This is a genomic window from Legionella busanensis, from assembly GCF_900461525.1.
Lineage (GTDB): Bacteria > Pseudomonadota > Gammaproteobacteria > Legionellales > Legionellaceae > Legionella_C > Legionella_C busanensis.
Map to the genome: position 1 here is coordinate 1,387,744 of NZ_UGOD01000001.1, position 115,343 is coordinate 1,503,086.

Consider the following 115,343-nt stretch of genomic DNA (forward strand, 5'->3'; position numbering starts at 1 on the left):
ACCTCCGGAAGGAAAAGATATTAAACCGGATATTAGACAGCTTTATACACCGCAAGTACTTTTAGATTCTGTACCAGAGGAAATTAAAATTGCTAATTTCGACACAGGAACTTTAAATTATCATTTTTCAAGTTCCCGTTTAATTCCTTTATCCGCAGATTTAGCTTACCCTTATCGAGCAGTTGGTAAGTTATTTTTTACTATTCCTGGACAAGGTGATTATGTCTGTTCTGCCTCTGTTTTACGTCATCGAATCGTTGTTACTGCAGGTCATTGCCTCCATAAAGGTTCAGATGGTGCTAATGGTTATTATACTAATTGGCGTTTTGTTCCTGCATTTCGTGATGGTTCAGCTCCTTTTCAAACGTGGACATGGTCTTATGTTTTAGTAACAAATACTTGGTCAACAGGTGGTGGCTCAATCCCTAATGCAGCAGATTACGGTATGCTTGAAATGCGAGATAATACTGTCAATAATACGTTACAACGCATTGGTACTATAACAGGTTATCTAGGCTATCAAACACAAGCACTCATCCCTAATCATGCCCATTTACTTGGTTATCCCTGTAATTTTGATAATTGCCAAAAGATGCATCAAGTAACAGCTCAGAGCGCGCGTATGGTAGCACCTAACAATGCTGAATATGGCTCAGATATGGCAGGTGGTTCTAGTGGTGGGCCTTGGGTACAAAACTTTGGGGCATATTCAACTGGCCAAACAGGTGGTTTAAATCCTGGTCTTAATCGCATTATAGGGATTACTTCTTATGGTTATGTTAGTGCCGATCCTAAAGCACAAGGAAGCTCTATCCCTGATAGCCGTTTTACAGCTTTACTTAATAGCATTTGTGCGCATAAAGCAGGAAATTGTTCATAATTATGTCTAGTTAAAAACTGATAGAAAGCCATTTACTAGTTTATATGGCTTTCTATTAGACCTTTTCCAAGCGGCATTGATGGCCATGTTCATCTGAAAAAAGTCTGCAAAAATAACATGTACTTTATGTATGCTACGCTTTTTCTTAATCGACTTTTCTTCCTATTGTCAATTTAAAAAAACGCCTTTTTTAAGCCAATTAGAATAAATTAATCTCAGTTGCTTGAGAAATTTTTTTTAACATAGTAATAATAATATGGCCGCAAAGATTAGAAAATAAGGATATAACTAATTAGGAGGCGATTTATGCCATGGGAGAAAGGTTTTTTTAATACTACGAAAAAGTTCATTCAAAAAAATCAACCTGTAAGTTATACAGGTGCCTTAATCCATCCTTATTACTGGTTGATGTCTAAAACTGAAGACTACATTTGTTATAGAACAAATTGTAACCCTAATAGTAAGTCAAAGACGCATGTTTATGTAGTCCCAGGAACTGCTGATTTTCCTTTATCTCTTTTTAAGTTAGTGAGACGTTTAATACGTAAAAAAAATTTAAATGATATTGTTTCTTTTACAATAGTATCTTTTCAAAACCGCTTTCATGGTAGGGGTATTGATGAATTTGCTGATGAGCTTTTTGAAAAAATTAGGGCTGATAAAGCCGAGTGCATCGCAATAATTGGCCATTCTCGAGGCGGGTTAGTTGGTTCGAAAGCAGCTTTAAAAGCCAAGAAACATGGTATTAAAGTTAAAGCTGTAATTACATTAGCTACCCCTTTTAATGGCTCTTATTTAGCGCTTCCTCCGCTTACATGGTTTTCAACTTCTGTAAAGCAAATGGAAATTAAAAGTAAATATTTAGAAGAGCTTTCTGCACTTATTGTGCAATCAGAAATATCACATCATTTTATGATAGCGGGTAATGATGGGATTGTTTCGTCAGGCGCTTTTATTAAAGAATATGTAGATAAACACCCAAATTCAATGAAAATTTTTCCAAGGCAAGGGCATTTATCTCTACCTACTTCACATGAATTAATAAATGATATATGTGATATTCTTAAAGATGATACGATTGAAGAAGTTAATTCTTTTGATTTAGATATAAGTAGTTATGAAAATTTTTTTTATCTTGGTGATGATAACGATTCTGAAAATTCAATAGAAACTGCCTCTAATAAGGAAGCCTCAAAAAAATCTCTAGAAATTAATCTCGATAATGCTACACCAGTTATTGTAGATGATAGCTTTTATGAGGATTTAATTTATTTGAACAATGATGACAACTTTAAAGAAGAGTTAGAAACGCTAGGAATAGAAGAACAGCGATCGTGTCGTTATTAATTGACTCTTTTAATAATGCCGTTTTTATGAAAATTTTATTAATTAAATAAAATCATTAAAGAGGTTTTAAAAAACTACCAATATTAGGCTGGTGTTGCATGCGGTACTGATATACTGCATAAAAGGCTATAACATTCTTTAAGTAATTGCGCGTTTCACGCCAAGGTAATGTTTCAATCCAAATATCCATCTCATTGACTGGGTGATTTTTAAGCCAATAATTAACTTGCCTTGGCCCTGCATTATAAGCTGCAGCAATTAATGCTGGATGATCATTAAATCTTTTCGATAAATGTTTTATATAAGCGACGCCAATATTTAAATTTTTCTCCTTAGAAAAAAGCTGATTTTTATCTTTGTAATCGATTCGTGCTTGCTTAGCAACAGAGCTAGCAGTAGCTGGCATTACTTGCATCAAACCTCGCGCACCTGCTTGAGAAACAGCATCATCTCTAAAGCCACTCTCTTGACGAATGATGGCATAAATAAATTCTTGTGAAACTTGATAACTTTTAGCATACGAATTAATGGTAGAAGTATATGGAATTGGAAAACGAAGAGAGAGTTGATTGTTTAGTTCTTGCGTATTACTTAATGCAACTGATTTCCCATGCCATTGCAACTCATTAGCAACCCAAGACAAAAGTGCACTTTTGTCTTCTTTTGGTAATTCACTAACGAAATCGTTTAATAAACGAGAAGCTTCTAAAGTCTGACGATTTTGATAGAGTAATTTTACCTTATCAATAAAGGGTTCATAAGGTTTTAAAATGGTTTTATCGCTAATAGGATTTTCATTTTCAAAAGAGAACTTTCTATTCAAACGCAAGCTAGCTAAAAAGCCATAATACTGCCTTGATTTAGCTAGTTCTTGATAAATATCTTTTGCTTGAGTTAATTGACCCATGGCTTCTTTAGCACGCGCTGACCAATATTGCCAACAAGGATTTTGTTGATCTTGAAAATAATTAATTAATGCGACAACTTGTTTCCATTGCTTATGTTTTAATGCAAAACGGATTTGCCAATCTAATAAAACATCATTGTAATGAGCGGGTTGGACTTTAGTAAACCATTCCGATGTATCATCTTGATTACGCATTGCCTTATACAAAGCAACATGTGCTAGAAACGCCTGTTTCTGATCATTGCTTAATACGTTACTATTTTGCACCTTTGTCCAAATTTTAAAAGCCTGAGGCATATTAAGGGAAACCATACGTTTAAGGCCAAATAAATAAAAGTGACTGTATAAATCATTAAATGGAAGTTGCTGAATACGTAAAGGATTTTGGTAAATAGTGATTAGCTGTTGCTCGTCTTTTAAACGTGGCACCTTATATTGCTTTAAAAGATAGCGAACTAAAGGTAAATTATGTTTATCAAGGGCTAAAATAATGCGTTGTTTTATTAAATTCTGATCAAAACTTTCATTCTTAAGTAATAATTCAAATAACTGATTACAGGCAGGTGGCTGAGAGTCACCCGTTAACCATAGTGTTTTGGCTGCACTAAAGGCCGTAGCATTTTTACCTTGATAGTAACTTGCTAAATGGTAAAAACACTGTAAGTTAACATCCTCAGTTTGTTTGTAATATAACTCATAATTAAGCCAATCTTTTTGTTTAGCTAATTGATATAACCATTTTTCTCTAAGTTTCTTAGCAAGGGGCGTATCATTATCAATAAAATTTAAAAAATCTTGTTCAGGTTGTTCTGGTAGGTTCTGATGCCATTTCATATAGGTATCAAACCTTGTCATATATGCGTTACTGGATGTCGCATAACTTAGGTGAGGAGAAATCAGTATTAATAAGAAAAGAAATATTTTCATATTAAGTTTTATAAAGAAGCCAATTGAGTTCGCATATTACTGATCGCTTGTTGATAATTTTCACTATTAAAAATAGACGACCCAGCAACAAAATGCGTTGCGCCTACTTTAGCAAGTGCTTTGATATTATCTACGGTAACCCCTCCATCTACAGAAATTGGCAAGTTAGGATATTGCTCTTTAATCAGAGCTATTTTTTTAATAACTTCGGGAATAAGCTTTTGTCCCGCAAAACCTGGATTGACTGTCATAACTAAGACAAAATCAAGTTTATTAATACACCATTGAATACTATCAGGCGAAGTGGCTGGGTTTAACACAAGCCCTGCTTCACAACCAAATTCTTGAATTAAGGCTAAGCTTCTATCTAAATGTATGGTCCCATCAGGATGAATGCTAATACGTTTAGCACCAGCTTTAGCAAATTGTTTAATCAGTTCATCAACAGGGTTAGCCATTAAGTGAACATCTATTATCAATTCAGGAAAACGCTGCAAAATGTTTTGGCAAACAAAAGGGCCTAGTGTTAAATTAGGAACATAATGGTTATCCATTACATCAAAGTGAATCATATCAGCATCCGCAGCCATAACATTTTCAATTTCCTCGCCTAAGCGAGTTAAATCAGCTGAGAGTAAAGAAGGTGCAATTAAAAAAGTCATAATGAAATCTTATAAGTTAAGTAAACTCAATATTCCTATGGTTATCTGTCAATTAGTATAAAATTTTAATTATTTTTATTGATAGGGTAAAAATATTTGCATTTTAATGTTTGTGACGACACTAATAGAATAGAATTAGAACAATCTTAGACTAAATAAGTAATTTTAAGCAATATTATTATGTAAATAATATTTTATTTTACTGTACCAGCCAAGCTCTAATCACCAAACAGTTATATTAAGCGCATTGTGAATGAAAATTATGCTTTAAAACCTATGCCTAGGTAATTGAGAATGCTCATATAGATCATTACAATCTGCTTTTTTAGTATTAATTTTAATCAAAAAAATATAAAAATAATTCTTTTTATCAAGATTTTGATATTTTTCCCTGATTTACCCATTTTTATTAAGTAAATGGATTAGCCTTACCAGAAAAATGGGTAAAAATTTATTTAAGCAACTTGTTCAGGCTGATCAAAGCTAAAATTCATAACAAAATTTAATGATTCAATAGCTACTCGGCCATTAAAATTATTAATATTGTTACTTGTTAAGTAGCGGAAATCTGCACCAACTGAAATAGTCTCATCAATAAAATAACTAAGGCCAATAATACCCTGGCCAACAGGCGCTGTAGTTGATCCACTAACACGACTTTGGCCAATATAAACGCCATATTGCTGTAGGCTAAAATTGGTGCGGAAATAAGCATAACCTATTCCTATGCCAATATAGGGAACAAAGCTTGAATCACTACCAGGTGTATAAAAATCATAATAGGCGTTAAATAACGCAGCAAGCATACCTGTGCTACCACTTAAACTTAGACCATATGGATTTTGATGTCTTCTAATAGCGCCAATAGTAGGAATTTGTATTTTTGCAATTTGATTGCCAGCAAGATTAAGTTCTCCTTCAAAGCGATAATTTTCACACCAACGATAACCTACAGCAATACCGCCATTAAAACCCACTTTATAAGTCACTGAAGGAGAATTCACTGTAAGTCCAGAGAGAAGAGGGAAGAGTGGATTTAAAGTGGAAGTTTGAGGGATATAAGTTACAAAAGGAAGAGAAGGAAATTTTGATAAATTAAGATCAATACCTTCTAAATAACTGCCACCAACTAAAAAACCAGCATACCAGCCATTGTCTGGATCGGCAGCGTAGGCTGCACTACTTATAAGCATGGCACTTGCAATACCAAACCGCATCATTAAATTCATCATTTAACCCTTACTTATAATTATTTTCATTAAAACGGTAAAGAAGACCGACAGTGACTAAATTGGCTTGAAATACCTTGCCGAGCGCCTCTACTCGATCTGTGCCAATATAACGGTAGGCAAGGTTAAGAGCATAATTCTCAGCATAATTATAAGTAAATCCAGCAGTGACTTGATAGGCGAACACACTATTTGATCCTTGGTAATCTACAGCATTAAAACTTGGGAAAGCATGAGGCGAATAATAGAAACTGCGCGTATTAAACTTCCCTTCAATCCAGCCATAACCTAGGCCTACACCTAGAAAAGGTGAAATGGCTTCAACCATATCCGGAAAATCATAATAGATATTGCCCATTGCAAATATGGCATCTGTTTCACCATTTACACGACTTTGACGAAGTTTGTTGATATAAAACCGTTCAACATCTGCGTTAAGGTAAGTTAGTTCTGCTTCATAACGTATAGCATTATTTTGAAAGCCAAATCTTAAGCCCACATCATAACCTGGCTCATAAGAAGCATTCGTTAATGCAAGATTAGAGATTGTAGGATAAAAGGAATATGTTGAAATCAAATTATCTTGACGTACGCTAAGATTATCAAAAATATAGTTAATACCGCCAAAAATACTTGAATAGCAACCATTAATTGGTATTGCGCTCATCGCTGTGCTAGTAAAAAGCAAAGCGCTTGAAAAAAAAGCAATTTTCATGACATCCCTTCTTATTATTTTTAATATTTACTTTTAGACATATCATGTTAGCGATTTACTTTTATTTTGCAAGCAGGTTTTGTTATGAATGCACCGTAATTCTTTGTGATTTAACGGTTTATTATTATGGTAAATTTCTTCTACTGCTTAAAAATTGACTTTTTTGTGATAAGAATTATGTCTAAATAAAATGATGATTTTGGGAAAGGGGCATTTTAAGTTTGTAATATATTAGCCTGAGCGCGAATTTATATGATTGGAACCTAGATTCATTCCGACTACACCCCTAATATTTTGCAAATTAAAATTAGTTTAAGACAATGAAGGCATTTTTAGGAGTGTCCCAAAAATATACATCTTAAGTGGACTAGATATTTAATCTATAATTTTACTAATGAAAGTACGTAGCGCTATAAATTCTTAATTAACCCTTGCTAATAATATTAATTATTTAGCTTATGGAAGATTTTGCTTATGAAAAAAAAGATTATGGATAAGCTTTTTTTACTTATAGATTATATTTATCCAAAATACTTTGTTAAAAAAGTTCGTAAGGAGCAAATTCAGATACTTTATAAACAGTTAACTAAATTTATATTGTTATCGGAAGGTTTAGTAGCGACAGGTTTAGTTGTGGCTCTATGGAATATAAGTCATCATCCCACACTTATTTATTGGCTTTTATTTATGTATTTATTTCCAGGAATAAGTCGAGCACTTTTACTTATAATTTATCAAAAAAATAAAGAGAAAAAATCTTATTATTTCTGGCTAAATCTATTTTGCCTAGGCGTCTTTTTTTCAGCAATTGGCTGGGGCTCTGTTAGTATTTTTATTCTTCCGGACAGGGAAACTATTTATCAATTTATTGGAATAATGATTATATTTGGAGTAACTGCAGCGGCAAATAACTTATATTCACCTATTTTTATCGTTTATACATTTTTTTTAATTTTGTCCTTTTTGCCATTAAGTATTTGGTTTTTCCTTCAAGGGGATCTTTATTATTTACTAAGTTTGATGAGCTTACTTTACATAGGAGTTATGCTTAGTATCGCGTACAATAGTCACACTCTCCTTTTAGCTTTGTTCTTTCAGAATGATAAAGTTAAGAAGAAATCGGAAGAACTTAAAAATTCCCTTGTAGCAACAAAAGCTATTTTAGAATCAACTAATGATGGAATACTTGTTGTAAACTCAAATAAAAAATTAGAATACTATAATCAACGGTTTCTAGATATTTGGAAACTTAACCGCGAATTTGTTGACTCACACAGTGATGATGAAGCTGTAGCTGAAGCCATTAAACAGCTTAAAGATCCCGAGGAGTTTCTTAATCGACTCAACTACTTTGCGACATATCCAAACTTAGATAGTTTTGATGAATTAAGTTTTTTAGATGGTAAAATTTTTGAGCGCTATGGGAAACCTCTTATCTTAGAAGGTAAGATCCTTGGTCGAGTATGGACTTTTCATGAAGTAACCGACCGTAGGAAAATGGAAGAGCAAATAATATTTCAAGCAATGCATGATACTTTGACCGGGTTACCAAACCGCTCACAGTTAACCAGAAAGTTGCATCAAGAGATAAAATATGCAAAAAGATTTAAGCTCAATTTGGCAATCTTATTTATAGATCTCGATAATTTTAAATCAATAAATGATAATTTAGGCCATGATGCAGGGGATATATTGTTGCGTCAAGTCGCCAAAAGATTAGTACTTTGCTTACGAGAAACAGATACTGTTTTTCGCTTCGGTGGTGATGAATTTGTTGTTTTCTGTTTAATCCAAAACCCAGAAGAAATAGTCGATTTAGTGCAAAAGATGCATGCTTGTCTGCTAAATCCAGTTAAAATTGGAATAAATAACGTTATTATTACAGTAAGCATGGGGATAAGTATCTATCCTAAACATGGTAAAGATCCATCAAATCTTTTAAAAAATGCTGATATAGCAATGTATTGGGCCAAAAAACAGGGCCGAAATTCTTATGAAGTTTATAGAAAAGAATTACGAATAGGCTCTAAAAGACGTATGACACTTTTAAATCAATTACACTTCGCTATTGAAAGAAAGCAATTTTCTCTCGTTTATCAACCTATTATCGATTTAAGTAACGAGCAAATTTGCTCTCTTGAAGTGCTCTTGCGGTGGAATCATCCTAAAATGGGTAATATTTCTCCTAGAGAGTTTATTCCCTTAGCAGAAGAAAATGGATTAATTATACATATAGGGGAGTGGGTATTAAAAGAAGCCTGTAAGCAAGCTAAAATATGGCAAAAAGCAGGCCTTAAATCTGTGCAGGTAGCGGTAAATGTGTCAGGTATCCAAATAAGTAAACAAACGTTTTTCAGTACATTAGAGCATATCTTGGAAGAGGCAAATCTCGAACCAAAATATTTAACTATAGAATTAACTGAGAGTACCTTAATGTCTAATCAACAAACCATCTCAGCGACATTGAATCAACTAAGAAAAATAGGAGTAGAAATTTCAATAGACGACTTTGGTACAGGCTATTCGAGTTTTGCTTACCTTAAAGATTTCTCCATTGATAAAATAAAAATTGATAAATCGTTTATTCTTAACTGTTCAGCTTCAAATTGTATATCAATAATTAAAGCCATTATTGCTATGGGAAAAAATTTAAATTTATCTACTGTTGCGGAAGGGGTGGAAACACGCGAGCAGTTAAATTTTTTAAAGAGCCAGGGTTGTGATGAGATACAAGGTTTCCTCTATAGTCCCCCAATTCCTGCATCAGAAGTCCCGGCAATAATGAATATAACTTTAAGTAATATGATTGAAAAAAAAGGATTAATAGATAGTTAATGATTTTTAATTATTTAATGTAGAATTAATTATTTTTGAAGATAAACGTATCTCTAAAAATAGCTTTTTAGCTATTGATACTCTAAGGTGATTAAAGGCGCCTGAATCTCAATATAAAAACTGCTTCTTTATCTTCCGAAGTAGCTGAAACTAAATATAAACATGGCAATAAGATTGACGAAATTAGTCATTATAAATTGAAGAGCTACGGGCTCTTGGTGCATTTAATCTATACCGCTTAATAAAAATCAATTAATTTATTTTATTTATAAAACTTTTATCTTAGAGAAGATAGTGAGAATTATATAGCTTTAAATTAAGAGCAAGTTAGTTTATTGAGCTAAAATTCTTTAAATCTATTGTGATCTTTTGCTATTATTTGCAACATTACTTTTTGAGTTAAGATATCAAATGATGGGATAAATTTAAAAAAGTAAAGTATATTTAGTAAGGTAATTAGCAATGTCTAAAAATTTCAAAATTCTCGTCATTGGCGCTGGTATAGCTGGTCCTGCAATTTGCTATTGGTTAAAAAGATTTGGTTTTTCTCCTGTCTTGATTGAAAAATCTGCTTCTATTAGAAAAGGTGGTCAAGCACTGGATGTCCGAGGTATAGCGACCCATATCGCTAGAGAAATGGGTATTTATGATCAAATATGTACTATGCGCACACGCATAGAATGCGGTCGCTTTGTAGATGCGACTGGCAAAGTGCTACATGAAGAACAGGGTGAGAAATTTGGATTTAGGCAAGATGACGAAGTTGAAATTCTTCGTGGTGATTTAGTAGAAATCCTGATGAAAACAATCGCTGATATACCTTGTTACTTCAATCAATCTATTATTAGTCTGCAGCAGAATGCTAATAACATTACCGTCAATTTTAAGGATGGTAAGATTGAAAATTATGACATAGTGATCGCTGCCGATGGTATTCACTCTGCTACAAGGCGTATGATTTTTAATAAAAACGAATATCATTTAATCCATCTTGGTTCATATCTCAGTACATTTACTATTCCAAATTATCTTAAGTTAAGTCATATGGATCTAGAATGTGAGGCTAATCATAAATTACTATCAATCAATAGTGATAATAATCCTGAAGTAGCAAGAGTTGGTTTTATGTTCCGCTCTCAGCATATCTTGCGAGATATTCGTGATGAACATGAACAAAAGCAATTTCTTTGTGATACTTTTCAAGATTTTGGCTGGGAAACACAAAATATTTTAAAACGAATGTCAGAAAGCGATGATTTTTATTTTGATGCTATTACACAAGTAAAAATGAATAGTTGGACCAAAGGTCGAGTAGCACTTGTCGGTGATGCAGGTTATTGTCCTTCTCCATTATCTGGTCAAGGTAATAATTTGGCATTCGTTGGGGCCTATATTCTAGCAGGAGAATTAAAAGCCGCTACTGGCAATTATAAGCAAGCTTTTACTCGTTATAATGCGCTACTACGTTCTTTTGTTGAAGCTAATCAAGAATTTGGTGCTTGGGTGAGTAAGTCATTTCTTGTCGAGGATGAAGTTTCCAAGGAAATTGCAGAAGAACGCTCCAACCGAATCTTAGCTATGATAAAAACAGTTTCGAATGCAATTACCCTACCTCAATATGAATAATTACATGGTTGAAAGAGCAGTAATAATAAGTGTAGGGAGTTTAGCCTAAGTATAGATCCGCAGGATCGAAACCCGGTTATTACTTTACACCCGGGTTACATTCCCACTATGTCTTTCAAATGCACAGCGTTATTTAAAACCTGATGTAATTGGAAAACGCCAATCACGACCAAACGCACGTGAGCTTATTTTAATACCCGGCGCTGCTTGACGACGTTTATATTCATTTCTTCTTATAAGACGAATGACTTTCTCAACCATTTCTATATCATATCCTTTGGCAATTAATGCTTGAGTGTCAAGATTATTCTCCATATAGGCTGTAATGATTTTATCAAGCGTTGGATAATCAGGTAAGCTGTCCTGATCGGTTTGATTTGTGGCTAGCTCAGCTGAAGGGGCGCGGTTAATAACTCGCTCTGGTATTACAGGTGATAACTGATTCCGATAACGGGCTAGGGCATAAACTTGAGTTTTTAAAACATCCTTTAATACTGCAAAACCACCAGCCATATCACCGTATAAGGTAGCATAGCCAACTGCTGTTTCGCTTTTATTACTGGTTGTTAGTACAAGATAGCCTTTTTTATTTGATAAAGCCATTAAAAATAGGCCGCGAATGCGTGCTTGAATATTTTCTTCGGTAATATCGGGGGAAAAGCCTACAAATACTGGCTCAAGTGTTGTTAAAATACTTTTAAATACGGGTTCAATGGTTAAAAGCTCACTTTTAATTGCTAACGCATTAATTTGTTGTTTAGCATCAACAATACTCATTTCTGCTGTATAGCGAGAAGGCATCATAATAGCTTGCACCCGATCAGGCCCTAAAGCATCAACAGCAATCGCTAGAGTTAAGGCGGAGTCAATACCGCCTGAAAGCCCTAAAATTACACTAGAAAAGTTATTTTTTTCAATATAATCTCTAGTGCCGCAAATCAGTGCATTATAAATTAATGCATTTAATTCAAGCAAAGGTGTTATCTTTCCGTTTAACTTATTTCCATGCAGTGTAACTGTTGAAAATTGTTCTTGAAATGCTGCTGCGCGAGCGCTAATTTTTCCTGTCTTATCTATCGCAAATGATTGACCATCAAAAACCAATTCATCCTGACCACCAACTGCATTAACATAAATAAATGATATGCCTTTTTGAGTATGTTCACGAACTAAGTTTTCTCGTAGTAGATATTTATTATATTCAAAGGGCGATGCATTTAAACAAACAATCGTATCAGCACCGGCGGCTATTAAGTCATTTACAGGTTGCTTAAGCCAGATATCTTCACAGATGCAAACACCTACTTGATAACCTTTAATAGATAAAATACACGGGTTATGCTGGCCAGAGATAAAATAACGAAGTTCGTCAAATACCCCATAATTAGGTAATGCTTGCTTATGATAGGTAGTAATTTTGACACCATTGCAATAGATACTGGCTGAATTAAAACACCTATCGTCTTGTTTGGTGGGATGGCCAATAATGACGTAGCAGTCTCCTACCACACTTGCGACTTTTTCCAAGGCTTGTGCAATTTGATCATGGAACTCAGGTCTTAAAAGTAAATCTTCAGCTGGATAGCCCGAAATAACAAGCTCAGGGAAAACAATGATGTCATGCTCATTTTGATAACGAATAATAGTGTCAATAACTCTACCGGCATTAGCATCAATTGCAGCAACAGTGGTATTAATTTGTGCCATTAATACTTTTAATTCTTGATTCATAGTCATAAAAAGCTAGGATAACCTAATATATTAAATCTTATTTTGAACAATATAACTTGTTTTAAACTTGCGCAAGTAAAACATTCTATATTTTCAAATGAAGATAATATTCTTTTACCTTAAATTAATAAGTAAAAGCCAATAGTCGGCAAGATTAAATAGGAAGTACTACACTTAACCAGTAGATAGCCAACAAATTAACTTTGGTTGTCAAGAAAAATACTTACTGCTATTTTAAAAACGCTTATATCGAAAAATTTAAATAAGCTTGGATAAATAAATCTAATTATTTCTAAATAGGTTCTATTTAATTTTAAAATTCTTACTATTTTATTATAATGATCTGTTTACCTTTATGTGACGTAAATTATGTTGAAAGAAGCATTATCACGGATGGCCGATATTTTCTCATCTTCCGTATTAATGCAGGGTTTGGAATACGAAAAGAAAGGATTTGTACTTAATATTCGTTTAAGTGAGGGTTTGCTTAAAGCGCGAGTTAAAGATACATCATCGCATATTTATAATGTTTATATTGATTTGAGAGCATGGCCAAAACAACCTGCTTGCTGTAATTGCCCAGCTAAAAAGAATTGCCAACACGCAGCAGCTAGTCTTTTTGCTTTAAAAGTAAAAGAAAATATTGATATTCAAAATAATAATTTTCCTGCCGGTACAGGCTCTTTAGAAAGGAAACTTACGCCTACTTTGCAAAAAGATAATACATATGAAATTGTTTACCTGTTTGACTTAACTTCTAATGACAAGATTAGAGTTAATTTAGCTTTATCTCAATGGCTAAAGCGACCTAATTTAAATAAAAAAACTATTTTTCATTCACTTGCGCCAGCTCGCAAACAATACTTTACACTAATTGATGATGAAATAATCACCACGTTAGCTTTAAGAAATAATATTCAAGGTTGGTTTGATCGCTTAATTGTTCATACTAGCTTTTTATTAGAAAAAATCTTATTAACTCAAAGAGCTTATTTGTTAGAGCAAACTAATAGCTTGCTTATTTTTAATAAAGATTCTGTGCAAATGCATTGGCATTTAAATGTTGATGGGACACAACAATTAATTATGGGAAAAAAAGAAGATGCTTTAAAACCTCTCTTTTTAGATAAGCTTTGGTACTATGATAAGTCCGATCAAACTTTTGGTATAGTCGAACAAGATAATCAAATTGAGCATTTAAAATGGCTTTTTAATTTACCGCTTATTAAGTTAAGTGAGGCGCCTTCTTTTGCTACAAAAATAGCTGAAATGAATGAAAAATTACCTAGGCCCACTATTTATGAAAATAGAATAGTTAAAAATTTAAAACCTAAACCAATTATTATTTTAGATGCTCAGGAAGTAATATCTAATACTTTAAGTGTACTTAATGAATATGAGTTAAAAGATTACCGTGTAACATGTCAGCTTGTTTATGATTACGCCGGTATACAAATTACCGGACAGGAAGATTTTCTTAGCTTATTTTACGAAACTGATTCTCTTTTAATGGAAGTAAAAAGAGACTTAAATTTAGAGCAGCAAACATTAGCCGATTTTCAAATAATCTTAGATCGTTATTTAAGTTTTAAAACATTGACTATAAGCGAAGAATTTAAAAATTTACGCCTATTTAAAAATAATATTTATGCCTCTGATTTGCCAAAATTATATAATGAAATGGTATCTTTATTTAAAAGTAAAGGTTGGTTAGTGCATTATAATCAAATCATTTTTGCAGAAGCGATGAATATTGATTCGCTAGAATGGTTTTCTAAAGTTGATGAACAGCAACATCATTTCTTTTCTTACAATTTAGGTATTTTAATTGAAGGTAAGCCGGTGAGTATTATTCCTCTTGTTGCTAAGTTGTTACCTAAGCTAAAAAATATTGATTTAGATGAACTTGAGGATGATAAAAAAATCTTCTTATCTTTATCTAATAAAAATTACCTTCAGGTTCCTTTAGGCCGCCTTAAACCTCTTTTGCGCTTTTTATTGCAATACCATAGTGCTATCACAACTGATAAAGATGAACTAAAAATAACACGCTATCAGCTTATGTTAATGTATGAAGCAGAACAAGCAATGTCTGCAGTATCATTACGTTGGCAAAATGATAATGAGGTTTATCAGCAACTAAAAAAACTTATCCAAAATGATTTTTTAGAGACAATGACTGTACCTAGTAACTTGAAAGCAACGCTTAGAGATTACCAATTCCATGGTTTATCTTGGCTGCAATCACTACGTAGGGGCAAGTTTGGTGGTATTTTAGCCGACGATATGGGGCTAGGAAAAACTATTCAAACCCTGGCGCATTTACAACTTGAAAAAGAACAGGGCCGTATGACCCAACCTTCACTAATTATTGCACCAACGAGTGTGATTACAAACTGGAGCGAGGAAGCTAAACGTTTCACGCCTGGATTAAAGGTGTTAATTTTTCATGGAAGTAATAGACAGCAAAATTTTGCTGATTATGATCTTATTATTTCAACTTATAGCCTAATTCAACGTGATAAAGATAAGTTTGTTAAAGAAAATTTTTATTATTTTATTCTTGATGAAGCACAGTTTATTAAAAATAATCGTGCAAAAGTGACACAAATTATTTTACAGATTCAAGCTTCTTATCGGTTATGTTTATCAGGTACGCCCCTTGAAAATCATTTAGGTGAACTTTGGTCACTTTTTCATTTTTTGATGCCTGGCTTACTCGGGGATATAAAACAATTTCGTAAATTTTTTAAGTGGCCCATTGAAAAGCAATCCGATCAACAACGTGCTGAGCTATTGATGAAGCGTATTCGTCCCTTCATGCTGCGTAGAACAAAAAATCAAGTTGCACAAGAGCTGCCTGAAAAAATTGAAACAACCCATAAAGTTGAATTATTTGGTGAGCAAAGAGATCTTTATGAAGCTATTCGCATAAGTATGCAACAACGAGTTCGCTCAGCTATTGCACAATTGGGACTAAAAAGAAGCCATATTGTTGTGTTAGATGCCTTACTTAAGTTACGTCAAGTTTGTTGTGATCCAAGGCTACTTTCAGTACCCGGAGCAGAAATTGCTTATCATAGTTCAGCAAAATTAGAAGCGCTTATGACTTTAGTAGATAATTTAGTGGCTGAAAACAGACGTATTTTAATATTTTCTCAATTTACATCTATGTTAAAGCTTATTGAAGAAAAGTTAATTAATTGTTCCTATGATTATCTTAAACTGACTGGGCAAACAAAGAACCGCTTGCATTTAGTTAATAAATTTCAGGAGGGTAATACGCCTATCTTTTTAATTAGTCTTAAAGCAGGTGGAACGGGTTTAAATTTGACTCAAGCTGATACCGTTATTCATTATGATCCCTGGTGGAATCCATCAGTAGAAAATCAGGCAACTGATAGAAGTCATCGAATCGGGCAAAGAAATACTGTTTTTGTTTATAAGTTAATTACTTTAGGTACAGTAGAAGAAGTCATAGTAACTATTCAAAATAAGAAGAAACAACTTTTTGAAGGCATTTTAACAGAAAATCTTAATGGATTAAGTGCATTAACTGAAGAAGATATTGATCAATTTTTTGCCCCTTTTGATTAAATTTAATTCCTTTTAAAATGTAATAATCATTAAATGAATTTTGATTCATTTTAAATTTGCAAAGAGACAATTACTAGCTTATCCTTTTTAAGGAAACCTATTACGGAGAATGAAAATGAGCCAATGGAAATCGTTTGTTGCGGTTATATTAATGGCATTAGTTATGCCGCTTGCAATTGCTGCTCCATCCCCAGCTGGAACATGGACAACAATTGATGATAAAACTGGGCAGAAAAGAGCCATTGTTAGGTTATCAACTTCAGGTGGTACTTTAAACGGATCTATTGTTAAGGTTTTCTCACAACCTGGTGATACTGGTGTATGCAAGAACTGCCCAGGTGGCTTTAGAAATAAACCTATTGTGGGCTTGACTTTCTTGTGGGGCTTAAAAGATAAAGGTAACGGTGTTTGGGATGGTGGCCAGATTTTAGATCCTAAAACAGGAAAAGTATATCGTGCTAAAATTACTGTTCAAGGTAATAGACTATATGTACGTGGTTATGTAGGTCTTTCTGCATTGGGTCGTACGCAAGTTTGGGTTAGATGAAACTAGTTATTTAAATAATTTAAAAAAAGACACACAAAGAGTGTGTCTTTTTTCTTTTCAGCATTACAATAGTCGTACCGTGTGTTTCTTCTTATGCTTAGGCAAAGCGTAATTATTGAAGCAATGTAGGATACAAAGTATAGATGACTAAAATCGAAAGCACTTGCCACGTGCTATAAGTTTTATTAAATGGCTTTCATATTTTATTTAATAGATAGTTTGAAGTTTTTTAGCGCAAAGTTCATTTAATACTTAAATAAAGTGGTTTAGATTAACTTATCAATTACATTAGAACATTATGGCTGAAGCATTAGCACGAAAAAATAATAAGCAATCAATAGATCCCTTAAAACGACCTCCCCATTCTGCGGAAGCAGAGCAGTCCATTATTGGCGGACTTATGCTTGATAACCAAGCTTGGGATAAGGTGAGTACTAAATTATGTGAAGCTGATTTTTATCGTACTGAACATAGAACTCTTTTTCGCGCTATTGTTGAATTAGCACGCAAAGGTCAGCCTTTTGACGTCGTTACCTTACTTAATACCCTAAAAACAAGTGATGAACTTGATCAAGCTGGTGGTGAGACTTACTTATTTGAACTAGCTAATAATACACCTAGTGTTGCTAATATTTCAGCTTACGCAGATATTGTTCGTGAAAAATCAGTACAACGCCAATTAATTGGTGTTGCCGGTGATATTGCTGATGCAGCCTATAATCCAGCAGGTCGGGAAGTCGCTGAGTTACTTGATCTTGCTGAAACTAAAGTGTTTGCTATTGCTGAGCAAACAGGTGGTGATGGTGGACCAGAAAGCATTAAGTCTATTTTAGTAAGAGCAGTGGAGAAAATAGATGCCCTTTATCATAACGGTGATGCTATCACCGGCTTAGCAACAGGTCTGACTGACCTAGATGAATTAACGTCAGGATTGCAGCCTTCAGACTTGATTATTGTAGCAGGGCGACCTTCAATGGGTAAAACAACGCTAGTTATGAATATGGCTGAACATGCAGCTATACGTGGAGGTAAACCTGTACTAGTTTTCTCAATGGAAATGCCATCGGATTCTTTAGCCATGCGTATGATGTCCTCGTTAGGACGTATTGATCAACATCGACTTCGTACTGGAAAGTTAACGGATGATGATTGGCCACGTGTAACATCTGCAGTACATATGCTTTCGGAAGCTCCTCTTTTTATGGATGATACACCTGGTTTAAGTCCAGCAGAAATGCGAGCACGAGCTAGAAGAGTAGCTAAGGAATATGGTCAATTAGGACTTGTCGTGGTGGATTACCTTCAGCTTATGAAAGTACCAGGGTTTAAGGCTGAGAATCGCACGGCAGAAATTTCAGAAATTTCACGCAGCTTAAAATCGCTTGCTAAAGAACTTAAAGTTCCTGTTGTTGCCTTATCCCAGCTAAATCGGAGCTTAGAACAGCGTCATGATAAACGTCCTGTTATGTCTGACTTACGCGAATCTGGCGCGATAGAGCAGGATGCGGATGTGATTTGCTTTATCTATCGAGATGAAGTCTATAATGAGGATAGTCCTGAAAAGGGTATTGCGGAAATTATAATTGCAAAACAACGTAATGGTCCAATTGGTCGAGTTAAAGTAGCATTTTTAGGGAAATATACACGTTTTGAAGATTTGGCTTTTAATGGTTATCAGGAGTAATTACTTGTGACAAGGCCAACTTATGTCCAATTTGATAAGGCAGCTTTATTACATAACTTAACTCGTGTTAAAGATTATGCCCCTGGTAAGAAAATAATTGCTATGGTTAAAGCCAATGCCTATGGATGTGGCTTAGAATCAGTCGTCCCTGTATTAAGAGATCAGGTGTATGCATTTGGCGTTGCATGCCTTGAAGAGGCTATTGCCATTCGAAACCTGGGAGTAGATAGTGAATGTATCTTATTTCAGGGTGTCTTTAGTGCCGACGAATTAACTAAGGTTAGTCAGTATAGATTACAGTATGTGTTGCACCAGCCTTATCAATTACAATGGTTATTAGATAATCCACTCATAGCAAAAATTAAGGTTTGGGTAAAAGTAGATACTGGGATGCACCGATTAGGGTTTGCGCCAGAACAAGTATATGACATTATTAAATCCTTACAAAGTTGCTCGTGGGTAGACTCTGAAATTGGTTTAATGACTCATCTAGCTTGCGCAGATGAGCCAGATAATCCTGCTAATCAAGCCCAGTTAAATAGTTATCGTGAGCTTAAGTTACCTGAAGGTCAATTTATTACTAGTATTGCAAATTCAGCAGCCATTATTGCGCTGGAGAAGGCACAAGCAGATATGGTTCGCCCTGGAATTATGTTATATGGGGTTTCGCCTTTCGCCAGTCTTACATCAAAAGACTTAGGCTTAAAGCCAGTTTTAAGTTTTATTTCGGCCATCAGTGCACTTCATCATTATCCAGCAGGTGTAGCAATTGGTTATGGAGCAACATGGCAAACAAAAAGACCTTCAATTATTGGTATTGTTGCTGCAGGTTACGGTGATGGCTTCCCTCGCCACATTAGTCCTAATACACCTGTTTGGATTAATGGCTCTCTTGCGCCAATTGTGGGTCGTGTATCAATGGATATGTTAGCAGTTGATCTAACTGATTGTTTTAATATCAAAATTGGGGACTTAGTTGAGCTTTGGGGTAAAAATATATTAGTAGAAACCATTGCAAAATCGGCTAATACCATTCCATATGAATTGCTTTGTCAATTATCACCGCGAGTACATCAGAATAAAATTAAATGAATTATGGATAATATATAACCTTGATGATAGAATACCAACCGATTTCAAACGTTATACAGGTGAAATTGCATGAAAAAAATACTATTAGCAACACTTGCTACATCCGTTTTGTTATCAAGCTGTGCTCCTATAAATAATGAAGGAGTTGGCTCGTTGACAGGTGGAGTCGTTGGCGGCCTAGTTGGTAGTCAATTTGGTGGTGGTTCAGGCAAAGTAGCTGCAGCGGCTGGTGGCGCATTACTTGGTGCTTACCTTGGTGGTAATATAGGTCGCACTATGGACAGACTAGATCGCTTAGAGATGCAAAGAGCGCTAGAAACTGCACCAACTGGTAGACCTGTAACTTGGAGAAATCCAGATAGCGGTAATAGATATACTGTTAAAACAACAAGGACATATTACTCAAATAACCAACAACCGTGCCGTGAATATACTACACGTGCTATCATTGGTGGAAAGAGTCAAGAGATTTATGGCAAGGCCTGTCGGCAAGCAGATGGTTCTTGGCGGGTCATGCAGTAATTTTTAATACTATAGCTACGTCCATTTTGATTTCGACAGAACGCAATTGATTAAAGCGCAGACATGTATTGTAATACATGTCTGCGCTGAATGAAATTGTAAGGCTGTATAAAGCTTAGTGGGCGAAGCAATAATCAGTGAAATAAGTTAGTATTCCTATTCTAAATTTCCTCCTCAAAATGCCATAACTAACATTCATCAACTATACTGATAGTAAATTGGGCTTGTTAAGAGGATATCATGGCTAATTTAATTTATTCCATTTTACCAAAACCCCGTCGTCCAATTGCTTATATTGATCCAGCGTTTACTGTAATGGATTGTGTTAACTTAATGGTCGATAAGGATATTGGCGCTTTAGTTGTGCATGATCGCAATGAACTTATAGGGTTAGTCAGCGAGCGTGATATTGTACGTACTTGTCTGCACCAAGGGTTAGATCCACATATAGCTACAGCAGCTGATATAGTTTATAAGAATGTAAGTATTTTAGATGTTAATGATACAGTTGAGAAAGCCATGGAAATTATTACCATGACTAAACGTCGTCATGTTTTAATTAATGAAGATGGTAAGTTAGTAGCTATTATTTCTATTGGGGATGTTTTATTTTCATTAATTGAAGATAAATCGCGATTAATAGAGCATCTAGAAGCTTATATTCACTCGTAATCTAGCTATCGCCTAGTGTAAAAGGCGATAGAGATAATGACCAATCCCATACCAAAAAATTGTGTATTAGTAAGTTGTTCACCCAATAATGCCCAAGCAAAAATGACAGTGCTAATAGGCATTATAGCCGTAGATAGAGAAGCCATAACCCCATCAACCCGTTGAGAACCAAAGTACCATAAGATATAAAACAAACTAGTACTAAGACCTAAGCAGATTAATATCCCCCAACTTACTAAAGTAATGCTAAAGAGGCTACTAAAATTAAATAAAAAAAAGGGTAATAATACTAACGCATTAATACCATTCATAATTGCTGAAAGCAGAAAAACGGGGAAGCGATAAATGTGCATTTTGCATAACACATAATAAGCTGCCTCAGGAAGTAAAGCGATAAAAATAATAAAATCACCTAAAAATGAGTGATCGCTACTGAGCTTACTAAATTTTTCATAAGCAATAACAAAAAGGCCTAAGGTAGCAAATAAAATACATAGACTTGTTTTAGTAGACAATTTTTCTCTTAGAACAACCCAAGACATAACAGCTATAATTGCTGGTAGCGTGCTCGTAATAATGCCAGCTATGTTAGCATCTGTTGTATGTAAACCTATTAACATAAACACATTAAATAAAACGCCCGCAGATAAAGCTTGAGCCGTAATAAAGTACCAATCTTTAGCTTTTAAATTGGAAAGATGTGTAGATATTTTTTGTTTACTTGCTGGTGTTAACCAATGTAGAGGTAATAAAATTATACTTGCTAGTGTAAAACGTATATTTATTAATACTAGAGTAGGGATAGAATTTACCAGTTTTTTTGACAAAACGATATTCATGCCTACCATAGTTTGCGCGCAGAAAAGTAAAAGGATCCCTATAAGGTAATAAGTATTATTTTTTTTCATGAAGATTGCATTAGTAGCAAGATGGTACAAATTGCCGATTATTTCAGCCTTTTGTAAGTTATGCAATATTTATCTTTATGTTTAAAATAAAAACATTTAAATAGAAGCTAAATATTGAGTTTAAACGGTAAAATAAATAAATATAAATAATTTTTAAAATTTAAACCTCGCTAAGGTAAAAATATTATTATAATTTTAAGTAAAGCAAGGAAGGGCAACAGAGAATGTATAAAAAATTAATTTTAAGCTGTTTAATCTGTTTTTTTATACTATTGGGTTGGGCGAGTACTTCTCAAAACCGATGGTTTACTAAAAATGCTCAAGATGTCACCCTAGAAGTTAACCTCTTTACAATATCAACTTGTCCATTCTGTCAAAAGGCACAGACATTTTTAAGTGATTTTGCTAAACGTAATCCGTGGATAAAAATAAATCATTATATTATTAATAAAGATAAACAGTCTTTAATCACCTTTCATGATTTTCTACAAGAACAAAACATTGATGACTATTCAGTTCCTGCTATTTTCTTTTGTAATAGCCGCTGGGTTGGGTTTAGAAGTGTTGAACAATCAGGCGCTCAGCTTGCTGCTGGCCTTAATTATTGTCATGACCAAATTATTAAAAATGGTGAGTTATCCGATCCAGCAATACAAACATTAAAGCAGATGTCTTTGGCAAATTGGTATGAGGAAAATATTACATCGGCGAACTCCACGTCTACTTTTATTTTTATCATGGCACTACTTGATGCTTTAAATCCTTCTGTAACCCTCTTGCTTCTCACGATAATTGCTTTCTTACTAATATTACCTAATAGAAAGACAATATTTATTACTTTGTCAGGTTTTATATTAGGAATTGGAATTGCCCATTATTTTCAGATAGCCCATTTATCGCTCTTCCATGATTTTATTGCTTTATTTCAAATACCTGCCATTTTAATTGGCCTCGGTTTAATAATTTTTACTTTAATTTTTTTAAAAAAATCTGCTCCTTCTTCATCTATAGCTATTACATTCATGACTGCTTTGCTAACAGCTTTTGCCATTCAAAGCTATATACAGCTCAACAACTCACCTAATTTTGCTTTAATTGTTAATCAATGGTTAATTAGTCAACAGCTTAGTATAGGAAAGCAAATAACCTATCAATTAATTTATACCTTTATTTATGTGCTTCCTTTTATATTACTTTCTTTGCTGATAGTTTTTTTATTACGTCGTACCCGCTGGCAACAATATTTAAGTCCATTACAGTGTTTAAGTAAATCTTTGTTAATCATTATTGGTGCAATATTGGCCATTTATCCATATATTTTAAATCATTTGATTGTCATCTTTATGACGTTAGTATTAGCTATTTTAATAACATGGCTACTGCCTAAGTCAGACGTTACCAGAGAAAATTTTTAAAAGTTTATCTATAGTGATTAAAATAAAACATTCAATTGTTAAGGAATATTTATGGAAGATGATTTAAGTAATTACCTTCCTATGGCCGTAGAAGTTGAGGGAGGCAAAACATATCGTTGGTGTAGCTGTGGCAAAAGCCAAACTCAACCATTATGTGATCGGGCAGACTGTAATTTAGGCGTTGAATATTATGCATCTTACACAGATGTTGTATATTTTTGTGCTTGTAAACAAACAAAAGATCCACCCTTTTGTGATGGATCCCATGCTAAATTATTACTAAAATTACTTAATGAGCGTAAAAAGCAAGATAAACGAAGTCCTACTTGATCTTATGAGTATGATTTGGGATTATCAAGGCACTTGTATTGATAGGTATTAGCATGAGTAAGTTAATCGATATTCCTGTTGTAGTTGAGAGTGGCCATAAATATAAGACCGAACAGGGAATAACGGCTATTAAAGATGGGATAAAGTCGAGCTCTACCAGTGGCGATAGATTACCTAAACCAAAATGGTTAAGGATAGTTAATCAAACAACACCAAATTATAATAAAGTAAAGGATGAAGTTGTTAAACATCGTTTAGCGACGGTTTGTGAAGAGGCTAAATGCCCAAATATTGGCGAGTGTTGGTCGCATGGTACGGCCACAATTATGTTAATGGGTGCTATTTGTACCCGGGCTTGTCGTTTCTGCTCTGTTGATACAGGTAATCCGCATGGCTGGTTAGATAAAGATGAGCCTAATAATACAGCTAATACAGTTTTTTTAATGAATTTAGATTACGTTGTTTTAACCTCAGTTAATCGTGATGATTTAGCTGATGGTGGAGCTAAGCATTATGCAGAGACAATTCGCGCCATTAAAGCACGTTGCCCTTCTACCAAAGTTGAAGCATTAACACCAGATTTTCAAGGTATTGAAAAAGATATTATCACGTTGCTTGACAGCGGCGTTGATGTTTTTGCTCAAAATGTTGAAACTGTTGAACGCTTAACTCATCCAGTTCGAGATAATCGAGCAGGCTATTGGCAAACTTTAAATGTGTTAAAATTTGCCAAGCAATATAGACCTGATGTATTAACTAAAACAAGTTTAATGCTTGGTTTAGGTGAAACAGATGAGGAAATTATTAAAACCATGGACGATTTGCGGGCTCAGAATATCGATATACTTACGCTTGGACAGTATTTACAGCCAACCCGAAATCATCTCCCAGTTGCCCGTTATGTAACACCTGAAAAATTCCTTGAATTTCGTGAAATTGGCTTGGCTAAAGGTTTTTATGAAGTTGCTTCAGGCCCTTTAGTTCGTTCTAGCTATCGTGCTGACAAAGTATTTAAGAGAAACAATCTTGATCTCTGATGTTAAAGCAGTATAACTGATTGGCTTTTACCATGAGCGGTGCTAATTAGCGGCTAGAAAATAGCAATCTTTGCTCGCTTAAATTTATTTTGCATAATATAGGCACCAAAGCTCATTAATGTGCCTGAAATTAGAGCAAGACAGCCCAACCAAAAGTAATAATGAGTATAAATTGGTAATGCTGCAACAGTAGAGGATGCTTTCTCAGGAATAGCTACTATTGACGCTAGCCTTCCAGAGATAGTATTTGATAAGGAGCACGCCAAATACCAAACACCCATTGCGAAACCTAAATTTTGGCTGTCACAATAAAGTCCAATCATACTAAGCCCAATAGCGCTTACCCAAAGCTCTGCTAGAGTAATAAGGATATAGGTTAAACCTATGTAATTACCATTTACATAGCCATTTTGGGCTGTAATTGATGCAAAAGCCATTATTAGTAAAGCTAACCCTGCTAAAATTGTCCCCATAGCAAATTGATAGGGGATAGTAAATTTAGGGAAGCGCCGATAAAACTGCGGTAATTGTAAACCAAGAATGATAATTAATAGAGGGTTTAATAATTGATAATGCGCAGGTGAAACATGAAAATTTAATAATTTTAGATCGGAATTATGCTCTGCAAATAATATGAGCGTACTATTCATTTGATTATAAATAATAAAAAATATAATCGCTTCAAGTACAAGGATTAAAGCGACAAGTTGCTTCAAGCGAGCCTGTTTAGGCAGCCGAATTGTCTTAATTAAAAATGCAAATATTCCTACTACGCAACCCAATCCAATAATAATACTAGCTAAGTAAACTTGTGAGTAAGCAAGTAATGTAAACGTATAAATACCAATTATATAAATAAATAATTGTAGTTTTGCCTTTGATGACATTGGTTTTTTATCACGGCCATAAACCACATTATTGTAAAGTGCATATCGTTTTGCAAAATTTAAAGCGGCTAATGATTTACCCATAAAAGCAAGGGCTAAAATAGATAAAGGTCCATATGGACTATCCATCAAAATGGGTGCAATAAATGTAGCAAGTAAAGCGCCTACATTAATAGCCATATAATAATAGGTCATGGCCGATTTTGCCTTAATTGCATCATCACTATAAATATGAGAAACAAGGCCAGATGCAGTACCCATTAAGAGAGAGTTAGTGGCAGGGATTAAGGCATAAGCTGCAATAAAGAGTTTATCGCCTAAGCCAGTTAACGTATAACCACTTAACATAACGAATAGATAAGCTAAGGCAAGCATAATACTGCCTAATAAAATGGCTCGCCTAAGCCCTAAAATTTGATCCGCCATAAAGCCGCCTAATACAGGCATAAGATAACTTGTAGCCTGTGTAACACCAATAAAAGCATAAGCTTTAGCTTGGTTATATCCCAATCCATGTTCAATAAGTGGACGGGTTAAAAACAAAATTAGAACGGTATTTAAGGCGTAAACAGAAAATTGGCTCCAAAAGGTTATCAATACAATGTTATTAGTTTGCTGCTGCCTTAAATCGCTTGTTGGTAAATAATTTTTAATGGCTTGATATAACATCCTAAACTCCCTTATAGACGTTACTTAGCTAAATAACCTAAGTGATGTAATATTTTAATAAACTATTTACGTTTAATTTCTAAAACTTTTATTTCTTAGCCAATATAATGTCAATGATATGCGTATCATGATATGGAAAAGTAAATATTCTACTGAATAGACGTTTTAACCGCTCCAGTAAAAAATTTTTAGGTAGCATTCTTATTGAAATACTATTTAAAAACCAAGTACCTTCGACGCCAAAACGGGCTAATTCATCAACATTATTTAATTGAATTGGTATATGTAAGCGTTTGTGTTCAACAACTTGAAATTGGTGTTGATTAAATACTTGTAATAATTCATTTAAACTAGCAGAAACCGTTGTATTTCTGACCATGGCTTTATAATAATGACCAACCACAGTGCTTACCAATGAATCCTCGGCAATAAAATTGGCTAAATGTTGCTGAGCAACAGGAAATGATTCGTAGGTTGTAGTAATTAAAGAAAAATAGCTATTTTCATGCGTTAATAAATCCGCTTGGTTAAATAAAGTATGAATAGGAATATAAGCATTTATAAAATGAGCAAGAACTAAATCCTGACTATGGTGAGGTAAAAAACGACTTGCTTCTGTTGCGCTAGCTTCAATTGCGGTTAATGGTAATGCTTTTCTTGCTAAAGCTAATCTTTTGCTTGAAATATCAATACCAGTAAAGTCAGCGTCAGGCATATAAGTTTTTAGCTTTTCTAAAAAGGCACCGTTACCAACGCCAAAATCAAGCACTTTATAACCCGCTTGGTTTCCCAAATGCGCTTTTTTAATCTGATTAATTGCTTCTTGATGACTATGGCTGATGGATTGAAACATATCAGCAGTAGCATAGTTATCAGAAATATTATTGTATTGAGCCTTAAAAGGCATTCGTAATCCACCTTCTAAACATCAAGCTAGTATATCTCGAATTTACTTAAAATGGCGATACTAGATTTTAAAACCTTATTTTTCAATATTATAGATGCCAATTAAAGTGAGTAAAAACCTGTGACAGGCTAACTATATAAATAAATTGAATTTAAAGTGTTGTTAAAAAGAAATATATTGTTTATTTCCTTAATTATATTACTATTTATAGTTTTTATTTTACTAGACATAAACTATGGCAATAGCTCAACTTTCTTGGCCAAGATATATTACTAAAGAATCAGTCACATTTTTATTAACTGCATTACTGTTTGCCATCCCAATTAGCTCTAGCGGTAAAAGTATTTTTGTAGGATTAGCAGTTGCTACTATACTTATATCAGCGAATTTCCGTGCCCAGATCAAAAATCTATTAACTCACACTTGGTGTAAGGCCCTATTACTTTTTGTATTAATTGCCTTGCTTGGTTGTATTTGGAGCCCTGCAAGTATCAAGATAAAGTTATTTGTCATTGAGAAATATAGTAAGTTACTCTATCTTCCTATTTTCTTGGTAGGTTTTCAAAATGAAAAAGCTCGCAACTTAGGAGTACATGCTTTTTTACTAGCTATGCTTCTTACAGCTTTTTTATCTATTGCCAAAGATTTAAATATTTTAACCTCAGCAAACCTATATTCAGATCATGTTTTTCGTAATCATATTATGACCAGCATGATGATGGGTTTTGCAACTTATTTGGCTGGTTATTTATTTTTTAAACGACAAGGCTACTCGCGGTTTGCTTATGGCATTCTCATTGCTATCTATAGTTATCAGATACTTTTTATTAACGCAGGACGTCTAGGATATATTCTTTATGTTGTTTTAATATCTCTTCTAGCTATTCAGATGTTAAATAAACGGCAAGCTATCATGGGTGTTTTCTCTATTTTACTATTATTTGGATTTGCTTATAAATTTAGTCCAATTATGCAAGTAGGAATAACAGCCTTAAGTAATGACTTTAAATATTTTCAACAAAATAAAGATACACCCATTGGTTTTCGTTTACAGTTTCATAGTTTTGCTAAAGAGCTCTTTAAACGAGAGCCTCTAATCGGTAATGGTACAGGAAGTTTTATCCATTATTTCAGTCTAGAAAATCCAGTTCCTGGCTGGGGGCATAAATTATTAGAGCCCCATAGTCAATATTGGTTAACTGCAGCTGAGTTTGGGTTATTAGGCTTGTTAAGCTATGCAATTTTATTTTTAAGCCTATTTAAAGCTTCCCTTACATTAAGAGAGTGGCGATTTCCAGCAATTGCGCTTTTAATCTTAATATCCATAGGAAATTTCTCCGATTCTTTATTATTTTATTCAGGCTCAGGTTATTTCTTTATTGTATTAATGGCACTGTTTTTGAGTGAAAAGCAAATTAAGTAGGTGAAAGGCTGTATTTGGCGCATCTTGCACGAAAATCCAACTTAAGGATAGATTTTCCGCCTTCGCGGAAATCTATCCTTACACCTGCACTGTGCCTACAAAGAAATAGATTCTTGCTTACGTGGGAAGGACAGGGATGGTCTTCAGTTGTTGCCATTAGGTCATCTATTTTAATAATCCTACAAAGCCTGTGCCATGTAGATAGGAAGGCTTCCATAGTTTATCTATGGTGCACTTTTCAATGCTCACTTTCGTCCTACCCACATAAAAATACAATCCTTCACAAAGCATTTGTCGCATCTGCTCTATCGCCTATGTGCTTCAGCTTGTCCAAGGCATCCAGAAAAATATTCAACTAAGAACAATCTTTGTTGTATAAATCATTTTCATGCAGGTTTATTTTTTAATCAAATTTAATTTATCCTTCGCTGCCTCTAATAAACCGAGGCACATAGGGGATAATTTATAGCAAATTTAAGTTAATTTAGAATTGCTTTTTTTTAATTAGAATTATTGTCTTTAATTAGATGATGTTGTTATAGGCGATTGTACAGGCTTGCTATTATATTGCCTTTTTGCGCTTTCGACTCCAGGTTGATCAAAGGGGTTGATATCCCAAATAACACTTTGTGTATATATTTTATGTTCGTAAAGAGCAATTAACTGGCCAATATTAAATGGTGAGAATGTAGCTAAGCTAATATGATTTAAGGGCATATTACCAGGAATATCATTATTAAGATTATGCTTATCACTTATACCATGTGTTAAAACGTTTATTTTTGCCTGGCAAAAGTAATTAATCATTTCATCTTTGGAAGATTCAAGGCTTAAAAAATCAGCTGTCACACGATGTGTACCTTGGCAGAGTAATTGAAAATAGCTATGTTGAGCTTGATTTCCAAGTCCGCCCCAAACAATAGGTCCTGTAGAATAATCAACTCGCTTTCCATCATTATTAACAGATTTTCCATTGCTTTCCATATCTAGTTGCTGAACATAGGAGATAAAATATTCAAGTTGTCTAGCATAGGCTAATATAAGGTGGGTATTAATATTTAAAAAATTATTGTTCCAAATTCCAATTAAACCTAATAAAACGGGCAAATTTTTAGAAAAATCGTTATTATAGAAGTGATTATCAATTGCGTGGGCTCCAGATAAAAACTCTATAAAATATTCATAACCTATGGCAATAACAGTAATAAAATTAATTGCTGAGCAAATAGAAAAACGACCGCCTACCCAATCCCATAGACGTAAAATTTTTTTAAAGCCCATGTCTTTAGCTTGTGCTGAATTGGCAGTGACGGCTATAAAATGTCGTTCATCGAAATCTTTATAACTGCCCCAAGCTTTAATTTTGGTTAAAGTATGCAGAGTTTCTGGTGTTTTGAATGATTTAGATGAAATGATAAAAAGAGTCGTTTCCGGATTTAATTTTTCTAAAACCTGCTTAGTACTATAAGGATCAACATCCGGGATAAAATGATATTTTAGTTTTTTTAATGTCCAGTCGTTAAGTGCATTGATACAAAAACGTGGTCCTAAATCTGAGCCGCCAATACCAACATTTACAATGTCTGTTACGACTTTATCTGTATAGCCTAACCACTGGCCCTGGCGGATTTGTTCTGATAAGACCCGCATCTCTTCGCGTGTGTCAATGATATCAAGCATCACATTATAGCCATTAACCAAAATTGGTTGATTAATGGGCTGTCTAAGAGCAGTGTGTAAGGCTGGTCTTTTTTCACTTTGATTAACTATTTCACCACTAAATAAGGATTTGATCTTGTCTGAAATTTTTTTTTCATTTGCGAGATTAAATAGTAATTCAAGGGTTGTATCATCGACCTGTTGGTGTGTAAAATCTATAGTAAGCTCAGGTATAGTGATGTATAAGTTTCTATCTCGTACAGAACTTCTCTGTAAGTCACTAAAACTTCTAGCGCTGGTTTTCTGTGCATATTCTTTCAATGCACGCCAAGATTTTAGTTCAGTTAAATGTTTCATGCTAAGTTAATTCCTTTTATTACAGGTGTAATAATTAATTTGGCCGTAGTTAGAGAATTACATAGGCTGTTACTTTAAATGAAAAAGTATAATTTATCTATTTTCGGTTAAATAAAATTCATTATTTCTTAATATTTTGTTAAGAAACATTGTGTAGAATTACAATCAAACAATTAAAAATGATTGTTTGTTGTTCAAACTGTAGCTAGATTGTGCGCCATGGATGTATCTATGGAAGTCATTAGCTGCAATTAAGGGAGATTAGTCATGTTGATTTTGACTCGGCGTATTGGTGAAACGTTAATTATTGGTGATGATGTAAACATCACTGTATTAGGAGTAAAAGGAAATCAGGTGCGTTTAGGTATTAATGCCCCTAAAGATGTTTCTGTTCATCGTGAAGAAATTTATTTGCGTATTCAGCAAGAAAAAGAATCTGATAACGAAGGATCTGTATAACCCGATTTTACTCGCAGTCATCCAGTCCCCAGGTAGCTTAGATCAACTTGGGGCAAACTTATTTTGAAATTGCTTGATTTTTTAAACTCGTATCGCCAGATGATAAATAATGACACTTTCCTTTATCATCAATTAAGCGTAATTGGCCTAATTCATTTACTCCACAAACATAGCCGCTTAACGTTAAATTAGGCTGAAAAACTGTAATATACTGCCCATCTAAATAGTCAACTTGCTGCCATTCATCATGAAAAGCTTTAAAGCCCTCATCAAGAAATTGCTGCAAAAATAAATCTAAAGTTGTAATTAAGGAAGCAATTAATTGATTACGATTAAAATGTAAGCTTGTCATGTCGTATAAAGAGCACCAAGGTAATTCAGGAGAAAGTTTATTTTTAGTATTAATATTAATACCGATACCAATAATTATCTCTATACAGCTATTAGCTTCAGCTATTAATTCAATTAAAACACCAGCGAGTTTCTTATGCTGCCACATTAAATCATTTGGCCATTTTAAATAAATATCTTTTTGAATATTATTGGATTTTAAGGCTGAAAGGATGGCTAAACTTATAACTAAACTTAGGCCTGAAAGTTTGGAAATACAACAATTTAATTGCCAGCGTCCAGAAAAATAAATATTTTCTCCAAAAGGAGAAACCCATGTACGTCCAAAGCGTCCACGTCCTTGCGTTTGAGTTTCAGCACAACATATAGTTGTAATCGTACTACTAGGTAAGTCTTTTAAATAGCGATTAGTTGAATCAATTTCGGCAAACAAATGTAAATCTAACGGCTTTTTATAATCAAGCTGTTCTAAATACTGACGTATTGTTGTTTCATGCAAAGCAATAAATGGGTGAGTTAACTGATACCCTTGTCGCGCATTACGCTGAATATCTAAGCCAAAATCGGTTAGTTGACTAATCTGTTTCCAGATAGCAGTACGCGATACACCAATTTCTTTTGCTATGGCATTGCCGCTCTTACAATCACCATTTGCAAGAAAATCAAGTAATTGATATTGAATTGGCGTAAATCGCTTCATGAAATGATCTGATTTATAAAAAATTTGCTTATTTTAGCATCACTTTTGTTAACAAGAAATTACTCTACACAACAAACTAGGTAATACCATATAAACTAACTAATAGCTTCCTAATATTACAAGCGGCTACAAAGATTTTCTTATAGGCCTGGCATATTTCTCTTTTAAAGATGTAAGTTTAAAAATCTTGATTGGAAGGTAAAGTTATTTTTCGTAGTGATAAGATGCTGGGATCAAAGCATAGTGCTGCGCAACAGGCCATGGCCGGCATAAATGATACTAAAGAAACAAGTTGCTGATGAAGAGGATCAAATATTGTTTGTCGTCCATAGGATACTATATTTACTGAAAATTGCTCAGTAGGGTAACTTAGACCCATGCCGCAAGCTTTAATAAAGGCTTCTTTTTGCGCCCAAATATTAAAAAAACCTAGAGGTTGATAATAACTAGGTAAATTGGCTAATTCTTTTTGCTCTTGCTCTGAAAATAAATGTTTAGCAATACCTTTATAAGGCCTTGCAGAAAAAAACTCTAAGTCAACACCTAAAGGAAATTGTTGGCCGATAGCTAGAATAGCTAAATCTTGTGAATGACTGATATTAAATTCTAGCTGCTTATTATTGATTACAGAGGGTTTGCCATATTTATTGTAAGAAAACGTTAACATTTCTGGGTTTAGTTGCAAGTAGCGACTTAAAATTAGGCGTAACATAGCACGGGCAATGGAAAAGCGACGCTTATGGTGCGGGAAGTAAAATCGATTTCCCCTAGCTAATTCTTCTTCGTTTAGAATTATATCTCTGTTAATAGGTGCTTGGGTTAGAGAAAATTGCCAAATATCGATACGATTAGGTGCAAGTTCAAGATCATAAGTAGATATTACTTCAAATAAAGAAGAGTTCATTGTGTCAAAGGTAGCATCAAAAGACGGTTAAAGGTATCATAGCGTACGAGAAGTAATTCGCCAACGAGTAATGTATGAGCCTACAATTTTTAGATTTTGAGCAACCTATTGAAGAGTTAAATCAAAAAATTCAAGCATTGCGCATGGTTGGAAATGATAATGAAGTCAATTTAAGTGAAGAAATTGCCCGACTTGAAGCGAAGTGCGAAGAATTAACTGCTTCTATTTTTGCAAACTTAGAGCCATGGCAAATTGCCCAAATGGCAAGACACCCTCTTCGGCCACAAACAATAGATTATATTGAAAATATTTTTACCGATTTTCAAGAATTACATGGTGATCGGCATTATTCAGCTGCACCTGCTATTATAGGTGGCCTTGCCCGTTTAAATAATGAACCAGTCTTAGTTTTAGGTCATCAAAAGGGCAAGCGTACTAAAGAAAAAGTTTATCGCAATTTTGGTATGGCAAGGCCTGAAGAATATCGCAAGGCTTTACGCTTATTTAAAATGGCTGAAAAGTTTCAATTACCTATTTTTACTTTCATTGATACTGCAGGTGCTTATCCTGGCATTGGTGCTGAAGAGCGCAATCAGTCAGAAGCGATAGCACGAAATTTGCTAGAAATGGCTAAATTAAAAACGCCTATTATTTGTACGATAACAGGTGAAGCAGGTTCTGGCGGCGCCTTAGCGATTGGCGTAGGAGATCGGGTTATGATGTTGCAATTTGGTATTTATTCAGTGATTTCTCCTGAAGGTTGCGCCTCTATTTTATGGAAAGATGCAGGTAAAGCCAGTGAAGCAGCTAAAGCTATGGGTATTACAGCTGATAAAATTTATGAGCATGGTTTGGTTGATAAAGTTATTAAAGAACCTTTAGGAGGCGCGCATCGGAATATTGAAACCATGGCTGCACGCTTAAAAAGCCTATTTTTAGAAGAGTTGCAAGCGCTTAAAGAATTACCCATGAATGAATTGCTCGATCAGCGCTACGAAAAATTTATGGGTATGGGGGCTGCTAATTGACACACTTTTAACCTCTAGTTGGGTTAATCAACTTAAATATTGCAATACCTTGTATGTTGGTTTTAGTGGCGGCCTTGATTCAACAGTATTGTTACATATATTAAGTAAAGAGACTTTATTAGCGGATAAGATAACGGCAGTTTATATTAATCATGGCTTAAGCCCAAAAGCTGAATTTTGGCAAAGCCACTGCGAGAAGATTTGTCAGCGTTTTAAAGTGGCTTTTTTAGCCCATAAAGTAAGCTTTAACCAAAGTGCAAATGTTGAAGAACGGGCCAGGCAGGCCCGATATGATTTTTTTCATTCTATCGTTAAGGAAAATGACGCATTAATACTTGGGCATCATCTGGACGATCAAGCTGAGACGGTATTGTTAAAATTATTTCGCGGTGCAGGCATTGCAGGTCTTTCTGCAATGGTTGACTGGCGAGCTTTCGGTTGTGGTTATTTAGCAAGACCTTTATTGACCCACTCTCGTAGTTTACTGAAAAATTATGCCTTACACCACGGTTTGAATTGGATTGAGGATGAAAGTAATTTTGATTGCACTTACACACGAAATTTTTTAAGACAGCAAGTTATTCCACTACTACAAACACGGTGGCCAAAGGTTTCTATTAATTTGGCGCGCACAGCACATCATAGTCGTGAAGCTCAAAGTAATCTTGATGAATTAGCTCATCTGGATTATCCCAATTTAAATAGTGTAACCAATAAGCTTTCGCTTATACCTTTACAAGATCTCAATAGAAATAGAAAACAAAATATTTTAAGAGTGTGGCTTAAGAAAAACACTTATTACCTACCCGAAACTAAACTTTTTAATAGATTAGTGCCCGAAATAATAGAAGCAAGAAAAGATAGTATCCCAGAGCTTAACTGGGGAAATTTTTGTATTTATCGCTATAAAAATTCCCTTTACTTAATAAATAAGCAAAAGAAAAATAATTTAAATTCTATTGAATGGGTTGATTTTCCTAATGATTTAAAATTGCCTGAGGCAGTAGGTACTCTGAAAGCCAATTTAACTCAAGAAGGCTTATTCGTTCCTGATGGTGCTCATATTTCTATTCATTTTCGGCGCGGTGGAGAACGTTTTTATTGGCGTAAGCAAACAAAGATTTTAAAAAAATTATTGCAAGAATGGCATGTGCCTCCATGGCTTCGCGATGAAATTCCCCTAATCTATATTAATCAACAATTAGCAGTCATCGTTGGCTATGCTATAAGTGACAATTTCTATAATCAGGGAAATCAATGTTATCAATTTGAGTTAAATTATTAACTAATAGTTAATAGGTATTAACTATTACCTACGTTTATCTTAATAATCAATTTAACTATAGTATGTGAAAATAGCTATAGGAGTATATTGATGATATCACGCGCAAGAATAGCTTTGTTGCTAGCTTACTTATCAGTCCCATCTATTGCAGGCGTTATTATTACTCCCGCTTTACCACTTATTCAGGCAGATTTTAAGTTAAACCAAAGTGAAGTAGAATGGTTAATTAGTCTCTTTTTAGTAGGCTATGTCTTTGGTCAATTAATTTATGGCCCAATAGCAAATAGGTTTGGACGCCTTTTTGCTTTAAGGACAGGTTTATTGGTTTATTTAGTAGGTAATTTACTCTGCATTTTTGCAGCACATTATATGAATTACCACCTATTTGAGATAGGGCGCTTATTAGCTGCTTTAGGCTCGGCTAGTGGCTTATCTTGCACCTATATGTTAATTAATGAATTATTGCCTATTGAACAAAGAAAAACTGCAATGGCTTATACAATTGTATCTGCTACTGTAGGTATTGGTTTAGCAGTAACTCTAGGAGGTGTAATAACAGAATATTGGTTATGGTCAGGCTGTTTTTTACTTTTACTACTGCAAAATATTGGGATGTTCATAGGGACTTTTTTGTTTACTGAAACATTAAGGCAAAAAACACCTATCAATATTAAAACAATCTTTAACAACTATAAAGAAGCGCTAAAATGCGAAACACTTGTGATTTTTGCCTGTGCTGTTGGTTATTGTACGATTATTAGTTATTGTTTTGCTGCTGTAGCGCCACATATTGCTAGTGATTATCTATACTTATCACCTGCAGAGTATGGATATTGGAATTTAATTAATATGCTTGGAATGCTTATTGGCGGTCTATGGTCAAGAAAGTTACTGCTTAGATACAAACCGATTGAAGTTGTTTTAATGGGTTTAGTAATGAGCGCACTTGGTATTATAAGCCTATTACTTATGTGGGAGCTACAATCAAACTCGCCTCTATGGTTTTTTCTAAGTACTACTCACCTATATCTTTTTAGTAGTATCGTTTTAGCTAGCGCTTCATTTATTGCTTCAAATGCTATATCAGATAAAGCCAGCGGTGCTGCTATAATGAGTTTTATTAATATGGGCAGCGCTACAATTGCGGTAATCATTATTAGCAAACTTTCTACAAATTTATTATTAGCTTTTGTCGAATTATTAATTGGTGAATGGATATTTATTACAAGTTTGGTGCTAGTTTATCAATACAAAAGAAGGACTTTATTAGTTAGAGACTAATATTAGGGCGTGTTTAAAAAATATTATTAGCAAAACTTTCATTCAATTTGATTCTTTAAAGGCAGCCATTGATAATACATTTAGATAACTATATTTATCAACAACTATAGCCTTTTGCAGTTACCAAACTTCATTTCATGCTAATGTACCAATATAAAAATTAATTAAATTTTTATATTGGTACATTAAGTATAATTCTTTACAACAATAAAAATCTGCACACCTTTATAGAGGATTATTATGGTGGCCTTTGTCCTCATCATTATCCGCTTCGCTACTTGGGTTCAGGTCGTGAGGGTTAGACAAGCATTTATCAGAAAACTTATATTCCTCAGCAAAATCATATAGTTTTATTCTTGATTCTAATGGTGCTTCATTGTTGCCTACGTAATCGACAATCTTTTGTCCCATATTGAATAATTTTGCAGCATTTTCTACATCTAAATCATCTAATCTACTACTATTAATCCCCTTTAATTCATTCAAAATATGCTTTTCTATCTTGTCTATTGAGATAGTGGCATCTGTCATAGCTTCCGTGAAAATGAACCGGTAGACCTATCATGTATATGAAAATAAGCCTTATAAGCGCTTAAAAATTCTATGGGATTACTTAAAGGTTTATTAGGCATATCATCTTTCCTCATGAGTTGTTTCATTAATTAGTATAGCAAATCATCTTTTAACTCTAAAAATAGCAAGCATAGTTTACTTTTGAATTCAAAAGGTTATAAATGAATTGGCATTGTTGCGTATATAATTGCAGAAATGAATGAGATATAAATAAGCAGGGTTTTTCATAAGATTAGCATTTAGCAAAATGCTATAAAATACAGAGTTTCCATTTATAATGTAAAAGAAAGTTTATAGAGAGCAAAAATGGAAGGATAATAGTCGCAGTTTAATTAATCGCAGTATAATAACCAGTTCTTCACAGAATATATGGTTAATAAAATTTAAACTCAATGATCTAAATGCATTAGCAATCTATTTTTAAAATATGCAAATGCTGGTCAACACATAGCTCTCCTGCCATTACGGCGCAGCCGTAATGACATTAGTTTATACAGGGAGGAAAACAGTTATTTATGCAACACGCTGAACAGCTTGCAGTATTTAGATGTGGAAGACTGTTTTCATATTTATTAGAAATTAACATTCAGGAAGATTCACTGCTAAACCTCCCATAGAAGTTTCTTTATAGATAGTTTGCATATCAAGGCCAGTTTGTTTCATGGTTTTAATTACTTTATCTAAAGAAATATAGTGACAGCCATCACCCATAAGCGCCATACGAGCAGCATTAACTGCTTTAACAGCTCCCATGGCGTTGCGCTCAATACACGGAATTTGTACAAGTCCTAACACAGGATCGCAAGTCATACCTAAGTGATGCTCCATGGCTATCTCAGCAGCATTTTCAATTTGTTCAATTGTACCGCCGAGAACTGCCGTAAGGCCTGCAGCGGCCATTGAAGAAGCAACCCCAACTTCGCCTTGACAACCTACTTCAGCGCCAGAAATAGATGCCCCTTTTTTATAAAGAATACCAATAGCTGCTGCTGTAAAGAAATAGTTATAGATATCTTCATTACTTAACTTATGGTGTGCTTCTTGGCAATATTTTAAAATAGCAGGAATGATGCCTGCAGCACCATTTGTAGGCGCTGTGACTATACGGCCACCGGCAGCATTTTCTTCATTAACCGCCATAGCATATAAATTTAAGCGATTCATAATGTCAGCATGTTCAAAGCTACTTTTAATACCCTGATGGTTAGTTAATTTTTTATAAAGTTCAGGTGCCCGTCTTTTTAGTAATAAGCCGCCAGGTAAAATGCCATCATGATGACAGCCATTTTCTATACAATCAGTCATGACTTTGGCAATTTTTACAATTCCTGCCTTAATAGACGCTGTGTCTCGCCATGTCTGTTCATTGGCCATCATTAATTCAGCAATGGTTAAATTATTTTCTCGACAATGGCGCAGTAATTCATCAGCAGTGGAAAAAGAGTAGGGTAGATTATTTTCTAGCTGAGACACTTGATCCATTTGTTCGTCAGTAGCAATAAACCCGCCACCAATTGAATAATAGATCTGAGCAAAGAGAATCTCATCATTACCATCATAAACAATAAATCGCATGCCATTGCTGTGTTTGGGTAATAATTCTTTTTGTAGAAATAAAAAATCAAGGGTGTCATTAAAGGATATTTCATGGCTACCATTTAATTTTATTTTTTGCGTCCTAAGGATCTCCCGCATTCTTGGCACCATACTTTCTGGGTCGACCGTATCAGGTAGTTTGCCTTCAAGACCATTAAGAATTGCCTTATCAGTACCATGTCCTTTACCTGTTAATGCTAAAGATCCGTATAATTCTATTTTAATTCGCTTAACGTTTAATAAGCTTTGCTGTAAATCAACTTGGTTAATAAATGTATTCGCAGCAAGCATAGGGCCAACAGTGTGGGAACTAGAAGGGCCGATACCGATAGAAAATAAATCAAAGAGGCTAATACTCATGGTTTTAAGGTAAAGAGATAAAATATCAAGTGTAGAAGGAATGCGTATTATTAACAATATAAGTATACGCTAAAAAGCGTAAAAAAAATTTAATTTAGCTAAATTTTGTTTGTAAAAACGTTAGAAAATTAGCAAATAGGGTAAATAAAGCTATTTTTAATTTTTTTATTTACATTGTTTAAGTTTTAATTATCCTAATCTTTCTATAACTAGCAATTTAAATTAAATTTAGGCAAAATAACCAGGCACTTTTCATGATTTTAAATCTTACGAAGTTAACAAGGGGAATTGTTTATGAAGATGAAATTAGTCGCTGCCGCGATAAGCTTAGTAGTGTCAACGGCATTTGCTGCGGCAGACTCTACTAATGCTAACAATAGTACTAATACTAGTGCCACAACATCTAATACTAGTACCACTTTAAGCAGTGACATGGACAAGCTATCTTATAGTATTGGTGCTGATTTAGGACGTAATTTTAAGAAACAAGGTATTGATATTAGTCCCTCTGCAATGGCTAAGGGTTTACAAGATGGTATGAGTGGCGGCCAACTTCAATTAACTGATGATCAAATGAAGGATGTTTTAAACAAATTTCAGAAAGATCTAATGACAAAACGAAACGCTGAATTTACTAAAAAAGCTGATGAAAATAAGGCAAAGGGTGATGCATTTTTGAACCAAAATAAAACAAAAGATGGCGTAGTAGCTTTACCTAGCGGTTTACAATACAAACCACTGGAGACAGGTAAAGGTGCAAAACCAGGTAAAGATGATACAGTCACAGTTGAGTACACAGGTAAACTTATTGATGGTCAGGTATTTGATAGCACAGAAAAGTCTGGCAAACCAGCAGAATTTAAAGTATCGCAAGTTATTCCTGGTTGGACTGAGGTATTACAATTAATGCCTGCTGGCTCAACTTGGGAAGTTTATCTTCCACCTTCTTTAGCTTACGGCCCACGCGGTATTGGTGGTGCTATCGGTCCTAATGAAACTTTAATTTTTAAAATTCATTTAATTTCTGTCAAAAAATCTTCTGACGCTAACGGTTAATACAGTAAAAACACTTATAGCAAAAAGCTATAAGTGTTTTTTAATTTAGGCTTATTAATTAGACTAATCTAAAAAATAATTAAGATGAATAAACGGATATTGATTGTATTTCTTTTAGGTTTTTCATCTGGTCTTCCATTGGCTCTATTGACAAGTACATTGCAAGCCTGGTTTGCTGATAGTGGCATGTCCGTATTAGCAACTGGCATGTTAAGTCTAATTGGGCTTCCTTACTTGTATAAAGTATTATGGGGACCGTTCCTTGATTGTTATACAATATTACCTTTAGGTAAACGACGAGGATGGATCTTTATCACTCAACTTAGTTTATGCATTGGTTTTAATTTAATGGCCATGTATAAACCTAGTGATTCAGCTTATGCTTTAGCTTTTCTAGCCGTAATATTAGCTATTCTTTCAGCAACGCAAGATACAGCTATTGATGCGCATCGAGTTGAGTACCTTGCTGTTAATGAACATGGTTTAGGTGCTTCATTTGCCGTATTTGGTTATAGATTGGCTTTACTGATTACAGGCGCCGGTGCTTTAATTATGGCTTCCTATTTTGGCTGGTCTATTACCTATCATTGTATGGGTTTGCTAATGGGGATAGGGATTATTACAACATTATGGAGTAAAGAACCTGTTAGGCAAATTAATAAAACTGATAATCTAATATCATCCTTTATTAAACCGCTTAGAGATTTAATGCAGCGACCTAATATTTTTTCTCTTTTATGGTTTATTTTTTTCTACAAATTAGGAGAGGCATTTACTGCCACCACGAGTGGAATAGTGATGCCTTTTTTAATTCAAGGAATAGGCTTTCCACTTGATACAATTGGTTATGTCAATAAACTATTAGGTATCAGCACTCTTTTACTAGGTGGATTAGTAGCAGGTCTTGTGCTTTTGCGTTTTTCTTTATTTAAGGCCTTATTTTATTTTGGTTTAATTCAGGCATTTACTAATCTTTTATTTATTGCATTAGCAATGGCAGGTAAAAATTTTATTTTGTTTGCAATTGCGGTAGCATGCGATAATTTTGCTGCAGGTATGGGATCAACGGCATTAGTTGCGCTTTTTATGCGGCTTGTCAATCAGCAATTTACCGCAACGCAATTTGCAGCACTCATTGCGCTTTCTAGTTTACCGCGTATTTTATCAGGCCCGGTTGCTGCTTTACTGCAAATGTGGCTTGGTTGGGTAGGCTTATATCAACTGTCATTTTTGTTAGCTTTAGGTTTTATTCCTTTTTTGATTAAAATCAAGATGCAAACGCAATTAGCAGAGGAGAAATTAGACCTACATACTTTAAAGTTTGTTCATTAGCATCTTTTTAAAGCCATTAAGAGGTTTTATTAAGATTCTTTAATAAAAATAATTCTATTAAAAACACCAATATTTTTTTATTAATGCAACTATTAAATAAAGATAAAAGAAATAATTAAATTATTTAAAAACTTACTTTTTGTTTAAAAATTGATCAAATAATAAATAATTAGTATAATCTAAGAATATTAATTATTTTAAAAAAAACCTATGAAAGACAAAAATGATCCCTTCTATCAAAGCCAAGCAGCTCAGTTACTAGTGAAAAAAAATGGACATCATCAAGACTTGATTAGTGAAAATGTAAATGAAGCAGCAAAAGGAGCAGCTGATCATATTTTATTTCAATATTATGTAAAGAATAATCCCAGACAGGGTGTGATGGTAAGAGATGCTCACGTTACACATGGTAGCCTTGAGGAAGTTGTTAACGCAATGACGGATTTTGAGGAAAATAAAGACGCTAAAGAGTTATTCATTCCTATTACCCTTTACGGACAACATGCGGTGCATGCACATGTAAAAAAAACGAATAACGATAAGTTTGTATTTGAGTATTCAGATCCTTTTGGCTCTACAAGCCCCTACGGTAATCCGCCTAAAGAAATAGTTGCAGAGTTAGAACGTAAATTTGGTCAAGGAAATATAATCTTTAAACCTACACCTACTGTTCAACAGAAAACTTCTTCAAGTTGTTTTGCGATTAATTACCAGAATATGGTTGATAAGTACGAGGGAGTAAAGCCTTCAATAAAACCGGTAGTTGATGGCAAGGAAGATCCATTAATAAAAGTAGTTAGATTACAAATGAAACGAGACATGCAGTGGCTTTATGAGCAATATAATGAAATTTGGGAAAAAGTTCAACGGCATGGTCAAGAACAATATCCGGATATGGTTCAGGAAAGAGAAGCTATTCAGGCGAGAGGCGAAAAGGTACGTTATAATGACGCAGGATTAAAAATTGTTGACAGTGGTATATATGATCCTAGTGAGCATGGACATATGGACTTAAGAAATGCCGAATTAAATAAGGCGAAAGAATTACTTGCAGATATCGATTTTTCCAAAGCGCCATCTCGAACACCTTCCGATGCACCAGATATTGAATTTCCTCAAAGCTTAAAAACTAAGTTACAATCTGAAGGATATGGTATACAACCACTGTATGATTCTAGAAATTTAAAAATTATTGGTTATTCTATAAATATACTGAATAATGTATCACCAGAGCAATTACTTAATATTTCCCATAAAATAGAAAAAGAGATACCTAATTCTCTCAAAAATAATGTTATTTTTTCTATGAAAGAGTCTAATGGTGAGGAAGAACGCCTTGCTTACTCAGCATCTGTAAAAATGAGTTAACTAATTTTTAAAAGCCTAAATATAAATAAAGATTAGATCATTAATAACTAATGGTACCGAGGGTGGGACTCGAACCCACACGGTGTCACCACCACCGGATTTTGAATCCGGCGCGTCTACCAATTCCGCCACCCCGGCATGTTGGGGGATTATAACAAAGAAATGAACTTAAACAATAGCTGTTTCTAAAGGTAAAAAAAATTGACAATAAAGTGCGCCAATTTAATAATCATAGAAAGAAAGCAATGGAGAGGGTAATAATGAAAAGAGTAATTCTTTGTAAAGTTTTACTGATGAATCTATTTTGCCCTTTAACATTTGCTGCGACTTGCCCTGATCCACTGACAAGCTCACTAAGATGGGGTGAAATACCTAAACCTTGGGAGGAAAATCCTTTTTCTGAGCATAAACCACAAGGGGATGATAATACACAGTTTCTTCGGGCTAATATTTTAGTTGCAGGTGCTTATAGCCGTGGCGTGGCTTGTTTTTATAAAAATAGTTTAGGTAATTATTCTATCTGGTGGCCTGCTTTAGTAAAAATTCCGGCGCGTGTTGATTATCGTTGGATTGAGACATTGGGCGGCTATGTTTGTACGGAATCTTTAGATAATTGTCAATTTTATCCTGCAAATTAGTTTGATAAGTATTAATTAAACTACTTCTGTAAGCCCTTGTTCAAATCATTCTTTTTTTGGTTATCATTAGAAAAATCAAAGACGTTTAAATTAGTCATATCTTGGATAAATTTTATTCGTGTTGCCAAACTACCTTCAGAGTTAATAGCTTCACTTTTTAGCTTATCTTTTAAGGTATTTAAAAGGTGTTCAACAGTTTTCTCCGAAGATTTACTAAACTCTTCTCTTACCAATCCCCGTACTGTAGAGTGGTGAGTCCGCCCTAGATGACATGTAAAAGCTAATTTAACATAGGCAATAGCAGTAGAGTCTGTCGAATCGGATTTACAATAATCTTTTAATAGTTTTAAAGCAGCGTAATAATCGGCTGTATCCTTGTCAGTATGATTTTCAGTCCCTTTATTCCATAACTCTAGGTATTTTTTTGAGTAATAATTTGTTTTATCTTCAGGCTTTGAGGTTTTAATTGTATCTAATATATTGGCTATGGAATCAGAAGCAGATATAACGTCACTCACTGTTTGATGAATTCTGACGCCAACTTTTTTATTTGACTGAGAGGGTGGTTCTATGATAGGTGTTGTTGACATTCTTCGTAATTTTTCTAATTTTTCTTTATCAGCCCCAACTAAAATGATTTTAGCTGGTGATTGAGCATGAATTTCCTTAATATCTGTAGCAATTGGCCTTTCTTCGGCTTCTTCATCAATACAATAAAAAACAGTAACACCTTTAGTATAAATTTTACGATTAAAGAAATTATCTGGTACGTCCCAAAGCGTTTGCTGGAGTAGATAATGGAATTTAGGCGCCTTAGGGGGCGTATATTCATCACTCGTCCATCCTAAAATTTTTTTTAGAAGGGCGGCTTTTTGGCTTTTTAAATTTTGAGTATCCTTTTTTTTCTCATGGCTTCCTAAAACTGTTATGATAATAGACATATAAAACTCGTCGATCTTTAAAATCTAATGCTGGCTGATTATACATCAATTTTGATATAAAATTCTATAATTGATTATATTTTCTACCAAGTGCTTGAATTTTTTTAATATAGATGCAATTAATAATCTATTTGTGTAGATTTGCGCTAATTTATCCTTATTATTTGTCCTAATGAATAAAGCGGAAAGATTCTCCATCAACCTGAACTTCAGTCTTACTCGGTTAGATTTGCGCTGGAGGGATACCTAAATTGCCATTTGCTCGTGGACTGATTCTCTCCTTTATAAAATAAATACGTCTTTTTAAACTACTTCCAACAGATTTAATATTTTTTACTTCAGAATTTAAGCGCTTCAGAAGAGCATCTGCATCTTTACATTGATCGTTATTGTTAGTTAGTTCCCGCTCCCTTAACAAGAAATCGCGTACTTCTCTAACATGAGTGCGCCGTAAGTGACATGTTCTAGCAAGTCTAAACCAGGAATGTATGGATACACTTAAAGGACTTCTTGTATAATCCTTTTCCTCTATCTTACAATAATCTTCAAGTAATGCTAAAGCGCAATAATAATTTAACTTGTTATAAACCAATTCTTCTTTAATTGGAGCTGATGAAAAGCGGACACCCTTTGGAGACCTAACTTCGGTATTAATTTCCATTTTATAAGTATTTGGTATTTTTGTCCAAATTTTGATATAGCTGGAGGGATAAGACCCCGAACAAGAACCTAGGGAGATAACCCTATTTTCTGACGCTGATGTTTTCTTTTCGACTTCTTTATTAGCCTTACTTTCCGCTAAAACAAACAGTAAGTTATTTAAAGTATCGATACCACTCATGCTTTTATTTTTCGAAGAATCGGAGATAAATTCGCACGATTGTTCTTGAGCTAAATTGCTGAGATAAAGTCCATTTTGTTTCGCATCTTTTGTATCGCACTTAGTGCCTACTAATATAAATTTGGTATGCGAAGACGTAGGGGCGTTGCGCCTTATATCATTTAAGTCGCTACAAATACGGGCGGCTTTATTAATTTGTTCTATTTTACTTAAAGGCTTTGAAATATCAACACAATATATAAAGACATCAAAAGTCTCATTGTTTATAATGTTCTGCTTAAGTTCACTATATATTGGAGCGCCACTTGGATCATATATTAAATATTTATGTAAGATATTAGCTTTTTTAACAGTTTTAGTCAGTTGACTTATTCCATTAGTGGGCTGGGGATGCCGGGAGTTAAATTGTCTTTCTGTGGTCTCAAATAACCGATCAGCTAGGTAGGATTTACCATTTTGTGCCTCGCCAACAATGCATACCTTAATGCCTACCATATTAAAATCTTACAAATTAAATTAATGTAATTACCAAATTACATTTCAAAGTTGATTTGTACAATTTTAACTCTTTTTTATTAAAAAATCAACGATTGTGTGGTATGTAGAACAAATAAATAGGAATTTGTCTTATATTCCTTTAAATTTGTTAACATTATTAATACCTTAAAGCGAAATTAGCTAAACATCAAAGCTTTTGATTGAACTGTTCTAATTCAGCTTCCTGTACTGCTAAAACCTCAATTAAATATCGCCGTAAAATAGATACTTCGGAAACAAGTCCAATGAAATGGTTATGCTCATCAATCACGGCTAGTCGTTTTATTTTATTTTCTTTAATAGAATCAACATAGTTAACAATAGACTCGTTTTGATATACACAGGGAATATTTTTTTCAACTAGATTATAAAGTGATAAAGAAACTGGTTTTCCTATTTCAGTAGCTAATATTTGTTGATCAGTAAGCCCTAGAAAATTTCCTTTACTGTCCGTGATAGCTAAGTAATTAACTTGTGCCCGATTTGCAATTGCGGCTGCCTCAGTAATAGGGGTATTAGCGCCTGTAGAAGGTAGCTTGATTAAAGGTAAGTCGTTAAATGTAAGTGCTTTAAGTCTACCAATGTCTTGAGGGCCTGTGATATCAGAGCCTCGAATATGAAAACGCCAAGTAGAAAACGAATAACCAAAAAGATAGCGAGTTAATAAACTTGCTACAATAACAGAAACCACAGTTGAAAAGACGCCTAAATTTAGATTCGCTGTCTCTAACACCAAAAGGATGATAGCTGAGGGCGTACCAATAATAGATGCCGCTACTCCAGACATACCAGCTACAACTGTAAGATCAAGCGGTATAGTAGTACCAAAAATAGGTAAAACAATAAGGTAATGAATAATACATCCTAAAATAGCGCCTAGAAGGAGGGAAGCAGAAAATAACCCGCCTCGAAATCCTGAGCCTACACAAACAATAGAAGCAGCAACTTTAGCTAAAAGCATTAAGATAGTGATACTTAATATTTTTGAGCCAGCCAGCATTTCATTAATAGCATAATGCCCTGGGCCCATCACTTGAGGCATAATAAGCGCAATTAAACCTAATATAAATCCACCAATTGCTGGTTTTAAGAAGGCAGGGATATGTAATCGTTTTAATATTGATTCAAAGCTTGTGGTACCTCGCATGACGATAATACCAATAATAGCTGACATAAAACCTATAAAAATAGCTAATGGAAAGTGCCAAAGTGTAAGATGTTCGGTAATATGTGCCTTAAACAGTGGCTCATAACCAAGAAACATATAAACCATAAAACTACTAAGGGCACTAGCTAATAATGTTGGCATTAATGCACGGGTAGCATACCCACCCACTACTAATTCTAATGCATAGAAAGTGCCAGCTAGAGGAGCGCCAAAAATAGCAGCAATCCCTGCGCCTGTGCCACAAGAAACCAGCAAGCGTAATTCCTGACGTTCTAATTTTAAACGCTGGCCTATGGCGCTTAAAGTACCTGCGCCTAATTGTGTCATTGCTGCTTCAAAACCAACAGAACCTCCTATAGAAATGGATACAATAGATAACCCGACAAAAGAAAGTGAATCTAGGAAAGACATTTTGCCGCCTTCAACGGCATTCGCCTCAATTGGATCAACGGGTGTTAGTCGCCCATAGCGGCCAATTAAAAGCAGAAAAAAACCTAAAACTAAACCACCAATCGTAGTAACAGTTACAATTCTTTCCCAAGAAACATTCGCGGCGCTTTGCGCATTGACATTAACCCCAAATAGAAAAATTTGAATATGCCCAACTAAGGTCCGAATAAGAGAAACAACGCAGCCTACGCCAATTCCACCTAAGGCTGCTAAGCTAAATAATTTTAAATTAAGATAAGTATTAAGTTTGTAAGTTAAGCTATTTCGTAAAGAAATTGCCATATCTTTATCCCTAAACATTAAAAATAAGCTAATATAGCGCCACTACTAAGCTTTCTACGGCGTTGTAAGCTCCTTTGGCGAAGTACAATTCCTATGGACACTTCTTCATCTTACTCCACTTACGCTTTATCTAAAATTTAATGGGTGACACTATAGTAGTGATTTAAAATAATCAATTACTTAAGCCCTAATCTATCTTAAGCTGCCTGCGCATCCCTTAGAATGTACTATACTTTTTATGCAGCTTAATTAGGAGTATTAGCATGTCTAGTAAGATAAATCTAGTAAATCAGGATGATGTTTCTGTGCTTCAGCAATATTATCAAAGTATCATTAATTCTTTACCTAATCTCATTTATATTCTTGATAAGGATTGTACGTTAGTAGGTTGTAATAATAATGTATTGACCTTGCTTGGGCTTACTGACTTATCTGAACTAGAGGAGAGCTTTTACCAACGGCTAATAAGTTTTGCCGAATGGTCAGAAGAGCGAGCACAAATGCTTAAGCGAGATGATATTAATGCATTGCTATCTGATATGGCCAGCGATTCTATTGAGGAAAATCCAGTGCTCAATCACGCAGGAAATGCTACCTATTATCTTGCTACTCGGGTCCCTCTTTTTAAAAAAGCCAGCCAAGTTGAAGGATTACTTGTGATTTTAGTAGATATTACCGAGAAAAAGTTATTAACAGAACAACTTGAACTTATTAAACAGCAATTGCAGCAATATAATGCTAAGCCTAACCCAGTTTCTTTAACAACTCACCTTAAAGAAACAAAAAAAGATAGGCCTAAAGTTTTATTAGTAGAAGATAATGCTATTGCCCAAAAAGCAGGCCAAGCATTACTTATGCAATTTGACTGTAAAGTTGAGGTTGCTCCTTCAGAAGGTGAGGTTGCTAAGTTATTTAAGCCTGGTAAATATGATATCGTTTTAATGGATATTAGTCTTGAAGATACGTCAGGTTATGTCATGGCAAAAAGAATCCGTCAAATGGAGAAAGATACTTCATTTCATGTTCCTATTATTGCACTTACAGGCTATCAGGCTGATGTCGTTAAGTTTGACTGTGATGATTATTATATGGAAGGCGCGATCACTAAACCTTTAACAGGTGAACAGGTAAAACAAATCATTCAACATTACATTTATAACATTGATATACCTGTTAGCGGTTTAAAAAGTATTAAATCAGAGCATGAGAATAATTAACGTAAGTTAAATAAGAGAATACTGCTTAAATAGTATGCTAACTTTAAATGCGCAATTTAATAAAGATTTAAAAAAAAGGAAGAAGCATGACAGTGACAACAGGCTTATCAGGAAATGAGCTTTTTTGCCTAGCTCAAAAAGGGTTCTTACCGGGTAATATTGTTGTTGGTAATAGTGTGCATAGTCTCGGAATCATTGGCAGTGTGGGTTCAAATTTAAAAGCTATACTGGGCGGTGAATTAACTCAGGTGACTCGCTTAATTGAAGAAGGACGAGAAACAGCGCTTAAGCGAATGTTTAAAGAGGCTGAGACCCATAACGCTTCGGGTATTACAGGTGTAACTAGTCAGTTAATATTGCATGGTTCAAATTTAGAATTTTTATCGATTGGCTCTGTTATCAAATCTAACAATTCTGGTTTAAAATTATTTTCAACCTCCGCTGATGGGCAAGAGCTGTATGCCCAGCTTGATGCAGGTTATCAACCTATTTGTTTTGCACTAGGTAATGTTGCTTACTCAATGGGTGTAGGCCGAGGAATTATTGGTAGTATAAAGACTCTTAGAAGAGGAGAGATAACCGAGTATTCAAATATTTTTAATGATACTCGCCATTTAGCTTTAAAACGGATTAAAGCTCATGCGTTGGCAAATCATGCAAATGCTATACTCGGTATTCAAACAACTATTCTACCTTTTAGTGGGGTTAATGAAATGCTAATGATTGGTACTGCTTCAAAAGCCCCTTTTTTAGTTGGAAAAGGGGTCGATGATGTAATTACCAGTGATATGACCAATATAGAAATGTGGAATATGGCATCATTAGGCTATATGCCTATGCAATTATTATTAGGCACCTCTGTTTATTCTTTAGGGTTAGTTGGCGGTATTACTGCAGCAATTAAATCCTTTGCTCGTGGAGAATTAACTGAGTTGTCACGATTAATTTATGATGCTCGAGAAAATTCATTAGGTATTATTAATGATGCCGCAAAAGCAATTGGTGCTGATGATGTTGTTGGCGTTAAAACCTATGTTTATCAGTTAGGTAATGGTTTAGTTGAATTTTTAGCTATCGGAACAGCCGTTAAAAAATCCTCTTCTGTGCAGCCACAATCCTCGCAACTGCCACCTCAAGCTATCGTTGTGGATAAAGACACCTATTACAATTTAGTAAGTGACTATGGTTTAAATGTTAATATTAATGAAGGTAGTAAGCCTATAAATAAAAACGTTAGTTCTTCAGTAGGAGCAGTAATTTTATTAATCGTTTTGTTTGTTTTCGCGATTTATCATATTATAAAAGCCTTTTTTAATTAATTTATAGCGAAATGAAACTGTTATTCGCGCGATTTAAGTAATTCTTGTAAAGTTTTGGGTAAAAATGATTGTGCTTTAGTTGTTAGAGCGGCTTCATTTTTCTGCCATAAAGTACCTAAATAAATAATAATTAGACCAATAATGGTAAGCACAATAGGAAATAAAAGGCTATATTGGAAAACTTGCCAAGCCAGATGACCTAAATAAATACAACAGCCAATACCACCAAACACAACAAAAACGCGTCTTACTAAAATAACGCCGACACCTATCATCAGTAGATTAATGCAAAGATAAAAAAACTTAGAAAGTTCACTATCAGAACTCTGAGCTGTCATTCCACCCCAAAAGGTAATGACACCAAATATATATAACCAGAAGGCATAATCTACTGTATGCCGAGAGCGAACATCAACCCAAAAGGCAATAAGAATCATAATTAGGCCAAAATACATTGAAAAAATGGCTTTAAATTCGAAATCAACGGAATTTCCCATAATTAACTCAGCAACATCCATAGACATATACCAAAGAGTTACGGCAATAGGCATAATCATAAAAGGATAGCGATAAATCCAGGCTAAGATAAGTCCAACCATTAAAGTGCCAAACTCCATCATGATCCATTGCGCTTGGATAGTTGTATGAAAGTCACGATAATGCGCATCGTCAGTAGGCCAATAGCCTAGGGCTTTTTGTAAGGAGAAGATTGCTAGAGGCGTTAAGGCAATAACAAAAGTGGCGCAAATTCCAGCAGGTGTTTTATAATTTTTTCTATCAAACAAGGCTGTAAGTACTAGGCCAATTAAAGCATAGATAAGGGTAATAACAAAAATACCCCAAGCGCCAAAACTTTCCCAACCAAGGGTCATAAACAAAGTCATTGCACCTATTGCCACTAAGCCGCCTAGATAATACAAGACATTGGTAAAATTAAACGAAACTTGCTGGTTAGTTTGATTTCTAATGAAATGATATAAGGCCTCAGCTTGTTCGGCACTAATGATCTGTTCATCCACAGCTTTTGCTAAATCTGTGCGAGAAATTTTCATAAGTTATCCTGCAATTAAACAGATAGCTTTTATATAAATTATAGAGTCTAATTAAAGATCTAATTAGTTTTTTTGTAACTAATTAAAAAGTTATAGGCTGCAGGAAAATGTAAAATTATTGAAAAATGTGTTGATTAAATCTGATTTTTAATAAAATAATAGTTGCTTTCTCGACCCTTGCTCCCGTGATAGTGATGTCTATGCAAGAAGTACCTAGTTTTTTTGATTTTACCTCGCTTTCTTCACAAGAAATTGCTCACCTGCTTAATAAATTTAATGTGCGCTTAACTGTTGATGAAGCTCTTTTTATCCAAAATTCACTACTTAAGCGGCCACCAACCTACGCCGAATGCATACTTTGGTCTATCCAAGGATCAGAGCATTGCTCGTATAAAAGTAGTCGTAAATATTTAAGTCAATTTGTAACTTCCGCACCGCATGTTATCTTAGGTCCAAAAGAGGATGCAGGTATCGTCTCTGTAGCCACTGATCATCAAGGCCACCGCTATGGGATTGTTGTTAGCCACGAATCTCATAATCATCCCTCACAACTTGTACCTTATGAAGGTGCGGCAACGGGTGTTGGAGGTAATGTCCGTGATGTAAGTTGTATGGGCGCAGAGGTTATAGCAGTCGCTGACAGTTTACGCTTTGGTGATATTAATAAAACGAAAACTAACTGGATCACAGAAGGCGTTATTCAGGGTATTGCAGGTTATGCAAATCCCTTAGGTATACCTAATATAGCAGGAGATACTTATTTTGATGATGCCTATAATGACAATTGTTTAGTTACCTTAGTAACGCTCGGTGTTGTTCGGGAAGATCAAGTCATTCATTCTTATGTACCGCCTAATGCTAAAAACTATAAATTCATATTAGTAGGTAAACCTACAGATAATAGTGGTTTTGGTGGTGCAGCTTTCGCCTCTGCTAACCTAGATGTTGCCCAAGAAGAAGACAATAAAGGCGCAGTTCAGGAACCTAATGCTTTTTTACAACGACATATTCTTAAAGCAAATTATGCGTTGTTTGAATGGCTGCGGGAAAAAAACCTTATTAATCAAGTTGGTTTTAAGGATTTAGGTGCCGGTGGTATTGCCTGCGCATCAGTTGAACTAGCAGATGCAGGCGGATATGGTGCTGAAATTAATCTAAATTTAGTACCTACAAGCATAGATGGGCTCTTGCCTGCTGTTATTTTATGTTCAGAAACCCAAGAGCGATTTATGTGGGCAGTGCCTGAACATTTAGTGCCAATTATCCTAGAGCATTATAATAACCGTTTCGCCTTACCTGATATTTGTGATAATGCCTGTGCAACCGTTATTGGTGATTTACGTCATGATGGATTATATGTTGTTCGTTATGAGGACGAGCCTATTGTTTCAGCAAAAGCGCAAGATATTACCCAAGGCATTCTTTACGATAGACCCTATGAGTATAAAAAGGATATAAACCCTGAGCCAAGTAATATAGATGCGAATGATTTAAACGCTATTTTGTTAAAACTATTAGCTCATGAAAATATTGCATCACGTGCGCCAATTTATGAACGCTATGATAAACAAGTTCAAGGCAGAGCAGTTATTGAATCAGGTTGTGCTGATGCTGGCGTTATTGCTCCTTTTAATGAGGATAAATATCCACCTGAAATTCAGTTAACTGGTATTGCTTTATCGCTTGATCACAATCCTCGGTATAACAAAATTGATGCTTATTGGGGCGCTGTTAATGCTGTTTGTGAATCAGTACGAAATATTATTGCAGTCGGCGCATGGCCTTTATCGCTCACAGATTGTTTGTGTTTTGGAAATCCCGAAAAACTTAATCAAATGGGTGAATTTGTTGAATCAGTAAGGGGCATTGTTGATGCTTGTAATGCAGTACAATGGCCTGATGACCCACAGACGACACTTCCTATTATTTCTGGCAATGTATCGCTTTATAATGAATCAGAGCAGGGCGCTATTCCGCCAAGCCCCATTATTAGCTGTTTAGGCTTATTAACTGATTATCGCGATGCTTTAACCTATGATTTAAAACAGCTTGACTCAGCATTATTATTAGTTGGTGAGCGTAAGGATGAATGCGGAGGGAGTGTTTATTATCAATTGTTTAATAGCTTTGGTAATCAATTACCAAAGCCCGATTTAAACTCGTTTAATCAAGAAATCACAGCCGTTTTTTCTGCCATTAAAAGTGGTCTAATCTTATCAGCACATGATATTTCTGAAGGTGGCGTAGGCGTTACACTTGCTGAGATGAGTTTTAAAAACAATATTGGTATTGATATAGAATTAGCAGGTCCTTTGCCTCTTGAGAAAAAGCTTTTTTCTGAAACAGGCGGGTTTATTCTTGAAGTAGCACAAAAAGATTTATCAGTAATTGAAGAGATTTTTAATAATTTCTCAGTACCCTGTCAAAATATAGGTAAAACAACAAGAGAGCCTATTCTTAAAATAAATGGTCAATTGCATTTAGCTATTAACCTTGCCAAAACTGCTTGGCAACAAGGCTTAAGGGAGAAATTAACCTAATGACTAGTATTGATTATAAAGCAGCTGGTGTTGATGTTGATGCGGGTAATCAAGCCGTTTTTGCTATTAAAAATGCTGTAGAAAGTACGTTTTCGCCGCAGGTCTTAACTAATATTGGCAGTTTTGGGGCAATGTATGACCTAAAATCACTTTTAGAAAAATACGAGCATCCCGTGTTAGTTCAGAGTATTGATGGGGTCGGAACTAAAATGATGGTTGCTAAAATGATGCAAAAATTCGATACCATTGGTATGGATTTAGTAAGTGCTACGGCCAATGACATCATTGTTTTAGGTGCAAAACCGCTTACTCTATTAGATTATATTGCAAATGATAAGTTAAAGCCTGAAATTATTGAACAAATTATTAAGGGTATAGTAGTAGGTTGCCTTGAGAATGATATTTCCTTAATAGGCGGTGAAACTGCTGAAATGCCTGGTACCTATTTACCTGGTGAACATGATTTAGTAGGCGTTGTTACAGGTGTTGTTGAAAAAGAGAAAGCTATTTTAGGGCATGCTATTCAATCTGGTGATGTTATTGCAACGCTTCCTTCGAGTGGTTTACATACTAATGGCTATTCTCTTGCTAGAAAGTTATTGTTTGAAGTAGCAGGGTATACTGTTGATTCTTATGTTGATGATTTAAGTCAGACGGTAGGCGAGGCATTGTTAACTCCTCATGTAAATTACACAAAACCTATTTTAAGTGCTCTACACAAAGGAATCTCTATAAACGGCATGGCTCATATAACAGGCGGCGGCTTACTTGAAAATATACCTCGTGTACTACCTGCAGATTGTTCTGTAGAAATTAATAAACAAAAAATTCCTTCCCAGGCTTTATTTCATTTACTACGAGACTTAGGGCATTTGAGTGATAACCAAATGTACAGAACCTTTAATATGGGAGCAGGTTTAGTAGTATTTTTATCAGCTGATAATTTTGTTGCTTTAAGTGAGTTTTTACAAGCTGAATTTCCATCTTTTCCACTTTATGAAATAGGCCGAGTTGTTTCAGGTAGGCCCGAGGTGAAGCTGTTATGATCCATATTGGTTTAATTCAATTCCCCGGATCAAATTGTGAACGCGAAACGGCTTTAGCAATAAAGCGTGCAGGCATGCAACCAGTTGAGTTTCTGTGGAATGAGTCACTTGAAAAATTAAAAAATTTTGATGGTTATATCATTATTGGTGGTTTTTCTTATGAAGATCGTTCTCGGGCTGGCATCATTGCAGCGCTTGATCCTGTTATTAAAGAAATTAAAGCCCAAAGTGAGCTTGGTAAACCTGTGCTTGGTATTTGTAATGGCGCACAAATCTTATTGGAATCTGGCTTAGTTCCTGGCTTAGTACAGACTGAGATAGCATTAACAGAGAATAAGCGTATAGCCGATACCAAAATTTTAGGTATGGGCTTTTATAATGCTTGGGTTAATATACGCTTAGCTAGTCAACCTAATAAAGGTAGTGCTTTTACTCGTTATTTAAAACCAAACGATCTTATTCATTTACCCGTTGCTCATGCGGAAGGACGGTTTATTATCTCTGAATCTTGTTTGCAAGCAATTAAAGAGCAGAATTTAACCTTAATGCAATATTGTAATGACCAAGGTGAAATACACAGTGATTTCCCAGTAAATCCTAATGGTTCAGTAGATAATATTGCTGCAATTAGTAATGTAACTGGTAATGTCATGGCGATGATGCCGCACCCGGAACGGACTACTAATGGCGATCTTTTATTTCATTCTATGCGAGATTACATTATCTCATCTCAACTAGACTATGAGCCTAAAATCAAGTCTTATCAAAATACAGTCATTAAACCAGCACTTTTTGTTGCGCCATCTAAACATAACCAGTGTTTAATTAAATCAATTATTACTGATAATCATGCTCTAACCGTACAAAAAACGTTGAGAAAACTAGGTATTCCTGTAACTGTAAGTCGTTTTATTCATTGGGAAATTGCTTGTGGGGATTCAGAAGAAGTCCTTGAAAAAATTAAAAAAAGTGGTGTTTTGTATTGCGATCGAAAAGAGCGTGAGATTAAGTTGCCAACGCACTCCAATGAAAATGATTATTTTTGCTTAATACGTGCTAAAGATAATTTAGTAGGTCAACGTGTTAAGCAAACCTTGAGTGATCATTATTTTATTTCAGAGGTTGAATCTATAACACATAGTATTTTATGGCACTTTGAGAGTGAGCATGGAAATATTAATTTGATAATAGATGAAATTTTATTAACTAATATTATTGGGAATCAATACGCACATGAATTCTACAGATATGAAGGATAATTATCGGAAAAAGATCAGAGCCGCAATAACATATTGTCTAAATAAAACTAATTTTTCATTAGGAATTAGACAAGAAGGAAAGGTACGAGATACTTATGATTTAGGTGACAAAGTATTGCTTGTTACTACCGATAGATTAACAGCTTTTGATAGACCTTTAGCCTTAATCCCTTATAAGGGACAGGTGCTGAATTTAACGAGTGCTTGGTGGTTTGAGCAAACTTCCTCAGTGGTACCTAATCATCTTTTAGCTGTACCTGATCCAAATGTAGTTATTGCTAAAAAGTGTAAGGTATTTCCAATTGAATTTGTTGTTAGAGGCTATATTACCGGCACTACAAACACATCCTTATGGACGCAATATCAACAAGGTGTACGAGAATATTGCGGAATTAGATTCCCTGAGGGCCTTAAAAAAAATCAAAAATTAGAAACTCCTGTTTTAACGCCAACTACGAAAGAAAAAGTTCATGATCGCCCAATTTCTCCTCAGGAAATCATTACTGAAGGTTGGATGACGAAAGAGGATTGGGAAGAAGCAAGTGCACTGGCAATTAAATTATTTGAGCGTGGTGTTGAACTTGCCAAGCAGCAAAATTTAATTCTTGTAGATACAAAATATGAATTTGGTCGGGATGATAAAGGCAATATTATTGTTGTTGATGAAATACATACGCCTGATTCAAGCCGCTACTGGCTTGCTAATAGTTATGAGCAATGTTTGGCTGAAGGTAGAGAGCCGGAAAATATTGATAAAGAATTTTTAAGGCTATGGTTTTCTAAAAATTGTGATCCTTATAAGGATGAGCAGTTGCCGCAAGCACCTATTGAATTAGTTGAAGAGCTTTCAGCTCGATACATAAAACTTTATGAAATGATTACAGGACAAAAATTTAGCTTTGCAGTGCAAGATGAGCCTATCGAAGAGCGCATTTTACGTAGTATAAAAGATTATATGGGTTAGGAAGTTTTCTTAGGGTAATAATCTGTCATTCCCACAGATTTATTACATGGATATTGATGTCATTCCCGCGTAGGCGGGAATCCATCTTTATGTTGGGTATTGTCCATAGAGGATAATGATCCCCGCCTGCGCGGGGATGACGTTCTAATTCACAGAAATGACAGTTTAAAGCTTATCTAGCCACGCAACAATATCAGTTTAACCGTGAGATCCAGCAATAAAGGTGGATTTCCTGGATTCCGCGAACAAGTCGCGGGACGTAGGGTTAAGGAAGTTAATAGGTATATGTTTGTACGCAAGATTTAACCATGGAGCTAGATCATCGCTAATAGTTATATTTCCTGCCTACGTCCCGCGTTTTATCCGCGGGATCCAGCAATGTAATAAGATGGTAGGATGTTAAGTTGGCAAGGTTGCAGATTAAAGAGGTTTAACGTTTTTTAATTTTTTATCTCATACTAAGTTCAACCGTCTTTTTATGAACTAGACTGTGATAAAGCTAAAAATTTAAAATGCTTATAGTTTTAAGGTAGTAAAACATGTGCGGTATAGTCGGTATTCATAGTCAAAAAGATGTTGCTCATGAGTTGTATGAAAGCTTAATTCATTTGCAGCATCGGGGCCAAGATGCTGCAGGAATTCTTACCTCTGAGCAACGATTTTATTCTAAATATGGTTTAGGGCTCGTACGCGAAACCTTTACTGCTGAAAATGTATTGTCCTTAAAAGGTTGTGTAGGTATCGCACATACGCGCTATCCTACGGCTGGCGGATACGGGGCAGCCGATGTTCAACCTCTGTGGATTGGTAGCCCACGCGGTATAGCGCTTGCTCATAATGGTAATTTATCAAATTATCAAGAACTTGCACATGAAATACGCAAACAACATCGGCATTTAAATACAGGCCTTGATTCAGAAGTTTTATTACTTCTCTTCGCTGATTTACTTGCTAATAGTCCTGGTTTTATTGAAGATGATGATAAATTCTTCGATGTACTATGTAATGTTATTAGTTCGCTTTTTGCAAAATTAGAAGGCGCTTATTCTGTAGTAAGTTTAGTCATTGGCAAGGGACTTATTGCTTTTCGTGATCCACATGGTATTCGACCCTTAGTTTGGGGTACGCGTGAAAACGAAGATGGTACGCAAGATACGATTTTTGCTTCAGAAACAACGCCTTTTTATGCTTTAGGTTTTAATCCGCAGGGTGATATTTTGCCAGGTGAAGTGGCTTATGTAGACAATAAAGGCAAGCTTTACCGACGTGTTGTTAAAGCCGCTGAATTTAGGCCATGTATTTTTGAATATGTTTATTTTTCGCGCCCTGATGCCACCATTAATGATATTAGTGTCTATCGTGCTCGATTACGTATGGGGCAGAATTTAGCTATTCAGTGGAAAAATAAATACCCTAATCTTTTACCTGATATTGTTATACCTGCGCCATTTACAGCAAATACTGCTGCACTTTCATTTGCTCATGAGCTTGGCGTACGCTATTCAGAAGGCCTATATAAAAATCCCTTTATTGGCCGTACTTTTATTATGCCAGACCAAAATGCACGTACAAGCAGCATTCGACATAAGCTGACTCCGCAACCAACAGAAATCAAAAATAAGATAGTCTTAATTGTTGATGACAGTATTGTTCGGGGCACAACATCCCGGGAAATTGTTAAAATGGTTCGTGAGTCTGGTGCAAAGCAGATTTATTTTGTATCTACTGCACCGCCCTTAAAAAACCCTTGTTTCTATGGTATTGATATTCCCTCAAGAAAAGAGTTAATTGCAGCAAACTCGACTGAAGCCGAAATCGCTGAATTTATTGGTGTTGATGCGTTACTTTATCAGACTAAAGAAGATTTATTAGAAGCTGTTACTAGACGCGGTCAATATAAAATAAATAAAACATGTATGGCTTGTATGGATGGGGATTATTTTTGTAGCAAAATTACACCAAATAAAATGCAAGAAATAGAAATTTATCGCAATGCTGCGCGTGGTAAAAATAAGAGTGATATAGAGGATTTATAACAAATGAATATTCTTATTATTGGATCAGGTGCGCGGGAGCATGCCATTGCAAAAGCTTTGATACGTTCTAACCAAAAACCTAAATTATATTGTTATGGCACATCGATTAATCCCGGTATAAAAGAATTATGCGAGCAATATAGTGTTGGCAATATTACCAATTGTCTCGAAGTCAGTCAGCAAGCTCAAGACTGGGTTATTAATTTAGCGATTATTGGTCCTGAAGCACCACTTGAGTCTGGAATGGCCGATGCATTGTGGCAAGTTAATATTCCAACAATAGGTCCTAAAAAAGCATTAGCACAAATAGAAACTAGCAAAGAATTTGGCCGTGATTTAATGCAAAAATACCAGATTTCAGGCCTACCAAACTATAAAAAGTTTACAAGTTTAGATAAAGTCAATGACTTTATATTGGAGCTTGGTGAAGAAAATTATGTCATTAAAGCTAATGGTTTAATGGGAGGGAAGGGAGTTAAAGTAGCTGGAGAACACCTTGAAAATATTGAGGACGCTTTAGCTTTTGCCCGCGAAATTTTAGCAAAGAATCAAACCTTTATTATTGAAGAAAAATTAATTGGTCAAGAATTTTCTTTTATGTGCTTTGCAGATGGTAAAACATTAATTCCCATGCCTTTAGTGCAAGATCATAAACGTGCTTATGAAGGTGATAAAGGTCCTAATACCGGTGGAATGGGAAGTTACTCTGATCATAATCAGAGTTTACCTTTTTTAACCGAAAGAGAAGTTGCTGACGCTTTCCAAATCAATCAAGATGTTTTTTTAGCTTTAAATAAAGAATGCAAACAAGATTACATTGGCATCTTATACGGTAGCTTTATCGCCACCAAAAGAGGAATTTTTGTTATTGAGTTTAATGCGCGCTTTGGCGATCCTGAATCTCTAAATGTTTTATCTATTCTTGATTCGGATTTTGTAACGATATGTCAACAACTGGTAACAGGCTCGCTAAAGAGAGAAAATGTACAATTTAAAAATCAAGCAACGGTTTGTAAATACGTTGTACCAGAAGGGTACCCAGATAAGCCTTTAAAAGACTTTCCAATTGATGTCAGTCGTGTTGATGATACAGAAAATCTATATTTGGCAGCTGTTAATGAGCTTGATAACCGGACAATTATTGCAACAGGATCACGTACAGCAGCTTATGTTGGCATCGCAGATACTATCACTGCCGCTGAAAAAGATGCTGAATCAGCAGTTTCTAAGATTAAAGGTCCTTTATTTCATCGTAGTGATATTGGTACAGAGCAATTAATTAACTTGCGTATTCAAGATATGAAAAGGATTCACGATTTATGATTCGCTTAGGTATTTTAGGTTCTACGCGAGGTACAAATTTACTAGCGATTATTGATGCAATAAAGCAAAAAAAGCTCAATGCATCAATAGAAATCGTCATCAGCAATAAAGCAAAAGCACTTATCTTAGAGAAAGCAGAACAAGCTGGTTTAACGGCGACTTATCTTTCTCCCAAGGGATTAACACGACAAGAATTCGATTATAAATTAAGCCAATTATTAAAAGAATACCAGATTGATTTAATTATTTTAATTGGTTATATGCGTATTTTATCAGCGGAATTTATTCAGAACTGGCACCAAAAAGTTATTAATATTCATCCCTCTTTGTTACCTGCTTATGCAGGCTTAATGGATTTGGATGTGCATCAAGCTGTGTTAGAGGCAGGGGAAACTTATAGTGGTTGCACTGTCCATTATGTTAATGAAGAAGTTGATGCAGGCCCAGTTATATTGCAACAGCAATGTGAAGTATTGCCAATGGATACCCCTTCTACACTCAAAGCACGTATTCAGCAATTAGAGGGTAATATACTCGTTGAGGCAATTAAATATATTTACAAACAGTCTAATAATTAATAATTGAGGAAAAGCGATGACAAAAGTACTGGTAGCAATTTTAATGGGATCAAAATCAGATTGGCCTTTAATGGAGGAGGCAAGTAAAGTACTTGATGCTTTAGATATCCCCCATCAGGTTCGCGCTTTATCGGCTCATCGTACACCTGAAGCATTATTTGAATACCTTAAATCAGCAGAGAAAGATGGGGTTGAAGTTTTTATCGCCGCTGCTGGTGGTGCTGCTCATTTACCAGGTGTCGTTGCTGCTAAAACGACATTGCCTGTGTTAGGGGTTCCTATTCCTTCATCAACATTTACTAATGGCTTAGATGCACTCTTATCTATCGTACAGATGCCAGCAGGTATACCTGTTGGTACCTTAGCAGTGGGTAAAGCAGGTGCTATTAATGCAGCCATTTTAGCTGCAAGTATTTTAGGGAATAAATATCCAGAGTATCAGCAAGCTGTAAAAAATTATCGCGCTGAACAAGCTCGTAAAGTTTTAGATAACTCAGTGATTAAAGGTTAAAATAGCTTTTAAAGCTTAGTTAATTTATAAGCGCTATAAATTAGTAGCGCTTATAAAAAGCTGTATGTAATAAACTTAAATAACATTTAAGTAAACCAGCTTAGAAGTTAATTATTTTTAATGACAGAGCGAAGTAGAAGGCGGTATTTTGACTTAAAATAAGTTTTGTTAATACCGCTATTGATTAGATAGAAATTTTTAATGTTTATCTTTAATTTAACATTCTTTATATTGCCTTAAGAAATAATTTTAATATTTAGAATTCTTCAGACTCTATCGCTTTTATCCTTTGCGCTTCAAAAGCTAAGACTTTAAAATAATCGTAACTCATATAAAAATCGCCTTTATCGCCAAGATTTTTGCCCCAAGAATTTCTTAAGGTTAGTAAACCCTTATGCTTGTTGCCTTCATCATCTTTCGCAACTGCATTATCATCGAAACCGGTAATAACCATTTCATGGCCTGCTACAAACTCACTTTTCAGCCAAACATCTCGAGCAATAACAGGGGTAAGTACCCAAGTATCATTAAGGGTATTTTTACTACCAACAGCGCCCACTGTACCAAGATCGTAATCAACTAATAACACAGCAAAAGTCACCCGATCGCCTGCTAATAAAGCTTTTTTGACCTCTGTTAATGTTTTATTAATATCAACTCGTTCGTTAAATGCTTGGTAGGGATCTAAAATAGGAAATGACTGCACTCTTTCAGGATTAAGAGGCTCACTTATACGATGGAATTCTTCAGGAGACATCGCGGTAGTTGGATCATCTCCGCCATGCGGGTATTTATTTAAACCACCACAACCCACATTTGCTTCTTGTTCTTTATTAACAATACCGAAAGTTTCCATTTGATTAATAACCGTCCGGCCTAATGAGCCATCCCAGCCACTAAAATTATAACCATTTTCAGCCAAATAGTTGCCTAACTGTAATTGGCAAAGTTGACTTATGTAATCACCTTGGTTAAGTGCCGCGTTCATTGCTGCAGTTACAGCGAAGGTAACACAAGTGCCATGACGCCCTTGATCTAATACAGGTACATTATTCATACCTAGTTGAATCTGTAGTGGCCCTTTAGATTTAATATTATAATTATTAAGCTCTTTTAAATTTTTTACTCTTAAATTAAGTAACTCTTTCTCTTTATTGGATAATTTAATTTTTAAAAGTCTAATTTCTTTTGATGGTTCAGTCTTGGTTAATTGATTAGATGTATTATTGTTAACTATAGTATGAGTTACTGTGCCTGCTACTTCTATTCCTTGCGCAGCTAGTTGATTGCTAATTAAGAATGGCAGTATTGCTAATTTTAAAATCCTCATAAAATATTTCTCTTAATTTTGGGAAATAGTAGTGTAACAGAGGAAAGAAGCAGCTGCTATGAGTTTTAAAAAGTAGAATTTTTATCTGTAAGTGGATGTTAATTCATTCATTTTTTTAGAATTAAAACTAATTATTCAAAAGCTTAAAAATAAAAAGGGCGGTATTTCCGCCCTTTTTGGGATAATTATTTTAACGACGATCATTATCTATATCATATTTACGCCAGTCGTTTTCTAAATCGGAATAGTCACGGTTAGGGTCACGACGTACACCCATAACGATACCGCCTGAACGAACACCTTCTTCATAACGACGTGCTTTATCTTCAGGAATTCCCCAGCCAGCTAGAGCACCAATTAAGCCGCCAGAAAGGCTGCCAGCGCCAGCACCAGCTAGTGCTGCAGCAATCGGGCCTGCGATAACTAAACCTAAACCTGGAATAGCTAAGTTAGTACCGATAGCAGCAATAGCACCTAAAGTAGCGCCTGCGATGGCACCAACAGCGCCACCAACACCCATACCTTCTTTAACACGATCACCATGATCATCAGCTAAGTCAGAGCTAGAATCAGATAAATTTGAATTAGATCCAGCTTTAGTTAAATCAGAGTCATAATGTTTACGACGAGTATCTTCAGACATAATGACATTAATATCTTTCGGATCATAACCGCGATCAAGATAAGAACGATAAGCGTTTTCTGCCGTATCTTTGTCATGGAAGTAGCCAGTGATCATTGAATCTTGACCACGATTGAAACTTTGAGAGCGCGAGGAATCTTTATTCATTCCTTGATTACGATCCATGTAATTATCCATATCTATCTCCTAAATTAAGGTTACAATTAAACATAGTCCATTTATTCTATTTCTGCAAATTACTAACTTTTTGACTAATAACTAGATTAATTTAATTTAATTCAGTTGACGGTCAAGCTCACTGGTGTAAAATCGAGACACTTTGCAGTAATTTACTCTTAACCGGTTGTTAGAAGGAAAAAAGTTATGCAAGGCAATGCCGAAAATCATAAAGCTTGTGATTTAATTTTATTTGGCACCAAAGGCGATCTTGCAAGTCGAAAGCTTTTGCCAGCACTTTATCAACTGGAAAAGCAAAATTTATTAAATCCAGAAACGCGGATTATTGGCGTAGCCCGTGACAATTTTAGTCCAAATGATTATGTTGACTTTGTTGAATCTACCTTAAAGACATTTAATCAAGAGCCTCTAGATCAAAATGTTTGGCAAAAACTGCGAAACAAGCTGTATTATGTACAAATCGATCTGACTGAAATAGCAGACTATACTAAGCTTAAAGACATAACCGACCCTGAATCGCGTATTGCTGTGAGTTATTTTGCAACATCCTCTTCTTTGTTTGGCTATATGAGTGAAGGATTAGCTAATGTTGGCTTAGCTAAAGAACCAGCACGGGTTGTAGTAGAGAAACCTATCGGTCATAACTTAGCTTCTTCAATTGCCACTAATGACCAAGTTGCACAGTATTTCAAAGAAAGTCAAATTTATCGTATTGATCATTATTTGGGTAAAGAGACAGTATTAAACTTATTAGTGCTGCGTTTTGCTAATGCAATTTTTGCAACAAACTGGGATTATAATGCTATTGACCATGTGCAAATATCAGTTGCAGAAGAAGTCGGCGTTGAAGGACGTTGGAGTTATTATGACAATGCTGGACAAACGCGAGATATGGTGCAAAATCATCTTCTACAGATTCTTGCTCTTATAGCCATGGAGCCACCAGTTAGCTTAGATGCTAATAATATTCGTGATGAAAAATTAAAAGTACTCAAAGCGTTAAGGCCTATTACTTTAGAAAATGTACATGAGATGACAGTACGTGGCCAATATACCAGTGGATTTGTGGGCGGCCGTACAGTTCCTGGTTATTTAGAAGAAAATGATGCAAAAGCAAGTAATACGGAAACGTTTGTCGCTTTAAAAGTTTTTATTGATAATTGGCGCTGGGCGGGCGTTCCTTTTTATTTGCGTACTGGTAAACGCATGCCTAGAAAATACAGTGAGGTATTAATTTCCTTTAAGCCGCAGCCTCATAATATATTTCATAAAACCTATAAGAACTTAAAAGCAAATAAATTAATCATTCGCCTACAGCCTGATGAAGGTGTTGAAATTCAAATTATTAATAAAATTCCAGGCTTAGGTGAAACGATGCAGTTGCAGCAAAGTAAGCTTGATTTAAGTTTCAATGAAACGTTTAAAACTAAACGTATTGTTGATGCCTATGAGCGTTTATTATTAGAGGCGATGTTAGGTAATCAGTATTTATTTGTACGTCGTGATGAGGTTGAAGCTGCTTGGACCTGGGTTGATAGTATTTTAGAGGCTTGGCAAGTTCAAAATGAACCGCCCCGTGCTTATCAAGCTGGGACATGGGGGCCAGCTGCAGCTACTTCTTTATTGGCACGTGATGATAGAAATTGGGACGAGTAATATGCATTTGCAGCAATTTAATGATCCAACTAGTTTAAACAGTTACTTTTGTAACAAATTAAAGATTATTTTAAATGAAGCAATAGCTGCGCGTGGGCATGCTTATTTAGTTGTATCTGGTGGTAAAACCCCTCAATCTTTATTTAATCTGCTTTCAAAAGCAGATTTAGCATGGGATAAAGTAACAATTCTTTTAGCAGATGAACGTTGGATACCACCGAGTTCTGATGATAGCAATGAAGGAATGTTAAAACGTCATTTACTTGTAAATAATGCTGCAAAAGCAAATTATATTAGCTTGCTGCCTAAAAGTAACGAGTCTGAACTAAATATTAAGGAAGTTGCTGGGCGCCTGGCCAATTTGCCTCAATTTGATGCTGTAATTTTAGGTATGGGTGAAGATGGGCATACAGCTTCCCTTTTTCCCTGTAGTAAGGAAATTAAGGCAGGTTTAACCATGTCAGAACCAGCAGTAATTATTGTTAAACCTTCAACAGCGCCTTATACAAGAATTTCTTTGACTAAAAATAGGTTATTAAATAGTCGTTATATCTTTTTACATTTAGTAGGTGAAAATAAAATGGCTGTACTTAAAGAAGCTGATTCTGGTCAGGATCCACTGGCTATGCCTATTCGTGCTTTTTTACACAATCCAGCTGTTGAATTGCAAGTCATGTTTTCACCTTAATGAGATCTTTATGAATACAATTATCAAACAGGTCACCGAGCGTATTATTAAGCGAAGCGCAAATAGCCGCGCGCGCTATTTAGCACGTTTAGAAAAAGCACGCTTGAAGGGCCCACATCGAGGTGCCCTACATTGTGGAAACTTAGCACATGGATTTGCCGCTTGTCGAGAAGGTGATAAGTTAGTAATGCGCCAATTAGTACAACCTAATATTGCTATTGTTTCTGCTTACAATGATGTTTTATCAGCTCATAAGCCCTATGAATCATATCCTGCTATTTTGAAAGAAGCCATTAGTGAAATGGGCGGGATTGCTCAATTTGCAGGTGGAGTGCCTGCGATGTGTGATGGTGTCACTCAAGGTCAGCCAGGCATGGATCTAAGCTTATTGAGTAGAGATACTATTGCTTTATCTGCTGCTATTGCTTTATCGCATAATTTATTTGATGGCGGTTTAATGCTTGGGATCTGCGATAAGATTGTTCCTGGATTATTAATTGGAGCATTAAGTTTTGGCCATTTGCCCTTTGTCTTTATTCCAGCAGGGCCCATGCCTTCAGGTATTTCTAATAAAGAAAAAGCCCGCATTCGTCAATTATATGCTGAAGGCAAAGTCGATAGGGAAGCATTATTAGATGCTGAGGCTGCCTCTTACCATACTTCAGGGACGTGTACGTTTTTTGGTACGGCTAATTCTAATCAGCTTGTTGTAGAAATGATGGGCTTGCATTTACCTGGTTCATCATTCATTAATCCCAATACCCCTTTACGTAACGAATTAACGCGAGCTGCTGCAAAGCAGGTCTTAAATTTAACTGATCTAGGTAGCCATTATCTTCCTATTGGCCATATTGTTGATGCTAAATCTATTGTTAATGGCATTGTTGGCTTATTAGCAACAGGCGGTTCTACAAACCATACGATGCATCTTGTAGCAATTGCTCGAGCTGCCGGCTTTATCATTAATTGGGATGATTTCGCTGAATTATCCAAGGCCACCCCGCTGGTTGCTAAAATTTATCCTAATGGTAGTGCTGATATTAATCATTTTCACCGCGCAGGCGGCATGGCTTATTTAATTAATACTTTATTAGAAGCTGGCTTGCTGCATGAAGATGTTCAAACAGTAGCAGGCCCAGGTTTACAACATTATACAAAACAGCCGGTTTTACATGATGGTATATTACAATGGATAGATGGTCCGTCTGTCACATTAGATGATGAAGTGCTTCGTTCTTTTAAAGAGCCTTTTAGTAGCCACGGTGGATTAGAAGTTTTATCTGGTAATATTGGGCGCGCTGTTATTAAAACCTCAGCACTTAATGACACTAATTTAGTTGTTCAAGCCGAGGCAGAAGTATTTAGCAGTCAAGATGAATTTATGGAAGCTTTTAAAGCAGGACGATTAAATAAAGATTGTGTCGTTGTAATTCGCTTCCAAGGTCCAAAAGCTTGTGGTATGCCTGAATTACATCAATTAACGCCTCAATTATCTGTTTTACAAAATAGAGGTTTTCATGTGGCGTTGGTTACCGATGGGCGCATGTCTGGAGCGTCTGGCAATGTGCCTGCAGCCTTGCATGTTACACCAGAAGCATTGGACGAAGGTATTATATCTAAGATTCAAACAGGTGATTTAATTTTACTCGATAGCAAGCAAGGTATTTTGCAACTTCTTATTTCTGATGAAGAATTAATTAGCCGCGCACCTGCAAAACTTGATACTTCGGACTATTATGAAGGTATGGGACGTGAATTATTTGGCTGCCTACGAACCCAGCTAACGGGAGCAGAGCAGGGTGCTTGTAGCTTATTTGTTACTGAGGATTATTTATGAGTACTCAATTAGCTCACGAAACCTGTGTCTATGCAATTGCTGCTGATATTGGTGGCACTAATGCGCGTTTTAGTCGGGTTAATTTAATTGATTTGCAAGTCGATGAGGTTGCTGTTTTTCCTTGTGTAAATTTTCCTACTTTAGAAGAGGCGTTAATTCATTATCGTACAATGCATAAACTTGAGGATATAAAACATGCCTCTATTGCTATAGCTTGTCCAGTTATTAATGATCAAGTCCGCATGACCAATGCCAATTGGAATTTTTCAATTAGTGAACTTAAAGATAATCTAGAACTTAGTGAACTCCAGGTGCTTAATGACTTAACTGCCGCAGCTATGAGTTTACCTATTTTAACTAAAGAAGAAAAAGAAAAGATTGGTTCAGGCGAAATTGATCTAGCTAAGCCTATGGTTATGTTAGGCGTTGGAACAGGTTTAGGCGTTGCTCATTTAATTCCTACTCCTTCAGGCTATATGCCTTTATCAGGCGAAGGTGGACATACAGGTTGGGCTGCACAAAATGAGCAGGAATGGTTCATTCAACGTTTTCTAACTAATAAATTTGGTCATGTTTCTTCTGAGCGTTTATTATCTGGCCCTGGATTAGAAAATTTATATTTAGCAATAGCAGCTTATCAAAAGTTAGATATTGCACCTCTATCTGCAGCAGAAATAGTAAATTTAGCATTAAACAAAAAATCTGAGCTAGCAACTATCGTTATTGAGCAATTCTTTGCAAGCTTAGGAAGTTATGCTGGTGATTTAGCTTTGCGCTTATGCACATTTGGTGGTGTTTATATTACGGGCGGCGTTGTACCTAAATTATTACCTTTAATGGAGCAAAGTGAATTTAGAAATCGCTTTGAATCAAAAGGACGATTTAGCGAATTAAATAAGCAAATACCCACTTATGTTATTACCGCTGAGCAACCTGGTTTAATAGGCGCTGCTCTTTACCTAAAACAAATGATGGAAAGTGAAACGTATGTCTTTAAATAATTGGTCATTACAACCGGATGTTTTATTTAATCAAGGGCCTATCATTCCTGTGCTTGTTATACGTCATGTTGAAGATGCCATTCCTTTAGCCACGACTTTAATTAGCTGCGGTATTACTCTCTTTGAAGTTACCTTAAGAACAGCAAGTGCATTAGAAATTATTTACCGCTTAAGGAAAGAGTTCCCAGATATACTGATTGGCGCTGGAACCGTGACAACGCCTGCTCAGTTGGAGCAAGTTATCCAAGTTGGAGCCCAATTTGCGATTAGTCCTGGCTTAACGAGAGAATTATTACAAACGGCAAAAGACTCGACAATTCCATTAATTCCTGGTATTGCTAGTATTTCTGAATTAATGGAAGGGCTGCAATTTGGCTTTAATCATTTTAAATTCTTCCCTGCTGCGGTAGCGGGTGGAGTTAACATGTTAGATTCAATTCATGGTCCATTTCCAAATGTTCATTTTTGCCCTACTGGCGGCATTAACGAACATAACTTCTTAGATTACTTGAACCTTCCCAATGTTTCTTGTGTTGGTGGTTCTTGGATCGTTCCTGAAGAAGCAGTAAAATCAAAAAATTGGGAGAAAATTAGAATGCTAAGTTCAACAGCTATAACTCAGGCGACTAGTGTTTTAGGTAAATCAGTACTACAAAAAAATTAATTTTTAGAATGTAGAAATATTTACAAAGATGCACTTTTTAATTCTCAAATTTCTAATACTGACGTCTAAATTAAATCTTTTTAAAGCTCAGTTAATGATTTCATCATTAATATTAAGTTTTTTCCAAAAGTTAGCATTTAGGTTGTTTATAATTAAATTTGACTCAAATTAAGGATTGAACATGGCTTGGTTGGTAGCAATTATTGGATCAGTAGCAGGTTTCTTATTTGGTTACGATGAAGGTATTATTGCAGGTTCACTTGATCTTGTTAAAAATCATTTTTCTCTTACCCACACACACGTAGGTATTATGACTTCAGCACTTCCATTCGGTGCTTTATTTGGATCAATGTTTATAGGTGCATTAATCGCTTCTCGCTTTACAAAATATATTGGTAGGCGTACAACCTTATCCTATGCAGGTTTCTTTTTTCTCTTAGGTGCTGGCGGCGCAGCGCTTGCTAACACAGAAACGATCTTAATCGCCTCTCGATTTATTTTAGGTCTTGCCATAGGAATTGCCGCTGTAACAACACCTTTATACTTAGCAGAAACTGCACCAATGAAATTAAGAGGTGCCATTGTTGCTATTTATCAATTAGCTATTACATTGGGAATAGTTTGCGCCTATGGAGTTAATTATTTACTTATAGAACAACAAGCTTGGCGTGCTATGTTTGCTTCCAGTGCCATTCCTGCATTAATTTTAACAATAGGTATTTTGTTTTTGCCTGAATCTCCGCGTTGGCTTTGTAGTGTAGGCAAACATGATTTAGCTCTTCGTTCTTTAAAAAGGTTACGTGGTGGTAAATCAATCGATCAAGAATTAAATGATATAGAAGAAACGTTAGCGAAAGAGCCGCATAATGGTAAAAATTGGCGCTTACTTTTCCGTAGACCTTTACTACCAGTTTTACTATTAGGTGTTATATTATTTTGCTTACAGCAATTAAGTGGTATTAACGTCATTATTTATTATGCACCTGAGATTTTTAAAAATTTAGGTTTTACTAATACGACAGGACAAATTTTAGCAACAATGGGTATTGGTGTAGTGAATGTTTTAGTTACCATACTTGCTATTTTTTGGGTTGATAAAATTGGTCGACGCAAGCTATTGCTTGTTGGTTTTGCAGGTACATTTATTAGTTTAACGGCGCTAAGTTTATTCTCGCTATTTCAAGTAAGTGCTTTAGCTTATCTATCTGTACTGTGTTTAACAGTTTATATCTTTTCGTTTGCTATAAGCCTTGGTCCTATTCCTCATATTGCGATGGCAGAGATTTTTCCACTGCATGTTCGAGGTGCTGGAATGGGATTATCTTCCATGAGCAATTGGGGTTTTAATACATTAATGGTATTTAGCTTTCCCATTTTATATAACCAAATTGGTATTGAATATACATTTCTAATGTATGGTGTGATTTGTTTTCTGGGCTTTATCTATTCTTATTATTGGATGCCTGAAACTAAAAATATTAGCCTTGAAGCCATTGAAACTTATTTAATGAATAATAAACCACTTCGCTATTTAGGTCGCAATCATGAAGTGAATACGTTTGATACAACAGTGAAACGTGCAGAGTTATCACCAACGTTATAATTTCTTACCAATGTAATAAATGCCACGACTAAGTCGTGGCATACTAAAATAGTTATTTAATCTAATATTTTATTAGCGTAGATTGTCATTGCTTCAGTTAAGAAATTAAGTAATTTGGGATGAATATTTTCATAGAAATATTTAAAGTCCTTATGTTCAAGATACATTTGGCTAAGACCAATATAACTTTCCTGTGTTGGTATCCAAAATTTTTTTACCCAATTGTAATGCCTCTCAATTATTTCCTGAACTTTTTCACTACTTGGTGATAAACCAGCTTTCATAGCGATAACTAACGCTTCATTTATAGCATTACCTTCTTCTTGATGAACTTCCCAATCTCGTTTTTGCCAGTTGCTAACTTTTTTCCAGCTTGCATCAATTTCCTTTTGGGTTAAACCTCCTTTGCTAATTAAATATTCTTCATATTCTGATTGTTTATTAGCATTAAATCCTTCATAAATTTCAATGTCGCTCATGATTATTTTTCCTCTAATATGGGCAATAGTTTTATCAATTGTCTTAAGAAGAGCTTTAGTTTTAGTTAGATTATTTAGTAAGGCCGTTTTGTGTTCATGTAATGCTTCAAGTTTATCGAAGTCATGACTACAAATTATTTTCTGGATTTCACTAAGTGAAAAACCCAACTCACGATAAAACAAAATTTGCTGTAATATCAGTAATTGATCTTCGCCATAATAGCGGTATTTATTACTGCCATAAAAAGCTGGTTTTAATAACCCGATTTGATCATAAAAACGTAGTGTTCTTGCACTAACACCTGAGATTTTAGCTAATTGTTTTACCGTTAAAGACATTGCTTCTCCTTATTTGACACTAAAACGATAAAAGGTTACGTAACGTTAATGTCAATAACTAATCTTAATTGATAAAATTCATTTTCATTATTTTATAAAAGAGGTAATTAAACTAAATGAGACTTATTTCATAAATATGATTTAAGTTTAAAATCTAGCCATTAGTAAAGTTGGATTTTTAAATAACGTGTTGGACCACTAGGCTTTATTAGGTGAATAAATTTAAGAGCTAATTAACATCGAATTATCCTTGCTATTAATTAGGACTGAGCTAAATTCCGAATGGATTCCCGCTTGTGCGGGAATGACATTGGCTTTACATGTAAAAATACCTGTTATTTTCGCAACAACGCCGGGCCTTGGTATCAATTTTTAAATGGATTAGGAAATAAATTTGCTTTAATCATATCCTTTAACTGTTCACGTACTTTAATGGCTCTTAGTACAGAGACATAGCTCCAAGTTAATGAATAAGCGCCTTGTTGTTGGCCCGTATAACGATTGATTTGCTCACTAATATATAAATTAGGCGCATATTCTTTGATGAGATTTAAATACTGATCGCCTTGCTTAAGATAAGAGGTAGAAACTGCTTTAGTAGGCATCATAGTTCCAATGGTATAGTAATATTCTGCCATCGTTGCTGTTAGAATAAACCAAGGATTACCTTCACTGTCACCATAACCATCATAGATATCATCAATATAACGCCCAAATAAAATACCGTCAGTATGGTTTGCATTAATAGGATAGGTTTGAAACTGATTTTTTAACGCTATAGCAGTATTTTTAATATAGTCATTTGAAGGCGCAAATACTTGATCATGAGTATTGCCTAATAAAGTCGCTAATATAACTGATGTATCTAATTCGAGTGTCTTTTGCCGACCAGGATGAGGCGGGCGGGTTGCTTGAATAATTTTATTATTTTTATCAATAAATGAATTGAGATCTTCAGTAATTTGTTTTGCTTGTGCTTCATAATAACTAGCACGTGATTCGTCATTAAGTTGTCTTGCGAATTGAGCGCCTTCTAGCAGTGCTTTGCGTTGAACCATTTCAGTAAAAAAGTGATGGCCATAAACTTCTTCCCATAAGTCAAAATTATCATTCCGCCAATGGGTGGCTACAAAATCTAAGTCTGTTTTAATGGTACCTAGCGACGAAGAAAAAGGATTTGCATTATAAAGGTGGGCATTAACGTAATCTAATTCATTTTCTTTGAGCAGTGCTTGGGCAAAATGAATTTGTGTCAACGCTCTAAGCGCAGGCCCATCGTATTGCGGGCGCCCCCATGGCCCATCAAAAGGTAAACCATTTAAATAGAATTTAGGTTCACCTAAAATATGTTGTCCGGGTAGAGGATCAATTTGATTTTGCACTTTTTCAGTCCAACGAATATAATTTAAAAGTCTTTGTTTATCCTCCAACTGATGATCTTTCTCATACCAAGTTTCAATTAAATCCATAGTAATAGCTGCATCACGAATCCAATCGAAATAATAATTAGGATAAACTTGAGATGGTGAAGCAACTACAGCGCCTTCCTCATTAATATTGGCTAGAAAATTTTTTTTAAGTAAGTCAATTTCAGCAGAAGAGAAAATATCTGCATAACTCTGGAAGGCCAATATATATAGGCCTATTATTAAAATCCGTTTCATTGCTGCTCCTAATATAATTTTTAGCGTAAGCAGAATATCTTAATAAAAACAATGAAATCAAGTTACCTAAAGAACCTGTATCGACTATAGTTAAGATAATTTCGCCTTAGGGAATCATTATGAAAAAAACATTAATTACCGGCGCCAGTCGAGGTATAGGTTTAGAAACTGCTAAATTATTTCTTGAGAAAGGTTGGGAAGTCATTGGAACATCTACAACAGGCCATTGTAAATTTAAACATCCAGGATTAACAATTTATGCGCTAAATCTAGCAAACTCCCAATCTATAAAACATTTTGTCAATCAATTAGATTCAATTGACGTTTTAATTAATAATGCAGCTGTTTTATTAGATCATTGGCAAGAGGTAAAAGTTAACTTAGATGAGCTTAAAAAAACATTTGATATTAACGTTTTTGGGACTATCGAGTTAACTGAAAGTTGCTTAAAGAAAATAAATAAACCAGGTCAGATTATAAATATAGCCTCAGGGTGGGGCGCATTTAGTTCAAATGATTCATCGCATGCTCCAAGTTATAAACTTTCTAAAGTTTGCTTGAATATGTATACAAAATTATTAGCTGAAAGGCTTAGCAATATTATTATTTCAAGTTTTGATCCAGGCTGGGTGAAAACAGATATGGGGACACAAAGCGCTCCAAAATTAGCAGCTACAGTGGCAAAAGAGCTATATGATTTAGTGCATTTACCTAAAAAATCTGGTTTGTTTTGGCATGAAGGAGAAATAAGAGAGTGGTAGTTAATTACTCTATACCAGAAGTTTAATGTGTTTTATTTTTTTATGAGAATTAGCGTTAATTTTTAAAATAAATTAATAATCAACTACTTATTAATCTTTGCCAATTTGATTATTTGTTGCTTTCATTAGCAATTAAAATATAATAAATAATTATTTTAGCACATTAACAATAGATCCAAGAGCATGATTTAAGGTGAGTTACTTATTAGCTGTTTATTAATTTGTCTGATACATTTAATAAGAGAAGACTAGATAAGAGAAAAACAGAAAGGATAGTGTATGCAAAAAGGGATTTGGGAGCAGCATCATTTAAAGTATTGTAGGGAAAAATTTCCTACTGCTTTTTTTGATGATCTTGATCATCTAAATGCCTTTAACCAGGATTTTGGTAAATTAATTACTGCAGATGCAAAAGCGATATTTATGTCAAAAGACATAACGTCCATGCAAGAATTTGTAGCTTTTGCTAATGAAAACAATTTACCTATGACCATTAGAGGTAATGGAATGAGTCAATGTGGCCAGTCCTTAGCGTCCTCTGATGGGGTCATTCTTAATACCGTAGGATTAGATTCCGTTTATCAATATAAAGAACAATCAATTTGGATTGATGCTAACGCAACTTGGTCTACATTAATAAATACATCCTTACAACATAATCAAATACCTTATATCACTCCTTATAATTGCAATTTATCGATTGGTGGTGTGTTATCGGTAGGAGGAGTTGGAGCCGCTTCTTTCAAATATGGTAGTGCATTGAGCCATGTAAAAGCTTTAGAAGTCATCACCGCTGATGGCAGGCTTTTACAGGTTAACTCAGATTCAGCTCTTTTTCATGCTTGCCTAGGTGGACAAGGTCAATTTGGAATAATTACTAAGGCTTGTCTTAAACTTAAACCTTGCAAAGAACAAGTTAGAACTTTTCTCCTAACTTATATAGATGAGGAACAATGGCTACATGATTTAACTTTATTTAAACAATACGCTGATTATATTGAATGCTTTTGTTCACCAGCAGTTCAAGGTGCAAAATTAACTCCAAATGGCAGAAAACCTTTTGCTCAATGGTTATTTGCCTTACATATTTCAATAGAGTATACAGCGAATGCGCCACAATTTTCGGATATACCAAATGTTAATCCTTGGAAAATTTTGCATACTCAAGATGAACCTATTAAAGATTACCTACATCGTCATGATGGACGTTTTCAATTAATGAAGTTAACTGGGCAATGGGAATTACCACACCCTTGGTATGAGTGTTTTATTCCTAAGCAAATATTATTCGATGATTTTCAGGCATTCTTAGCTTCTTTACCTCTGCATTATGTCCCTATTTTACAAATTGTTCCTTTTGCTTGTAAAAAACCACATGGCTTTCTTATCCTACCTGAAGGAGAAGATGTTTTTGCAATGATGATTTTAAATCCAGGCATACCAGCAAGCTTAGTACCTAGTTGCTTAGATGCCATCGATAATCTTGATAAACGCTTTTTACCACAAGGTGGGAAACGTTATTTATCTGGCTATTTAGGTAGAGAGGTTGATAAATATTATTGGCAAAGGCATTTTGATAAGCGCTATGATGAGTGGGTAAGTTTAAAAAGGCAATTTGATCCACAATGTCTTTTTCAATCCATGCTTCACAATTGGCGATGATAGAAAGATATTTATATTATCCTAGAGAAAGTAGTGGAATCTTACTGCTGCACAAGCTTTAGAAACCAACTGCTTTTTCTAAAATTATACGACACTAAATTTCATCAAATTAAATAAACTCGTTGTGTTATAACTTTCTTCAAAGTGGAAACCTAAAGGTTCTATAGATTGCTGCCATTCAGTTAATGTACGTTGTCTTCCATTTAGTAATACCATCATGACAATATCCATGGTTTTGTTAGGATGTGGTTCATCATTTTCTGGCATGACTTGTTCAGCGATGAATAAGCTTGCTGATTTAGGCATTCGGTGAGCACAATTGGTAATTATTTGCTGCATAATGTGATCATTAAAATCATGTAAGACGCCTTTAAATAAGTAAGCATCAGCAATAGGTATTTCCTTTAGAAAATCTCCCGCAACTAATTCAACGTTGGGTGGGAAATCATCAGGATTTAGTTGATCAATAACAAAAGGAGTATCAAAAAGTATCGCTTTAACTAAAGGATAATGCTGAACAATTGATTTAACCATACCACCTCGGCCGCCACCCATATCAACAATACTTTTCACTTTTGAAAAATCATAGGATTTGCTAATAGTATCATCATCATAGGTTGATAATTTGGCCATACCACGATCAAAATTAGCTTGCTTTTGTGGGTTTTGGCCTAAAAAGTCAAAAAAATATTCTTGATGCTGATGATAAAAAGCAGACTCGCCCGTTTTTAAACTCACATCTAATTTTGAAAATGCTTGCCACCAGCTATCATCAACCATACATAAAACATCACGTATCGAGTGAGGGTCATCATCACGCAATGGCTTAGATAACTCTGTTAAAGAGTAACCAGTAGGGTGGGGATTCACTATCTTATATGCACTTAAAAATCTTAACAATCTAGCTAGTAGGTCTGGTTTCGTCTGGGTTTTTTCTGCTAATTCTTCCACTGATATAGGCATTTCTGACATATGATTGGCTATCCCAAGTTGTGCGACAGTATGTATAGCACGAGAGATTACATACCAACGTGACATCGTGGCTAATACCATAAACGGTTCTTGTTGATACGTCGTCATAGTGAATTTCCTTATTCTATTTTCCAAACAAAAATCTAGGTGACTATTGAAAGAAGTTTAGCAGATACTAAGTTGATTTAACCAATAATATTGTGACTTATGTAAGTGTTACATAGATTAGAAAGATCATTAGCCAGACGAAAAATTTAACTTTTCTAGATTTGGATTGCTCATTTGTGCTTCATCTCTTAAAAATTGTTCAGGTAAAGACTGAGTTTTTTCGAACTCTTTAAGAAAATTACCTAATGGCGCTGATCTTAATGCGGTTACCTCATCACGGGAAAACTTAATATTGGGATTTGTTGGCTCTTGTAAGGCCTGAATCATTTTTTTAGCTGCTTGGACTCTAACTTCTGGTGGAACCGAATTACATACATTAGCCATTTGTGATTTAAAACTATTTGTTATAGAGCTTGGCCCCCCCGCAGAGAGTACATTGATATGTTGGTTTAATTTATTGATAAAATTAGCGCTAGGACTTTGACTTGGTGAACTAATATGAAAGTGAGCTAATATTTGGTCTTTATTTTTAAACATCTGTCTTTCGACGATACTTAATCTGCCTGCTGTATGGCCATGAGGAATTCCATTTTTATCAATAATTAATGATCGGGGCTCACCGCGACAGTTCTCACCATTGATTCTATAACCGCCATTATAAGGTTCAACACTTGTTACATAGTTATCACCGTGGGGATCCTTAATAGTAAATTTAGTCAGCATTGGCCTAGAAACAGCACTCTGCTTAGCTTGAAAAGGCACCGGCGGCAGGTCAGTTCTTACCGTTATTGCGTTAACATTTTTGTCTGCGGTAGGACTACACGTTGCCACAACGATATTTGTACCAGAAGCCTTAAATTCATCAATTAACGCAACTGCACTATAAATCTCAGCAAGGCTAGTGGTACCCAGTGGTTTTATTTTACCAAGCTCCTTATCGCAAAAGCAGAGGGGTTTATCTAGCTCATGATTACTTTGCAAATAGTTTTTTAGCGCTTGGCCTTCGTAAATAACGGTTTTGCCATCTTGTTTTTTTACAGCTAAAGCACCACGTTCAAGAACATCATGTGGGGGCGTTGTTAAATATTCCCAACCTGTTTTACCTTGAATTAAGGAATTTTTAAATTCTAAAAAATTGAAGTCATTTTGAAGTGGTGAGATGCGAATATTATGAACATTATCTTGATACTGATGCCAATTCAGTTGTGCGCCATTGTTATCTGTAATAGGCCAAATTTGTTCTTTATAAGTCATTTCTTCTAAATGCCGTTGTCCATCAGTAAAGCTAACAACATAATTATTCTCCATTTTTCCAGGGGTAGTAATACTATGCTGCTTATCTAGCGATATCGTTTCAGAAAGCTTAGCTCCATGGCCATTAATGACTAATGTCTTAGGTTTTAGTGTTGCTGCTTGAGAATTATTACTTAATACAGCTGACTTATCTGTATTAAAATGAGCAAAAATTGCTTTCCTCTCCTTATACATTTGAATTTCAGCAGGTGTTAAGAAAGTACGATGAAAACCTTTAGCTTTGCCATTTTTATCTATAATGATAGAGCGAGGCTCACCACGACAATTTAAACCATTTATTCTATAACTGCCATCACGGAGTGTATCTACACTGGTTACATAATTATTCCCTTTATTATTTATAAGAGTTAACCTCTTGTTAAAGTTTGTTGTCGGAGCAGAGTGAACTGCTGAAATAGGACTTGCTGTTGGGGTGGATTTTACTGTCGGCGTATAGTTTGCTGTTTGAGGAGAGTTTGTTGGCGGTATAGAGCTTACTGCTGGAGAGGAGGGTTGACTCATCGGTGCCATGGTTGATTGTTTAGCTTGTCTGAATTTTTCATAAGCTTGATAGACTTGCGGACTGGTAATTATTATTTGTGCTTGTTTACTCCCGGCTGGCGTTGTTAATTTTAGGCCACTAATTCTGCCGTTTTGAACCAAGTTACTATTTGTTTGCAAGAGATAATTTTTAAAGTTAGCTAATTGATTTTTTGCTAATGTTTTATCTATTTGTATTATTTGAGGCGTTACCCCAGGTGAGCGAGCTATCGCTGTTGTATTGGGGGTAAAATTAGGATCTAATTTTCTACTAAGATTATCCTGAAAAATATCAAATGTGCCAGCTGTGCGAGTTTTACCGTTAATTACTACCGAGGGCCTTTCAGCAGATTGAAGTGTATTAGGATCATTGCTTGGCTTAAAGTGAGAAATATTAGCATCTCCGGTGCAAATGCCATTAAAGTTATCGATAAATTTCTGTGTTTCAGCTTGCGCATTATAATCACCATGAATATTTGCTACAGGTACTTTTTCGCCCGTTACATTATGGGTTAACTCATATTGTGCACCACGATTATTTAAAATAGGTGTTGCATTTTTTGATAGTGTAAACACCTTAGGATTATATAACATTGTAGTACCAAAAGGATGTTCCCCTGTTTTCCGCCATTGTGACGCTAAGGCATTGGTATCAATTAAGTTAGAGTCTTTATCAAGCTCTCTTAACCTATTGATTAAATATTTAAACTCTTTACTTTTAGGATTCGGTATTTCTTGAAGTGCTAGAAAACCAACGCCTTCTTTAAATGCCTTGTAAATTTCCTCAGCTTTTGATTCCATTAACTGTTTATTATTTTTAGGTAAAGATTTAAACCCATCTACTTGTGCTGCCGGAAAAAGGGCAGAACCAGGGTGCGTTGCATTCAATGTAGCCATGGCACCAAATTTTGTGTTTTGTATTACTATCTTATGATCGCCTGTAGGTCTAGTAACTATTTTTTTGCCCACTCGAAATTTCATGTTCGGAATGTCAAATTTGGGGAGGTGAATATTAAAATTAGGCATGATAATTAAAAAAGTAAACAATTTGTATAATTTTACTACAAATAAAAAAGACTTGCAAAACTTAACATATCCTTAACGCTGTTAGTTCGATTATTTATAACCATAAAATCTATGGGTTTATCTTAATTTTAACTGAGCAGATAATATTTAAGTCCTGATTTTTCTACTTATTTTTTGCTTTGCATAAGCATAGTTTATAGAATAGGGTTACTAAGTATGCTTAAGTATGTTAGCTTTTAGGTTCTAGTTTATCTTATGGAATTGCGAAAATTGTTTTTGTCCGTTTCTGAATATCAAAAATTAATTGCGATAATAGTTTTTCTTATTATGGCAAGCTTATTTTTTTATCAGATTATGAATTTTCTAAAACAGGACTTATCGGTAAATATATCAGCTCAGCCCACCATTAATAACGCCAAGCAAATTAAAATCACTAATAACTCACTCATTTTTACTAAACCTCTTTTTGGCAATTATATTCCAGTCATTAACGAAGTAGATATTAAAGAATCAACACTTGATGTTGAGTTAGTAGGTATTATGTTTTCGCCTAACTCTGGAGATTCTCAAGTTATTATTAAAGATACAGCAGGAGAAGAGCGAACTTATATAGTTGGTGATACACTACCTGGTGGCGCAGTAGTTAAACGTATTAATGAAAATGGGGTGGTTGTTTTATATAATGGTTCTTTAGAGAGCTTAGGTTTGCCAAAAATTGAATTGCTCTTTAATAAACCAGCAAAGCCTTTAATCAGTGAGGAATAATGTTATGCAGAGAGTTGTTCGCTTGGCTCTGTTGGCAGTACTAGGTATAATTTTAACAGCTTGTGTAGCTATAAGAGGCTCTGACTTCTCTCAAGGTATAAACAGTTTCAGAGCAGGAGACTATCGTAAAGCATTTATTCGCTTAAAACCTGAAGCCGATAAAGGTCAATGTGATGCTCAATATGCAGTAGGTTATATGTATTATTACGGAAAAGGCGTAGTTGAAGATCGTCGTAAAGCTTGGTATTGGATAAGACGTGCCGCTTCACTAGGACAACCAGAAGCTGTTGCAGCAGTACAAATTCTAACCACTACCAATACAGTTGCAAGCGTGTAAACCATCATTTTATAGGGGTATGTCATTATTTGCCGGGTTGAGATAAGGGTTAATTACTCTTTTATTTTTTAATGCGTTGCGCTAATTATAAGTGACATGATGTAACAGCAATAAACTAAAATTAATAAGCCACCATGCCAACGCGTAATTTTTTTATGGCGAGTATTAATCCATAAAAGAATAAGTGAGGTGAGTAACATAACAGGCATATCACGCCATAAAATAGTATGGCTAATCAAAGATGGATGAATGATTCCAGGAAAAATCAATACGGCAAGTAAATTAAATACATTAGCACCTAAAATTGTCCCTATAGCTATATCATCGGCCCCTTTTCTAATTGCTAAGATAGATGTAATAAGTTCAGGTAAACTACTGCCTATAGCAGTTAAGGTTAATCCAATTAATAAATCACTCAGTCCCAATTGATGAGCTAGGTGGGAACTATTAAGGACAAGAAACTTTGCGCTAAGAGGAACTATAATAAGACCGACACATAAGCTAAATAAATAATTTCGAAAAGAATGTTTACGTAAAACAGCCTGACGAAATTCTTCAGTAATCTTCCGTTGTGCAGTTGAATTTTTAAGGGTGTATAATAAATAGCCTATAAATAGCAAACACACTAACAGTGATAAACAACTATCGATAATGCTAATGTAACCATCCAGCATCAGTGAATAAATAAATAACATTGCAATAAAAAGTAAGGGGAATTCTCGTTGCAGAAAAGATGGTTGAACTTTAAGGGGCCTTATTAATGCAATGAGACCAAGTACTAAACCTATATTAGCAATATTAGAGCCAATAGCATTACCAACAGCAATATCATTCAAACCATCAAAAGAAGCACGAATGGCTATCATGATTTCAGGTGCTGAGGTACCTAAAGCAACTAAAGTAAAACCTATTAACAACGGTGGTAAACGATAATAATATGCCAACCCAGAGGCACCTGAAACTAAATGACTTGCTGACCACAGTAAGGCTGCAAAATTAACTAAAATAAAAAAAAAACTGGCCATTTTATTTCTCAATACTGTTATTAATCTTTTGCAAACTACTTTTCTGCATAAACTACTCTTAGATAATTTTTTATAATAACAGGGTCAATAGAATATTCATGATACTTGATTTAGATAACAACACAAAGATTTTGCTATTTTATTTAACAATTTATTAAATTTTGGATAGTTAAATATTGTTGCATAGTAAATACAATATAAGTAGCCTGGGTGGAACGAAGTGAAACCCGGGTTCCAGCCCGTTGGTCTTGCACCCAGGCTACTTAATCTTGCAAATCCTTTGGCATTCCTTATAAATTTTTTGCATCTCCGCACAGGCGGAAATCTATTTTTGAAAATAAACCAACTCCTATAATAAAAGTGTCGAAATTTATCATTTAAAAAATTAAAACATTCAAGAATTGGCTGACGAACGAAAAATTTATATGAGCGTTTTTTAATCCTTCCTAATTTGGCAGAAACTATTTTTTGTGTTAATATGAAACAGTATTTTTCTTTTAAATTCATTTGGTTTTATAATAACACTTTTATTTTATCTCATGAACAGATTGCTACAAATAACAAGAAAATCAGGCACCTTGCTTTAACTTTGATGGGTAGCCTACGCTCATTGACCTTCACATAATATCGCCTCTGCTAAGAGGGATTATCAATACGTTTTTAGTATCTTTGCGAGCGCAGGAAGCCATCTAACTATTTTAATTCTTTGATGATGGGTATTGCTATGTTTAAAGAACAATATCGCCTTTTGCGGCAAAAAAGCCTAAGGCAGTACACATTAAGTTGTATGTTAGCCATGTTTGGAAATGGTTTAACCTATATTATTATGGTTTGGGTATTGATGCATTTTGATGCTTCAGTCGTATCTACTGCTATATTAATGACATGTTTTTGGTTGCCCAATGTTTTATTTGGCTGCTTGTGTGGTGTCTTAGCAGATAGATGGGATAAACAGTATCTCTTAATTGCAGTCAATGCCGCCCGAACTATTTGCCTTTTTGGTTTTGCACTTTTAGGTAATGAGTATGAAACACCCCTAGCAATTTATATATTAGCAGCAGTTTTAGGCACACTTTTAGCAGCCTATGTTCCAGCAGCTATGAGTTTTGTTCGCGAGTTAGTTTCTAGTAAAGATTTGCTTTATGGTAATGCACTTGCAGATATGGCCTATGAGGTAGGTGCAGTTGCGGGGATGGGCTGTGCTGGCTTTATTTTAGCGCTTAGCTCTTTCACAACTTGTTTTATGATAAATGCGTTATGCTACTTGTTGGCAACATTGATTCTTATAAAAATTAAACTACCCCAGCGAGTGCGAAAAACGATGAGTAATCAGTCATTTAACTCGCAGTTTGTTCAAGGGTGGCGTTACATTAAGATAAGACCAATCTTACTACTTGTTTATTTAACGCAGGGTTTATTTTTCATAAGTTACATGACTGCTCCTGTTTTATTAGCACCATATGCCAAAAATGTTTTACATAGTAGTGTTAGTCAGTTTGGTTGGCTTGAGTCAGGATTGTCATTAGGTATTATCTTAGGTGGTTTTATAGCCCCTTATTGTGCCTCATATTTTTCTGTTTTTAAGGTCATTATTGGACAAATTATTCTAGGAATATTAGGTTTTTATTTATTTAGTCATACATTAGATAATAATTGGGCTATTTTTTATCATTTTTTAATTGGATTTTCATTTTCATCATGGGCATTAATTACAACTTTTGCTCAGGAAATGACTGATATTGACTATCAGGGGCGGGTACAGTCACTCTTTAATAGCTTCTCAGGGGTAGTTATTATCTTGTTTTATTATTTACTAAGCCAATGGAAGGATCTGCCAATCACTAACTTGTATTTCGGTGAAATAGGATTGTTGCTGTTGGCTATCTTTATTTTAATTTATGTTGGATTTAGTAGTAATAATGAAAGAGAAGTGATGAATTAACCAAAAATGTAGCCTGTTTTTAGGCTACTTTTCTTAGTTAAACAGGAAATTACCAGACTATATCTTTTTGCTTTAGGTCTAAAAAATTATGGATTATCTTATTGATAGGTTTAGCTAAGCCTATTTCTTTTAATTGACTTACTTGAAACCATTTGCCTGTACTCTCTGCAATAGTATCAGATACCGAGGATGCTTTAAGTGCGAGCGGAATTATATCTAAATGAAAGTGGCTAAAAGTATGTCTAAATTCTAACAATGGTTGTATCGTTGTTTCATTCACTTGATAACAACTTAAATAGTCAAAAGGTTCAATTTCCAAATCACAAGTAGGTAAACACCAAAGACCTCCCCACAGGCCCGTTGGAGGTCGCTTTTCTAGATAAATTTTATGATTAGCAGAGTATAATAAGAAAAAATATTGCTTTCTTATTGGCAGTGGCTTTTTAATTTTCTTAACTGGGTATAGTTCTTCTTTTTGATGTAAATGGGCAAGGCAAGTTGTTTGAACTGGACAGCGAATACAAGCAGGTTTTCTAATAGTACAACAAGTCGCTCCTAAATCCATGATGGCTTGTGTATAATCGGCGCAGCGCTGTTTTGGCATGCATTGATTAGTAAGCTGCCATAGTTTTTTTTTCACATCATTTTGCTCAGGCCAACCATCAATCATAAAATATCGAGTCAAGACTCTTTTTACATTGCCATCTAAAATAGCAGTTGCTTGATTAAAAGCAAGGGATGCAATAGCAGCCGCTGTAGAAGGTCCAATACCAGGTAAATCTAGAAGCTGATTAAGATTATTAGGAAATTGACCTACATATTTTTCAGCAATAATTTTTGCAGTTTTATGAAGATTTCTCGCACGACTATAATATCCTAATCCTGACCAATGCGCTAAAACGGCATCCTCAGTTGCGTTTGCCAAATGATTGATGGTTGGGAAACTTGTCATAAATCGTTCAAAATAAGGTATAACAGTTTGAACTTGCGTTTGTTGTAACATTATTTCAGAAATCCACACTTGATAGGCTGATCTAGGATGTTGCCAAGGCAAGTTTTTACGTCCATATTGGTCAAACCATTGTAGTAAAGGTTCGCTAAAATGTTGATAGATTGAGTTGTTTTCCATAATTAATGATAAAAAAATGTAACTAGTTGCTCTTTTATTTTCAATACAGGCTTAGCAAAAGTCTCCCTAATCCAAACTTTAGCTAAACTTGCGTTTATCTTTTTTAAATCAGGTAAAATGACTGGCTGAGTTAAAGTGCCATGGATTATTAAGGGAAATCCTCCGCCCAGCAATTCTTGAATATTGTTTAAATTGCTGTCATCAACTATTAACGTTGCTAAAAGATGACTAATTAAACTGTAATTAGTTAAGTTCATTTCACCTTTCCCTTTTAATTGCAACATATCTGTCTGCAATAACAGGGTATCACTAAATAACATTTTTTGGGCAAGGCGGTATTGAATTGCCATGAGTTTGAGTGAGGTTGGGCCCTTAGAATGTAATAGATGATCTTGAGATTCTTGGTCTAAGTCTAACTTAGGCTCCTTTTTTTCTTGGGCATTACTAATTTTAATACTTAATTTTTTAACAATGCTATCTAAATCAAAAAAGGCAAGCGTACCGTCATGAAGACTAATATTGCCATTGCCCATTATTGTATTTAACCAGTCCTGATTAATAAAGTTTGATTGGCTATGAAGTGAAAAATCTAATTTACCTTTTATAAACGCTTGATTAAATAAAGCCAATGTTAGGCGAGCAGCATTTATACCTGTTGCTGTTTGATTTAGTTTTAATATTTTGGATAAAAAATTAAAATTTAAGTCGCCTATGGCTTCGCCTTGGTAAAATTTTAGAGTAAGCGGATTTAGAGAAAGAGTGGCCTGTTTAAAGCTCGTGTTTGCACCTATTTGATTGATTTTAAAGCGTCCAATTTTTAAGTTCTGAATAAGAAGTTGCCCGCGAAGTAGAGTGGACTTTAGCGCTGTTTCAAGTTGATTAAGTGAATCAATAGCTAAGTTTGCGTCACCTTTGAATTGGAGCTGTGCGCTGATAGGCTGTTGTTTAAGATCATAATTTATATGAGCTTTGATTTGAAAAGGAAATAAATTCTGCTCTAAATTGATTTGTTCAAGCCTTAACTGTAAAGAATTTAGAGTTAGTAGCTGATTATTAATTCTAGTTCTTATCTTTCCATTAGTAATTAATAGTCTTTCTAGTGCAAATTTTTCTTCGATGTTCTTTTCTAAAAGAGAGTGTGAAGCTATGTTAGAAGCTTTTACAAGTGGGGGTTTATAGTTAGAATTGATGTCTGCTATTAAATCAGTAATTTTAATTTCATCAAATATAATTTTACCTTGTAATAATGTTGATAGCTTTAAATTAAAAAACAGTTGTCTTAACTTTATTTGGTAAGGACTTTGTAACTCTCTGTTACCAATACGAATAGATGCTATTTTAATACTAGGCCTTGGGAATAATTGCCAGCTTATATTGCCTTCAATTTCACAAGGTTGTTGTGTATAAGTTTTTATTTTAAGTGTTACAAAATCTTTAAATATCGTTGGGCTAACCGCACTAGTTATGAGCCAAAAGAAAAAGCTAAGTAATAAGATAAAACCTAGTAAAATCACAGCAAATTTTTTAAGAAGCCGCATAACAACTATAAGAAGTAAAAAAAGCAAGGATAACGATAACTTAAATCATGTCAAGTTTTATTCAATATGTTTTGATAAAAAACCTAATGATAGTGATGGAGAATTTATTATATTAGCAATAGAAATAAATAAGCTAAGTAGTTTGCTCTTTTATAGTTTTTTTAGATCAAATTTTGGCAAATTATATAAATTAATTAAAAAAATTTAAAAAAAATTACCAAACCCTATTGCTATTAACATAAGCTAAGTTTAATCTTAAATTCTTCTATATAGAAGGATTATGGAAGATTTTAAATTTGTAGACGTAGGATTTAGTTTTTTAGGTGTACTCAGGATGAGACAAATAAAAATCAAGGAGAACGTCATGCAATTAAGTGAGTGGGAAGTTATTATTCTCAAGCCTACCTATGTATTTTCATCATTTCTAGCTTCACAATTACCTGATATTGAATTACCTGATCCACATTTGTTAAGTGTTGATAACACAGCTTATGTTATTAAAAAACAAAATAGTGATGAAGAAACATTAAATGAAATAGAGCGTCATTTTAAATTTATGTTTCATCATGAAATTAGCCGTTGGCTAGGCGACACTGCACATAATGAGATTGAAAGTAGTTTCTTAGATTTCCTCTGTTGTTTCAAATTTGAGCTGCACTCACATATTGTTTTGATGGAAAACTCCATGTCTCAAGGTAAACAATTAATACGCGTTAAACCTCGTTCTGTTTTATTAAAGTGGATGAGAACCACTGTAGAAGAGCAACGAGATTTAACGAGTATTTTAGAAAAAGTAACTGTTTCTAATTTAGCTGAAAATGCTACTGTGGTTGTTAAAAATTTTAAAGATTTATCAGAAATTAAACCGTTTCTTCAATCCAATTATTCTCAGATCTTTGAGGCTGAAATGCTTAGAATGTGTGATGAAGCAGATCAGTGGCCAAAGGTTGACTCATTTGAAGCTTTCAGTCGTTATTTTTCCATTGATATTCACTCTCAATTAATACATCTGCATTAAGGAGGTTGGCTATGGGGCCAATAGCTATAGCAGTTATTTGTGCGGCAGTTTTTGGGGTAGTCAGTACTATTACAGCTTTTATACACCGTCTATTAGCAAGCCGGGATAAGCGGTTAAATGATCTTGCGCAAGCCAAGGCTTTAACCCAGGAAACGACAGAGTTAGAGAAATTACGCCACGAAATGTTAAGCTACAAACGTTATAATGCTTATTATCAAGTTTTAGGTGAAAATAAGGAAGCAATACAATACCTTGATCAAAAGATTGAGGAAATTTTAAAGAAAAAATCAGCCCTTATTGAACGATATGCTCAAGCAATCGTTAAAGAGTCAAACGCAATCGTTACGGGAAATAGTTCGCCTGATCGTAAAATAGTTTGTGACAAGTTGAGACAGGAAATTGATAATCAACTTAAAACCTATGATATAGAAATTAAACAATTACAAACGCGCCGTTCTAATTTATGGAATTCTAATAAAGAATTACAAGATTATATTCTAGAACAAGAAAAAAAGCGAAATGAGCATATGGATGCTGTCTATCAGCAACATTCTGCTCTGCTAGAAAAAATCTTCCTACGCCATACTGATAATACTGAAAATATTACTAAAACACTTATTGATTCAACAACACAAACATTTAAGTCTTTAATTACGGCCCCCATTGAATTTTTAGCTAAAAGCTTTCGTTTAACGAGGAATGCTTCATCAAATGTAGCAAAACAAGAACTATTAAAAAGGCAAAATATTGCCGCTTTAGAAGCCCTAATTAATGGTCAAGATGAAGTTGGTAGCCCGGGATTTGATAGAAAAAATAAACAAGAAAATGATAAAATGCCACTGGGTTATACAGCTAATTTCTCATTTAATATGTAATTCTCAATAAATTCACGGTTAATTTATGTTAATCGTGGATTTTTTTCTACCAATTTATAATAAATTCGGGCATAATCTCTTCCTTATCTCAATAAATATTATTTATAGTTAATTAATGCCGCCTAAAACTTCAATAATAAAATCAAAAATTCTAAAGGGTATTGCAGCACTTTTAACCTTTTTTTAACATATATAAGCCATATATTGTTAAGTGAGATTTTAAATAAAATATTGAGCCGCCGTATTATGGAGTTGAAGATGAGAAAAAATTTTAGAGCTATTTTAGCCATTTTTTTTATAAGTTTTTTTGCTAGTATTTCAATAGCAAGCACCCAAGATGATCTTTTAAATTATGAAAAAAATACCGTAGAAATTTTTCAAAAATTTTCATCCAAAGTAGTTTCAGTTCATCGATTAGCGACTGTCCGACATGCTTATACCAAAATGCATGTTCCTGCCGGGGCTGGTTCGGGTATTATCTGGGATAAGCAGGGGCATATTGTTACGAATTATCATGTCATTAAAGGTGCTGATGATCTTGCCGTTACAATTGGTAATGTTACCGTTCCTGCTAAAGTGATAGGTGCTGAACCACGTAAAGATCTTGCTGTTCTTGCGATATCTTCAACTAAGGCATTAAATTTACTAAAAAATGTGACGCCTTTTGAAATTATTCATAGCCGTAATTTATTAGTAGGCCAAAAAGTAATAGCGATTGGTAACCCTTTTGGTTTGGATCATAGCTTAACTATCGGCGTTATTTCCGCTTTAGGTCGACAAGTTCCAGGTGCCGGTGGTGTTACTATCCGTGAAATGATTCAAACAGATGCCTCTATTAATCCGGGAAATTCAGGTGGGCCTCTTCTTGATAGCAAAGGCCGCTTAATAGGGCTTAATACGGCTATTTATTCTAATTCAGGGGCTTCAGCAGGTATTGGCTTCGCTGTTCCCTCTGATGATGTAGAGCGTATTGTTCCACAATTAATAAAAAATGGACGAGTAGTTTTAGCAGGTATTGGCATTCGTCGAGTCGAGCCTAGCATTGCAAAGCACTTTGGTATTAAAAAAGGTATTTTAATTTTAGATATTTTACCGCATTCACCTGCTGCTACAGCTAAATTACGGGGCACTTTCAGAGATGTTGACGGTAGAATTCATCTAGGCGATATTATTACCGCTGTCAATGGTCATCCAATTCCTAATTATGATACTTTTTATAATTTACTTACCGATATCAAAGTAGGTGAAGAGATTACAATAACTGTTCAACGAGGCGGAAAGCATATCAATCATAAATTAAAAACAATTGATATAGCTAGTTACTAATTGACTTCTATCCAGAAAAAAGAGAAACCAAACGTAGATTGGGCTAAACGAAGTGCAGCCCAACAATTACAGCCATAAGGCATGTAGCTTATTCATAATTCGTCGGACTGCATTTTGCTTAGATTTAAGTAGCCTGGGTGCAGGCCCAAAGGGCCGGAACCCGGGTTTCATTTCGTTTCACCCAGGCTGCTGTACATTTGCCACGTAGCAATATCATGAAAAAAAGCAAAGGATGTCAATAGTATTTAAGCACCATACAGCTGTTGATAATGCTGAAGTTGTTTTAACTCTTCATTTAATTGCTTATTTTCTAAATATGCCATTAAATCATGTATATCAATAATTGATAATACTTGAATGCCTTGCTTTCGTATTTCACTAATTGCTGATTGTTCAGTTAAACCACGTTCACAGCGATCAAGTGCAATAATGACAGTTGTTAAAGATCCACCATTTTCTTTAATTAACGTTTGTGCTTCTCGAAAGGCAGTTCCGGCTGTAATAACATCGTCAATAATAATCGTATCGCCAGTTAGAGGCGCACCGATAAGGATTCCTCCTTCCCCGTGTGCCTTTGCCTCTTTGCGATTAAAGGTTACAGTGGCATTAATACCATAATCTGCTAAGGCAATACTTGTTGCAGTTGCTAATGGTAAGCCTTTATAGGCTGGCCCAAATAAATGTGAGCAGTTTATATTATGTTCCACAAGGGTTTTTGCATAAAATTGACCAAGTTGTTTTAAAGGCTGCCCATGATAAAATAAGCCAGCATTAAAAAAATAGGGGCTTTGACGACCAGATTTTAAGGTAAAGTTACCAAATTTCAATACGTTACAGCTTAAGGCAAGTTCAATAAAAGTTTCTTTCGTATAATTTTGAGTCGTTTGTACCTGATTAGTCAAAATAAAATTCTCCTAAGTTATAAAAAATCTTAACAATCAACAAAAAAGTGCTATGCTAATCTTAATGCTAGTAATTTTTAGCATTGTTAGGTATTTATTTTAAATTGAATTTTCTCCTAATTAGAGCTAATAATAAAGGAGTAGTTTAAATTTAGCTGTTAAATACTTAGTGGTTAGATTTTCGATTACAAGCTTCAGACGAAAGGGGATAGCGAATGTCGCAAAGAGAGACTGGCCATGTTAAATGGTTCAATGAAAAAAAGGGATTTGGATTTATTGTCAATCAAAATGGTGATGATATCTTCATTCATTACAAAGATATTAATGGCACGGGCTTTAAGACGTTGCATGAAAACGATCTTGTTTCTTATATCGTTGATAAAGGACCAAAAGGATATAAAGCACAAGATGTGACTGTTATTCATGAATAATTAGATCTATTAATTATTGCGTTTAGCTAAGCTAAATAATCTAGATGTTTCATTAGATTATTAGGCATGCTAGTTGAAAAATTCTTGCTACCAAAGCATGAATAGATAATTATTCGCCAAATAAATAACAAGGCATATTCACTACAGTAAGCCAGCTGGCTTAAATTAAGCTGGTCTACCTGTTTTTTATAAATTACTTGGTTTTGTATTCGGTATACAGGATAATGTATAAAACGGCTAAGTACACTTTCAAATTCAAAATATATGAGCTCTAGTCATGTTATATTCAATCTTAGCCATCACCAGTGGGAGCAGCATTTATGAAAACTGCTAGACGTGTCGCTGTTATAACTGGCGCGGCAAATGGTATTGGTTTGGCATTAACTCAACATTGCCTACAAAGAGGTATGAATGTAGTAATGGCAGATAATGACATATCAACTTTATGTGATCGAGTTGAACAGTTAAGTGTTCAAGCTGAAGCAGAAATTTTGGGTGTAACTTGTGATGTAACAAAGCCTGAAAATCTTAAGCATTTAGCTAAGCAAACTATTGAGCGATTTGAGCGAATTGATTGGGTATTTAATAATGCAGGCATTTGTGGTCATCTTGAGCCTGTATGGGAGCTTACTAATGAGCATATTCGTAAAGTAATGGATGTTAATCTATATGGCATTATTTATGCTATTCAAGCTTTTTTACCTATTATGTTCAACCAAAATCATCGATCACATATCATTAATATGTCTAGTTTTTATGGATTATGTAGTGGCTCACAAATGGCAGCTTACGCTATGTCAAAGCATGCGGTTATTGCACTTTCCGAATCGATTTATTTTGATTTAAAGCGTTTAAATAAGCCTGTAGATGTTTCTGTTGTTTGCCCTTCTTTTACAAACACCCAATTATTAGTTAATTCAACACCTCTAAATGATAATAAGCTGCATGAAATGCTAAAAGATTTAATTGAGCGAAGTAGGCCTGCAGAGGACGTGGCCCAATATATCCTTTATGAATTAGAGAAAAAAACTTTTTATATATTACCTGATAAGGAAGTAAAGGAATATTGTCAACAAAGAGTTGAGGCAATAATTAATCAAACGGAGCCACACCAGCATAATATTGAAAAACTCATTGCTTCTTTAAGTGAACGGGCGCTTCGATTTAACTCTCTTACTATATAAGCTAATAGTTAAATGTATGATCAATAAATTAATTTAAAACTAAAATAATAGACCAATGCATTTATTAAGTAGTCGATCTTTTTTACCTTTATTTCTTACTCAGTTTTTTGGGGCATTCAACGATAATGTTTTCAAATTAGCAATGTTAACATTAATTAGTTATCATTTAAGCACCTCACAAGCTAATTCTGAGCATTATCAATCAATTGCTGCTATTTTATTTACTTTACCATTCTTTTTATTTTCAGCTATTGCTGGTCAATTAGCAGATACCTATGATAAAGCATTTTTAACGCGGGTAATTAAATTTACCGAAGTTATTCTAATGGTAATAGGCAGTATTTCTTTGCTAAAGGGTAGTATTCCTTTTATGTTGCTGACTCTAGCTGGGCTTGGTATTCACTCTACGTTTTTTGGCCCTATTAAATATGCAATATTGCCTGATCATTTGCCCAGGTCGCAATTATTAAGTGCCACAGGCTTTATTGAAGCGAGTACTTTTTTAGCTATTCTAACTGGTACTATTTTAGGTACTTTATCTATAGGAAATAAGAACCATGTTACTCATGCTATTTTATTAATTAATTTAGCTTCCTTCAGTGGTCTTGTAGCTAGTTTTTTTATTCTTCCTGCACCACCTGCTCAGTTAAACTTAACTAAAATCGACTTAAATATTTGGCATTCAACAATCAAGATGCTTAAAAAGGTAATAAATAATAAACGTATCTACCCTGTTATATTACTAATTTCTTGGTTTTGGTTTATAGGCGCTGTTGTTTTAACTAAATTACCGGATTATACCCATTATATTTTGCGCGCTGATACTACCGTATTTGCTATGTTTTTAGGAATATTTTCAATTGGTATTGCAGCAGGGTCTCTCGCTATTATCAAATTTTTAGCAGGCCAAATTACCTTACGATATGTGCCTATAGCAATGTTATTTTTATCAATTTTTGCCCTAGATTTGTACTTGGCTTCTCCTTCTATAAGACCCAATGCGCCCTTAATTAATTTATTACAATTTCTTATGGTTTTAAAGTATTGGCGCATTACTATTGATTTTTTTCTTTTTTCATTTTGTGGGGGATTGTTTGTCGTACCGTTATACACTTATTTACAAGTGATAAGTACTGAAAGTCAACGGGCACAAACGATAGCAGCAAATAATATTTATAATGCATTAGCCATGGTTTTAGGTGGCTTCATGGTCATGCTCATGCTTAAGCTTAGGTTTTTAATTAAAGACGTCTTTTTAGCCATTGCATTAGCTAATATTATTGTTGCTATTGTATTAAATCGACTTTATAAAGTTAATCATTTAACCAGTCTTTAACTGGTAAAAAATCTGTATAAAGCTTTGCTTCATGGCTCCCTTCTTCAGGTTGCCAATTATAAATCCAGTGTACCTCAGGGGGTAGAGACATTAAAATGGATTCTGTTCGTCCTCCTGATTGTAAACCAAACAAAGTACCTCGGTCATAAATTAGATTAAATTCAACATAACGTCCACGACGATATAATTGGAATGCTTTTTCTTTTTCACCATACGGTAAATCTTTCCGTTTCCTAACTATAGGTTCGTAAGCTTGTAGAAAATGATTGCCAATACTTCGCATAAAGGCAAAACTATGTTCGAAACTAATTTCATTAAAGTCATCAAAAAACAAGCCACCGATTCCACGGGCTTCTTGTCGATGCTTTAAAAAGAAATAATCATCACACCATTTTTTGAAAGTTGGATGAAGATGTTCGCCAAATGGTAAACATGCTTGTCTGGCAACAGAGTGCCAATGGCGACAGTCTTCATAAAACCCATAATAAGGTGTTAAATCGAAACCACCACCAAACCACCAAATAGGTGGCAAATCAGCTCTTTCTGCAGCAAAAAATCGAATATTGGCATGAGTAGTAGGTACATAAGGATTTTCTGGGTGTACTACAATAGATATACCTAAAGCATTAAAAGAACGGCCAGCAAGTTCTGGACGTGATGCACTGGCACTAGGAGGCAATTGCTGTCCTAAAACATGGGAAAAATTAACACCTGCTTTTGCAAATAAATTTCCTTTTTCTAAAATGCGACTAATTCCTCCTCCACCCAATTCTCTAGTCCAGATATCTTCCTTAAATGTTTTACCATCTAATCCGCTTAATGTGGCGCAAATCGTTTGTTGTAGTTTAAGTAAATAGTCTTTAATTAAGTCAATAGCATTATCAGGTAAAATTAAATTACTCACACAAAGGCTCTTAAGACACAAATAAGTCAATAATACTATATTTTGTCTGAATAAATGAGACTATTTACATGGAGATGGCATTTTCAAACCCTTTTATTTAAATAAAGGCTATTTAATACAAAAATTAGTAATTTAATAAAAAATATAGCTGGCATAGCGATTGCATCTATAAATTCAAAGTGACCATTGGAGAGCACCTTGTGTTTGACTTAGATGGTTATTCCTACAAATATGACGATTTAAATCAATTAGACAATTCAGCGTTTTCTAATGAAACAGCTTTTTTGCCTTGTATTGATAAGACGTGGGCTTTACTAACTTGGTATCATCTCAATTATATCATTCCTGATTTTAGTAAGCGATTAACTTCTACTTTTCAATCTAATCAAATCCTCCAAGCTTCAGCTTTAGTAGGACGTAAAGTAATTATTGCCTCTGATCATCTATTAATTGATAAAGAAATATCCTGTCGTATCCTTGTTGAAGTGGTTACTAAAGTTAATAAAGCTATTGTATATATTTATGATTGTACTGATAGATTAATACGTAAACTCTTGTTAAATGAACAACCAGCAGGTTTTTTAGAGTTTGAATGGGATTTATTAGATCATCAAGGTTTACGTATACCAGCAGGTAAATATTCAATTCATGTGATTGGTTCCATTGCCAGTAAAAAAATTGCATTAAAGACATTGATTATTGCTAACGTCAATGGCGTTAACTTAGATCCAAAAATAGGTGAGGTAACGTTGAGTGTTGCAGGTATTGGTGAAATTTCTTTAGAGCAAGTCGAGTTTATTTCAAATTAATAAGCAATTGAAATTAATTAATTTCATTACATAAGGCTTAAAGTCTGAAAAAAATTAAGCTAGTATAGACTTCTTTTGTATAGCAGCGAGTGTTCATGGCAGAGCCGGTAATTAATTGCCCAAGTTGCAAAAATGAAGTCAAGTTAACGGAGTCTTTAGCAGCGCCTTTAGTGGAGTCAATCAAAAAACAATATCAATTAGAGCTCGCCGAAAAAGATTTGGAAATTGCTACAAAAGAAGAATTTTACAGAAAAAGAGAGACAGAATTAAAAGAGGCACAAAAAAAGTTAAAGGAGCAAATAGAAGCTCAAGTTGAAGAGCAGCTGCAAAAAGAGCGCTTAAATATAGCTGCTGAAGAAGCAAAAAAAGCAAAATATGCCTTAGGGAATGAATTAGAAAACAAAGCTAAGGAGCTAGGTGAGTTAAAAGCTATTTTAGTCATGCGTGACGAGAAGCTAGCCGCTGCACAAAAACAACAAGCAGAATTATTAAGACAGCAGCGAGAATTAGAAGATGCTAAGCGCGAAATGGATTTAACCATTGAAAAAAGTATTCAAGATGGCTTAGCTGAAATCCGAGTAAAAGCGAAGCGTGAAGCAGAAGATGCACTCCAACTTAAGGTGCAAGAAAAAGAAGAAACTATTCAAGCGATGCAAAAGCAAATAGAGCAATTAAAACAAAAAGCAGAACAAGGCTCTCAACAACTACAAGGGGAAGTGCAAGAATTACTGTTGGAAAGAATGCTACAAGCAAAATTTCCCACTGATATTGTTGAGCCTGTGCCTAAAGGGGAGTTTGGGGGGGATATTTTACAGCGTGTCTTTGCTTTAGGTGGTCCATGTTGCGGTACAATTTTATGGGAGTCAAAACGAACCAAACATTGGAATGATCATTGGCTAGCCAAATTACGTGATGATCAACGAGCAGCTAAAGCTGATATTTGCGTTATAGTAAGTCAAGCTTTACCTCTGCAGGTTGAAACATTTGAACAAATTGAAGGTGTTTGGGTAACGCATCCAAGAGCAGCATTTCCTGTTGCCATGGTTTTAAGGCAAACATTGTTAGACATTGCTATGGTACGTAAAACGTCTGAGGGTCAACAAACAAAAACAGAACTTGTTTATCAATATTTAACAGGGCCTCGGTTTAAACAACGAGTTGAGGCCATTGTTGAGGCTTTTTCTGCGATGCAATCTGACTTAGATAAAGAACGTAAAGTTATTCTTAAGCAATGGGCAAAGCGGCATGAGCAAATTGAACGCGTTATGCAAGCAACGGTAGGTATGTATGGTGATCTGCAAGGAATTGCTGGTAAGTCCTTACAAGAGATTGCAGGTTTAGAGTTAGCTGCTTTAGATAGTGAGGTGTTGGAGGAAGTAATTACTTGACTTAAATTATTAGACCTCTTACCTAAGCTGTTTATTTTAGGCGATTGCTGTGTTGCAAAGATTTCTCCGGTACTCATTTATTCCATTTAAACGCTGCTCCTTAACCCCCTAGCGCCTTGCACTTACACAAAATAGGTTAGACAAGAAATCTATCCTCTAATTTCTTTACTATAAAAAGCTATGAAAAACGCTAACATTCACCATATTGGAGAATGTTAGCGTTTTTTTATGTTAACTTTTTTATAAATTATATTTTAGCAAGAAGAGAACTATCTAATATAACATCTGAATAACCGGGGGATTCTGTAACATTTAATAAACTCGGATTATTATTTAGACTAGTTGAGTATACAAATATGTTAGCATTACCACGATGTTCATCAAGATAATCTTTATCCGACTGTGATTTAGAAAGGTAATCACCATCAATTAGAAACGCAGAGTAAGTAGGCCCAAGTAAGGATTGCACGCGGTTATGCCCAAAGCCTAAGTAACAGAGATAAGGCCGGTTATTATGCTCTTTTTTAATTATCTCAACTGCGCTTTTATCAAATCGATCTTCTCGCTCTTTCAAATAATCATCCCAGTCTTGTTTAGAAGGGTGTCTAAGATAGTAGGGATCAGGATGACTATTTTTTCTGGCTTCATTACTATCTAATCCAACAATTCTAATTCCTGCTTGGTGTGCTGCATAAATTATATCAGCATAGAGCTCTTTATCTCTTGCATTTATTTCTAATGTAGCTGGGGGACGGGCTGATGGTGAAGAGGAATTATATTTATTCAGCAATTCTTGTTGTTCAACCTGAGAAAACTCCCAGAAAAGTGTTTGTATGCCAAGGCTCTTAAAATATTTAAAATTGGCAATCAAAAATTCTTTAGGAAATTTATGATCATGATTTTCATAAATGAAAATTCCAGGGGTTTCTGAAGATTGATTGCGTTCTATAGTATTATAAAATTCCCGCGTTAATTGTCTTTTTTTGTGCTGTTCGTTACGTAATGATTTGGAAAATATACTCAATGAAGAGACATCTATTTTGCTTTTACCCATGATATAAACCTTATTGTCTGCCTAAACATATAATTAATCCAAATTTGGTTTATCAAATGTTTAGTGAAAATAAGCGCTTTAATTAGACTCTTTGATCAAGGGCCCGTTTAAACTCCTGAACACTGGTATTGGAATGTGGTTTATATTGTTTAGCGCTTTTTTACAAATAATACCGCACCAACCTCGACAACAGTGTCCAGGCAGCGCATTATCATCATATGTTGAAAGCAAATCCGCGGCATTGTAATAATAAGACTAAATTCAATAGCAGAAATTATGCCATTCAATTTTTATTTGGTCAATAATTTTCCAAAATATAAGTGTAAAATAAATACTTAAAGTAAACGTGCTTAATTCTTTGATATTTTAGATTAAAATTTAATCAGATTTTAATTTTAAAATAGACATAAAATTATATTAATCTTTACCTTAGTATATTTTGGGCATCAATAAGCCAATTTTAGTAACTTAAATTAACTATACTTATAGGTATTATAATTTTTAAATTAAGATTGGATTATGACTATCTTAAAAAATGAAAATAGCGCTATTAATAAATTTACTTTAGGCGATCTTAGAGATTTGCTGAAAATTTACCATAAGTCACTAGTGGATAAAGAAATATCTTTTACTAAAGAAATAGAAAGTACGCACGCATTTCTGGAAATGTTAGTCAATGATTTAGATGAAGAGGAAAATAGTCTTATACTTTTTGATGGAAATGCAGATAATTCTGACCAACCCTATATGCTAGAGCTTTATGCAATTGTATTTAAACAATTTGAGTTAAATTTTGAAAATGGTCATGATATGCATCAGGGAGGCAGCCCACTAGACAAACTATATAAAGAATTACATGACCGATTAAATATGAATCTTCCTTACCATCCCCCATTTCAACTTACTAAAGATTCTCCTCATTATCAAAAAAATCTTTCTCAAAATAAAGGGCCCATCGTTATGTATCGGGGCGATTCAAGAGACCCTTTACAATTATTTGGATTAAAAGATAAGGATTTAGTTGATAACAGCATTGCTAATAAAGAGTTAACTATTCGTCCTCTGTCTTCAGGAAACGATGTTTTAGACTCACCGGTTATTGCTGTTGAAAAGAATATTATTTGTGGAACCAAAAAATTTCGTACAGCAGTCATGTATCCACTGGCGCTTAATGAAGATGAAAGCAAGGTTGATTCTGAAACTTGGGTGTATCTTTTAGTTCCAGATAAACTTTATGACGTACATGAACATGCTAAATCTTTTTTGCCCATGGCAATACGGTCCAATGAAAAAATTTATACCTATATTCAAAGTCGATTACGATCTTATGAAATTATTGCTGAAGAAGTAGCTATAGAAAATGTAATTGCAGCAATTAAAGTTAAGCGGCTTCCAACCACAAATATTCTCTCAAATCCCCCTAAATTTATCTTAGGTGAGATTATTAGCAATCCGCGTTGTACTCTTATGACGTCTATTAAGCAGACTGCTTTTGATAGTTTAATTAAATTAAAAGAAGTTAATGAAAAAGTTTGGCAACTAGATAAACCAGACAGCGAATTAAGGCAAGAAGAAAAGGAAGCTATTCAATCAACTAAGGCAGAAGAAGCATTTATAGTTCCATCAGATAAAGATTATGGTAGACCGAGAAAACGCTCTATTGTAGGTCATTTTTTTGAACCTAAGCCATCAAAAGAAATAGATGATTTAGTTAATGCAAGTCAAGAGAAAAAAGAAAACGAGTTACCAACCGAAGAAGATTTACAAAGATTCTTAAGAGATGCTTAGAAGAAAGGCATCTAACTTTAAAGATTAATAATAACCTTATTTTTTTCAGATGCAGTGAAGTTCTTCTATAATATTCTTTATTATCAATTAAATTTTATTTAATTAGTTATGGTGTAAGTGTACGAGAGTTTTGGAGTTAAGCATACAACATTACTATTGAAGATAAAGGAATGTGACGAACAAAAGTAGTAACTACTGCAATTGGCCTTGGAGTTATTGCGGCAGTCTTGCCTATGATAGCCACTCTCTTTTTAGCATGGACGTTGGCTTTTCAGAAAGAAAGCTCAGTTTTATATGAATATACGATGCGAATGCTTAAACGAGCAAAATATACTCTTAATGAAACCCGCAAAAGGCTTCCCTTACTGGAAAATAGTAAAAATAATTTCTCAATTTGTTCTCAAGAACATATTAAATTGATGAATGCAGCGGCTATTTTGATAGCTGAAGCAAAAACAATATCTTATTTTCATCAGGATATTGAACTGTGTACTAGCCATGGTATTTCAGATACTAAGATTTTTCGGTCAAAAACTCATTTTACGCTTCCAGATGGATTAGAAATAGGAGAGCCTATTGAATTTAAATTATCAAATAATAGCCAAGTTCCTTTAGTGCCAGTACGTAAAGAAAATAATTATGATATTTTGATTAATCCAAAACGATTTTCTGATATTATTGTTGATAATGAAGTTTGGTTAGCCATTATTTATGATGGTCAAGTTATTGATGAATAAAATAAATTCAACCTGCGCTGCTTACTGACATTAAAGATAGAATTAAAAATGATAATTTAAACCAGTATTATCATTATCTAGCAGGTAAAGAACGCTTAAAGCCAGCAAATTCCCTTAAGAAGAACCAAGTATTTATCCTTTATGACAGAATGGTATTTATTAGTCAATATAGCCCATTTTATTTCATATCCTCTATGCCAGAATCATTCGTTTATCAAGATTATGAAAAAATGCAATTTATTTTCTTACCATTTGGTTTACTCACTTCATTTTTTATTGTCGGATTAGTAATTTTTTATTCTAAAAAGCAATTATCTTTTAATGCGACTTTAAAAGAGGCCTTAATTAATAATGAATTTTTTGTATGCTATCAGCCTATTGTTAACATTGTATCCGGTAAGTGTTCTGGCGCAGAAGCATTAATTAGATGGCAAAGGCCTAATGGTCAAATAGTAAAACCAGATTTTTTTATTCATTATGCAGAAGAAATGGGAATGATCTCATTTTTAACAGAAAAAGTGATTCATCTTGTTTTCGATGAAATGGGGCAATTTCTTATTCAAAATAAAGATGCACATATTTCAATTAATGTCTCAGCTAATGATATGCAAAATGAGCATATTCTTAAAATATTAGAAGCAAAAATTTTAAAAAGTAAAATAGCAAGACAACAAATATGGCTAGAGCTTACTGAGCGGATTTTTTTAACTATTGAGGAAGTAAAGAAATTTATTATTCAAGCTCGGGATTTAGGTTATATCATCGCTGTTGATGATTTTGGCACGGGATTTTCTAATTTATCTTATTTACAGAATCTTCCTCTAGATATAATAAAAATTGATAAAAGTTTTATTGATAGCTTGGGTACCGGCTCAGTTACAAGTCATGTGGCAGATAACATTATTCAAATGGCAAAGGAAGCAAATTTACAAATTATTGCTGAGGGAGTTGAAAAGCGAGCTCAGTATGATTATTTAAAGGAGAGGGAGGTAAATTATATTCAAGGGTATTTATTTTCAAAGCCACTCTTAACTAATGAATTTATAAGCTTCTTTGTAAATAGCTTGTAATAATAAGAGTCAATAGCCCATGGTTTTTTATCATTATTGATAATTAAGTTTACTATATTTGTGACGTCCCGGAGAGAATTTAAATCTCTGACCTGCCCCTTTAAATTATGTATATTCTTCTGAGCCTAAAGTCCAAATAAATGATTGTATATCGATGTAATCGCGAGGTTTTAGGGCTTCCAAATCATTTTTCAATAGTTTTGCAAAGTTCATTAAACTTTGATAAGTATCCCATGTAGGACGAGAAACATAGTCAAAATCATAATCATATTTTTCCGCCGCAACTTTCGTTACCATAGGCTTCAGATATATAAAATGTTTAGGATCTGCAATAAAACTAAAGACGGTCACTAAAGGCCAAGTTAACACCCGACTTTGTTTTCTTGGTAATGAATCGAGAGTTTCGACAAAATTATTAAAACGTTCACTTTTCTTCCCATGACCATAGATTAAATTATATAAACTTTCAGAGAATTGTTTTGATGCTGAGCGAGTTTTCAAAGCATCGCGTATAGCCATCTTTTCAAAAGAAAATAACAAATGAGTTTTACCTTCTATGGATAAAGCGGTTTCTGCAATCTCTTTATATTTTTTATTTTCTAGTAAATGTGTAAATTGTTTTTTATTTAATAACTTTTGCCAAAGTAAATGCACATTCCACTTATAACCTCTTTCCCAGGAAATATATTTAGGATCAGTAAAACCTGAAGGAAAAAAACCTAAGAATTTTTTATAAGCCTTTTTTCTCATATTTTCTGTTTGCTTCGCAGCCATTTTGACTCTACTAGCTAGTAACTATATTCTAATTATAGTCAAACGATTTTGTATCTAGGGACTAGAACTACGTTAACTCAAAGATGGGGCATAATTGGCATATATTGAAATTTGCTATTTTGTAATATTACACATTTAATTTGCATCCTGGGTGCACCCTGTGAATGTGATTTAAATTTAAGAGATTAGCAAGTAAGCCATTGTTTATATGGCGTCCCGGAGAGGATTCGAACCTCCGACCTGCCCCTTAGGAGGGGGCTGCGCTATCCAGCTGTGCCACCGGGACTGAAGTTCAATATTGTGCAGGAAAATGATTTTACTATCCAGAGTTATTTTTTATTAATAGCAGAAACGTCCTTAAGAATTGGTTTAAAAAGGATGTTTTTCACCATTCCAATCTAAAAAGTTAGTCATGTCTTTATAAATGCACAGACTAGGGGAATTTAGAGTAAATAGCCTGCCATTATGCCTAAATAAGCTATCTAGATTTTCATTAATTTCCAGAAGTAAACTTTGTTTATGCGCTAAAGGAATGTCTTTATATAGATAACCAAAAGTAATATGAAATGGTCTATGTATATTACCGAGCAAATCAAATTCTTCAGCCATTTTCATAATGTGCTCATTTTGATTTGTAGGAAAACTAACACTTAGATGCAAAGTTTCAGAAATACTTACTTCCTGCAAAGTGATCTCGGGAGTAAACTGATTTTGTTGCAAATAATCAAATAGCTTTTTAAAAAAAGGCTTATAACTTATTAATAATGCTTGCCAATCAGCCTGACCACATTCAGCTCGATTAAATAACCTGATTGTTGTCATATGGTAACTTTGATAGGGAAGTGGCGTGTAATATTGTTTTGCTAACATTGGCTGAGAGATAATTTGCTGAACTTTTTGCCAGAAATTCTCATCTTTTTGATTTATTTTAGCAATAATAGTAATACCTGGATAATTACAATAACGTCCTTGAGCGTCAATTTTTTCTAAATTCATTTGGCTAATTCCATTACAAATTATTAAGTAAGAGCTAGAAGTCTGAGCTAATTTAATTATCTAGTCACTTTAAGTTTAGTAAACGAACCGATTTTTATTGAAAAAATATTAGATGTCTATCGGTAAACCTGATTTTTTTTAATGTATTGACCTACTGATATAGGTAAATCAGAATTTATTGAATCATCGTGTTTGATTTTGGCACGAACTGCCGTTGAAGACAGATTATATAAGCCTGCATTGAATTGATAAATTAAACCATGGGCTCTTTTTTGAATATGTTTTGCTTTATAAGTTTCTTGCTCATTTAGCAAATCACGTAAACATTGTGATTTCAATTGATATCCTGGTCTTGAAATAACAAGAATATTAGCCAATTGCAGGAGCCGCCCCCATTGATACCATTGTGGTAACGTTGCAAAAGCATCTATTCCCAGAAGTAGTGAAATAGCTATAGTATTACCTAACTCAGCACGATAATCTTCTAAAGTAGTTACCATATAAGAAGGTGTTTCACGATTTATTTCTCGCGTATCAATTTCAAAATGCAATTCTGATTTGTTAGTTTCCTCTATTGCGAGCCTTAGCATTTCTAAACGTTGTGTTGTGCTAGCTTGGGCGTTGTCTTTTAAAACAGGCACTTTACAAGGTAAAAAAATAAAGCGGTCAAAATGAAAGTAGTTTTGAACATTGATTGCAGTATTTATATGGCCATTATGAATGGGATCAAATGTTCCGCCAAAAATAATTAAATTAGACAAAACATACCTACCTTTTTAGCTGTGCATAGCGATAAAGTAATACTTTCTAAAAGCTGCCATACCTGTTTGCTTTGGGTTGTCTTTATTTGCATATCGAGGTGTTTACATTGCTTTAAAAGGCTACTTAACAAGCTGAAATCATGACGTTTTAAAGCTGCTTGATAAAGATTTATTTTAGCTGGCCATATTTTCAATTGATTTGCAGCATTTTGCAAAGATTCACCATTCTGAGTTAAATGATGAAGTTTCATGAGTAGGCGGATTTCTTGCGCAAGTAACCATAAAATCAAGGTCGGTTCTGTTTTATTATTACAGGTTTGTTTTAAGATTTGTATCGCCTTTATTGCATCACCAATAAGGCAAGTTTGAGCAAGTTCAAAAAGAGAGTAATTGGTTTGATTATGTAAGTGATCTTTTATTTCATCTAGCGTTAAAGATTGATGGGGCTCCTGTATTAATTCTAATTTTTCTAAAAACTGTGCACAGGCAAATAAATTGCCTTCATTAAATTGATAAATTAAGGTTGCAATATGAGGGTCTGATAACCCAAATTTTTGTAAGCGTTCATGTAGCCATTTTTTAATAAGAGTTGCATTTGGTGTTATTACTTGAATAATTGAAACGAGTTCATGATTGAAGATAAATTGTAATTGCTTAGGCGGTAGGTTTGGTGCCTTAAATAATAATAAGCAGCTAGGATTAGGGTTATTTAAATAATCCTGAAGAAAGCTTTTTCCGGCGCTTTCTAATAACTTTTTATCATAACGAACGTCAATTAAAGTTGCATTGGTAAATAAAGCATAGCTGTTAGCTTTATTTTCTAGTGCTGCCCAATCAGTAGCACTTTCAATAAAAACAGTTGTGCTTTCAATTTCATTATCATGTTGCTTAAGCCAAGCTTGTTTAATCGCTTGGGTAAGCTGATTGATTTGAAAAAGTTCCTGCCCAAGAAGAAAAAAAATTGCTGGTAATCTTTTGGGTAATTGCACAGTTAGGCTATTGTATTTACTAAACACGTTTTTCCCATTGCTAATTACTAAACTAACGTAAGTTCAACCTTCAAAGAGAAAAGCTCTTAAATCATTAAACAAACGTTATTCTGTAAAATACACAGCATTTAATCCAGAAATCAAAAATAAGTAAATAAACAACTTAAACTTGTTTAAATTAATTTCTTAATTTTATCCATATCTATTTTTATCTCGCTAATTTCCACTACTATTTTTTAAACAAGACTATTACTGATTAAATTTTAGCTGGCTTAGCTGAAAAATAATTTGCCTTACAGCATCTTGGCGCATTTCATGATAAAGCATGGCTTCTTCAGCGTCAGAGCCTAATATACGATTATTATTCACAGTCAACTGCCGACTTGAAGTGACAGTACGTGAAGTAATAACTTTTTCGCCACCAGGTTTAAGCAAGGAATATTGGGCTGTATAAATTAATAGATATTGTCTTGGTGTAGTGCTTGCGCCAACGCCTGTAATTTGCTGCTGCGTTGTATCTTTTTCTAAAATTAATAAGTAACTGGCTTGACTGGGATTATCGGTCACATGGATCTTATAGCCTTGTAAGCTATCTTTAAGCATTGGTCCTAGATCTTGATGAGCGCCACGAATAACAATAGCTATATTGTTAAATGCAGTTGGCATTTCAACATAACCACGTAGTTTAAAGCCACATCCAGCTATAAAAATTATAGATAAGAATAATACTAAGCGTTTAATCATTATTTAACAACCAAATTGATAAGTTGACGGTGGGTAACAACAATAGCTTTTACAATCGTTTTTCCTGTTATAAAGCTTTGTGATTGCTCTTTGGCAATTTCAATTAATTGGCTTTCATCTGTCTCAGTAGCTACAGTAAATTGTGCTCTTAATTTTCCATTTACTTGCACCACGAAAGTAGTTTCATCACTCTTTAAAGCATTTTTATCTACTCGAGGCCAGGGCGCATCAATAATAATTTTATCATAGCCTAATTTAATCCAAAGATGATGACATAAATGTGGCGTAATCGGTGCTAAAAGACGTAAAAGTACACTCATGGCGTTATTTAGGAAAAACCGATCATCATCTGTTTCGATAGAGTAAGTAGATAATTCATTAAATAATTTCATACAACCAGAAACAACTGTATTAAACTGTTGACGCTCATAATCATGGCTGGCTTGCGCTAAAATTTGATTGATATTACGGTATGATTTTTTTAAACGTCCTTCTGCATGATCCCAATCGATATGGCCATTGCCACCATAAATGCTATCATTTGTTTCGATAAATAATTGCCGATGTTGATATCCAAAAGACCACACTCGTTTTAAAAAACGATGAGCACCTTCGACTGCTGCGTCAGACCATTCTAGAGATTGTTCCGGAGGTGCTGCAAACATGACAAATAATCTAGCAGTATCTGCGCCATAAGTATCAATCAAATGATTTGGATCAACAACATTACCTAATGACTTAGACATTTTATGTCCATCTTTTAGGACCATTCCTTGTGTTAAAAGACGTATAAACGGCTCATCAGAATTTACCAAACCTTCATCACGCATGAGCTTGTGAAAAAAACGGGCATATAATAGATGCATCACTGCGTGTTCAATGCCACCAATATACTGATCAACAGGCGTCCAGTATTTAGCGCGATCGTCTAGCATGGCATTATCTTGTCCCTTACAAGCAAAACGTGCGTAATACCAAGATGATTCTATAAAGGTATCAAAGGTATCAGTTTCCCTTGTTGCGTCCTGATCACATTTAGGACACCGAACATGAGTAAACGCCATAGAGTTTGCTAAAGGAGATCCACTACCTGTTAATGCAATATCATCAGGAAGAGTGACTGGCAAATCTTCTTCTGGCACTGGAACAATTCCGCAGTCTTCGCAATGAATCATAGGAATAGGTGTACCCCAATAGCGTTGACGTGAAATACCCCAGTCTCGTAAACGATAATTAACGGTTACTCGGCCTAAATCATGTTCTTCTAAATAATTGGCAATAACCTTTATGGCTTCACTTGACTCAAGTTCATTAAATTGCTTTGAATTAATAAGTTTACCCGCACCAGTAAAGGCTGATTTAGAAAAATCATGTTTTTCATTATTTAAGGGAGTAATAACTTGTTTAACGGGTAAATTATATTTAGCAGCAAATTCAAAATCACGTTGATCATGAGCAGGAACTGCCATCACTGCTCCAGAGCCATATTGCATTAAAACAAAATTAGCTATCCAAACTGGCAATTCTTCATTAGTAATTGGATGAAGAGCCGTAAAATTTGTATCAATACCACGTTTTTCCATTGTCGCGAGATCTGCTTCTGCAACCCGCCCACATTGGCAACTATCAAGAAAGGACTGAATTTCTTTTGACTGTCGAGCTGCTTCTTTAGCAAGTGGATGATCAGGCGCTATGGCTAAATATGTTGTGCCTAAAAGGGTATCCGGTCTTGTGGTGTAAATTTTTAAGCGTTTAGCATAGTTATTGACTTGAAAATGAATTTCGCAACCTTCAGAGCGACCAATCCAGTTGCGCTGCATTTGTTTTACTTGGGCTGGCCATTCAGTTAATGTATCTAAATCTCGCAATAATTCATCAGCATAAGCAGTAATTTTGATAAACCATTGAGGAATTTCTCGGCGTTCAACTAAAGCACCTGAGCGCCAACCACGACCGTCAACTACTTGTTCATTAGCCAGAACTGTCTGATCAACAGGATCCCAATTCACTACAGCATTTTTTTTATAAACTAATCCTTTTTCATATAATTTTATAAAAAACCACTGCTCCCAACGATAATAATCAGGATCACAGGTTGCTAATTCTCTTTTCCAATCATAAGCATTGCCTAATTTTAGAAATTGTTCCTTCATCGAAGAGATGTTTTTCTTAGTCCACTCAGCTGGATGAATACCATGTTTAATAGCTGCATTTTCAGCGGGTAGGCCAAATGCATCCCAGCCAATGGGCTGGAGGACATTTTTTCCTAAAGCACGTTGATAACGTGCAATAACATCTCCTAAGGTATAGTTACGAACATGACCCATATGAAGTGTGCCACTCGGATAGGGAAACATGGATAAACAATAAAATTTTTCTTTATTTAAGTCTTCAGTAACACTAAAGCTTTGCTTTTTATGCCAATATTGCTGTGCCTGTTCTTCAATTTCTCGCGGTTTATAGCTGGTATCCATAGATTATACGTTATATTCAACTGGGCTGGTAAGGATAGCGCCTCTTGTGCTTTGCAGCAATAGTTTGATTAGAGAGTTTAATAAACAAAAGTTGATAAGCAGTAAAGAAGAGAAAAATTAATAGACTAAAAACAAGAATAGGTGCATCACCTACAATTACCCAAGGCGTTTTTCCACTAGCGGGAAAAATCGTTGCTTTTAATACGCCATCACGAAAAGCCGGTAAAGCATTTTCAATTTTTCCTTGAGGATTAATCACAGCTGACAAGCCATCATTATTAGATGATATCTGATAGCGAGCTGTTTGTAGTGAGCGAACTTGGGCCATTTGTAAATGTTGATAAAGTGCAAATGAATGACCAAACCAGCCATCATCACTAATGGAAACTATCCATTTGGCATCAGGTAATTGTTCACGTAGCAAATTACCATAAGCAATTTCATAACAAATTAAAGTAGCAATAGGGTAATTATGTACTTGTATTAAAGCTTGATTAGTAAACCCTGGCCTCATATTTGGATCTTCAATACCTAACCAAGAAGTTATGAGTTGAAATAAACTTGGAATATACTCCCCAAAGGGCACTAAATGTTGTTTAAGATAAGTGCCTTTAGCAGCTCCTAAGCTTGTTAATGCATTAAAAAAAGTATGTTGCTCTATGGTAGTGGGTTGAGGTATGCCAAATAAAATAGCGCTGCCTTTTTCTTTAGCTTTTTCATCTAGGTCGTCTAAAAATTCACTAATGTAGGTTGCTGGTAGTGGAATAGCTGACTCTGGCATAACAATGACGTCAGTTCCCAATAAGGATTTGGTAGTTTGCTGATAACGATCTAAGAGCTGCCAAAATAGTCCTTCATCCCATTTATCACGCATAGATAAATTAGCCTGAATAACACCAACTGAAACAGGTTTTTTGTCATCAATCTGCGCCCAGCTAACATTTTTTAATAAAATTGGCGAAGCTAATAGAGCAATGAACAAAAATAGGTAATTATAACGATAAATGCTATCTTTTTTATTTATTGCATTACTTATTAAAGTTGCAGCCAAACAGGAAATAAAACTTACACCAAAAACGCCAAGAATTGGTAAAAAGAAGCGTGTAGGTGCATCAATTTGACCAAAGCCTATCAATAGCCATGGAAAACCACTTAAAAAAGTTGCACGCAGGTATTCGTTAATTAACCAAAGTGCACTAAAGAGTAGACTAGCGCCTATTGTATAGGGTTTAAGTACAAGACGACAAAATAGGCTAGCAACTAATGCAGGAAAACAAGAGAGATACAGTAAAAAAAGAAAAGTAAATAAACCTGATGTAATAATACTTAGATGACCATAGTTATGAATACTAACGTAAACCCAGGAAGTTCCAAATCCAAAGAAGCCAAGTCCAAAAAATAAGCCACTAAAAAAAGGCGAGGTTTCTTTTTTATTATTTAACTGGTGATAAAAAAGTGCCAGACCTAAAAGGGCTAACCCTGGTAAATGAAAGGGCGCAAAACCAAAAGGAAGTAATAGACCAAATAAGAAATATTGGAGATAGGGGATACGCTCTAAAGCACGTGTTGATAAAAGCTCAAATTTATTTACAGACGCACTTATCATAGTAGTTAAGTAAGATACTATAAAAAAAGCAACAATATGATACTAACTATAAAAGGTCAAGAATTTTACAAGTTATTGTAATTCTCGGCGAGTGAACTATCTGATTTTAAAGATAAAACCTCAGTTCTATTTCAGAGGATTCTATTTATAATCTCTAACACTAGTTCAAGAAATTAAATTTTTAGTGTAGGATGACTCGTCGTTTTACCATGGAGAAGGAAAGTATGTATAACGTTATGATTACAGGAGCAGGCAAGATTGGCAGTTTAATCGCGTGTTTGCTAGCCGGTAGTGGTGATTATGAGGTGCATTTAGCTGATTTGGAGTTTTCAGGAACCGATGTAAGTCGATTGCTTCAAGCTTTACCTAATATCAAAACGGTTGCTCTTGATGTCACTAATGAAGGTTCAATTAAATCTTATCTACAAAAAAATAATATTATCGCGGTTATTTCAAGCCTTCCTTACTTTCTTAATACCTATGTTGCTGAGGCAGCAAAATCATCTAAAGCTCACTATTTTGACTTAACAGAAGATACTGCTGTAACTGAAGCTGTAAAAAAGATAGCAGAAGGGGCATCTACGGCTTTAGTACCACAATGTGGTTTAGCGCCTGGTTTTATTAGTATTGCTGCTAATAGTCTAATGCAAGAATTCGAACAATGCTTTCATGCTAAGCTTCGTGTAGGCGCATTGCCACAACGGGCTAATAACGCACTTCACTATTCCTTAACTTGGTCAACTGATGGCGTTATTAATGAATATGGTAATCCTTGTTATGGTATTGAACAGGGCGAATCCATTGTTATGAAACCTTTAGAGGGTTTAGAGTCTATTCAAATTGATGGCTGTGAGTATGAAGCTTTCAATACCTCCGGCGGTTTAGGTAGCTTAGGTGATTTGTATAATGGAAAAGTTAAAACTCTAAATTACAAAACGATGCGCTATCCCGGACATTGTGAAAAAATGCGTCTTTTAATGAATGATCTAAAATTAAATGAAGACCGTGAAACACTAAAACGAATACTTGAGCGAGCTGTTCCAAAAACCTACCAAGATATTGTCATTGTTTACGTTACAGTTGAAGGTATTAAACAAGGTGAGCTTACTGAAAAAAGTTATGTTAAGAAAATTTACCCAGAAGTCATTCATGGTCTTGAGTGGTCTGCTATCCAAGTAAGTACTGCATCTGGAGTATGTGCAGTAGTTGATTTGGTTTTAGGGCAGGCAAATGAATATCATGGCTTGGTATTGCAAGAAAAATTCCGTTTAGCTGACGTGTTAGCGAACCGTTTTGGTCAATATTACGCCTAGGAGTAAAGTATGGACTTTCTTAAGCATTTAAAAATTGAAGCGTTAAACCCTGGTGCTTTTAGTGGTTTAGGCTGGCAAAGTGAAATTAATTCAAATAGGTTTGATTCAATAAATCCTGCAACAGAAGAAAAATTAGGTGAAGTATCAGGTTGTTCAGAAGAGGATTATCACACCTTAATGAAGAGGGCCGAGAAAGCAGCTATAGAATGGCAGCGTTATCCTGCACCTAAACGAGGTGAGATTATTCGTCAAGTGGGTCAAGCTTTACGTGAACATAAAGATTGGTTAGGTAGTCTTGTTTCCCTAGAAATGGGCAAATCAAAACAAGAAGGTGATGGCGAAGTACAAGAAATGATTGATATCGCTGACTTTGCAGTCGGCCAATCACGAATGCTTTATGGAAACACGATGCATTCTGAAAGACCTAATCATCGAATGTATGAACAGTGGCATCCTTATGGTGTTATTGGCGTAATATCAGCATTTAATTTTCCAGTGGCTGTTTGGTCTTGGAATGCTTTTCTTGCAGCTATTTGCGGTAATGTCACTATTTGGAAACCATCTGCTAAAACGCCACTTTGTGCTATTGCAGCGCATAAAATTTGTAGTGAAGTGTTAGTAAGAAATAATTGTCCGGAAATTTTTGGCCTACTCATTCCACACTCTCATACTGTGGTAGAAAAAATGGTTGATGATGCTCGTATGCCATTGATTTCTTTTACAGGATCTACTGAAGTAGGTAGGCAAGTTGCAGCAAAAGTAGCAGGTCGTTTAGGAAAAACGATTTTAGAACTTGGAGGCAATAACGCTATCATTTTAGATGAGTCAGCTGATCTTAATTTAGCTATACCTGCTATTGTTTTCGGTGCCGTAGGTACCGCAGGGCAACGGTGCACCTCAACAAGACGTTTATTTGTCCATCAATCGATGTATAGTGATGTTCTAAAAAGATTGCAACATGCTTATGAACAAGTAACAATTGGTGATCCACTCGATGTTAAAAATTTAATGGGTCCTCTGATTGATAAACAAGCTGTTGATCAATTTACTAAAGCTATTGAGCGTATTAAATCTGCTGGCGGAAAAATAGCATTTGGGGGTGAGCCTTTAGATAATAAAGGGTATTTTGTTCAACCAACTTTAGTGACTGATATTGAAAACAGTTGGGATATTGTGCAGCAAGAGACATTTGCTCCAATTTTATATGTAATGCTCTATAATAATATAGAAGAGGCAATTAACTTTCAAAATGGTGTTCCTCAAGGTTTATCATCTGCGTTATTTACACAGAATCTTAAAAATGCAGAGCGTTTTCTAAGCCCCTTTGGCAGTGATTGTGGAATTGCTAATATTAATATTGGTACCTCAGGTGCTGAGATTGGTGGTGCTTTTGGTGGTGAAAAAGATACAGGGGGAGGTCGCGAATCAGGATCAGACTCTTGGAAAGCCTATATGCGCAGACAAACAAATACAATTAATTGGGGTGATGATTTACCATTAGCGCAAGGTATTCGTTTTAACTTAGGTTAATTGGCTTATTTAACCTTATTGTTATCGTTATCCTCGCGTCTTAATGTTACTGTCATCCCCGCGTAGGCGGGGATCCATGTTCAATTTGGTACGGTATTAATCTGGATGATATAAACAAATGAAGGAATGACCAAATCAAAAATGGTCAACTTAATTTTTAGATCACACAGTAAATAGCGAGTGTAGGTTGGGCTCAGCACAGCGCAGCCCAACAATTTCAGTCATAAGGCAGGTAGCTTTATTTATTATTTTTTTGGCTGTACTCCGTTTAGCCCAACCTACTTTGCTATCATGCAGTAATAGTATTTCTATAACTTTTAATGTTATGAAAAAAGAGCAATAAAATATAAAATTTAATAAAAATAATTTTTATCGAATTTACTTTAACTAAGGATGAATCATGCAGGAGCCTTTTTTAATTAAAAAAGTTGCGGTTCTTGGCGCAGGTGTGATGGGTTCGCAAATTGCTGCTCATTGTATCAATGCAGGTATTGAAACCTTATTATTTGATTTAGCTAATAAAGAAGGTAATAGTAACGCTCTGGTTGAAAAAGCAATTGCAAATTTAAATAAACTAAAACCAACGCCAGTAGCGACACCTTCAACAGCCTCTTTAATACAACCCAAAAATTATTCACAAAATTTAAATGAGCTAGCTGATTGTGATTTAATCATTGAAGCGATTGCTGAGCGTATGGATTGGAAAGAAGATCTTTATAAGCGCATTGCTCCTTTTATTAATGATCAGGCTATTTTAGTAAGTAATACCTCTGGTTTAAGTATCAATAAGTTATCAAGTGTATTACCTGAATCACTGCATAATCGATTTTGTGGGGTCCACTTTTTTAACCCACCACGCTATATGCATCTTGCTGAATTGATTCCAGCAAAAACCACATCTAGCAAGTTATTAGCAAACTTAGAAACTTGGTTAACTAGTTATCTAGGTAAAGGTGTCGTTATTGCAAAAGATACACCTAATTTTATTGCCAATAGAATTGGCGTATTTTCCCTATTAGCAACTTTAGAGCATGCCCAAGCTATGCAACTGGGTTTAGATGAAGTAGATGTGCTAACGGGTACTTTAATTGGTCGGCCTAAATCAGCTACGTTAAGAACTATGGATGTTGTTGGATTAGATACCATGCAGCATGTTGTCCATACAATGTATGAACAGTTAACCGATGATCCTTGGCATGATTTATTTAAATTACCTGATTGGTTAAATAACCTAATTGAACAAAAACACCTTGGGCAGAAAACCGGGCAGGGAATTTATCGTAAAGTAGGAAAGACAATTGAAGTGTATGACTATTTAAGCGACTCTTATCGTGTTGCCAATGGGCAAATTAGTCCAGAAATTAAATCAATTATGGCTATTAAAGAGCCTGATAAATGGATGAACGCTTTACTTGCTTCAAATGATAAACAAGCAAAATTCTTGGTTGCGTGTTTTAGAGATTTATTTCATTACTGTGCTTTTCATTTAGAGCATATAGCAAATAGCGTGCGCGATGTCGACTTAGCTATGCGCTGGGGCTTTGGCTGGCGCAATGGCCCTTTTGAGACTTGGCAACAAGTTGGTATTGAGCGTATGCAGCAGTTAATAGAAACTGATAAAGCTAATAACCAAACATTAAGTCAGGCAAACTTACCAAACTGGTTAGACGATCGTCCTGCTTTTTATAATAATGAAGGCGCTTTTTCTCCTAATGAAAATCATTTTATACCGAGAAGTTCTTTACCAGTGTACAAAAAACAATATTTTTCTAATCAACTCATTGGTGAAAAAAATATTAAGCTTGAAAGCTTGTTTGAAAATGAGGGTGTTAAGTTATATCGCTTTAAGGATGATGTAGGTTTACTGTCTTTTAAAAGTAAAGCAAATACTATTGGTCAGTCTGTGCTTGACGGTTTGTACCAAGCTATCGATATCGTTGAGCATCAATGTCAAGGTTTAATTATTTATCAAGACAGTCCTGAAAATTTTAGTTCTGGGGCTGATTTACGCGGTGTTGCGTCATTAGTGCAAGCTGGAAAAGTAGCTGCAGTAGAGGAAATGTTAAGTCAATTCCAACAAGTTGTTATGCGTTTGAAATATTGCTCAGTACCAACGATTGCTGCCTTACGAGGTCGTGCATTAGGCGGTGGCTGTGAGCTTATGATGCATTGTCATAGAGTTGTTGCTGCATTTGAGTCTTATCCAGGCCTGGTAGAAGTGGGGGTTGGCCTTATTCCGGCTGGTGGTGGCTGTAAAGAATTGGCACTCCGAGCGGCTTTAGCAGCAGGCAAAGCTGATTTAATGACCTTTATTCAACCTTATTTTGAGCAAATAGCAACTGCAACAGTTGCAAGTAGCGTTCCTGATGCTCTAGAGAGAGGCTTTTTGCAGGCAGGTGATTTCTGGGTTATGCACAGTGAAGAAGTCCTTTATGCAGCCTTAGCAGAGATAAAAGCACTTGCAGCAAGAAATTATCAAGCACCTCTTAAGCGACAATTTAAAGTAGCAGGACGTGAAGGGCATGCTAAATTACAAGCTGGCCTAGTGAATTGGTTAGAAGGCGGTTTTATTTCTCAACATGATTATTATCTAGC

93 protein-coding genes and 2 tRNA genes (2 of these 95 only partly in view) are annotated in these 115,343 nt (G+C 34.8%); 57 read left to right on the forward strand and 38 right to left on the reverse strand.

All coding sequences use genetic code 11. The features are described 5' to 3' along the window. Together DYH30_RS06280 and DYH30_RS06285 are read left to right on the forward strand one after the other, a co-directional pair. Window positions 1-880: the 3' portion of a trypsin-like serine peptidase gene (locus tag DYH30_RS06280; protein ID WP_115330828.1), read on the forward strand. 251 nt of this gene lie to the left of the window's left edge; only the last 880 of its 1,131 coding nucleotides appear in the window; the start codon falls outside the window, past its left edge; its stop codon occupies window positions 878-880. Between the two features lie 306 nt (window positions 881-1,186). Then, window positions 1,187-2,227: a PGAP1-like alpha/beta domain-containing protein gene (locus DYH30_RS06285; protein ID WP_115330829.1), complete on the forward strand. Its 1,041-nt coding sequence runs from the start codon at window positions 1,187-1,189 to the stop codon at window positions 2,225-2,227. Between the two features lie 55 nt (window positions 2,228-2,282). On the opposite strand, the gene DYH30_RS06290 is transcribed toward DYH30_RS06285, so the two are convergent. The 4 genes from DYH30_RS06290 to DYH30_RS06305 form a co-directional block, all read right to left on the reverse strand. Continuing rightward, window positions 2,283-4,061, reverse strand: coding sequence for a transglycosylase SLT domain-containing protein (locus tag DYH30_RS06290; RefSeq protein ID WP_115330830.1), 1,779 nt, complete (start codon window positions 4,059-4,061; stop codon window positions 2,283-2,285). 8 nt (window positions 4,062-4,069) lie between these two features. Continuing rightward, on the reverse strand, window positions 4,070-4,723 hold the full coding sequence (gene rpe / locus DYH30_RS06295; RefSeq protein WP_115330831.1) for a ribulose-phosphate 3-epimerase: 654 nt from the start codon (window positions 4,721-4,723) through the stop codon (window positions 4,070-4,072). A gap of 455 nt (window positions 4,724-5,178) precedes the next feature. After that, window positions 5,179-5,955 (reverse strand): outer membrane protein, encoded by a 777-nt coding sequence (locus DYH30_RS06300; RefSeq protein WP_115330832.1) that lies wholly within the window; start codon window positions 5,953-5,955, stop codon window positions 5,179-5,181. A 7-nt stretch (window positions 5,956-5,962) separates the two neighbouring features. Beyond that, the gene (locus DYH30_RS06305) at window positions 5,963-6,667 is read right to left on the reverse strand and encodes an outer membrane protein (RefSeq protein ID WP_115330833.1); all 705 of its coding nucleotides are present in this window, start codon (window positions 6,665-6,667) and stop codon (window positions 5,963-5,965) included. A 474-nt stretch (window positions 6,668-7,141) separates the two neighbouring features. Between DYH30_RS06305 and DYH30_RS06310 the strand changes: the two genes are divergently transcribed. Further along, complete coding sequence (locus DYH30_RS06310; protein WP_115330834.1) at window positions 7,142-9,502, forward strand: EAL domain-containing protein; 2,361 nt, start codon at window positions 7,142-7,144, stop codon at window positions 9,500-9,502. A 462-nt stretch (window positions 9,503-9,964) separates the two neighbouring features. After that, window positions 9,965-11,128 carry a tetracycline destructase gene (locus DYH30_RS06315; protein ID WP_115330835.1) on the forward strand — a complete coding sequence of 388 codons (1,164 nt, stop codon included), beginning with the start codon at window positions 9,965-9,967 and terminating at the stop codon, window positions 11,126-11,128. Window positions 11,129-11,257: 129 nt separating this feature from the next. Here DYH30_RS06315 and DYH30_RS06320 read toward each other — a convergent pair whose 3' ends face one another. Then, a complete protein-coding gene (locus DYH30_RS06320; RefSeq protein ID WP_115330836.1) occupies window positions 11,258-12,859 on the reverse strand; it encodes an NAD+ synthase in 1,602 nt (533 codons plus the stop codon). A 369-nt stretch (window positions 12,860-13,228) separates the two neighbouring features. On the opposite strand from DYH30_RS06320, the gene DYH30_RS06325 reads away from it, so the two are divergent. The 6 genes from DYH30_RS06325 (at window position 13,229) to DYH30_RS06350 (ending at window position 20,973) form a co-directional block, all read left to right on the forward strand. Then, window positions 13,229-16,456: a DEAD/DEAH box helicase gene (locus DYH30_RS06325; protein WP_115330837.1), complete on the forward strand. Its 3,228-nt coding sequence runs from the start codon at window positions 13,229-13,231 to the stop codon at window positions 16,454-16,456. A 115-nt stretch (window positions 16,457-16,571) separates the two neighbouring features. Next, entirely contained in the window at window positions 16,572-17,003 is a 432-nt protein-coding gene (locus DYH30_RS06330; protein WP_115330838.1) for a DUF2147 domain-containing protein, read from the forward strand. A gap of 298 nt (window positions 17,004-17,301) precedes the next feature. Beyond that, entirely contained in the window at window positions 17,302-18,687 is a 1,386-nt protein-coding gene (dnaB, locus tag DYH30_RS06335; protein WP_115330839.1) for a replicative DNA helicase, read from the forward strand. Window positions 18,688-18,693: 6 nt separating this feature from the next. Next, complete coding sequence (gene alr, locus DYH30_RS06340) at window positions 18,694-19,779, forward strand: alanine racemase (protein WP_115330840.1); 1,086 nt, start codon at window positions 18,694-18,696, stop codon at window positions 19,777-19,779. A gap of 69 nt (window positions 19,780-19,848) precedes the next feature. After that, a complete protein-coding gene (locus DYH30_RS06345; protein ID WP_115330841.1) occupies window positions 19,849-20,301 on the forward strand; it encodes an RT0821/Lpp0805 family surface protein in 453 nt (150 codons plus the stop codon). Between the two features lie 240 nt (window positions 20,302-20,541). Further along, on the forward strand, window positions 20,542-20,973 hold the full coding sequence (locus DYH30_RS06350) for a CBS domain-containing protein (RefSeq protein ID WP_115330842.1): 432 nt from the start codon (window positions 20,542-20,544) through the stop codon (window positions 20,971-20,973). Between the two features lie 5 nt (window positions 20,974-20,978). Here DYH30_RS06350 and DYH30_RS06355 read toward each other — a convergent pair whose 3' ends face one another. After that, on the reverse strand, window positions 20,979-21,881 hold the full coding sequence (locus tag DYH30_RS06355) for a DMT family transporter (RefSeq protein WP_115330843.1): 903 nt from the start codon (window positions 21,879-21,881) through the stop codon (window positions 20,979-20,981). Window positions 21,882-22,105: 224 nt separating this feature from the next. Between DYH30_RS06355 and DYH30_RS06360 the strand changes: the two genes are divergently transcribed. Genes DYH30_RS06360 through lipA form a run of 3 tightly spaced genes read left to right on the forward strand, consistent with a single transcriptional unit; the run spans window position 22,106 to window position 24,663 of the window. After that, a complete protein-coding gene (locus tag DYH30_RS06360; RefSeq protein ID WP_115330844.1) occupies window positions 22,106-23,296 on the forward strand; it encodes a thioredoxin domain-containing protein in 1,191 nt (396 codons plus the stop codon). A 51-nt stretch (window positions 23,297-23,347) separates the two neighbouring features. Next, complete coding sequence (locus DYH30_RS06365) at window positions 23,348-23,626, forward strand: CDGSH iron-sulfur domain-containing protein (protein WP_115330845.1); 279 nt, start codon at window positions 23,348-23,350, stop codon at window positions 23,624-23,626. A gap of 53 nt (window positions 23,627-23,679) precedes the next feature. Then, the gene (lipA, locus tag DYH30_RS06370; RefSeq protein ID WP_115330846.1) at window positions 23,680-24,663 is read left to right on the forward strand and encodes a lipoyl synthase; all 984 of its coding nucleotides are present in this window, start codon (window positions 23,680-23,682) and stop codon (window positions 24,661-24,663) included. A gap of 53 nt (window positions 24,664-24,716) precedes the next feature. On the opposite strand, the gene DYH30_RS06375 is transcribed toward lipA, so the two are convergent. After that, entirely contained in the window at window positions 24,717-26,219 is a 1,503-nt protein-coding gene (locus tag DYH30_RS06375) for a peptide MFS transporter (protein ID WP_115330847.1), read from the reverse strand. 88 nt (window positions 26,220-26,307) lie between these two features. Beyond that, entirely contained in the window at window positions 26,308-27,126 is an 819-nt protein-coding gene (locus DYH30_RS06380) for a class I SAM-dependent methyltransferase (RefSeq protein WP_115330848.1), read from the reverse strand. Window positions 27,127-27,361: 235 nt separating this feature from the next. Between DYH30_RS06380 and DYH30_RS06385 the strand changes: the two genes are divergently transcribed. After that, window positions 27,362-28,549 (forward strand): O-antigen ligase family protein, encoded by a 1,188-nt coding sequence (locus DYH30_RS06385; protein ID WP_115330849.1) that lies wholly within the window; start codon window positions 27,362-27,364, stop codon window positions 28,547-28,549. A gap of 519 nt (window positions 28,550-29,068) precedes the next feature. Here the strand turns inward: DYH30_RS06385 and pgi are convergent. Next, complete coding sequence (gene pgi, locus DYH30_RS06390; protein ID WP_115330850.1) at window positions 29,069-30,565, reverse strand: glucose-6-phosphate isomerase; 1,497 nt, start codon at window positions 30,563-30,565, stop codon at window positions 29,069-29,071. A gap of 267 nt (window positions 30,566-30,832) precedes the next feature. Here pgi and csrA point away from each other — a divergent pair, with 267 nt between their 5' ends. Then, on the forward strand, window positions 30,833-31,024 hold the full coding sequence (gene csrA / locus DYH30_RS06395) for a carbon storage regulator CsrA (protein WP_115330851.1): 192 nt from the start codon (window positions 30,833-30,835) through the stop codon (window positions 31,022-31,024). A 58-nt stretch (window positions 31,025-31,082) separates the two neighbouring features. On the opposite strand, the gene DYH30_RS06400 is transcribed toward csrA, so the two are convergent. Next, complete coding sequence (locus DYH30_RS06400; RefSeq protein WP_115330852.1) at window positions 31,083-32,075, reverse strand: biotin--[acetyl-CoA-carboxylase] ligase; 993 nt, start codon at window positions 32,073-32,075, stop codon at window positions 31,083-31,085. A gap of 178 nt (window positions 32,076-32,253) precedes the next feature. Beyond that, window positions 32,254-32,979, reverse strand: a complete 726-nt coding sequence (locus DYH30_RS06405) for a 4'-phosphopantetheinyl transferase family protein (protein WP_115330853.1) — start codon at window positions 32,977-32,979, stop codon at window positions 32,254-32,256. Between the two features lie 74 nt (window positions 32,980-33,053). Between DYH30_RS06405 and DYH30_RS06410 the strand changes: the two genes are divergently transcribed. From DYH30_RS06410 to DYH30_RS06420, 3 genes are all read left to right on the forward strand, one after another. After that, window positions 33,054-34,007 (forward strand): acetyl-CoA carboxylase carboxyltransferase subunit alpha, encoded by a 954-nt coding sequence (locus DYH30_RS06410; RefSeq protein ID WP_115330854.1) that lies wholly within the window; start codon window positions 33,054-33,056, stop codon window positions 34,005-34,007. Next, on the forward strand, window positions 33,952-35,292 hold the full coding sequence (gene tilS / locus DYH30_RS06415; protein WP_115330855.1) for a tRNA lysidine(34) synthetase TilS: 1,341 nt from the start codon (window positions 33,952-33,954) through the stop codon (window positions 35,290-35,292). The genes DYH30_RS06410 and tilS overlap by 56 nt, the downstream gene beginning before the upstream one ends. Before the next feature lie 90 nt (window positions 35,293-35,382). Beyond that, window positions 35,383-36,573, forward strand: a complete 1,191-nt coding sequence (locus DYH30_RS06420) for an MFS transporter (protein WP_115330856.1) — start codon at window positions 35,383-35,385, stop codon at window positions 36,571-36,573. Between the two features lie 225 nt (window positions 36,574-36,798). Here the strand turns inward: DYH30_RS06420 and DYH30_RS06425 are convergent, their stop codons facing one another. Together DYH30_RS06425 and DYH30_RS06430 are read right to left on the reverse strand one after the other, a co-directional pair. Beyond that, entirely contained in the window at window positions 36,799-37,104 is a 306-nt protein-coding gene (locus DYH30_RS06425; RefSeq protein ID WP_115330857.1) for a hypothetical protein, read from the reverse strand. A gap of 621 nt (window positions 37,105-37,725) precedes the next feature. Next, window positions 37,726-39,102, reverse strand: coding sequence for an L-serine ammonia-lyase (locus DYH30_RS06430; protein ID WP_115332517.1), 1,377 nt, complete (start codon window positions 39,100-39,102; stop codon window positions 37,726-37,728). Between the two features lie 294 nt (window positions 39,103-39,396). Between DYH30_RS06430 and bamJ the strand changes: the two genes are divergently transcribed. The 3 genes from bamJ (at window position 39,397) to DYH30_RS06445 (ending at window position 42,858) form a co-directional block, all read left to right on the forward strand. Next, window positions 39,397-40,158, forward strand: coding sequence for a BamJ family beta-barrel-assembly machinery protein (bamJ, locus tag DYH30_RS06435; RefSeq protein WP_165482107.1), 762 nt, complete (start codon window positions 39,397-39,399; stop codon window positions 40,156-40,158). 84 nt (window positions 40,159-40,242) lie between these two features. Continuing rightward, the gene (locus tag DYH30_RS06440; RefSeq protein WP_115330859.1) at window positions 40,243-41,490 is read left to right on the forward strand and encodes an AmpG family muropeptide MFS transporter; all 1,248 of its coding nucleotides are present in this window, start codon (window positions 40,243-40,245) and stop codon (window positions 41,488-41,490) included. Window positions 41,491-41,700: 210 nt separating this feature from the next. Further along, on the forward strand, window positions 41,701-42,858 hold the full coding sequence (locus DYH30_RS06445) for a hypothetical protein (RefSeq protein WP_115330860.1): 1,158 nt from the start codon (window positions 41,701-41,703) through the stop codon (window positions 42,856-42,858). A 51-nt stretch (window positions 42,859-42,909) separates the two neighbouring features. Here DYH30_RS06445 and DYH30_RS06450 read toward each other — a convergent pair. After that, window positions 42,910-42,996: transfer RNA gene (locus tag DYH30_RS06450), tRNA-Leu, on the reverse strand. Between the two features lie 122 nt (window positions 42,997-43,118). Here DYH30_RS06450 and DYH30_RS06455 point away from each other — a divergent pair. Continuing rightward, a complete protein-coding gene (locus DYH30_RS06455) occupies window positions 43,119-43,496 on the forward strand; it encodes a DUF3757 domain-containing protein (protein ID WP_115330861.1) in 378 nt (125 codons plus the stop codon). Window positions 43,497-43,516: 20 nt separating this feature from the next. Here the strand turns inward: DYH30_RS06455 and DYH30_RS06460 are convergent, their stop codons facing one another. The 3 genes from DYH30_RS06460 to DYH30_RS06470 form a co-directional block, all read right to left on the reverse strand. Then, a complete protein-coding gene (locus tag DYH30_RS06460; protein WP_115330862.1) occupies window positions 43,517-44,437 on the reverse strand; it encodes a DUF5617 domain-containing protein in 921 nt (306 codons plus the stop codon). A gap of 223 nt (window positions 44,438-44,660) precedes the next feature. Beyond that, the gene (locus DYH30_RS06465; RefSeq protein WP_115330863.1) at window positions 44,661-45,773 is read right to left on the reverse strand and encodes a Rab family GTPase; all 1,113 of its coding nucleotides are present in this window, start codon (window positions 45,771-45,773) and stop codon (window positions 44,661-44,663) included. A 190-nt stretch (window positions 45,774-45,963) separates the two neighbouring features. Then, complete coding sequence (locus DYH30_RS06470; protein ID WP_160116165.1) at window positions 45,964-47,715, reverse strand: chloride channel protein; 1,752 nt, start codon at window positions 47,713-47,715, stop codon at window positions 45,964-45,966. Between the two features lie 263 nt (window positions 47,716-47,978). Between DYH30_RS06470 and DYH30_RS06475 the strand changes: the two genes are divergently transcribed. Then, window positions 47,979-48,932, forward strand: coding sequence for a response regulator (locus DYH30_RS06475; protein ID WP_115330865.1), 954 nt, complete (start codon window positions 47,979-47,981; stop codon window positions 48,930-48,932). Between the two features lie 86 nt (window positions 48,933-49,018). Next, a complete protein-coding gene (locus DYH30_RS06480) occupies window positions 49,019-50,251 on the forward strand; it encodes a heavy metal-binding domain-containing protein (protein ID WP_115330866.1) in 1,233 nt (410 codons plus the stop codon). 20 nt (window positions 50,252-50,271) lie between these two features. On the opposite strand, the gene DYH30_RS06485 is transcribed toward DYH30_RS06480, so the two are convergent. Further along, complete coding sequence (locus tag DYH30_RS06485) at window positions 50,272-51,303, reverse strand: DUF2157 domain-containing protein (RefSeq protein ID WP_115330867.1); 1,032 nt, start codon at window positions 51,301-51,303, stop codon at window positions 50,272-50,274. 200 nt (window positions 51,304-51,503) lie between these two features. On the opposite strand from DYH30_RS06485, the gene purL reads away from it, so the two are divergent. The 8 genes from purL to purE all read left to right on the forward strand — a co-directional run bounded on the left by purL (window position 51,504) and on the right by purE (window position 61,560). Beyond that, window positions 51,504-53,843: a phosphoribosylformylglycinamidine synthase subunit PurL gene (purL, locus tag DYH30_RS06490; RefSeq protein WP_115330868.1), complete on the forward strand. Its 2,340-nt coding sequence runs from the start codon at window positions 51,504-51,506 to the stop codon at window positions 53,841-53,843. Next, the gene (gene purM, locus DYH30_RS06495; protein ID WP_115330869.1) at window positions 53,843-54,889 is read left to right on the forward strand and encodes a phosphoribosylformylglycinamidine cyclo-ligase; all 1,047 of its coding nucleotides are present in this window, start codon (window positions 53,843-53,845) and stop codon (window positions 54,887-54,889) included. The genes purL and purM overlap by 1 nt, the downstream gene beginning before the upstream one ends. Further along, complete coding sequence (gene purQ / locus DYH30_RS06500; RefSeq protein ID WP_115330870.1) at window positions 54,886-56,148, forward strand: phosphoribosylformylglycinamidine synthase I; 1,263 nt, start codon at window positions 54,886-54,888, stop codon at window positions 56,146-56,148. The genes purM and purQ overlap by 4 nt, the downstream gene beginning before the upstream one ends. Then, entirely contained in the window at window positions 56,123-57,112 is a 990-nt protein-coding gene (locus DYH30_RS06505) for a phosphoribosylaminoimidazolesuccinocarboxamide synthase (RefSeq protein WP_115330871.1), read from the forward strand. The genes purQ and DYH30_RS06505 overlap by 26 nt, the downstream gene beginning before the upstream one ends. Window positions 57,113-57,651: 539 nt before the next feature. Beyond that, a complete protein-coding gene (gene purF, locus DYH30_RS06510; RefSeq protein WP_115330872.1) occupies window positions 57,652-59,148 on the forward strand; it encodes an amidophosphoribosyltransferase in 1,497 nt (498 codons plus the stop codon). 3 nt (window positions 59,149-59,151) lie between these two features. Then, on the forward strand, window positions 59,152-60,471 hold the full coding sequence (purD, locus tag DYH30_RS06515) for a phosphoribosylamine--glycine ligase (RefSeq protein ID WP_115330873.1): 1,320 nt from the start codon (window positions 59,152-59,154) through the stop codon (window positions 60,469-60,471). Then, window positions 60,468-61,049 (forward strand): phosphoribosylglycinamide formyltransferase, encoded by a 582-nt coding sequence (purN, locus tag DYH30_RS06520; RefSeq protein ID WP_115330874.1) that lies wholly within the window; start codon window positions 60,468-60,470, stop codon window positions 61,047-61,049. The genes purD and purN overlap by 4 nt, the downstream gene beginning before the upstream one ends. 16 nt (window positions 61,050-61,065) lie before the next feature. Then, window positions 61,066-61,560, forward strand: coding sequence for a 5-(carboxyamino)imidazole ribonucleotide mutase (gene purE / locus DYH30_RS06525; RefSeq protein ID WP_115330875.1), 495 nt, complete (start codon window positions 61,066-61,068; stop codon window positions 61,558-61,560). A gap of 256 nt (window positions 61,561-61,816) precedes the next feature. Here the strand turns inward: purE and DYH30_RS06530 are convergent, their stop codons facing one another. Next, a complete protein-coding gene (locus tag DYH30_RS06530; RefSeq protein ID WP_115330876.1) occupies window positions 61,817-62,890 on the reverse strand; it encodes a C1 family peptidase in 1,074 nt (357 codons plus the stop codon). A 190-nt stretch (window positions 62,891-63,080) separates the two neighbouring features. Beyond that, the gene (locus DYH30_RS06535; protein ID WP_207385754.1) at window positions 63,081-63,710 is read right to left on the reverse strand and encodes a hypothetical protein; all 630 of its coding nucleotides are present in this window, start codon (window positions 63,708-63,710) and stop codon (window positions 63,081-63,083) included. Window positions 63,711-63,896: 186 nt separating this feature from the next. Between DYH30_RS06535 and zwf the strand changes: the two genes are divergently transcribed. From zwf to DYH30_RS06565, 6 genes are all read left to right on the forward strand, one after another. Beyond that, window positions 63,897-65,366 carry a glucose-6-phosphate dehydrogenase gene (gene zwf / locus DYH30_RS06540; RefSeq protein ID WP_115330877.1) on the forward strand — a complete coding sequence of 490 codons (1,470 nt, stop codon included), beginning with the start codon at window positions 63,897-63,899 and terminating at the stop codon, window positions 65,364-65,366. A 1-nt stretch (window position 65,367) separates the two neighbouring features. Further along, complete coding sequence (pgl, locus tag DYH30_RS06545; protein ID WP_115332519.1) at window positions 65,368-66,054, forward strand: 6-phosphogluconolactonase; 687 nt, start codon at window positions 65,368-65,370, stop codon at window positions 66,052-66,054. Between the two features lie 10 nt (window positions 66,055-66,064). Then, on the forward strand, window positions 66,065-67,891 hold the full coding sequence (edd, locus tag DYH30_RS06550; RefSeq protein WP_115330878.1) for a phosphogluconate dehydratase: 1,827 nt from the start codon (window positions 66,065-66,067) through the stop codon (window positions 67,889-67,891). Continuing rightward, window positions 67,888-68,892, forward strand: a complete 1,005-nt coding sequence (gene glk / locus DYH30_RS06555; protein ID WP_115330879.1) for a glucokinase — start codon at window positions 67,888-67,890, stop codon at window positions 68,890-68,892. The genes edd and glk overlap by 4 nt, the downstream gene beginning before the upstream one ends. Then, complete coding sequence (locus tag DYH30_RS06560) at window positions 68,879-69,556, forward strand: bifunctional 4-hydroxy-2-oxoglutarate aldolase/2-dehydro-3-deoxy-phosphogluconate aldolase (RefSeq protein WP_115330880.1); 678 nt, start codon at window positions 68,879-68,881, stop codon at window positions 69,554-69,556. Before glk ends, DYH30_RS06560 begins: the two co-directional genes overlap by 14 nt. Before the next feature lie 181 nt (window positions 69,557-69,737). Beyond that, the gene (locus DYH30_RS06565; RefSeq protein ID WP_115330881.1) at window positions 69,738-71,159 is read left to right on the forward strand and encodes a sugar porter family MFS transporter; all 1,422 of its coding nucleotides are present in this window, start codon (window positions 69,738-69,740) and stop codon (window positions 71,157-71,159) included. 56 nt (window positions 71,160-71,215) lie between these two features. On the opposite strand, the gene DYH30_RS06570 is transcribed toward DYH30_RS06565, so the two are convergent. Further along, window positions 71,216-71,977: a MerR family transcriptional regulator gene (locus DYH30_RS06570; protein WP_115330882.1), complete on the reverse strand. Its 762-nt coding sequence runs from the start codon at window positions 71,975-71,977 to the stop codon at window positions 71,216-71,218. Between the two features lie 365 nt (window positions 71,978-72,342). Then, window positions 72,343-73,641, reverse strand: coding sequence for a glycoside hydrolase family 15 protein (locus DYH30_RS06575; RefSeq protein WP_115330883.1), 1,299 nt, complete (start codon window positions 73,639-73,641; stop codon window positions 72,343-72,345). 119 nt (window positions 73,642-73,760) lie between these two features. Between DYH30_RS06575 and DYH30_RS06580 the strand changes: the two genes are divergently transcribed. Beyond that, the gene (locus DYH30_RS06580) at window positions 73,761-74,402 is read left to right on the forward strand and encodes an SDR family NAD(P)-dependent oxidoreductase (protein ID WP_115330884.1); all 642 of its coding nucleotides are present in this window, start codon (window positions 73,761-73,763) and stop codon (window positions 74,400-74,402) included. Between the two features lie 279 nt (window positions 74,403-74,681). Then, on the forward strand, window positions 74,682-76,064 hold the full coding sequence (locus DYH30_RS06585) for an FAD-binding protein (protein WP_115330885.1): 1,383 nt from the start codon (window positions 74,682-74,684) through the stop codon (window positions 76,062-76,064). Between the two features lie 84 nt (window positions 76,065-76,148). Here the strand turns inward: DYH30_RS06585 and DYH30_RS06590 are convergent, their stop codons facing one another. Both DYH30_RS06590 and DYH30_RS06595 read right to left on the reverse strand, forming a co-directional pair. Next, window positions 76,149-77,144 (reverse strand): methyltransferase, encoded by a 996-nt coding sequence (locus DYH30_RS06590; protein ID WP_115330886.1) that lies wholly within the window; start codon window positions 77,142-77,144, stop codon window positions 76,149-76,151. Window positions 77,145-77,273: 129 nt separating this feature from the next. Next, window positions 77,274-79,958, reverse strand: a complete 2,685-nt coding sequence (locus DYH30_RS06595) for a hypothetical protein (RefSeq protein ID WP_131740591.1) — start codon at window positions 79,956-79,958, stop codon at window positions 77,274-77,276. A gap of 300 nt (window positions 79,959-80,258) precedes the next feature. Here DYH30_RS06595 and DYH30_RS06600 point away from each other — a divergent pair, with 300 nt between their 5' ends. Together DYH30_RS06600 and DYH30_RS06605 are read left to right on the forward strand one after the other, a co-directional pair. Continuing rightward, the gene (locus tag DYH30_RS06600; RefSeq protein ID WP_115330888.1) at window positions 80,259-80,768 is read left to right on the forward strand and encodes a type II secretion system protein N; all 510 of its coding nucleotides are present in this window, start codon (window positions 80,259-80,261) and stop codon (window positions 80,766-80,768) included. 4 nt (window positions 80,769-80,772) lie between these two features. Continuing rightward, a complete protein-coding gene (locus DYH30_RS06605) occupies window positions 80,773-81,105 on the forward strand; it encodes a tetratricopeptide repeat protein (RefSeq protein ID WP_115330889.1) in 333 nt (110 codons plus the stop codon). Window positions 81,106-81,173: 68 nt separating this feature from the next. On the opposite strand, the gene DYH30_RS06610 is transcribed toward DYH30_RS06605, so the two are convergent. Then, on the reverse strand, window positions 81,174-82,130 hold the full coding sequence (locus DYH30_RS06610) for a calcium/sodium antiporter (protein ID WP_115330890.1): 957 nt from the start codon (window positions 82,128-82,130) through the stop codon (window positions 81,174-81,176). 724 nt (window positions 82,131-82,854) lie between these two features. Between DYH30_RS06610 and DYH30_RS06615 the strand changes: the two genes are divergently transcribed. Next, the gene (locus DYH30_RS06615) at window positions 82,855-84,072 is read left to right on the forward strand and encodes an MFS transporter (RefSeq protein ID WP_160116166.1); all 1,218 of its coding nucleotides are present in this window, start codon (window positions 82,855-82,857) and stop codon (window positions 84,070-84,072) included. Between the two features lie 49 nt (window positions 84,073-84,121). On the opposite strand, the gene mutY is transcribed toward DYH30_RS06615, so the two are convergent. Together mutY and DYH30_RS06625 are read right to left on the reverse strand one after the other, a co-directional pair. Beyond that, window positions 84,122-85,201 carry an A/G-specific adenine glycosylase gene (gene mutY, locus DYH30_RS06620; protein ID WP_115330892.1) on the reverse strand — a complete coding sequence of 360 codons (1,080 nt, stop codon included), beginning with the start codon at window positions 85,199-85,201 and terminating at the stop codon, window positions 84,122-84,124. Between the two features lie 2 nt (window positions 85,202-85,203). Next, window positions 85,204-86,739 carry an AsmA family protein gene (locus tag DYH30_RS06625; protein WP_115330893.1) on the reverse strand — a complete coding sequence of 512 codons (1,536 nt, stop codon included), beginning with the start codon at window positions 86,737-86,739 and terminating at the stop codon, window positions 85,204-85,206. Between the two features lie 364 nt (window positions 86,740-87,103). On the opposite strand from DYH30_RS06625, the gene DYH30_RS06630 reads away from it, so the two are divergent. The 3 genes from DYH30_RS06630 (at window position 87,104) to DYH30_RS06640 (ending at window position 89,958) form a co-directional block, all read left to right on the forward strand. Beyond that, a complete protein-coding gene (locus tag DYH30_RS06630; RefSeq protein ID WP_115330894.1) occupies window positions 87,104-87,757 on the forward strand; it encodes a hypothetical protein in 654 nt (217 codons plus the stop codon). Window positions 87,758-87,768: 11 nt separating this feature from the next. Continuing rightward, window positions 87,769-88,632 carry a hypothetical protein gene (locus DYH30_RS06635; RefSeq protein ID WP_115330895.1) on the forward strand — a complete coding sequence of 288 codons (864 nt, stop codon included), beginning with the start codon at window positions 87,769-87,771 and terminating at the stop codon, window positions 88,630-88,632. A 258-nt stretch (window positions 88,633-88,890) separates the two neighbouring features. Further along, the gene (locus tag DYH30_RS06640; protein ID WP_423202806.1) at window positions 88,891-89,958 is read left to right on the forward strand and encodes a S1C family serine protease; all 1,068 of its coding nucleotides are present in this window, start codon (window positions 88,891-88,893) and stop codon (window positions 89,956-89,958) included. A 245-nt stretch (window positions 89,959-90,203) separates the two neighbouring features. On the opposite strand, the gene pyrE is transcribed toward DYH30_RS06640, so the two are convergent. After that, on the reverse strand, window positions 90,204-90,860 hold the full coding sequence (pyrE, locus tag DYH30_RS06645) for an orotate phosphoribosyltransferase (protein WP_115330897.1): 657 nt from the start codon (window positions 90,858-90,860) through the stop codon (window positions 90,204-90,206). A 215-nt stretch (window positions 90,861-91,075) separates the two neighbouring features. Here pyrE and DYH30_RS06650 point away from each other — a divergent pair, with 215 nt between their 5' ends. The 3 genes from DYH30_RS06650 (at window position 91,076) to DYH30_RS06660 (ending at window position 93,811) form a co-directional block, all read left to right on the forward strand. Continuing rightward, on the forward strand, window positions 91,076-91,291 hold the full coding sequence (locus DYH30_RS06650; protein ID WP_115330898.1) for a cold-shock protein: 216 nt from the start codon (window positions 91,076-91,078) through the stop codon (window positions 91,289-91,291). 320 nt (window positions 91,292-91,611) lie between these two features. Continuing rightward, a complete protein-coding gene (locus DYH30_RS06655; protein WP_115330899.1) occupies window positions 91,612-92,475 on the forward strand; it encodes an SDR family NAD(P)-dependent oxidoreductase in 864 nt (287 codons plus the stop codon). A 55-nt stretch (window positions 92,476-92,530) separates the two neighbouring features. After that, a complete protein-coding gene (locus DYH30_RS06660; RefSeq protein ID WP_115330900.1) occupies window positions 92,531-93,811 on the forward strand; it encodes an MFS transporter in 1,281 nt (426 codons plus the stop codon). On the opposite strand, the gene hemF is transcribed toward DYH30_RS06660, so the two are convergent. Then, on the reverse strand, window positions 93,789-94,715 hold the full coding sequence (gene hemF / locus DYH30_RS06665) for an oxygen-dependent coproporphyrinogen oxidase (RefSeq protein WP_242604645.1): 927 nt from the start codon (window positions 94,713-94,715) through the stop codon (window positions 93,789-93,791). The two genes, DYH30_RS06660 and hemF, sit on opposite strands and share 23 nt — an antisense overlap. Window positions 94,716-94,915: 200 nt before the next feature. On the opposite strand from hemF, the gene DYH30_RS06670 reads away from it, so the two are divergent. Beyond that, window positions 94,916-95,524, forward strand: a complete 609-nt coding sequence (locus DYH30_RS06670) for an FLgD tudor-like domain-containing protein (RefSeq protein WP_160116167.1) — start codon at window positions 94,916-94,918, stop codon at window positions 95,522-95,524. Window positions 95,525-95,619: 95 nt separating this feature from the next. Further along, a complete protein-coding gene (locus tag DYH30_RS06675; RefSeq protein ID WP_115330903.1) occupies window positions 95,620-96,912 on the forward strand; it encodes a DUF2130 domain-containing protein in 1,293 nt (430 codons plus the stop codon). A 247-nt stretch (window positions 96,913-97,159) separates the two neighbouring features. Here the strand turns inward: DYH30_RS06675 and DYH30_RS06680 are convergent, their stop codons facing one another. After that, complete coding sequence (locus DYH30_RS06680) at window positions 97,160-97,966, reverse strand: TraB/GumN family protein (RefSeq protein WP_115330904.1); 807 nt, start codon at window positions 97,964-97,966, stop codon at window positions 97,160-97,162. Between the two features lie 519 nt (window positions 97,967-98,485). On the opposite strand from DYH30_RS06680, the gene DYH30_RS06685 reads away from it, so the two are divergent. From DYH30_RS06685 to DYH30_RS06695, 3 genes are all read left to right on the forward strand, one after another. After that, window positions 98,486-99,754, forward strand: coding sequence for a hypothetical protein (locus DYH30_RS06685; RefSeq protein ID WP_115330905.1), 1,269 nt, complete (start codon window positions 98,486-98,488; stop codon window positions 99,752-99,754). Between the two features lie 233 nt (window positions 99,755-99,987). Continuing rightward, window positions 99,988-100,491, forward strand: coding sequence for an EAL domain-containing protein (locus tag DYH30_RS06690; protein ID WP_115330906.1), 504 nt, complete (start codon window positions 99,988-99,990; stop codon window positions 100,489-100,491). 194 nt (window positions 100,492-100,685) lie between these two features. Further along, window positions 100,686-101,561, forward strand: a complete 876-nt coding sequence (locus tag DYH30_RS06695) for an EAL domain-containing protein (protein WP_160116168.1) — start codon at window positions 100,686-100,688, stop codon at window positions 101,559-101,561. A 105-nt stretch (window positions 101,562-101,666) separates the two neighbouring features. Here the strand turns inward: DYH30_RS06695 and DYH30_RS06700 are convergent, their stop codons facing one another. The 8 genes from DYH30_RS06700 to lnt form a co-directional block, all read right to left on the reverse strand. Beyond that, window positions 101,667-102,335, reverse strand: coding sequence for a hypothetical protein (locus tag DYH30_RS06700; RefSeq protein WP_115330908.1), 669 nt, complete (start codon window positions 102,333-102,335; stop codon window positions 101,667-101,669). Window positions 102,336-102,544: 209 nt separating this feature from the next. After that, window positions 102,545-102,621: transfer RNA gene (locus tag DYH30_RS06705), tRNA-Arg, on the reverse strand. Between the two features lie 83 nt (window positions 102,622-102,704). After that, window positions 102,705-103,331 (reverse strand): DUF1868 domain-containing protein, encoded by a 627-nt coding sequence (locus DYH30_RS06710; RefSeq protein ID WP_115330909.1) that lies wholly within the window; start codon window positions 103,329-103,331, stop codon window positions 102,705-102,707. A 116-nt stretch (window positions 103,332-103,447) separates the two neighbouring features. Further along, a complete protein-coding gene (gene nadD / locus DYH30_RS06715; protein WP_115330910.1) occupies window positions 103,448-104,092 on the reverse strand; it encodes a nicotinate-nucleotide adenylyltransferase in 645 nt (214 codons plus the stop codon). Further along, on the reverse strand, window positions 104,080-105,108 hold the full coding sequence (holA, locus tag DYH30_RS06720) for a DNA polymerase III subunit delta (RefSeq protein WP_160116169.1): 1,029 nt from the start codon (window positions 105,106-105,108) through the stop codon (window positions 104,080-104,082). Before holA ends, nadD begins: the two co-directional genes overlap by 13 nt. A 222-nt stretch (window positions 105,109-105,330) precedes the next feature. Beyond that, window positions 105,331-105,825 carry an LPS-assembly lipoprotein LptE gene (locus DYH30_RS06725; protein ID WP_115330912.1) on the reverse strand — a complete coding sequence of 165 codons (495 nt, stop codon included), beginning with the start codon at window positions 105,823-105,825 and terminating at the stop codon, window positions 105,331-105,333. Then, a complete protein-coding gene (gene leuS / locus DYH30_RS06730; RefSeq protein WP_115330913.1) occupies window positions 105,825-108,299 on the reverse strand; it encodes a leucine--tRNA ligase in 2,475 nt (824 codons plus the stop codon). The genes DYH30_RS06725 and leuS overlap by 1 nt, the downstream gene beginning before the upstream one ends. 16 nt (window positions 108,300-108,315) lie before the next feature. Next, window positions 108,316-109,905 carry an apolipoprotein N-acyltransferase gene (gene lnt / locus DYH30_RS06735; protein WP_115330914.1) on the reverse strand — a complete coding sequence of 530 codons (1,590 nt, stop codon included), beginning with the start codon at window positions 109,903-109,905 and terminating at the stop codon, window positions 108,316-108,318. A gap of 224 nt (window positions 109,906-110,129) precedes the next feature. Here lnt and DYH30_RS06740 point away from each other — a divergent pair, with 224 nt between their 5' ends. The 3 genes from DYH30_RS06740 to DYH30_RS06750 form a co-directional block, all read left to right on the forward strand. Beyond that, window positions 110,130-111,218: a saccharopine dehydrogenase family protein gene (locus DYH30_RS06740; RefSeq protein WP_115330915.1), complete on the forward strand. Its 1,089-nt coding sequence runs from the start codon at window positions 110,130-110,132 to the stop codon at window positions 111,216-111,218. Between the two features lie 9 nt (window positions 111,219-111,227). After that, window positions 111,228-112,748 carry an L-piperidine-6-carboxylate dehydrogenase gene (gene amaB, locus DYH30_RS06745; RefSeq protein ID WP_115330916.1) on the forward strand — a complete coding sequence of 507 codons (1,521 nt, stop codon included), beginning with the start codon at window positions 111,228-111,230 and terminating at the stop codon, window positions 112,746-112,748. Window positions 112,749-113,148: 400 nt separating this feature from the next. After that, window positions 113,149-115,343, forward strand: partial view of a 3-hydroxyacyl-CoA dehydrogenase/enoyl-CoA hydratase family protein gene (locus DYH30_RS06750; RefSeq protein ID WP_115330917.1) — the 5' portion only. It continues 172 nt past the right edge of the window; the window shows 2,195 of its 2,367 coding nt (coding positions 1-2,195); the start codon lies at window positions 113,149-113,151; the stop codon falls past the right edge of the window.

Bases quoted from the DNA above. Each gene is read 5' to 3' on its own strand.
- DYH30_RS06285 (WP_115330829.1), top strand. From the start codon at position 1,187: ATGCCATGGGAGAAAGGTTTTTTTAATACTACGAAAAAGTTCATTCAA.
- DYH30_RS06290 (WP_115330830.1), bottom strand. From the start codon at position 4,061: ATGAAAATATTTCTTTTCTTATTAATACTGATTTCTCCTCACCTAAGT.
- rpe (WP_115330831.1), bottom strand. From the start codon at position 4,723: ATGACTTTTTTAATTGCACCTTCTTTACTCTCAGCTGATTTAACTCGC.
- DYH30_RS06300 (WP_115330832.1), bottom strand. From the start codon at position 5,955: ATGATGAATTTAATGATGCGGTTTGGTATTGCAAGTGCCATGCTTATA.
- DYH30_RS06305 (WP_115330833.1), bottom strand. From the start codon at position 6,667: ATGAAAATTGCTTTTTTTTCAAGCGCTTTGCTTTTTACTAGCACAGCG.
- DYH30_RS06310 (WP_115330834.1), top strand. From the start codon at position 7,142: ATGAAAAAAAAGATTATGGATAAGCTTTTTTTACTTATAGATTATATT.
- DYH30_RS06315 (WP_115330835.1), top strand. From the start codon at position 9,965: ATGTCTAAAAATTTCAAAATTCTCGTCATTGGCGCTGGTATAGCTGGT.
- DYH30_RS06320 (WP_115330836.1), bottom strand. From the start codon at position 12,859: ATGAATCAAGAATTAAAAGTATTAATGGCACAAATTAATACCACTGTT.
- DYH30_RS06325 (WP_115330837.1), top strand. From the start codon at position 13,229: ATGTTGAAAGAAGCATTATCACGGATGGCCGATATTTTCTCATCTTCC.
- DYH30_RS06330 (WP_115330838.1), top strand. From the start codon at position 16,572: ATGAGCCAATGGAAATCGTTTGTTGCGGTTATATTAATGGCATTAGTT.
- dnaB (WP_115330839.1), top strand. From the start codon at position 17,302: ATGGCTGAAGCATTAGCACGAAAAAATAATAAGCAATCAATAGATCCC.
- DYH30_RS06345 (WP_115330841.1), top strand. From the start codon at position 19,849: ATGAAAAAAATACTATTAGCAACACTTGCTACATCCGTTTTGTTATCA.
- DYH30_RS06350 (WP_115330842.1), top strand. From the start codon at position 20,542: ATGGCTAATTTAATTTATTCCATTTTACCAAAACCCCGTCGTCCAATT.
- DYH30_RS06355 (WP_115330843.1), bottom strand. From the start codon at position 21,881: ATGAAAAAAAATAATACTTATTACCTTATAGGGATCCTTTTACTTTTC.
- DYH30_RS06360 (WP_115330844.1), top strand. From the start codon at position 22,106: ATGTATAAAAAATTAATTTTAAGCTGTTTAATCTGTTTTTTTATACTA.
- DYH30_RS06365 (WP_115330845.1), top strand. From the start codon at position 23,348: ATGGAAGATGATTTAAGTAATTACCTTCCTATGGCCGTAGAAGTTGAG.
- lipA (WP_115330846.1), top strand. From the start codon at position 23,680: ATGAGTAAGTTAATCGATATTCCTGTTGTAGTTGAGAGTGGCCATAAA.
- DYH30_RS06375 (WP_115330847.1), bottom strand. From the start codon at position 26,219: ATGTTATATCAAGCCATTAAAAATTATTTACCAACAAGCGATTTAAGG.
- DYH30_RS06380 (WP_115330848.1), bottom strand. From the start codon at position 27,126: ATGCCTTTTAAGGCTCAATACAATAATATTTCTGATAACTATGCTACT.
- DYH30_RS06385 (WP_115330849.1), top strand. From the start codon at position 27,362: ATGGCAATAGCTCAACTTTCTTGGCCAAGATATATTACTAAAGAATCA.
- pgi (WP_115330850.1), bottom strand. From the start codon at position 30,565: ATGAAACATTTAACTGAACTAAAATCTTGGCGTGCATTGAAAGAATAT.
- csrA (WP_115330851.1), top strand. From the start codon at position 30,833: ATGTTGATTTTGACTCGGCGTATTGGTGAAACGTTAATTATTGGTGAT.
- DYH30_RS06400 (WP_115330852.1), bottom strand. From the start codon at position 32,075: ATGAAGCGATTTACGCCAATTCAATATCAATTACTTGATTTTCTTGCA.
- DYH30_RS06405 (WP_115330853.1), bottom strand. From the start codon at position 32,979: ATGAACTCTTCTTTATTTGAAGTAATATCTACTTATGATCTTGAACTT.
- DYH30_RS06410 (WP_115330854.1), top strand. From the start codon at position 33,054: ATGAGCCTACAATTTTTAGATTTTGAGCAACCTATTGAAGAGTTAAAT.
- tilS (WP_115330855.1), top strand. From the start codon at position 33,952: ATGAATTGCTCGATCAGCGCTACGAAAAATTTATGGGTATGGGGGCTG.
- DYH30_RS06420 (WP_115330856.1), top strand. From the start codon at position 35,383: ATGATATCACGCGCAAGAATAGCTTTGTTGCTAGCTTACTTATCAGTC.
- DYH30_RS06425 (WP_115330857.1), bottom strand. From the start codon at position 37,104: ATGACAGATGCCACTATCTCAATAGACAAGATAGAAAAGCATATTTTG.
- DYH30_RS06430 (WP_115332517.1), bottom strand. From the start codon at position 39,102: ATGAGTATTAGCCTCTTTGATTTATTTTCTATCGGTATCGGCCCTTCT.
- bamJ (WP_165482107.1), top strand. From the start codon at position 39,397: ATGAAGATGAAATTAGTCGCTGCCGCGATAAGCTTAGTAGTGTCAACG.
- DYH30_RS06440 (WP_115330859.1), top strand. From the start codon at position 40,243: ATGAATAAACGGATATTGATTGTATTTCTTTTAGGTTTTTCATCTGGT.
- DYH30_RS06445 (WP_115330860.1), top strand. From the start codon at position 41,701: ATGAAAGACAAAAATGATCCCTTCTATCAAAGCCAAGCAGCTCAGTTA.
- DYH30_RS06455 (WP_115330861.1), top strand. From the start codon at position 43,119: ATGAAAAGAGTAATTCTTTGTAAAGTTTTACTGATGAATCTATTTTGC.
- DYH30_RS06460 (WP_115330862.1), bottom strand. From the start codon at position 44,437: ATGTCTATTATCATAACAGTTTTAGGAAGCCATGAGAAAAAAAAGGAT.
- DYH30_RS06465 (WP_115330863.1), bottom strand. From the start codon at position 45,773: ATGGTAGGCATTAAGGTATGCATTGTTGGCGAGGCACAAAATGGTAAA.
- DYH30_RS06470 (WP_160116165.1), bottom strand. From the start codon at position 47,715: ATGGCAATTTCTTTACGAAATAGCTTAACTTACAAACTTAATACTTAT.
- DYH30_RS06475 (WP_115330865.1), top strand. From the start codon at position 47,979: ATGTCTAGTAAGATAAATCTAGTAAATCAGGATGATGTTTCTGTGCTT.
- DYH30_RS06480 (WP_115330866.1), top strand. From the start codon at position 49,019: ATGACAGTGACAACAGGCTTATCAGGAAATGAGCTTTTTTGCCTAGCT.
- DYH30_RS06485 (WP_115330867.1), bottom strand. From the start codon at position 51,303: ATGAAAATTTCTCGCACAGATTTAGCAAAAGCTGTGGATGAACAGATC.
- purL (WP_115330868.1), top strand. From the start codon at position 51,504: ATGCAAGAAGTACCTAGTTTTTTTGATTTTACCTCGCTTTCTTCACAA.
- purM (WP_115330869.1), top strand. From the start codon at position 53,843: ATGACTAGTATTGATTATAAAGCAGCTGGTGTTGATGTTGATGCGGGT.
- purQ (WP_115330870.1), top strand. From the start codon at position 54,886: ATGATCCATATTGGTTTAATTCAATTCCCCGGATCAAATTGTGAACGC.
- DYH30_RS06505 (WP_115330871.1), top strand. From the start codon at position 56,123: ATGAATTCTACAGATATGAAGGATAATTATCGGAAAAAGATCAGAGCC.
- purF (WP_115330872.1), top strand. From the start codon at position 57,652: ATGTGCGGTATAGTCGGTATTCATAGTCAAAAAGATGTTGCTCATGAG.
- purD (WP_115330873.1), top strand. From the start codon at position 59,152: ATGAATATTCTTATTATTGGATCAGGTGCGCGGGAGCATGCCATTGCA.
- purN (WP_115330874.1), top strand. From the start codon at position 60,468: ATGATTCGCTTAGGTATTTTAGGTTCTACGCGAGGTACAAATTTACTA.
- purE (WP_115330875.1), top strand. From the start codon at position 61,066: ATGACAAAAGTACTGGTAGCAATTTTAATGGGATCAAAATCAGATTGG.
- DYH30_RS06530 (WP_115330876.1), bottom strand. From the start codon at position 62,890: ATGAGGATTTTAAAATTAGCAATACTGCCATTCTTAATTAGCAATCAA.
- DYH30_RS06535 (WP_207385754.1), bottom strand. From the start codon at position 63,710: ATGGATAATTACATGGATCGTAATCAAGGAATGAATAAAGATTCCTCG.
- zwf (WP_115330877.1), top strand. From the start codon at position 63,897: ATGCAAGGCAATGCCGAAAATCATAAAGCTTGTGATTTAATTTTATTT.
- pgl (WP_115332519.1), top strand. From the start codon at position 65,368: ATGCATTTGCAGCAATTTAATGATCCAACTAGTTTAAACAGTTACTTT.
- edd (WP_115330878.1), top strand. From the start codon at position 66,065: ATGAATACAATTATCAAACAGGTCACCGAGCGTATTATTAAGCGAAGC.
- glk (WP_115330879.1), top strand. From the start codon at position 67,888: ATGAGTACTCAATTAGCTCACGAAACCTGTGTCTATGCAATTGCTGCT.
- DYH30_RS06560 (WP_115330880.1), top strand. From the start codon at position 68,879: ATGTCTTTAAATAATTGGTCATTACAACCGGATGTTTTATTTAATCAA.
- DYH30_RS06565 (WP_115330881.1), top strand. From the start codon at position 69,738: ATGGCTTGGTTGGTAGCAATTATTGGATCAGTAGCAGGTTTCTTATTT.
- DYH30_RS06570 (WP_115330882.1), bottom strand. From the start codon at position 71,977: ATGTCTTTAACGGTAAAACAATTAGCTAAAATCTCAGGTGTTAGTGCA.
- DYH30_RS06575 (WP_115330883.1), bottom strand. From the start codon at position 73,641: ATGAAACGGATTTTAATAATAGGCCTATATATATTGGCCTTCCAGAGT.
- DYH30_RS06580 (WP_115330884.1), top strand. From the start codon at position 73,761: ATGAAAAAAACATTAATTACCGGCGCCAGTCGAGGTATAGGTTTAGAA.
- DYH30_RS06585 (WP_115330885.1), top strand. From the start codon at position 74,682: ATGCAAAAAGGGATTTGGGAGCAGCATCATTTAAAGTATTGTAGGGAA.
- DYH30_RS06590 (WP_115330886.1), bottom strand. From the start codon at position 77,144: ATGACGACGTATCAACAAGAACCGTTTATGGTATTAGCCACGATGTCA.
- DYH30_RS06595 (WP_131740591.1), bottom strand. From the start codon at position 79,958: ATGAAATTTCGAGTGGGCAAAAAAATAGTTACTAGACCTACAGGCGAT.
- DYH30_RS06600 (WP_115330888.1), top strand. From the start codon at position 80,259: ATGGAATTGCGAAAATTGTTTTTGTCCGTTTCTGAATATCAAAAATTA.
- DYH30_RS06605 (WP_115330889.1), top strand. From the start codon at position 80,773: ATGCAGAGAGTTGTTCGCTTGGCTCTGTTGGCAGTACTAGGTATAATT.
- DYH30_RS06610 (WP_115330890.1), bottom strand. From the start codon at position 82,130: ATGGCCAGTTTTTTTTTTATTTTAGTTAATTTTGCAGCCTTACTGTGG.
- DYH30_RS06615 (WP_160116166.1), top strand. From the start codon at position 82,855: ATGTTTAAAGAACAATATCGCCTTTTGCGGCAAAAAAGCCTAAGGCAG.
- mutY (WP_115330892.1), bottom strand. From the start codon at position 85,201: ATGGAAAACAACTCAATCTATCAACATTTTAGCGAACCTTTACTACAA.
- DYH30_RS06625 (WP_115330893.1), bottom strand. From the start codon at position 86,739: ATGCGGCTTCTTAAAAAATTTGCTGTGATTTTACTAGGTTTTATCTTA.
- DYH30_RS06630 (WP_115330894.1), top strand. From the start codon at position 87,104: ATGCAATTAAGTGAGTGGGAAGTTATTATTCTCAAGCCTACCTATGTA.
- DYH30_RS06635 (WP_115330895.1), top strand. From the start codon at position 87,769: ATGGGGCCAATAGCTATAGCAGTTATTTGTGCGGCAGTTTTTGGGGTA.
- DYH30_RS06640 (WP_423202806.1), top strand. From the start codon at position 88,891: ATGAGAAAAAATTTTAGAGCTATTTTAGCCATTTTTTTTATAAGTTTT.
- DYH30_RS06650 (WP_115330898.1), top strand. From the start codon at position 91,076: ATGTCGCAAAGAGAGACTGGCCATGTTAAATGGTTCAATGAAAAAAAG.
- DYH30_RS06655 (WP_115330899.1), top strand. From the start codon at position 91,612: ATGAAAACTGCTAGACGTGTCGCTGTTATAACTGGCGCGGCAAATGGT.
- DYH30_RS06660 (WP_115330900.1), top strand. From the start codon at position 92,531: ATGCATTTATTAAGTAGTCGATCTTTTTTACCTTTATTTCTTACTCAG.
- DYH30_RS06675 (WP_115330903.1), top strand. From the start codon at position 95,620: ATGGCAGAGCCGGTAATTAATTGCCCAAGTTGCAAAAATGAAGTCAAG.
- DYH30_RS06680 (WP_115330904.1), bottom strand. From the start codon at position 97,966: ATGGGTAAAAGCAAAATAGATGTCTCTTCATTGAGTATATTTTCCAAA.
- DYH30_RS06685 (WP_115330905.1), top strand. From the start codon at position 98,486: ATGACTATCTTAAAAAATGAAAATAGCGCTATTAATAAATTTACTTTA.
- DYH30_RS06690 (WP_115330906.1), top strand. From the start codon at position 99,988: ATGATAGCCACTCTCTTTTTAGCATGGACGTTGGCTTTTCAGAAAGAA.
- DYH30_RS06695 (WP_160116168.1), top strand. From the start codon at position 100,686: ATGCCAGAATCATTCGTTTATCAAGATTATGAAAAAATGCAATTTATT.
- DYH30_RS06700 (WP_115330908.1), bottom strand. From the start codon at position 102,335: ATGGCTGCGAAGCAAACAGAAAATATGAGAAAAAAGGCTTATAAAAAA.
- DYH30_RS06710 (WP_115330909.1), bottom strand. From the start codon at position 103,331: ATGAATTTAGAAAAAATTGACGCTCAAGGACGTTATTGTAATTATCCA.
- DYH30_RS06725 (WP_115330912.1), bottom strand. From the start codon at position 105,825: ATGATTAAACGCTTAGTATTATTCTTATCTATAATTTTTATAGCTGGA.
- leuS (WP_115330913.1), bottom strand. From the start codon at position 108,299: ATGGATACCAGCTATAAACCGCGAGAAATTGAAGAACAGGCACAGCAA.
- lnt (WP_115330914.1), bottom strand. From the start codon at position 109,905: ATGATAAGTGCGTCTGTAAATAAATTTGAGCTTTTATCAACACGTGCT.
- DYH30_RS06740 (WP_115330915.1), top strand. From the start codon at position 110,130: ATGTATAACGTTATGATTACAGGAGCAGGCAAGATTGGCAGTTTAATC.
- amaB (WP_115330916.1), top strand. From the start codon at position 111,228: ATGGACTTTCTTAAGCATTTAAAAATTGAAGCGTTAAACCCTGGTGCT.